At 66.0% G+C, this 110,489-nt stretch carries 113 protein-coding genes and 7 tRNA genes (1 of these 120 cut by a window edge); 55 read left to right on the forward strand and 65 right to left on the reverse strand.

The genetic code is table 11. From position 1 onward, the window contains the following. On the forward strand, positions 1–16 hold the 3' portion of the coding sequence (locus G7B69_RS02355) for a recombinase family protein (protein ID WP_166175717.1). It extends 527 nt beyond the left edge of the window; only the last 16 of its 543 coding nucleotides appear in the window; its start codon lies off the left edge, out of view; the stop codon is at positions 14–16. 260 nt (positions 17–276) lie between these two features. On the opposite strand, the gene G7B69_RS02360 is transcribed toward G7B69_RS02355, so the two are convergent. The 3 genes from G7B69_RS02360 to G7B69_RS02370 are packed head-to-tail and all read right to left on the reverse strand — an operon-like array spanning position 277 to position 2,038. After that, positions 277–1,068 (reverse strand): ImmA/IrrE family metallo-endopeptidase, encoded by a 792-nt coding sequence (locus G7B69_RS02360; protein ID WP_166175719.1) that lies wholly within the window; start codon positions 1,066–1,068, stop codon positions 277–279. Then, positions 1,065–1,454, reverse strand: a complete 390-nt coding sequence (locus G7B69_RS02365) for a hypothetical protein (protein ID WP_166175721.1) — start codon at positions 1,452–1,454, stop codon at positions 1,065–1,067. The genes G7B69_RS02360 and G7B69_RS02365 overlap by 4 nt, the downstream gene beginning before the upstream one ends. Then, the gene (locus G7B69_RS02370) at positions 1,451–2,038 is read right to left on the reverse strand and encodes a sigma-70 family RNA polymerase sigma factor (protein WP_166175723.1); all 588 of its coding nucleotides are present in this window, start codon (positions 2,036–2,038) and stop codon (positions 1,451–1,453) included. Before G7B69_RS02370 ends, G7B69_RS02365 begins: the two co-directional genes overlap by 4 nt. 162 nt (positions 2,039–2,200) lie before the next feature. On the opposite strand from G7B69_RS02370, the gene G7B69_RS02375 reads away from it, so the two are divergent. The 6 genes from G7B69_RS02375 to G7B69_RS02395 all read left to right on the forward strand — a co-directional run bounded on the left by G7B69_RS02375 (position 2,201) and on the right by G7B69_RS02395 (position 7,335). Then, positions 2,201–3,733, forward strand: coding sequence for a nucleotidyl cyclase domain-containing protein (locus tag G7B69_RS02375; RefSeq protein ID WP_166175725.1), 1,533 nt, complete (start codon positions 2,201–2,203; stop codon positions 3,731–3,733). A gap of 44 nt (positions 3,734–3,777) precedes the next feature. Then, a complete protein-coding gene (locus tag G7B69_RS17015) occupies positions 3,778–4,560 on the forward strand; it encodes an E2 domain-associated cysteine-rich protein (RefSeq protein WP_423717781.1) in 783 nt (260 codons plus the stop codon). 29 nt (positions 4,561–4,589) lie between these two features. After that, the gene (locus tag G7B69_RS02380) at positions 4,590–5,513 is read left to right on the forward strand and encodes a TIR domain-containing protein (RefSeq protein ID WP_166175727.1); all 924 of its coding nucleotides are present in this window, start codon (positions 4,590–4,592) and stop codon (positions 5,511–5,513) included. A gap of 170 nt (positions 5,514–5,683) precedes the next feature. Further along, on the forward strand, positions 5,684–6,307 hold the full coding sequence (locus G7B69_RS02385) for an SOS response-associated peptidase (RefSeq protein WP_166175729.1): 624 nt from the start codon (positions 5,684–5,686) through the stop codon (positions 6,305–6,307). Positions 6,308–6,523: 216 nt separating this feature from the next. Beyond that, complete coding sequence (locus G7B69_RS02390; RefSeq protein WP_207785931.1) at positions 6,524–7,144, forward strand: thermonuclease family protein; 621 nt, start codon at positions 6,524–6,526, stop codon at positions 7,142–7,144. Further along, positions 7,141–7,335, forward strand: coding sequence for a hypothetical protein (locus G7B69_RS02395; protein ID WP_166175731.1), 195 nt, complete (start codon positions 7,141–7,143; stop codon positions 7,333–7,335). Before G7B69_RS02390 ends, G7B69_RS02395 begins: the two co-directional genes overlap by 4 nt. An 827-nt stretch (positions 7,336–8,162) precedes the next feature. Here the strand turns inward: G7B69_RS02395 and G7B69_RS02400 are convergent. The 4 genes from G7B69_RS02400 to grxC form a co-directional block, all read right to left on the reverse strand. Beyond that, positions 8,163–8,239 (reverse strand) — tRNA-Arg (locus G7B69_RS02400). Positions 8,240–8,277: 38 nt separating this feature from the next. After that, positions 8,278–8,730, reverse strand: coding sequence for a DUF1178 family protein (locus G7B69_RS02405; RefSeq protein ID WP_166175733.1), 453 nt, complete (start codon positions 8,728–8,730; stop codon positions 8,278–8,280). Positions 8,731–8,736: 6 nt separating this feature from the next. Then, positions 8,737–9,558: a carbon-nitrogen hydrolase family protein gene (locus G7B69_RS02410; RefSeq protein WP_166175735.1), complete on the reverse strand. Its 822-nt coding sequence runs from the start codon at positions 9,556–9,558 to the stop codon at positions 8,737–8,739. Beyond that, entirely contained in the window at positions 9,559–9,819 is a 261-nt protein-coding gene (gene grxC, locus G7B69_RS02415; protein WP_166175737.1) for a glutaredoxin 3, read from the reverse strand. A gap of 132 nt (positions 9,820–9,951) precedes the next feature. Here grxC and G7B69_RS02420 point away from each other — a divergent pair, with 132 nt between their 5' ends. Further along, the gene (locus G7B69_RS02420) at positions 9,952–10,422 is read left to right on the forward strand and encodes an Hsp20 family protein (protein ID WP_166175739.1); all 471 of its coding nucleotides are present in this window, start codon (positions 9,952–9,954) and stop codon (positions 10,420–10,422) included. A gap of 304 nt (positions 10,423–10,726) precedes the next feature. Here the strand turns inward: G7B69_RS02420 and G7B69_RS02425 are convergent, their stop codons facing one another. The 3 genes from G7B69_RS02425 to tpiA form a co-directional block, all read right to left on the reverse strand. Continuing rightward, entirely contained in the window at positions 10,727–12,361 is a 1,635-nt protein-coding gene (locus G7B69_RS02425; RefSeq protein WP_166175741.1) for a CTP synthase, read from the reverse strand. An 83-nt stretch (positions 12,362–12,444) separates the two neighbouring features. Continuing rightward, positions 12,445–12,813, reverse strand: a complete 369-nt coding sequence (gene secG, locus G7B69_RS02430) for a preprotein translocase subunit SecG (RefSeq protein WP_243414996.1) — start codon at positions 12,811–12,813, stop codon at positions 12,445–12,447. Between the two features lie 63 nt (positions 12,814–12,876). After that, positions 12,877–13,635 carry a triose-phosphate isomerase gene (gene tpiA, locus G7B69_RS02435; protein ID WP_166175743.1) on the reverse strand — a complete coding sequence of 253 codons (759 nt, stop codon included), beginning with the start codon at positions 13,633–13,635 and terminating at the stop codon, positions 12,877–12,879. Between the two features lie 187 nt (positions 13,636–13,822). Between tpiA and G7B69_RS02440 the strand changes: the two genes are divergently transcribed. The 3 genes from G7B69_RS02440 to G7B69_RS02450 are packed head-to-tail and all read left to right on the forward strand — an operon-like array spanning position 13,823 to position 17,850. Then, positions 13,823–15,754, forward strand: a complete 1,932-nt coding sequence (locus tag G7B69_RS02440) for a SurA N-terminal domain-containing protein (RefSeq protein WP_166175745.1) — start codon at positions 13,823–13,825, stop codon at positions 15,752–15,754. Between the two features lie 14 nt (positions 15,755–15,768). Next, a complete protein-coding gene (gene trpE, locus G7B69_RS02445; RefSeq protein ID WP_166175747.1) occupies positions 15,769–17,280 on the forward strand; it encodes an anthranilate synthase component I in 1,512 nt (503 codons plus the stop codon). 42 nt (positions 17,281–17,322) lie between these two features. Further along, positions 17,323–17,850: a YcxB family protein gene (locus tag G7B69_RS02450; protein ID WP_166175749.1), complete on the forward strand. Its 528-nt coding sequence runs from the start codon at positions 17,323–17,325 to the stop codon at positions 17,848–17,850. Here G7B69_RS02450 and G7B69_RS02455 read toward each other — a convergent pair whose 3' ends face one another. Next, complete coding sequence (locus G7B69_RS02455; RefSeq protein ID WP_166175751.1) at positions 17,851–19,029, reverse strand: FAD-binding domain; 1,179 nt, start codon at positions 19,027–19,029, stop codon at positions 17,851–17,853. A gap of 54 nt (positions 19,030–19,083) precedes the next feature. Here G7B69_RS02455 and G7B69_RS02460 point away from each other — a divergent pair, with 54 nt between their 5' ends. The 5 genes from G7B69_RS02460 to G7B69_RS02480 all read left to right on the forward strand — a co-directional run bounded on the left by G7B69_RS02460 (position 19,084) and on the right by G7B69_RS02480 (position 24,342). Further along, a complete protein-coding gene (locus tag G7B69_RS02460; protein WP_166175753.1) occupies positions 19,084–19,683 on the forward strand; it encodes an anthranilate synthase component II in 600 nt (199 codons plus the stop codon). Then, a complete protein-coding gene (gene trpD / locus G7B69_RS02465; protein ID WP_166175755.1) occupies positions 19,680–20,672 on the forward strand; it encodes an anthranilate phosphoribosyltransferase in 993 nt (330 codons plus the stop codon). The genes G7B69_RS02460 and trpD overlap by 4 nt, the downstream gene beginning before the upstream one ends. 75 nt (positions 20,673–20,747) lie before the next feature. Then, positions 20,748–21,377 (forward strand): YceI family protein, encoded by a 630-nt coding sequence (locus G7B69_RS02470; protein ID WP_166175757.1) that lies wholly within the window; start codon positions 20,748–20,750, stop codon positions 21,375–21,377. Between the two features lie 244 nt (positions 21,378–21,621). Then, the gene (gene leuA / locus G7B69_RS02475) at positions 21,622–23,307 is read left to right on the forward strand and encodes a 2-isopropylmalate synthase (RefSeq protein ID WP_166175759.1); all 1,686 of its coding nucleotides are present in this window, start codon (positions 21,622–21,624) and stop codon (positions 23,305–23,307) included. 78 nt (positions 23,308–23,385) lie between these two features. After that, positions 23,386–24,342: a hypothetical protein gene (locus G7B69_RS02480; RefSeq protein WP_166175761.1), complete on the forward strand. Its 957-nt coding sequence runs from the start codon at positions 23,386–23,388 to the stop codon at positions 24,340–24,342. 9 nt (positions 24,343–24,351) lie between these two features. On the opposite strand, the gene G7B69_RS02485 is transcribed toward G7B69_RS02480, so the two are convergent. The 3 genes from G7B69_RS02485 to G7B69_RS02495 are packed head-to-tail and all read right to left on the reverse strand — an operon-like array spanning position 24,352 to position 26,228. Next, positions 24,352–24,894, reverse strand: coding sequence for an MOSC domain-containing protein (locus G7B69_RS02485; protein ID WP_166175763.1), 543 nt, complete (start codon positions 24,892–24,894; stop codon positions 24,352–24,354). A 3-nt stretch (positions 24,895–24,897) separates the two neighbouring features. Further along, positions 24,898–25,419 (reverse strand): AHH domain-containing protein, encoded by a 522-nt coding sequence (locus tag G7B69_RS02490; RefSeq protein WP_166175765.1) that lies wholly within the window; start codon positions 25,417–25,419, stop codon positions 24,898–24,900. A 14-nt stretch (positions 25,420–25,433) separates the two neighbouring features. Further along, positions 25,434–26,228, reverse strand: a complete 795-nt coding sequence (locus G7B69_RS02495; RefSeq protein WP_166175767.1) for a hypothetical protein — start codon at positions 26,226–26,228, stop codon at positions 25,434–25,436. 183 nt (positions 26,229–26,411) lie between these two features. Here G7B69_RS02495 and recJ point away from each other — a divergent pair, with 183 nt between their 5' ends. The 9 genes from recJ (at position 26,412) to phoB (ending at position 34,619) form a co-directional block, all read left to right on the forward strand. Next, positions 26,412–28,193: a single-stranded-DNA-specific exonuclease RecJ gene (gene recJ, locus G7B69_RS02500; RefSeq protein ID WP_166175769.1), complete on the forward strand. Its 1,782-nt coding sequence runs from the start codon at positions 26,412–26,414 to the stop codon at positions 28,191–28,193. 74 nt (positions 28,194–28,267) lie between these two features. Next, positions 28,268–28,342 (forward strand) — tRNA-Glu (locus G7B69_RS02505). A 27-nt stretch (positions 28,343–28,369) separates the two neighbouring features. After that, positions 28,370–28,444 (forward strand) — tRNA-Glu (locus G7B69_RS02510). A 76-nt stretch (positions 28,445–28,520) separates the two neighbouring features. Further along, positions 28,521–29,720 carry a sensor histidine kinase gene (locus G7B69_RS02515; protein WP_166175771.1) on the forward strand — a complete coding sequence of 400 codons (1,200 nt, stop codon included), beginning with the start codon at positions 28,521–28,523 and terminating at the stop codon, positions 29,718–29,720. Between the two features lie 76 nt (positions 29,721–29,796). After that, positions 29,797–31,176 (forward strand): phosphate ABC transporter permease subunit PstC, encoded by a 1,380-nt coding sequence (pstC, locus tag G7B69_RS02520; RefSeq protein ID WP_166175773.1) that lies wholly within the window; start codon positions 29,797–29,799, stop codon positions 31,174–31,176. Further along, entirely contained in the window at positions 31,169–32,416 is a 1,248-nt protein-coding gene (pstA, locus tag G7B69_RS02525) for a phosphate ABC transporter permease PstA (RefSeq protein WP_166175775.1), read from the forward strand. Before pstC ends, pstA begins: the two co-directional genes overlap by 8 nt. Continuing rightward, positions 32,410–33,189 carry a phosphate ABC transporter ATP-binding protein PstB gene (pstB, locus tag G7B69_RS02530; RefSeq protein WP_166175777.1) on the forward strand — a complete coding sequence of 260 codons (780 nt, stop codon included), beginning with the start codon at positions 32,410–32,412 and terminating at the stop codon, positions 33,187–33,189. The genes pstA and pstB overlap by 7 nt, the downstream gene beginning before the upstream one ends. Next, positions 33,186–33,866: a phosphate signaling complex protein PhoU gene (gene phoU, locus G7B69_RS02535; RefSeq protein ID WP_166175779.1), complete on the forward strand. Its 681-nt coding sequence runs from the start codon at positions 33,186–33,188 to the stop codon at positions 33,864–33,866. The genes pstB and phoU overlap by 4 nt, the downstream gene beginning before the upstream one ends. A 60-nt stretch (positions 33,867–33,926) precedes the next feature. Further along, positions 33,927–34,619, forward strand: coding sequence for a phosphate regulon transcriptional regulator PhoB (gene phoB / locus G7B69_RS02540; protein ID WP_166175781.1), 693 nt, complete (start codon positions 33,927–33,929; stop codon positions 34,617–34,619). 10 nt (positions 34,620–34,629) lie between these two features. Here phoB and G7B69_RS02545 read toward each other — a convergent pair whose 3' ends face one another. The 11 genes from G7B69_RS02545 to G7B69_RS02595 form a co-directional block, all read right to left on the reverse strand. Then, on the reverse strand, positions 34,630–35,628 hold the full coding sequence (locus tag G7B69_RS02545; RefSeq protein ID WP_166175783.1) for an inorganic phosphate transporter: 999 nt from the start codon (positions 35,626–35,628) through the stop codon (positions 34,630–34,632). 6 nt (positions 35,629–35,634) lie between these two features. Next, complete coding sequence (locus G7B69_RS02550; protein ID WP_243414997.1) at positions 35,635–36,261, reverse strand: DUF47 domain-containing protein; 627 nt, start codon at positions 36,259–36,261, stop codon at positions 35,635–35,637. Positions 36,262–36,381: 120 nt separating this feature from the next. Beyond that, entirely contained in the window at positions 36,382–37,014 is a 633-nt protein-coding gene (locus G7B69_RS02555; RefSeq protein WP_166175787.1) for a LysE family translocator, read from the reverse strand. 23 nt (positions 37,015–37,037) lie between these two features. Next, on the reverse strand, positions 37,038–40,622 hold the full coding sequence (locus G7B69_RS02560) for an error-prone DNA polymerase (protein WP_166175789.1): 3,585 nt from the start codon (positions 40,620–40,622) through the stop codon (positions 37,038–37,040). A gap of 1 nt (position 40,623) precedes the next feature. Continuing rightward, positions 40,624–41,253, reverse strand: a complete 630-nt coding sequence (locus G7B69_RS02565; RefSeq protein ID WP_166175791.1) for a UdgX family uracil-DNA binding protein — start codon at positions 41,251–41,253, stop codon at positions 40,624–40,626. Between the two features lie 283 nt (positions 41,254–41,536). Continuing rightward, positions 41,537–43,180, reverse strand: coding sequence for a DUF6504 family protein (locus tag G7B69_RS02570; RefSeq protein WP_207785932.1), 1,644 nt, complete (start codon positions 43,178–43,180; stop codon positions 41,537–41,539). After that, positions 43,131–43,856, reverse strand: a complete 726-nt coding sequence (locus G7B69_RS02575; protein WP_243414998.1) for a hypothetical protein — start codon at positions 43,854–43,856, stop codon at positions 43,131–43,133. The genes G7B69_RS02570 and G7B69_RS02575 overlap by 50 nt, the downstream gene beginning before the upstream one ends. 204 nt (positions 43,857–44,060) lie before the next feature. Beyond that, positions 44,061–44,516, reverse strand: coding sequence for a ferritin-like domain-containing protein (locus G7B69_RS02580; RefSeq protein WP_166175795.1), 456 nt, complete (start codon positions 44,514–44,516; stop codon positions 44,061–44,063). A gap of 112 nt (positions 44,517–44,628) precedes the next feature. After that, on the reverse strand, positions 44,629–45,921 hold the full coding sequence (locus tag G7B69_RS02585; RefSeq protein ID WP_166175797.1) for a UDP-N-acetylglucosamine 1-carboxyvinyltransferase: 1,293 nt from the start codon (positions 45,919–45,921) through the stop codon (positions 44,629–44,631). A 22-nt stretch (positions 45,922–45,943) separates the two neighbouring features. Further along, positions 45,944–46,552, reverse strand: a complete 609-nt coding sequence (gene folE / locus G7B69_RS02590) for a GTP cyclohydrolase I FolE (RefSeq protein ID WP_166175799.1) — start codon at positions 46,550–46,552, stop codon at positions 45,944–45,946. An 86-nt stretch (positions 46,553–46,638) separates the two neighbouring features. Then, positions 46,639–47,130 (reverse strand): hemerythrin domain-containing protein, encoded by a 492-nt coding sequence (locus G7B69_RS02595; protein WP_166175801.1) that lies wholly within the window; start codon positions 47,128–47,130, stop codon positions 46,639–46,641. Positions 47,131–47,254: 124 nt separating this feature from the next. Between G7B69_RS02595 and G7B69_RS02600 the strand changes: the two genes are divergently transcribed. Beyond that, positions 47,255–47,638 (forward strand): metallopeptidase family protein, encoded by a 384-nt coding sequence (locus G7B69_RS02600; protein WP_243414999.1) that lies wholly within the window; start codon positions 47,255–47,257, stop codon positions 47,636–47,638. Between the two features lie 115 nt (positions 47,639–47,753). Next, entirely contained in the window at positions 47,754–48,833 is a 1,080-nt protein-coding gene (locus G7B69_RS02605) for a phosphatase PAP2 family protein (RefSeq protein WP_166175805.1), read from the forward strand. Between the two features lie 17 nt (positions 48,834–48,850). Here G7B69_RS02605 and G7B69_RS02610 read toward each other — a convergent pair. Beyond that, positions 48,851–48,927: transfer RNA gene (locus G7B69_RS02610), tRNA-Arg, on the reverse strand. Further along, on the reverse strand, positions 48,927–49,340 hold the full coding sequence (locus G7B69_RS02615; RefSeq protein ID WP_243415014.1) for a (deoxy)nucleoside triphosphate pyrophosphohydrolase: 414 nt from the start codon (positions 49,338–49,340) through the stop codon (positions 48,927–48,929). Before G7B69_RS02615 ends, G7B69_RS02610 begins: the two co-directional genes overlap by 1 nt. A gap of 108 nt (positions 49,341–49,448) precedes the next feature. Between G7B69_RS02615 and G7B69_RS02620 the strand changes: the two genes are divergently transcribed. Together G7B69_RS02620 and G7B69_RS02625 are read left to right on the forward strand one after the other, a co-directional pair. Then, positions 49,449–49,637 (forward strand): Flp family type IVb pilin, encoded by a 189-nt coding sequence (locus tag G7B69_RS02620; RefSeq protein ID WP_341479162.1) that lies wholly within the window; start codon positions 49,449–49,451, stop codon positions 49,635–49,637. 135 nt (positions 49,638–49,772) lie between these two features. Beyond that, the gene (locus G7B69_RS02625) at positions 49,773–49,952 is read left to right on the forward strand and encodes a Flp family type IVb pilin (protein WP_166175809.1); all 180 of its coding nucleotides are present in this window, start codon (positions 49,773–49,775) and stop codon (positions 49,950–49,952) included. A 93-nt stretch (positions 49,953–50,045) separates the two neighbouring features. Here G7B69_RS02625 and G7B69_RS02630 read toward each other — a convergent pair whose 3' ends face one another. From G7B69_RS02630 to G7B69_RS16910, 4 genes are read right to left on the reverse strand one after another with little or no spacing between them, the layout of a single operon-like run. Next, positions 50,046–51,020: an acetyl-CoA carboxylase carboxyltransferase subunit alpha gene (locus G7B69_RS02630; protein WP_166175811.1), complete on the reverse strand. Its 975-nt coding sequence runs from the start codon at positions 51,018–51,020 to the stop codon at positions 50,046–50,048. 9 nt (positions 51,021–51,029) lie between these two features. Then, positions 51,030–51,908: a tyrosine recombinase gene (locus G7B69_RS02635; RefSeq protein ID WP_166176193.1), complete on the reverse strand. Its 879-nt coding sequence runs from the start codon at positions 51,906–51,908 to the stop codon at positions 51,030–51,032. Between the two features lie 4 nt (positions 51,909–51,912). Next, entirely contained in the window at positions 51,913–53,715 is a 1,803-nt protein-coding gene (locus tag G7B69_RS02640; RefSeq protein ID WP_166175813.1) for a hypothetical protein, read from the reverse strand. Beyond that, positions 53,712–53,846 (reverse strand): hypothetical protein, encoded by a 135-nt coding sequence (locus G7B69_RS16910; protein WP_279323136.1) that lies wholly within the window; start codon positions 53,844–53,846, stop codon positions 53,712–53,714. The genes G7B69_RS02640 and G7B69_RS16910 overlap by 4 nt, the downstream gene beginning before the upstream one ends. Positions 53,847–53,894: 48 nt before the next feature. On the opposite strand from G7B69_RS16910, the gene G7B69_RS02645 reads away from it, so the two are divergent. The 4 genes from G7B69_RS02645 (at position 53,895) to G7B69_RS02660 (ending at position 57,530) form a co-directional block, all read left to right on the forward strand. After that, positions 53,895–54,464: a shikimate kinase gene (locus G7B69_RS02645; RefSeq protein ID WP_207785933.1), complete on the forward strand. Its 570-nt coding sequence runs from the start codon at positions 53,895–53,897 to the stop codon at positions 54,462–54,464. Next, the gene (aroB, locus tag G7B69_RS02650; RefSeq protein WP_166175815.1) at positions 54,455–55,564 is read left to right on the forward strand and encodes a 3-dehydroquinate synthase; all 1,110 of its coding nucleotides are present in this window, start codon (positions 54,455–54,457) and stop codon (positions 55,562–55,564) included. Before G7B69_RS02645 ends, aroB begins: the two co-directional genes overlap by 10 nt. A 27-nt stretch (positions 55,565–55,591) precedes the next feature. After that, complete coding sequence (locus tag G7B69_RS02655; protein ID WP_166175817.1) at positions 55,592–56,032, forward strand: hypothetical protein; 441 nt, start codon at positions 55,592–55,594, stop codon at positions 56,030–56,032. Positions 56,033–56,120: 88 nt separating this feature from the next. Next, positions 56,121–57,530, forward strand: a complete 1,410-nt coding sequence (locus G7B69_RS02660) for a peptide MFS transporter (RefSeq protein ID WP_166175819.1) — start codon at positions 56,121–56,123, stop codon at positions 57,528–57,530. Positions 57,531–57,932: 402 nt separating this feature from the next. On the opposite strand, the gene G7B69_RS02665 is transcribed toward G7B69_RS02660, so the two are convergent. Continuing rightward, complete coding sequence (locus G7B69_RS02665) at positions 57,933–59,135, reverse strand: type III PLP-dependent enzyme (protein WP_166175821.1); 1,203 nt, start codon at positions 59,133–59,135, stop codon at positions 57,933–57,935. 160 nt (positions 59,136–59,295) lie between these two features. Beyond that, entirely contained in the window at positions 59,296–60,348 is a 1,053-nt protein-coding gene (locus G7B69_RS02670; protein WP_166175823.1) for a 1,9-bis(guanidino)-5-aza-nonane synthase, read from the reverse strand. Positions 60,349–60,462: 114 nt separating this feature from the next. Here G7B69_RS02670 and G7B69_RS02675 point away from each other — a divergent pair, with 114 nt between their 5' ends. The 3 genes from G7B69_RS02675 (at position 60,463) to G7B69_RS02685 (ending at position 62,469) form a co-directional block, all read left to right on the forward strand. Further along, a complete protein-coding gene (locus tag G7B69_RS02675) occupies positions 60,463–61,440 on the forward strand; it encodes a threonine ammonia-lyase (RefSeq protein ID WP_166175825.1) in 978 nt (325 codons plus the stop codon). A gap of 69 nt (positions 61,441–61,509) precedes the next feature. After that, a complete protein-coding gene (locus G7B69_RS02680) occupies positions 61,510–61,938 on the forward strand; it encodes an MAPEG family protein (protein WP_166175827.1) in 429 nt (142 codons plus the stop codon). A gap of 87 nt (positions 61,939–62,025) precedes the next feature. Next, positions 62,026–62,469 (forward strand): response regulator, encoded by a 444-nt coding sequence (locus G7B69_RS02685; RefSeq protein ID WP_166175829.1) that lies wholly within the window; start codon positions 62,026–62,028, stop codon positions 62,467–62,469. Between the two features lie 13 nt (positions 62,470–62,482). Here G7B69_RS02685 and G7B69_RS02690 read toward each other — a convergent pair. Both G7B69_RS02690 and G7B69_RS02695 read right to left on the reverse strand, forming a co-directional pair. Then, a tRNA-Met gene (locus G7B69_RS02690) sits at positions 62,483–62,559 on the reverse strand. Between the two features lie 42 nt (positions 62,560–62,601). Next, positions 62,602–63,114, reverse strand: a complete 513-nt coding sequence (locus tag G7B69_RS02695; RefSeq protein WP_166175831.1) for a 2'-5' RNA ligase family protein — start codon at positions 63,112–63,114, stop codon at positions 62,602–62,604. Between the two features lie 64 nt (positions 63,115–63,178). Here G7B69_RS02695 and G7B69_RS02700 point away from each other — a divergent pair, with 64 nt between their 5' ends. Then, a complete protein-coding gene (locus tag G7B69_RS02700; RefSeq protein ID WP_166175833.1) occupies positions 63,179–64,702 on the forward strand; it encodes an FISUMP domain-containing protein in 1,524 nt (507 codons plus the stop codon). 19 nt (positions 64,703–64,721) lie between these two features. Here the strand turns inward: G7B69_RS02700 and mltG are convergent, their stop codons facing one another. The 3 genes from mltG to G7B69_RS02715 form a co-directional block, all read right to left on the reverse strand. Continuing rightward, on the reverse strand, positions 64,722–65,684 hold the full coding sequence (mltG, locus tag G7B69_RS02705) for an endolytic transglycosylase MltG (protein WP_166175835.1): 963 nt from the start codon (positions 65,682–65,684) through the stop codon (positions 64,722–64,724). A gap of 9 nt (positions 65,685–65,693) precedes the next feature. Then, entirely contained in the window at positions 65,694–66,956 is a 1,263-nt protein-coding gene (gene fabF / locus G7B69_RS02710; protein ID WP_166175837.1) for a beta-ketoacyl-ACP synthase II, read from the reverse strand. Positions 66,957–67,048: 92 nt separating this feature from the next. Continuing rightward, complete coding sequence (locus G7B69_RS02715; RefSeq protein ID WP_039094202.1) at positions 67,049–67,285, reverse strand: acyl carrier protein; 237 nt, start codon at positions 67,283–67,285, stop codon at positions 67,049–67,051. A gap of 208 nt (positions 67,286–67,493) precedes the next feature. Between G7B69_RS02715 and G7B69_RS02720 the strand changes: the two genes are divergently transcribed. Continuing rightward, positions 67,494–68,264, forward strand: coding sequence for a CsgG/HfaB family protein (locus G7B69_RS02720; protein WP_166175839.1), 771 nt, complete (start codon positions 67,494–67,496; stop codon positions 68,262–68,264). 41 nt (positions 68,265–68,305) lie between these two features. On the opposite strand, the gene aspS is transcribed toward G7B69_RS02720, so the two are convergent. Then, the gene (gene aspS, locus G7B69_RS02725; protein ID WP_166175841.1) at positions 68,306–70,099 is read right to left on the reverse strand and encodes an aspartate--tRNA ligase; all 1,794 of its coding nucleotides are present in this window, start codon (positions 70,097–70,099) and stop codon (positions 68,306–68,308) included. A gap of 127 nt (positions 70,100–70,226) precedes the next feature. On the opposite strand from aspS, the gene rnd reads away from it, so the two are divergent. The 4 genes from rnd (at position 70,227) to G7B69_RS02745 (ending at position 74,076) form a co-directional block, all read left to right on the forward strand. Then, the gene (gene rnd / locus G7B69_RS02730; protein ID WP_166175843.1) at positions 70,227–71,435 is read left to right on the forward strand and encodes a ribonuclease D; all 1,209 of its coding nucleotides are present in this window, start codon (positions 70,227–70,229) and stop codon (positions 71,433–71,435) included. Beyond that, positions 71,432–72,328, forward strand: a complete 897-nt coding sequence (locus G7B69_RS02735) for a hydrogen peroxide-inducible genes activator (RefSeq protein ID WP_166175845.1) — start codon at positions 71,432–71,434, stop codon at positions 72,326–72,328. The genes rnd and G7B69_RS02735 overlap by 4 nt, the downstream gene beginning before the upstream one ends. 159 nt (positions 72,329–72,487) lie before the next feature. Continuing rightward, on the forward strand, positions 72,488–72,694 hold the full coding sequence (locus tag G7B69_RS02740) for a cold-shock protein (RefSeq protein ID WP_166175847.1): 207 nt from the start codon (positions 72,488–72,490) through the stop codon (positions 72,692–72,694). A 167-nt stretch (positions 72,695–72,861) separates the two neighbouring features. After that, positions 72,862–74,076 carry an MFS transporter gene (locus G7B69_RS02745; protein WP_166175849.1) on the forward strand — a complete coding sequence of 405 codons (1,215 nt, stop codon included), beginning with the start codon at positions 72,862–72,864 and terminating at the stop codon, positions 74,074–74,076. Here the strand turns inward: G7B69_RS02745 and pgsA are convergent. Further along, positions 74,073–74,681 (reverse strand): CDP-diacylglycerol--glycerol-3-phosphate 3-phosphatidyltransferase, encoded by a 609-nt coding sequence (pgsA, locus tag G7B69_RS02750; protein WP_166175851.1) that lies wholly within the window; start codon positions 74,679–74,681, stop codon positions 74,073–74,075. The two genes, G7B69_RS02745 and pgsA, sit on opposite strands and share 4 nt — an antisense overlap. 115 nt (positions 74,682–74,796) lie before the next feature. On the opposite strand from pgsA, the gene G7B69_RS02755 reads away from it, so the two are divergent. Next, entirely contained in the window at positions 74,797–76,116 is a 1,320-nt protein-coding gene (locus G7B69_RS02755; RefSeq protein WP_166175853.1) for an MFS transporter, read from the forward strand. Here the strand turns inward: G7B69_RS02755 and G7B69_RS02760 are convergent, their stop codons facing one another. Beyond that, positions 76,117–76,320 (reverse strand): hypothetical protein, encoded by a 204-nt coding sequence (locus tag G7B69_RS02760; RefSeq protein ID WP_166175855.1) that lies wholly within the window; start codon positions 76,318–76,320, stop codon positions 76,117–76,119. Between the two features lie 114 nt (positions 76,321–76,434). Here G7B69_RS02760 and G7B69_RS02765 point away from each other — a divergent pair, with 114 nt between their 5' ends. After that, the gene (locus G7B69_RS02765) at positions 76,435–78,093 is read left to right on the forward strand and encodes a thiamine pyrophosphate-binding protein (protein WP_166175857.1); all 1,659 of its coding nucleotides are present in this window, start codon (positions 76,435–76,437) and stop codon (positions 78,091–78,093) included. Between the two features lie 64 nt (positions 78,094–78,157). On the opposite strand, the gene G7B69_RS02770 is transcribed toward G7B69_RS02765, so the two are convergent. Next, positions 78,158–78,328, reverse strand: coding sequence for a CsbD family protein (locus G7B69_RS02770; protein WP_166175859.1), 171 nt, complete (start codon positions 78,326–78,328; stop codon positions 78,158–78,160). Positions 78,329–78,411: 83 nt separating this feature from the next. Further along, on the reverse strand, positions 78,412–78,825 hold the full coding sequence (locus G7B69_RS02775) for an EVE domain-containing protein (RefSeq protein ID WP_166175861.1): 414 nt from the start codon (positions 78,823–78,825) through the stop codon (positions 78,412–78,414). Between the two features lie 87 nt (positions 78,826–78,912). Here G7B69_RS02775 and G7B69_RS02780 point away from each other — a divergent pair, with 87 nt between their 5' ends. The 6 genes from G7B69_RS02780 to G7B69_RS02805 all read left to right on the forward strand — a co-directional run bounded on the left by G7B69_RS02780 (position 78,913) and on the right by G7B69_RS02805 (position 84,507). Further along, positions 78,913–80,553, forward strand: coding sequence for a putative bifunctional diguanylate cyclase/phosphodiesterase (locus tag G7B69_RS02780; protein ID WP_166175863.1), 1,641 nt, complete (start codon positions 78,913–78,915; stop codon positions 80,551–80,553). A 42-nt stretch (positions 80,554–80,595) separates the two neighbouring features. Then, entirely contained in the window at positions 80,596–81,405 is an 810-nt protein-coding gene (gene dapF, locus G7B69_RS02785) for a diaminopimelate epimerase (protein ID WP_166175865.1), read from the forward strand. After that, positions 81,402–82,577: a MiaB/RimO family radical SAM methylthiotransferase gene (locus tag G7B69_RS02790; RefSeq protein ID WP_166175867.1), complete on the forward strand. Its 1,176-nt coding sequence runs from the start codon at positions 81,402–81,404 to the stop codon at positions 82,575–82,577. The genes dapF and G7B69_RS02790 overlap by 4 nt, the downstream gene beginning before the upstream one ends. After that, positions 82,574–83,497, forward strand: a complete 924-nt coding sequence (gene ftsY / locus G7B69_RS02795) for a signal recognition particle-docking protein FtsY (RefSeq protein ID WP_166175869.1) — start codon at positions 82,574–82,576, stop codon at positions 83,495–83,497. The genes G7B69_RS02790 and ftsY overlap by 4 nt, the downstream gene beginning before the upstream one ends. After that, positions 83,497–84,138, forward strand: coding sequence for an inner membrane-spanning protein YciB (locus G7B69_RS02800; protein WP_166175871.1), 642 nt, complete (start codon positions 83,497–83,499; stop codon positions 84,136–84,138). The genes ftsY and G7B69_RS02800 overlap by 1 nt, the downstream gene beginning before the upstream one ends. Before the next feature lie 135 nt (positions 84,139–84,273). Beyond that, entirely contained in the window at positions 84,274–84,507 is a 234-nt protein-coding gene (locus tag G7B69_RS02805) for a hypothetical protein (RefSeq protein WP_166175873.1), read from the forward strand. A gap of 18 nt (positions 84,508–84,525) precedes the next feature. Here G7B69_RS02805 and G7B69_RS02810 read toward each other — a convergent pair whose 3' ends face one another. From G7B69_RS02810 to G7B69_RS02820, 3 genes are all read right to left on the reverse strand, one after another. Continuing rightward, positions 84,526–86,427, reverse strand: coding sequence for a potassium transporter Kup (locus G7B69_RS02810; protein WP_166175875.1), 1,902 nt, complete (start codon positions 86,425–86,427; stop codon positions 84,526–84,528). Positions 86,428–86,519: 92 nt separating this feature from the next. Continuing rightward, a complete protein-coding gene (locus G7B69_RS02815; RefSeq protein WP_166176197.1) occupies positions 86,520–87,584 on the reverse strand; it encodes a Glu/Leu/Phe/Val family dehydrogenase in 1,065 nt (354 codons plus the stop codon). A 46-nt stretch (positions 87,585–87,630) separates the two neighbouring features. Further along, a tRNA-His gene (locus G7B69_RS02820) sits at positions 87,631–87,707 on the reverse strand. A 192-nt stretch (positions 87,708–87,899) separates the two neighbouring features. Here G7B69_RS02820 and G7B69_RS02825 point away from each other — a divergent pair. Further along, entirely contained in the window at positions 87,900–88,535 is a 636-nt protein-coding gene (locus tag G7B69_RS02825; protein ID WP_166175877.1) for a prolyl hydroxylase family protein, read from the forward strand. Next, on the forward strand, positions 88,529–88,954 hold the full coding sequence (locus G7B69_RS02830; RefSeq protein WP_166176199.1) for a GFA family protein: 426 nt from the start codon (positions 88,529–88,531) through the stop codon (positions 88,952–88,954). The genes G7B69_RS02825 and G7B69_RS02830 overlap by 7 nt, the downstream gene beginning before the upstream one ends. 53 nt (positions 88,955–89,007) lie before the next feature. On the opposite strand, the gene rpmE is transcribed toward G7B69_RS02830, so the two are convergent. From rpmE to G7B69_RS02900, 14 genes are all read right to left on the reverse strand, one after another. Continuing rightward, complete coding sequence (gene rpmE / locus G7B69_RS02835) at positions 89,008–89,235, reverse strand: 50S ribosomal protein L31 (protein WP_166175879.1); 228 nt, start codon at positions 89,233–89,235, stop codon at positions 89,008–89,010. Positions 89,236–89,335: 100 nt separating this feature from the next. Next, positions 89,336–89,791: a 3-hydroxyacyl-ACP dehydratase FabZ gene (gene fabZ, locus G7B69_RS02840; RefSeq protein WP_243415002.1), complete on the reverse strand. Its 456-nt coding sequence runs from the start codon at positions 89,789–89,791 to the stop codon at positions 89,336–89,338. Between the two features lie 13 nt (positions 89,792–89,804). Then, the gene (locus G7B69_RS02845) at positions 89,805–90,512 is read right to left on the reverse strand and encodes an OmpH family outer membrane protein (protein ID WP_166175881.1); all 708 of its coding nucleotides are present in this window, start codon (positions 90,510–90,512) and stop codon (positions 89,805–89,807) included. Further along, positions 90,512–93,244, reverse strand: coding sequence for an outer membrane protein assembly factor BamA (gene bamA, locus G7B69_RS02850; RefSeq protein WP_166175883.1), 2,733 nt, complete (start codon positions 93,242–93,244; stop codon positions 90,512–90,514). The genes G7B69_RS02845 and bamA overlap by 1 nt, the downstream gene beginning before the upstream one ends. Positions 93,245–93,424: 180 nt before the next feature. Beyond that, complete coding sequence (gene rseP, locus G7B69_RS02855; RefSeq protein WP_166175885.1) at positions 93,425–94,516, reverse strand: RIP metalloprotease RseP; 1,092 nt, start codon at positions 94,514–94,516, stop codon at positions 93,425–93,427. 26 nt (positions 94,517–94,542) lie between these two features. Next, complete coding sequence (gene dxr, locus G7B69_RS02860; RefSeq protein ID WP_166175887.1) at positions 94,543–95,694, reverse strand: 1-deoxy-D-xylulose-5-phosphate reductoisomerase; 1,152 nt, start codon at positions 95,692–95,694, stop codon at positions 94,543–94,545. Positions 95,695–95,697: 3 nt separating this feature from the next. Then, the gene (locus tag G7B69_RS02865) at positions 95,698–96,414 is read right to left on the reverse strand and encodes a phosphatidate cytidylyltransferase (protein WP_423717766.1); all 717 of its coding nucleotides are present in this window, start codon (positions 96,412–96,414) and stop codon (positions 95,698–95,700) included. Then, the gene (gene uppS / locus G7B69_RS02870; RefSeq protein ID WP_166175891.1) at positions 96,404–97,090 is read right to left on the reverse strand and encodes a polyprenyl diphosphate synthase; all 687 of its coding nucleotides are present in this window, start codon (positions 97,088–97,090) and stop codon (positions 96,404–96,406) included. Before uppS ends, G7B69_RS02865 begins: the two co-directional genes overlap by 11 nt. Before the next feature lie 25 nt (positions 97,091–97,115). Then, entirely contained in the window at positions 97,116–97,673 is a 558-nt protein-coding gene (frr, locus tag G7B69_RS02875; protein ID WP_166175893.1) for a ribosome recycling factor, read from the reverse strand. Between the two features lies 1 nt (position 97,674). Next, on the reverse strand, positions 97,675–98,397 hold the full coding sequence (gene pyrH / locus G7B69_RS02880) for a UMP kinase (protein WP_166175895.1): 723 nt from the start codon (positions 98,395–98,397) through the stop codon (positions 97,675–97,677). Between the two features lie 395 nt (positions 98,398–98,792). Beyond that, the gene (tsf, locus tag G7B69_RS02885; RefSeq protein ID WP_166175897.1) at positions 98,793–99,716 is read right to left on the reverse strand and encodes a translation elongation factor Ts; all 924 of its coding nucleotides are present in this window, start codon (positions 99,714–99,716) and stop codon (positions 98,793–98,795) included. Positions 99,717–99,806: 90 nt separating this feature from the next. Beyond that, positions 99,807–100,607, reverse strand: a complete 801-nt coding sequence (rpsB, locus tag G7B69_RS02890) for a 30S ribosomal protein S2 (protein WP_166175899.1) — start codon at positions 100,605–100,607, stop codon at positions 99,807–99,809. Between the two features lie 520 nt (positions 100,608–101,127). Beyond that, a complete protein-coding gene (locus G7B69_RS02895; RefSeq protein WP_166175901.1) occupies positions 101,128–102,039 on the reverse strand; it encodes a CDP-alcohol phosphatidyltransferase family protein in 912 nt (303 codons plus the stop codon). Further along, positions 102,036–102,788 carry a phosphatidylserine decarboxylase gene (locus G7B69_RS02900; protein ID WP_166175903.1) on the reverse strand — a complete coding sequence of 251 codons (753 nt, stop codon included), beginning with the start codon at positions 102,786–102,788 and terminating at the stop codon, positions 102,036–102,038. The genes G7B69_RS02895 and G7B69_RS02900 overlap by 4 nt, the downstream gene beginning before the upstream one ends. A gap of 104 nt (positions 102,789–102,892) precedes the next feature. Here G7B69_RS02900 and G7B69_RS02905 point away from each other — a divergent pair, with 104 nt between their 5' ends. Further along, positions 102,893–103,990 (forward strand): phosphatase PAP2 family protein, encoded by a 1,098-nt coding sequence (locus G7B69_RS02905; protein WP_166175905.1) that lies wholly within the window; start codon positions 102,893–102,895, stop codon positions 103,988–103,990. A 100-nt stretch (positions 103,991–104,090) separates the two neighbouring features. On the opposite strand, the gene G7B69_RS02910 is transcribed toward G7B69_RS02905, so the two are convergent. The 4 genes from G7B69_RS02910 to G7B69_RS02925 form a co-directional block, all read right to left on the reverse strand. Further along, positions 104,091–105,620, reverse strand: coding sequence for an MBL fold metallo-hydrolase (locus G7B69_RS02910; RefSeq protein ID WP_166176203.1), 1,530 nt, complete (start codon positions 105,618–105,620; stop codon positions 104,091–104,093). A 62-nt stretch (positions 105,621–105,682) separates the two neighbouring features. Continuing rightward, positions 105,683–106,570, reverse strand: a complete 888-nt coding sequence (locus G7B69_RS02915; RefSeq protein WP_166175907.1) for a ribose-phosphate diphosphokinase — start codon at positions 106,568–106,570, stop codon at positions 105,683–105,685. After that, positions 106,567–108,054, reverse strand: coding sequence for a thymidine phosphorylase family protein (locus G7B69_RS02920; protein WP_166175909.1), 1,488 nt, complete (start codon positions 108,052–108,054; stop codon positions 106,567–106,569). Before G7B69_RS02920 ends, G7B69_RS02915 begins: the two co-directional genes overlap by 4 nt. Positions 108,055–108,216: 162 nt before the next feature. After that, a tRNA-Tyr gene (locus G7B69_RS02925) sits at positions 108,217–108,302 on the reverse strand. 127 nt (positions 108,303–108,429) lie between these two features. Between G7B69_RS02925 and rlmB the strand changes: the two genes are divergently transcribed. Both rlmB and G7B69_RS02935 read left to right on the forward strand, forming a co-directional pair. Continuing rightward, positions 108,430–109,224, forward strand: coding sequence for a 23S rRNA (guanosine(2251)-2'-O)-methyltransferase RlmB (gene rlmB, locus G7B69_RS02930; protein ID WP_166175911.1), 795 nt, complete (start codon positions 108,430–108,432; stop codon positions 109,222–109,224). Between the two features lie 23 nt (positions 109,225–109,247). Continuing rightward, positions 109,248–110,123: a hypothetical protein gene (locus G7B69_RS02935; RefSeq protein WP_166175913.1), complete on the forward strand. Its 876-nt coding sequence runs from the start codon at positions 109,248–109,250 to the stop codon at positions 110,121–110,123. Between the two features lie 78 nt (positions 110,124–110,201). Here G7B69_RS02935 and G7B69_RS02940 read toward each other — a convergent pair whose 3' ends face one another. Further along, the gene (locus G7B69_RS02940) at positions 110,202–110,474 is read right to left on the reverse strand and encodes an HU family DNA-binding protein (RefSeq protein WP_166175915.1); all 273 of its coding nucleotides are present in this window, start codon (positions 110,472–110,474) and stop codon (positions 110,202–110,204) included. Between the last annotated feature and the right edge of the window lie 15 nt (positions 110,475–110,489).

Genomic DNA, 110,489 nt, shown 5'->3' on the forward strand with positions numbered 1-110,489 from the left:
CGCACTGAGCGGTTGAGTCGCGCCTCCGCAGCAGAACGAGTGCTGTAAAGGACGAAGTCCAAGGATTGGCGCGCCAGTCTCACCCGGGTGCTGCCTATCAGTCGGGGAGCGGCAGGGTATCCCATCCACTAGCGTAATGGCCACAATGCTTGGGCGGCTGGCTTGGCGGAAACAGCCGAAGGTTCTGCGATCCACTCGATGTCCTGGCCAGAGGAAAACCGAGTTCGGTCTTGAGAGCCGTGTCGGCGTGGCAGTCTAGCCTTTTCTCGCGAGAGGCTATGCAACCAGCATCATTGGATCGCTGAGACGGACCAGGGTGGCCACTCGGCCGTTTGGCAAGACAAACGATTGCTCGGTCACCGTGAAACGCTCAGCGAGCGGGTTGTCGAACCAACACGACGCTTTGACCGTGGCGGGCTGCCTTCTCTCCGCTCCCCCTTGGAAGAGAAGCGCGAAGGTGGGGCTGTCCGGCAGCAGGTCCCTGCGCGGGAACCAACGCTCGGGAACGATGGGCGGCCGCCGGAACCAGCGCATGCCCGCTTGCGAATGACAGACCAGCATATTGGGGAACCTGTTCGTCGCGAGCGCCCGAATGGCGGTCGCCGTCAGGCTGGTCTGAAACATGCCGGCGAGTTCCCTCACAGTCTCTAGCGTCAACCGATTAATGTCGTTCGCTAGCGGTCTGAAGATGTATCCCGGAAGCAGAAGGTCCGAGGCGTAAGCGTCCGCTTGAAGTTCGGGATCGCTGGCGTGGCGCTCCCGCCGTCCGTCGCTAAGTGGGCGGTCGATGTCGGCGCTGCGACAGGTGAGGCAGATCCCGCGGTGGCGGTGCCAGTGGCCGAGTTCATGTGCCACAGAGAATCGCTTCCTCTGAACGCGGGTGGCGGAATCTACTGTGATAATGGCGCGACCATTTTCTCCAACGATCCGCGCCTCGCACGACTTGAGCGGCCGGTATTTCACTTTTGCGCCTAAAGAGCGCGCGATCACCTCCACGTCAATCTCTGCTGGCTCCGTAATGCCGAGCGCCTGCAGCGCCAACTCCGCGGCGGACGCGCGCAAATTCATTCCTTCGAATCGTCCAGCGCGTCGCGCTCCAATTCGGCCAAATCTTCGAGCAGGCCCTCCAAGTCCCCATCACCGTCTGACACGCCACCGCGCGCCGCGAGCGTCATTTTGATTTGGGGATCGTTCGCCGCAGCCTTTAACTTCGCGCGCATTCGGTCCGCGTCGAAGGCGATAACTGTCGTACCAGCCCGCTCCCGGTCGATCTGCGCGCGGATCTCGGTTATCCGACCTTTCCGCAATGCGAGTTCCGCACGATCGAGGCTCGTCAGCATTCTTTCGAGCGCCCCATCATCCGCGTCGTCGCTGTCATCAAATAGGATCTCCTCGATCAGAAAATCGTCAAGCAACGAAAGTCTATTCGCGTCGTTACTGTTGATGTCGCTCATAGCTCAGGTCCTTTGGGAAAGGCGCTTTGCAATTTGCGCCTCAGCCGCTTGCGAACGGCGGCGAGGCCCTTCTCGTCCACGCCAAGCAGCTTTTCCAGATCGTCACCACGCATGCCGTCACAGATCCCCTCGACCAGCAGCTGGAGCTGCTCGTCATCCTCGATGAGGCGGTCGATTGCCGCCAGAATTTCTCGCTCGTCGTGGGCCGACTGCAGAAGCCGCTCAGGCGATGGGGACGGATCCGGTGTGTCGGGCCCGTTCGTTCCGTCGGGCGTAGGCCGGACCTCCCGAAGCCCCCGCCGGATCGCGTCGAGCTCCTGGGAAGCGATGCTCTTTATCACCCCGGCGGCGAACGGGATGAGGTCCACGTTACGGGGCATTCGTCGCCCGCCTTCGATCATCCGCTTGAACGCCTCCTGCGTCAGGTCATCTTCAGGCATCCGGCACCTAGGCGCGAACCACTTGGCAATTTTGTAGATCTTGGCCGCACTGCTGCGATCGAGGCCACGGAGCATCGTCCGCACCTCGTCGACCGACAGGTGGTCGGTCTCGACGCCCTCAGCAATCTCCGCCGTTTCCAGCACGCGGCCTGATACCTCCTGCCGAGATATGCGGACGAGCCCGCGATCTCGGACACCGAATTACCATTGTCCGAATCCGCGCCCGCGTCCGCATGCATAGTTGGAAAGGGTTTCCGAGCCGCTGGCAAGCCCGCGGTAGAATCGATCCGAAGTGGAGTTCGACAAATGGCGAAGAGCTGGAATTACGACCGGGCCTCGGATCACATCGAAAAGAAGCTCAACGACGTCGAGAACGTCACTATAGTCGAATATCGGCGCGACATGTCATTGGAGGGCATTCCCGCCAACAAGGCATATCGCGTCGACGGCGTTCACCTTTACGCTGACATCCTCAATCTGGATGACATGCTGCATGTCACGGACGAAGAGGGAGTGACATGCCATCGCCGGACGCTCCGCTTCCTGAATCTGCATCAGCGTGCCGTGCATCGCGTGCTGAGCCGCTGCGACGCTCGCCGCGTCGACTTCCATAACCAGCGTCTTCATGCTGTGGTGGCGAACCCTTACAACAGTGAGGATGGTGCCGAGGCGAAGCGAATTTGCCGCGCGGTGGCCATTGCGCAGCTTATCATCGACGTCCTTCAGGAGACCGATGACGCGGATGAGCATATTCCGAACGCCAAGATCCGCGTCGGCATCGATTCGGGCGTAGCGCTTGGCGTAAACAATGGCCGCCGCGGGGGACGCGAGCCTTTGTTCCTGGGCGATCCCGCCAACAGGGCGGCCAAGCTATCCAGCGGAGGAACCAAGTCCGGCATCTACCTGACGAACAACGCCCGCAACGCGGTCGGGCTCGCCGTTGTCGACGTGCCGAGCGACAGCGCTCTAACTCCAGCAGAAATCCAAGACTGCCAGGACAAGGCCGCCCTCGGCGTCTCGAAGGACACGATCGTCAAGGAATGGCGGGAGGATCTCGAGAAGAATCCCATCGGCTCATTCGGCTTCTCGCGCCACACGCCGCCGCTACGGTCGCTGGACATCACCACCCTCACACCGGCCAACACGAGACGGCAAGAGGCGGTATCGGTCTACGCGGACATCGACGGGTTCACCGCTTACGTCGCTCGCCACATCGAGGATTCGGCCGAGGATGTGGTGCGCGTCTTCCACGTCATCCGAGCTGAGCTCGACCGCGTGCTCACCTGCGACTTTGACGGTCGCCGCATCAGGTTCATCGGCGACTGTCTGCACGGTCTACTCTGCGAAGGAACCGCCCAGATCACCGACGAGCCCGAGACCGTCAGCACGGCGACCCTATGCGCCGGCGCACTCCGCTCTAGCTTTGAACTTTCGTTGGACAAGCTCGAAGAGGAAGCAATCGACGTCGCAGGTCTGGGCCTCGCCATTGGCCTCGAACTCGGGCCTATGACGGTGACCCGCCTGGGCATGCAAGGTGATCGCATTCGCTGTTCCGTAAGCCGCGGCGTCCTTACTTCGGAAGCGGAGCAGGCCCGATGCACCGGCGACGAAACGGCAATCGGCCGCATCGCCTACGACGCCGCCACTCAAGCAGTGCGAGACCTTTTCGGCACGGGGCGAAAGGTCAAGGGCCTCGACTACAACGAGGCCGTCGAAGCCTTGTCGCAAAAGGGCGACGAAACAGCGCGAGCGACCAAGCGTGCAGCGTTCGAGCTCGCGGCGCCCGCGATCGCGGCTGCTTCAGATCGCACGGTTCGACCTTTTGCAGAGAACAAGTGAGCGGGGCACTGACACCAAATGCCTTCTCGCTGATCGCGGGGTGCATGGCCGATTTTGGAGCCCTCGAGATTCGGCGCGGGTTCGAGGAGCTGCAAATCTCGCTGCCCGTGCCGCATAGCGACGGCCGCAAGCCGGTCTATGGCCTCACCATATCGTTCGCGGGAGCGTCCGCGTCCGCGCGGGAGACTACGCCCTCGCTCCTTCCGGCTTTTTGCCCCGAGCGCCACATCAACCGCGACGGAAGTTTCTGCCTTTATTGGCGCTACGTCGACGACATCGTCATCGATGGCCCAGAAGCCGCGAGAGCATGGTGGGAGACGCTCCTTCGCTTCCTGCAACTTCAGACGCGCGCTGCACGTCGGCGGCATTGGCCAGATGGATTTGGGCGCGCTCATGGCGCAGCAGCCGCAACCCATCAGCTTCGGGCGGAGCTGGCGGCGGAGAGGCTCGGCGATAGATTTTCGGCATATCTGGCGGATCGTCGATTGACCGTCTTGGTGAAGGGCGACGGCCCAGAGGGACCGGCAGTGCGGGTGCTGCAAGATGGCCGGCGACTCTATGCGGTGTGGATGCGCAAAAGGCGCGTCGTAAACTTAAGGCGGCCGTGCCTATGTCCTGCCGGTGCTCGCCGCCGACCGACCGTTCTTCGGGCCTGCGGAGATCACGCCGACGCGGCAGCGACCCTCGCGCTCGAACTTCATGGAGTGGTGGAGGAGGAGAAGCTCTTCTGGAAGGCGGCAAGTGGAACACCTTGCTGCGGGACCATGGACGGATGCCCGTTGGCAGCCACCTCTACACTGGTCCCACAGACTGGGGCGGCAGCCTAATCGCACCTCAAAAGGTTCGGAGAAAGACGATGACGAGTTTGAAGAACAGATTCGACCGGGCAGGGATCATTGAGGCGCTGCTGCAACAACGGCTCATCCGCAGCGACAAGGAACTCGCGGAGAAGTTCGCCGACGCGGGTAGCACGTCCGAGTATGCGGCGGGCGACCTCCTCGTGGAGCAAGGCGGTTGGGACAATGATCTGCATTTCATTCTTGCGGGTGAGTTTGACGTCGCCATCAACGGGCAGCACAAGCAGACCCGCGTCGCCGGGGAGTCGGTTGGCGAGCTCGCGGGGTTGAACCGGGCCCGCGCGCGGACCGCAAGTCTAAGGGCCACGATGCCGAGTTTGGTGCTGACGGTCGCTCTCGCCGATGTGGAGCAAATCGTCGGCTCCGACGTCGAGTTCTGGAAGGCGACCGCGGATGCCGTGGCTGACCAGCTCGACCACCGAAATCAGGAGATTGGCGACGTCAACGAGCATCCCCGCATCTTCGTCATCTCTTCGAAGGAGGGTCTTCCGGTGGCGCGCCAAGTCCGGCAGAACCTCGACGCCGATGACATGCCCGTATATCTGTGGGATCACGGCACGTTCGGCGTCTCCGACTATCCGATCAGTTCGCTTGAGGATGCAATCGAACGCGCCGACTTCACGATCGCCGTGGCTCGAGCCGACGACGTGCTCGTGTCGCGCGATGAAAATCACCATGTGCCGCGCGACAATGTCCACCTTGAATATGGAATCTCAGTGGGTCGTCTTGGGCGGGAACGCTCGTTCCTTCTGGTGGAGGCGGACTCGGGTGTGAAGCTTGCCTCCGACCTCGCCGGGCTCACGACGCTCCGTTACCAAGGAGCAAACAAGGATAAGATGGAGCGCACTGTTGCGAAGGCTTGCGATCAGGCCCGCGAACGCATTGGCTTCATCGGCGTCCGCCGAGATCGCCAAAGCTGTTGAATTTTGACGATATAATGGCGGGTCTTTGTCGTCCGGATGGGATGGAGCCCCACGAGCACCTTCCAATTCGGAGGCAGGTGCTTGGTCGACTGTTCCACGGCCGTCGGCGTTGGAGGGAGCCGAGCGTTCTAAACGTTGACAGGTTCGGCTGGTGAATCCAGCCTTGCCCGATGTGCAACCTCTATCGCATGACCAAGGCGACCGCGGAGGTCGCCAACCTGTTTAACGCCACCGCCGGTAGCGTCGGCAACTTCGCCACCGAGGTCTATCCCGGCTACCCCGGCCTTGTGGTCGCCAAAGCCGGAGGCGGTAAGCAGGAGGGCGGCGAGTTGCGCTCAATGGTCTGGGGCTTCCCGCTGGTGCTCAAGGGTAAGAACGGCCAGCCGCTCAAGCCCAAGCCGATCAACAACGCCCGCGCCGACAAGCTCGACGGCTTCATGTGGCGCTATTCGTTTCAGGAGCGGCGCTGCCTGATCCCGGTCAGCGCCTTCGCCGAGGCCGAGGGCGAAAAAGGCGCCAAGACGCGCACCTGGTTCACGCTACCGGGCGAGGATGTGTTCGCAGTCGCCGGCCTGTGGCGCGACACGCCCGAATGGGGCCCGGCCTACACGATGGTTATGACCGAGGCTTGTCAACACGTCGCCGGGGTGCACGACCGCATGCCGGTCATCTTGCGACACGAAGATTGGAATGATTGGTTGGATGGTCCGCCAGACGCCGCAGGGCTGCTGTGCCGTCCCTATCCTGATGTGATGGCCGTGGAGCGCACGGCAGACCCTTGGGTTCGCCGCTAATAGTCTCTCATCAGCCGCGCCTATCGGAAGCATGGGCACGGTGTAGGGGAAATCGTTAAGGTGGCGGAGACGAAGCAGGGCTACGAATGGGCCCAGCAGTTGGGCTGGCATCGCTTAGCTAGTCAGTGTCGGCAACAGGTCGCGGAAACTTCGGCTATGAGACTTATCCTGATCTTGGCATGTGTCCTGCTAGGGTCGCCAGCCGCGGCAAGAACCTTGACTGGCACCGCGACCGTCGTTGACGGTGATAGCCTCGAGGTCGCCGGCCAACGCATTCGGTTGTTCGGAATCGACGCGCCCGAAGCATCGCAAACGTGCGATCGAGAGGGACAAGCGTGGGCTTGTGGTCTGGCCTCGGCAGATCGCCTGCGCAGCCTGGTCGGTGGCGATAAGGTCGTCTGCAACGGCAATGAGGTCGATCAATACGGCCGTCTCCTTGCGATCTGCACGGTCGCGGGCGTCGACCTGAACCAGATGATGGTCGCTGACGGCTGGGCGACCGCCTTCCGGCGCTACAGCGAGGCTTATTCGGCCGACGAGACCCGCGCTCGAGCCGGCAAGCTTGGCCTTTGGTCGTCGAGCTTCGAGGCACCAGGGGACTACCGCGCCGAAGAGCGTCAAGCCGGGACCACGCGAGCGGCGGGAGCACCGGCAAGGATAGCGGCGCCGACGAACACCAGCGGCTGCACGATCAAGGGGAACCGCAACCGGCGCGGTGAGTGGATCTATCACTTACCCGGGATGCCCCACTACGATCAGACTCGCGCCGAAGAGATGTTCTGCTCCGAGGCGCAAGCGCAATCGGCGGGCTACCGCCGGTCCAAAGCGCATTGGTGATCTCCAATTGGGAGCTCTGGGCTTGCGCCAACCACTACATCACCGAGCACGGGGAGGATGCGGCGGTCATTGCCGCCATGCGCTGCGACGAGCTTCTCGACTCCGGCGATCATGAGGGGGCCAGGAATTATCAGGCGATCATCCTGCGCATCAATCAGTTGCTCGACCGACCACCGGGGCCGCTCAACTAGGCGTCGAAAAAAGGACTTTCCTACAGAGAACATTATGTGAACATATAGCCGCCTTCACGACTCGGAGGCATCCATGTTCATCCTCGATCCCGCGGCGGTCTTGGCGATCGCTGCCCTCATAACTGCGCTCTCGAGCTTGGTGTGGTCCGTGAGACGGAAGCCGTGAGCACCAAGCACCTCAATTCGATTGCCGACTATCGGCGCCATGGGTTCAAGCTGCGCATCGAATGCACGTGCGGGCGAGTGAGGGTGATCGAGCCAGGCGACCTGATGGTGGCGTTAGGTAGGCGCAAGAACAGCTCACGGCAGATGCAGCTCCTGATCCCTCGCCTGAAGTGCTTCGAGTGTGGCGGTAGACCTAGATACTGGGGGCCGGTCTGAACGATCCCAAGTTCAAAGTTCTCCTACGTTTGTTCATGAATTACGGGCGGTTTGCGCCTGCCCTACACGGAGGATCGGGGTTTTTGGCGGAATTGAGCCATTCTCGGCCGAGGCAAAGGACGCTGCCAAGTTCAACGATTGAACGTCTCGCCGCTCATCCCCTCGGTGGCGAGCATGTGACGATGTTCAAAATTTTGGACTTCTTGGCCCTCGCCGTTTGCCCTCACGCCAAACGATCTGTCACGCAATGTGTCACAGTAGCCATCAAAGAAACCGCAGAAATCTGCGGCTGGTGGAGATTGGTCGGGAGACAGGATTCGCACCCGCACCAAATCCTAGACAAGCCAGGAATCTCGCGGCGTTACCCCAATCGTTACCCCACTGGTGAGCCGGGGTAACATAATGTTCACCTAATTCTCATATCTGATTGATATTACATGGTAATTTGGTGCGCCCGACAGGATTCGAACCTGTGGCCCCCAGATTAGGAATCTGGTGCTCTATCCTGCTGAGCTACGGGCGCCCCCGGTGCGGTTTACGGACAGCAGGCTCGGCTGGCAATCAGTTGAGTTCGTCGGGCGCGGCGACAGGGAACAGCAGCGGCATGACCGTGATCCCCTCGTCGAGAAGCGCCCTCGCCTCGTCGGCCGTAGCCTGGCCGTGGATCGCCGTGCCTTCGCGCTCGCCGTAATGGATCGCGCGCGATTGTTCGGCGAACGCCTCGCCTACCCAGGTCGAGCTCTTGAGCGCTTCGGCCTGCACTTCGGCCAGCTTGCGCAGCATCTCCGCCGCCTCGGGCGGAAGCGCGCCGCCGGCGACGTGCTGCCTGGTCTCGATCTGCCGATTGCCCTTCATCGGCACCGCCGGAGCCATCGGCGCCTTGTCGATCGCGGCCGAGCCACATTGGGGGCACGCCACCAGCCCACGCTCGCGCTGAGAGGCATAGTCGGCGGACGAGCCGAACCAGCCTTCGAACCGGTGGCCGGCAGCGCAGCTGAGGTCGTAAACGATCATGGCAACTTACGATCTAGGGATTGGGCGCTTGTTGGCAAGGCTCGGCAATTGCGCGCGCACCTCGGCGATCCGCGCGGGATCGATCTCGGCGAAAGCCAATCCGGGCGTGTCGCCGCCCATGTCGAGCAGCACTTCGCCCCACGGATCGACCACCAGCGAGTGCCCGAAGGTCCGCCGCCCGTCTTCGTGTTCGCCGACTTGCGCGGCGGCGGCGACATAGGCGCTCGCCTCGATCGCCCGCGCCCGCTGGAGCACGTGCCAGTGCGCCTTGCCGGTCGGCACGGTGAAGGACGCCGGGATTGCGATGACGTCGCAACTTCTTTTGCCAAGCTCTTCAAAAAGAGCCGGAAAACGAAGGTCGTAACACACCGTGAGCCCGAGCTTTCCGACGGGCGTATTCTCGACCGTCACGACCGCCTCACCCGGGGCATAGGCGGCGGATTCGCGCCAGCTCTCGCCGCTTGCCAGCGAGACATCGAACATGTGGATCTTGTCATAGCGAGCGCGAATTTCACCGCTCTCGTCGATCACGAACGAGCGATTGGCGTATCCGTCGTCCTCGCGCCTGATCGCCAGGGAACCGAGCGCAACCCACAAACCCGACTTTGCAGCGGCGCTGCGCAGCGCGCGCAGTACCGCGCTGTCCGCTTCGGCGACGATCTTGCCGGCGGCCCGCTGGCGGTCGCGGTCCAGCAATCCCGACATCTCCGGCGTGAACAGCATCGCGGCCCCGCCAGCCGCGGCGTCTTCGACGGCGCGCACCAACGTTTCGGCATTGACCGCCGGATCGATGCCGGTGGTCGTCTGCAATAGGGCTATGCGGGTCATTCAGTGACCCAGCAGGCCGTCGAGCTTGCCCTCGCGTTCGAGGGCCGCGAGATCGTCGCTGCCGCCCACGGCCACACCGTCGATGAAGATCTGCGGGACCGTCATCGCTCCCGGCGCCCGGGTGCGCATCTCGTCGCGTTTCTTGCCGTCCATGGTGATGTCGTACTCGACGTAATCCACCCCTTTGGAATCGAGCAGCCGCTTCGCCCGGTGGCAGTAACCGCAGAACATCTTGGTGTAGATTTCGACTTTCGCTGCCACCGTCTCTGGTCCTTCTTCGCCGGCGTTCTGCTACCTCTTGAACGCTCCGGACGCCAACATATCTTGCTCGTGCGGGATGCCGTTTAGCGGGTCCCGCGATGTCCAAATTGCTCAGTTAGAGGATTTGTTTCGATGAACCGTTTCGACTTTACCCCCTATCGCCGTTCGACCGTCGGCTTCGACCGCCTGTTCGACCTGCTCGAGAACCACGCGCGCAACAACACGGGCGAAAACTATCCGCCGTTCAACATCGAACGCCGCGGCGAAGACTCGTACCGTATCACCCTCGCCGTCGCCGGTTTCCGGCCCGACGACATCGACATTACCGCGCAGCAGAACCTCCTGGCGATTCAGGGCCGCAAGCGCGAGGATGAATCGGGAAGCGAAATGCTCCACGTCGGCATCGCGAATCGCGGATTCGAACGCCGATTCGAGCTCGCCGATTACGTTCGCGTCGACAACGCCGAGCTTGCCGATGGGTTGCTGGTGATCGACCTGGTGCGCGAAATTCCGGAGGCCATGAAGCCGAAGAAGATCGCCCTCGCCGGTCAGCGCAAGCTCGAAGTGGTCGAGCAGGCGGAGCCGCAGGCCGACGCCGCCTGAGCGACGAACTTTCGGAATTACCGATACAATTTGATACAAATTGGGGGCGGAACCGGGATGGGTTCCGCCCCCTCGACGCTTTTGGCGCCGATTCGCCCCTTAAATAGACCGCCCGGGTCGCAGAAGACGGCCAGGTCCAAGCGGCGAACCGTATCAGGGTTCTCGAATGTCAAATGCGAGCGCCCCTCCCCATGCCTCCCTGAACTCGACATGAGGAAATTCCCGCGACCCGAATACAGGGCTACGTCCGCCGAGGCCGCTCTGGCAAGTGATTTCCTCTAATTTGGGGAGATCGTCCCCCAAATCAGACAAGCCGGGACTGATGCACCGCGGCCGATATGAAGCCCGAAAACAGCGGGTGAGGGTCGAACGGCTTGCTCTTGAGCTCGGGGTGAAACTGTACCCCGACGAACCACGGATGGTCGGGCCGCTCGATGATTTCAGGCAGCAGGCCGTCGGGCGACATGCCGGAAAAGATCAGCCCCTGGCCCTCGAGGGTCTCCCGGTAGGCCGAGTTGACTTCGTAGCGGTGGCGGTGCCGTTCGGAGATCAGCGTTTTGCCACCGTAGATCGTCGAAACGTGGCTGTTCCCCGCAAGCACTGCGTCATACGCACCCAGGCGCATCGTTCCGCCGAGATCGCCTTCGGCCGAGCGCTGCTGCAAGCCTTCCTTGCTCATCCATTCGGTGATGATGCCGACCACCGGCTCATCGGTCGGGCCGAACTCGGTCGACGAGGCATCGTCGCAACCTGCTGCGCGGGCGCCCTCGATGCAGGCCATCTGCATGCCCAGGCAAATGCCCAGGAACGGCACCTTGCGTTCGCGAGCGAAGCGGACCGCGGCAATCTTACCCTCCGAGCCCCGTTCGCCGAACCCGCCTGGCACCAGGATGGCGTGCATCGGCTCCAGCTGGGCGGCTACGTCGGATTCGTCGAGTTCGAAGATCTCGGCGTCGATCCAGCGAATGTTGACCTTCACCCGGTTGGCCATGCCGCCGTGCACCAACGCCTCGTTGAGCGACTTGTAGGCATCGGGCAGGCCGACGTACTTGCCGACCACCGCGATCGTCACCTCGCCCTCGGGATTGAAGTAGCGTTCGGTTACGTCATGCCAGCGCGCCAGATCGGGGGCCGGCGCATCGTCGATGCCGAAGCAGCGCAGGACCTGCGTATCGAGCCCTTCCGCGTGGTATTGCAGCGGCACCGAATAGATCGACGGCGCGTCGAGCGCAGGGATGACCGCCTCGGGGCGCACGTTGCAGAATTGGGCGATCTTGCGCCGGTCGCTCTCGGGCAGCGGATGCTCGGTGCGGCACAGCAGGACGTCGGGCTGGATGCCGAGCGCCGCCAACTCGCGCACCGAGTGCTGCGTCGGCTTGGTCTTCAGCTCGCCGGCAGCGGCAATGTACGGGACTAGGGTGACGTGGACCGAGAGCGTCTGCCCGGGCTCCAGTTCATTCCGCAGCTGGCGGATCGCCTCCATGAAAGGCAGGCTTTCGATGTCGCCGACCGTGCCCCCGATCTCGCACAGGATGAAATCATGCCCGTCGGTGTCGGCCAGCGCGAATTCCTTGATCGCGTCGGTCACGTGCGGGATCACCTGCACCGTCGCCCCGAGGTAGTCGCCGCGCCGCTCGCGGGCGATAATCTGCTGGTAGATGCGGCCAGAGGTGACGTTGTCGCTCTGCCGCGCTGAAACGCCGGTGAAGCGCTCGTAGTGGCCGAGGTCGAGATCGGTTTCGGCCCCGTCGTCGGTGACGTAAACCTCGCCATGCTGGTAGGGACTCATCGTCCCCGGGTCGACGTTGAGGTAGGGGTCGAACTTGCGGATGCGGACCTTGTAGCCGCGCGCCTGAAGCAGCGCCGCGAGGCTTGCCGCCATCAGGCCCTTGCCAAGCGAAGAGACCACGCCGCCGGTAATGAAAATGAACCGCGCCATGGGAGTTGAGCCTTACGCACGGCTTCGGATTCGGCGCAAGCATTGCTTGCGCGATTTACACAGCGATACGGGTCAGGCCGAGCTTACTGCGCGACGTTCTTGAGCGGGTCGTTGTCGGCCGGCTGCGCGGGTGCGGGTGCCTGGGGAAGGGGTTGCTCGCCGCCCGCGGGTACCGCGGTGCGCTTGAGCGTGTCGTCGACCTCGGCTCCCGAGGTTGCCTTCACCGCAACGGCGGCCATGACGATCGCCAGCACCACGAATATCACCGCCAGCCACTTCGTCGTGCGGGTGAGGAAATCGGCCGCGCCGCGCGCGCTCATCAAACCGCCGGGGCTGCCGCCACCGCCGCCGACGCCGAGGCCGCCGCCTTCCGAGCGCTGGATCAGCACGATGCCGACAAGCGCGGCGGCGACAATCGCCTGGAGGACAGTGAGGAACAGGAACAGGCTCATGGGCGGGTCTCGGTCAATCGGCGTTCGCCGCCGCAGATAGCGAGCGGCGCGGGAGTTTACAACTTAGGCTTCCAGTGCCTCGTGCGCCGCGGCGACGATGCCGAGGAAGCTCTCGGCCGTCAGGCTTGCCCCGCCGACCAGCGCTCCGCCGACTTCATCGGCTCCCAGCAGTTCGGCGGCGTTCTCGGGTTTCACCGAACCGCCGTAGAGGATGCGGATGGCGGCACCGTCCTCGCCATAGATGGCATTGAGCCGTTGGCGGATCGCGCAGTGCATCGCGCCGATGTCCTCGACCGTCGGCGTGCGCCCCGTGCCGATCGCCCACACCGGTTCATAAGCCACCGTCACTTTCGCCGCCGCACTTTCGCCTTGGGGCAACGAACCATCGAGCTGGCGGGCGACGACCGCCTCGGCCTTGCCCGCATCGCGGTCGGCCTCGGTCTCGCCGACGCAGACGATCGCGTTCAGGCCCACCGCCAGCGCGGCCTCGGCCTTGGCCTTCACATCGGCATCGGTCTCGCCATGATCCGCGCGGCGTTCGCTGTGGCCGACGATCACGAAGCCGGCGCCCGAATCCTTGAGCATCGCCGCCGAAATGTCGCCCGTGTGCGCGCCGCCTTCGGCGGGGTGGCAGTCCTGCGCGCCGACGCCGATCAGCCCGGCTTCCTTGCGGGTCGCATGGATCAGAGTGAACGGCGGAGCGAGCGCGACCTCGACCTTCATCAGCCGCTCGGCCCCGCGGTCGATCGCGCGCGCTTCGGACAGCATCGCGCGGGTGCCGTGCATCTTCCAGTTACCGACGATGTAAGGGCGTTCGAACATCGAGTGCCTTCGTAAAAACAGACCTGGGTGAGAGCCTGAGGGACAGGCGGGTGTCGACGGCGCGCTAATCGGCGCCGCGGCAGTTGTCAAAGCGGCATTTACCGTCTCGGGGAAAGCAGCGGCGAACTGTTGCGGGCGCGCCGCAGCAGGGATATGGCGCGGGGCCGCCGCTGCAAGAAGGCCCTCGATGCTCCAGTTCTTTCGCAACTTCTTCAAGTCCAAGTTCGGGGTGATCTTCACGATCGCGTTCCTGATCGTGATCGCGATCGCCTTCGGCGTCGGCGACATCGCCAGCAATCAGTCGGGCGGCGGCATCGCCGGGGGAGACCGCGTGGCCGTGGTCGGCGACAAGAAGATCAGCGCCTCGGATCTTTCGCAGGCGATGACCACCGCGCTCGAAAACGAGAAGCAGCAGAATCCCACGCTGACCATGGAGGGTTTCATCGCCGGCGGAGGGATGGACCGCGTACTCGACCAGATCCTCCAGCGCACCGCCCTAGCCGAGTATGCGCACAAGCAGGGTCTTCGCGCCGGCAAGCGCCTGGTCGACAGCGAACTGGTGCAGATCCAGGCCTTCCAGGGGATCGACGGCAAGTTCGACCGCAATGCATTCCTTACCGCTTTGCGCCAGCGCGGCCTGAGCGAGGAACTGGTGCGCAACGACGTCGCCGCCGGCCTTTATGCGCGGCAGATGCTCATTCCGGCGAGCTATTCCTCCGCGATCCCGCGGAGCCTGGCCCAGCAGTACGCAATGTTGCTCAAGGAACGCCGCAAGGGCGCAATCGCCATCCTCCCGAGCGGCGCTTACGCGCCGAAGGGCGATCCGGCAGCGGCCCAGCTCAATGCCTTCTACAGCGCCCACCGCACCGATTACCTGCGGCCCGAGCGGCGAGTGATCCGCTACGCCACTTTCGGCGAGGAAGCGCTCGCCACCGTGCCGCCGCCGACGGACGCGCAGATCGCGGCGCGTTACCAGCGCGATGCGGCCCAGTACCAGGCCAAGCAGACGCGTACCTTCACCCAGCTGGTCTTGCCGACGGAAGCCGCCGCCAAAGCCGTCGCGGCCGAGGTTGCCGGCGGCACGTCGCTGGCTGCTGCGGCGGCGAGCAAGAGCCTCGCCACGACCAAGGTCGGACCGGTCACGCAAGGCGAATTGGCTGCGCAATCATCGCAGGCGGTCGCCAACGCGGCGTTCGCGGAGAGCCAGGGCACAATGATCGCGCCAACGCGAGGCGGCCTCGGCTGGTACCTGCTGCGTGTCGACGCAGTCGAGAATACCCCGGCGCGAAGCCTGGCCCAGGTTCGCGACGAGATCGCCAAGGCCCTGGCGGAGGAACAACGGAAAGCCGCGTTCGCGGACCTCGCTGCCAATGTCGAGGACCAGCTCGACAACGGCGGAAGTCTCGCCGACGTCGCCAAGCGGCTCAAGCTGGAAATCGAGACCACCGAGCCCATCACGGCCGACGGTCGCGTCTACGGCAAGCAGGAAACCGCCCCGCCGGTCCTCGCCCGGGCGCTGAAGACGGCGTTCGAGATGGAGGAAGGCCAGCCGCAGCTCGCCGAGGTCGACCCTGGCAAGACCTATCTCGTTTTCGAAACGACCGGCATTACGCCTTCGTCGGCCGCCCCGCTCGCCGAAATCAGGGATGAAGTCGTGCTCGACTGGCGCAAGACGGAAGGCGCCAAGGCGGCGAAAGCCGCGGCGCAGCGCGTGATGCAGCGCCTCTCCGGTGGGCAGGACATCGCGGCTGCGCTGGCGGCCGAAAAGATCTCTCTGCCGCCGCCCAACCGGATCGATCTGAGCCGCGACGAGCTCGCCAAACAGGGCCAGGTCCCGCCGGTCATGGCGCTCATGTTCAGCATGGCCAAGGGAACCGTGAAACGGCTCGAAGCGCCGCAGAACAACGGCTGGTTCGTAGTCAAGCTCGACGACGTCGCCCTGCCTCCGATCGACAAGAACGACCCGTTGATCGGCGCGACCCAGCAGCAACTCGTCAGCGTCTTCGGCGACGAATATTCCGAGGAACTGGTCCACGCCGCGCAACGTGCCGTCGGCGTCACGAAGAACCAGCCGGCCATCGACGCGGTGAGGAAGCAGCTCACCGGCCGCAGCGAATAGAAGCGGACAGGCCCTTGGCCGGCGCCCTTCCCGAGAATGCGGATGCCGCGCGCCGGCAGCTCACGGGCGGCCGTCCGGCGATCGTCTGGCGGCGGCTGGTTTCCGACACCGAGACTCCGGTCGGCGCGGCGCTCAAGCTGATCGAGCCGGGGCGCGGCGACTTTCTCCTCGAATCGGTCGAAGGCGGCGAAGTTCGCGGCCGCTACAGCCTGCTCGGGCTCGCGCCCGACCTCGTGTTCCGCGCCACGGGTCGGACTTGCGAGGTCAACCGCCAATGGAGCCACGACAGCGCTGCGTTCGCCGCTTTGCCAGGCGACGCGCTTGCCGAACTGCGCGCATTGGTCGAGGCGTGCCGGATCGACGTGCCCGACAACCTGCCGCCGATTGCCTGTCTGGTCGGCTATTTCGGCTATGAGACTGTCGGGCTGGTCGAAAAGCTTCCGCGCGCACCGCAAAGCGAGCTGGCCTTGCCCGACATGCTGTTCGTGCGGCCGACGACGATCCTGGTGTTCGACAACCTGTCCGACGAGCTGTTCTGCATCGCTCCGCTATGGGCCGACGGTGTCGATCCCGACCGCGCGATCGAGGCAGCCGGCGAGCGCATCGACGGTGCGCTGCGGGCGCTCGGCGGCGCCGTGCCGGTGGGCCAGCGATCGGCCGAGCTGCCCGAGCTGGGGCTGACGCCGGTGATGCGCGAGGGGCAATACCGCGAGATGGTCCTCAAGGCGAAGGACTACATCACCGCGGGCGACGTGTTCCAGGTCGTGCTGGCGCAACGCTTCACCTGCCCGTTCCCGCTGCCGCCGTTCGCGCTTTACCGCGCGCTCAGACGGGTGAATCCCTCGCCATTTCTCTATTTCCTCGACCTTCCCGGCTTTGCGGTGGTAGGCTCGAGCCCCGAAATTCTCGTCCGCGTGCGCGAGGGCGAGGTGACGATCCGCCCGATCGCCGGCACTCGTCCGCGAGGCGCGACGCGCGAGGAGGACGAGGCAGCCGAAAAGAGCCTGCTCTCCGATCCCAAGGAGTGCGCCGAGCACCTGATGCTGCTCGATCTGGGACGCAACGACGTCGGCCGGGTCGCCGCGGCCGACAGCGTGAAAGTCACGGCCAGCTTCACCGTCGAACGCTACAGCCACGTGATGCACATCGTCAGCAACGTCATCGGCAAGCTCGACCCCTCGAAGGATGCGCTCGACGCCCTGTTCGCGGGCTTCCCGGCGGGCACCGTCTCCGGGGCGCCGAAGGTCCGCGCCTGCCAGATCATCGCCGAGCTGGAGCCCGAGACCCGCGGACCCTACGCCGGCGGCGTCGGCTACTTCGCGCCCGATGGTTCGGTCGACAGCTGCATCGTGCTGCGCACCGCTGTAGTGAAGGACGGTACGATGCACGTCCAGGCTGGCGCCGGCATCGTCGCTGACAGCGACCCTGCCTATGAACAGCGCGAATGCGAGGCGAAGGCCGGGGCCTTGATCGCGGCGGCAAGAGAGGCTGTGCGCGTTGCGGGCGAGCCCGGATTCGGCCAGTGAACCGTTAACCTCGGATTTGCCCTGTGGCGCTAAACCAGCCGCATGGGCGAGTTCACCGTCACCATGCGCGAAGAGGATCTCTACCGAGGGTTCCTGCTCAACGCGACCAACCGCAACGCGCGGCCGGTCATGCTGGCGGCGCTGGTTGTGCTGATGCTGTTGGTGGTGCTCCTTCTGAGCTCGCCCGCCGCGCGCTATTCGCTGATCTGCAATGCCTTGACGCTGATGCTGCTCGGCGCGGTGTTCCTCGCGGCGTTCCTGCTCGCGCTGGTGCTGTTCGTGCGCAAGCCGATCCTGCGTTCGATGGCGCGCCGTACACTTGCGCAACGGCGCGATCTGGCGACGCCGGTTGCATGGTCGTTCGACGACGGCACGCTGCGCATCGCCACGCGCTTCACCCGGTCGGAATTCCCTTGGGACGCCCTGCGCCGCTGGCGGGAAGACGATCGCGTGCTGCTTGTCTATCTTGCCGACCAGCTATTCCACGCGGTACCCAAGGATCAGGTCGACGAAGCCCACATCACCGCCTTGCGGACCGCGCTCGAAAGCCACGGCGTGCCCCGGCGCTAGTCAGAAGTAGTCCGGCAGGTCGATCTGGTCGCGGATGCTTCGGCCGATCACCAGGTCGGCGAACCATCCGATGCCGAGAAGCTTCGCCGCCGTCGCGCGGACTCGCAGGCCGAAGTCGGTCTTCGGCACGAAGGTGGATGCCATGCCCATCGCCCCATTTTGCTTCGAGCGCATGAGATGGAACAGCCGTCGCTGGTAATTGGCAAGCGCGAGCGGAATGTCGTCGCCCGCGCGTTTCAGTTCTCCGGCGAGCACGTAGCCGCCGATCATCGCCAGCGCGCTCCCTTGTCCGGCGAGGAACGAGGGGGCGTAGGCCGCGTCGCCAAGCAACGCGACGGGTCCGTCGTGCCAGCGGTCCATGCGAATCTGGCTGACCCGGTCGAGGTATAGATCGTCCGCCGCATCGAGGCCGGCGAGGAAATCGGCCACTTCCCAGCCTGCCCCGGCATAGCGGCTCCGGATGAGCGCCCGCTGTCCAGCCAGGTCATGCGGGATCGGCCCGCCTTCAGGATCGCGCCAGATCAGCAACACCAGCGAAGAGTCGCCGTAGAGGGTGAAGCGCGCCGCCTGTCGACCCGGCTCGCCGTACATAAGGTACACGTCGGGATCGCGCCGCGGATAGCCGTCGATTGTGAACGCGGCGAAGTTATAGCCGAGGAAGCACTCGAAACGCCTCTCCGGGCCGAACACTAGCTCGCGGGTGCGCGAGTGAATTCCCTCGGCGCCGACGACCAGATCGAAGAACCGCTCCTGCCCGCTCGCGAGCCACACCTTCGCGCCGTCGCGGTCCTCTTCCAGCGAGGCTATCTCATCGCCGAAGATCGCTTCGACGCGGTCCTCGACCGCTTCGAACAGTGCGCGTGCTAACTCTCCGCGCGGCAGGCTGATGAAGCGGCCGCCAGTTACCCGATCCAACACGCTGACGTCGAAACCGCCCATTCGCCGCCCTTCCCGGTCGATGAACCGCACTTCGTTCACGTGGTAGCCGACCCGTTCGAGCCGCGGCATCAGGCCCATGCGCTCGGCGAGGTCAAAACCCTTGCCCCAAAAGTCGATGACGTAGCCGCCGGCGCGGAACGCCGGCGCCTTCTCGACGATCGTCACGCGGTGCCCGTCGTGCAGCAGCCACCAGGCCAGAGTCGGCCCAGCGATCCCCGCCCCGCTGATCAGCACATCCATGCCCCTCGCTCCTCCCGATTGCCTTGGGCGCCACACGCTTCTAAGCGGCGAGCCATGATCCTGGTCATCGACAACTACGACAGCTTCACCTTCAACCTGGTCCATTACTTGATGGAACTGGGCGCCGAGGTCAAAGTCGTGCGCAATGATGAGCTTACTGCTGCCGAAGCGATCGCCAGTAACGCCGCCGGGTTCCTGATCTCGCCCGGCCCATGCACCCCCAACGAAGCCGGCGTCAGCCTCGACCTGGTCGCCGCCTGCGCCGATGCCGGGCGGCCGCTGCTCGGCGTATGCCTTGGCCATCAGGCGATCGGGCAGCACTTCGGCGGCCACGTCGTCCGCGGCGGTTTAATGCATGGCAAGACCTCGCCGGTCGATCACGACGGCACAGGCGTGTTTGCCGGGCTGCCGAGCCCGTTCACCGCGACGCGCTATCACTCGCTGATCGTCGAGGACATTCCCGCGAGCCTGGTGATCAACGCCACGAGCGAGACCCCGGGTCTCGACGGCACCGCGGTGATGGGCTTCCGCCACGAATTGCTGCCGATCCACGGCGTGCAGTTTCATCCCGAAAGCATCGCCACCGAGCATGGACACGAGCTGCTGGCCAATTTCCTTCGGCTTTGCGGCGTCGAGGCGAAACAGGCCGCATGATCTCCCTTCCCGAGGTCGAACCGCACCTCACCGAGGAGATGGCCGAGGAAATCTTCGGCCTGATGCTCGACGGCAAGGTCAGCGACGACGACATCGCCCGGTTCCTGATTGCACTCTCCGAACGCGGCGAGACCGCGGCGGAGATTACCGGCGCGGCGCGCGCGCTGCGCGCCAGGCTGATCCCGATCGAAGCGCCTGACAATGCCATCGATGTGTGCGGCACGGGAGGCGATGGGCACCACACCCTCAACGTCTCCACCGCGGTCAGCCTGGTCGTCGCCGCGTGCGGGGTGCCGGTGGCCAAGCACGGCAACCGCGCGGCGAGCTCGAAGGCCGGCGCCGCCGATACGCTCGAGGCGCTCGGGCTCGACATGGAAGCGGCCGGCCGCACCGCCGAGATGACCTTGCGCGAGATCGGCATCTGCTTCCTGTTCGCGGCCAATCACCATCCGGCGATGCGGCGCATCCAGCCGATCCGCAAGCGCATCGGCACGCGCACAATCTTCAACCTGATGGGCCCGTTGTCCAACCCGGCGCGCGTGCAGAACCAGCTGATCGGTATCGCCCGCCCGGCCTACGTGCCGATCTACGCCGAGGCGATGGCCCGGCTCGGTACCCGCCGGTCATTCATCGTCTCGGGCGACGAGGGACTCGACGAGCTAAGCCTCGCCGGCGGCAACGAACTGGCCGAAGTTGTCGGGCACGATTTCGAGATGCACCGGATCGATGCCGCGCAGGCCGGGCTGGCGCACGCACCGATCGAGGCGATCCGCGGCGGCGACGCCGAGCACAACGCCGCGGCCCTGCGCGCCCTGCTGATGGGCGCTCCCGGCCCCTATCGCGACGCCGTGCTGTTCAATGCGGCCGGTGCGCTGATGGTGGCGGGCGAAGTACAGAGCTGGACCGACGGGATCGAGGAAGCCGCCGAGGCGCTCGACAAGGGTCTCGCCAAGGCACTCCTTGACTGCTGGATTGCCGCCGCCAAATAAGCGCCTGTTCGCGGTGGACATTGTCAATTGAACCCGTCAAACTGCTCCCGACCAATTCCACGGGAGATAGCAGTCATGCGTAAATCGATCCTCGCCTTCACGGCGGCCGGCGCCGCGGCGCTCACCTTCGGCGCCTTGCATGCGCAGCAGGGTGGCCCACCGCCGGCACTTGGCACTCACGATGCCTCGAAAGTCGCTGCCGGGACTTACAAGGCCGATCCCAACCACACGCAGGTTCTCTACACCTATGGCCACCTTGGCCTGACCAGCAACATGGGCCTGCTGTCGGGGGCCAACGGCACGCTGACGCTCGATCCGAAGGCGCCGAACAACGCCAAGCTGTCGATCGATGTGCCAGTGAACACGATCCATACGTCGATCGCCGCGCTCGACAGCGAGCTTGTCGGGCCGATGTTCTTCGACGCCGCCAAGTTCCCCAACGCCCACTTCGAATCGACCAGCGTCGTCGCCAAGGGCGAAAGCGCGACGATCAATGGCAACCTGACGATCCACGGCGTCACCAAGCCGGCGACGATCAACGCGAAGTTCGCCGCCGCCGGTACCAATCCGATGTCGAAGAAGGAAACGATTGCCTTCAGCGGTACGGCGACCGTCAATCGCGCCGATTTCGGTTTGGGCACGGCCGTTCCGATGGTCGCCAACAAGGTCGACCTGACGATCACTGCGGCGTTCGAAAAGCAGTAAGCGGGAATTGCGGGGCGGCGCTTCCGGCGCCGCCCTAACCGCTGGATTTCTTAACCGTCATCGCCTATCTAGCCTGCATGGACCGCCGCGAGCTCCTATCGCTGCTTCGACTTACGCGCCCTTAGGCGCGTACACTGGCCTGCGCGCCGCGCAGGCAGCCCGCCTAAGGGCTCACATCTCTCAAAGTCGAAATTGCCCGCGCCGGGCTTGCCGCGCGGGCCGCGTGCGATAAGGCTTATCCGAAATGGCGATGCTCAGCGACCCGAGCCGAAAATACCGGCCCTTCCCACAGGTGCCGCTGCCCGACAGGCAGTGGCCCGGCCGCACGATCACCCGGCCCCCGCGGTGGCTCTCGACCGACTTGCGCGACGGCAACCAGGCGATCGTCGACCCGATGGATGCGGTGAAGAAGAACCGCTTCTTTGATCTTTTGGTCGAGATCGGCGTCAAGGAGATCGAGATCGGCTTCCCCGCCGCCGGGCAGACCGAATTCGACTTCATCTCCGGTCTCGTCCAATCGGGCAAGATTCCCGATGACGTGACCGTCCAGGTTCTCACCCAGTCACGCGAGGATCTGATCCGCACGTCGTTCGCCAGTCTCGCGGGCGCACGCGCGGCGATCGTCCACCTCTATAACGCGGTCAGCCCCGCCTGGCGCGAAATCGTCTTCAGGATGACGCCCGACGAAGTGCGCCAGGTCGCGGTCAACGGCGCAAAGGTGATGCGCGACGAGGCCGCCAAGCGCCCCGATACCGAGTGGCATTTCCAATATTCGCCGGAGACCTTCTCTACCGCCGAGCTCGATTTCTCGATCTCGGTCTGCGAGGCGGTGATGGATGTCCTCCAGCCGACTATTGAGCGGCCGATTATCCTCAACCTTCCGGCAACCGTCGAGGCGGCGACGCCCAACGTCTACGCCGACCAGATCGAATACTTCTGCCGCAACTTGCCGAACCGCGACCGCGCGGTGATCAGCCTGCACACCCACAACGACCGCGGCACCGGCGTCGCCGCCGCCGAGCTCGGGCTGATGGCCGGGGCCGACCGCATCGAGGGCTGCCTGTTCGGCAACGGCGAGCGCACCGGCAATTGCTGTCTCGTGACGCTGGCGCTCAACATGTACACGCAAGGCATCGACCCGGGCCTCGACTTTTCGGACATCGACCGGGTCATCGAGACCGTCGAGTACTGCAACCAGATCCCGGTGCACGAGCGGCACCCCTATGGCGGCGATCTGGTCTTCACCGCCTTCTCGGGCAGCCACCAGGATGCGATCAAGAAGGGTTTCGAGGCGCAGGCCCAGCGCAACGACGAGCTGTGGCGCGTGCCTTATCTGCCGATCGATCCCGCCGACCTCGGCCGCAATTACGAAGCGGTGATCCGCGTCAACTCCCAGAGCGGCAAGGGCGGCTTCGCCTGGGTGCTCGAGCAGGACCAGGGACTCAAGCTGCCGAAGAAGCTGCAGGCCGACTTCTCGCGCCACGTGCAGCGCCTCGCCGACGAGCTGGGGCGCGAACTTAACGCCGCCGACATCTGGCAGGTCTTTCGCGACACCTACTACGTCAAGGTTGACAAGCGCCGCTTCCGCCTGGTCGATTTCGAGGAGACGCGGGCCAACGACGGCACGCGGCTGTTCGCCGGGACGATCGAAGTCGACGGCAAGCCGCAAAGCGTGTCCGGACGCGGCAAGGGCTTGATATCGTCGGTGCTCACAACGCTCCGGCAGACCTTCGGCCTCGAGCTCGAAGTGCTCGATTACACGGAGCACGCGCTCGGCGCCGGCACCGACGCCCGCGCGGCGACTTACCTCGAATGCTCGACATCCGACGGGCGTACCGTGTGGGGCGTCGGCATCGACGAGGACGTCGCCACCGCCAGCGTCCGCGCGATCCTCAGCGCGGCCAATTCGGCGGTGCGCCAGGCAGCTTGATTTTTTCCCGCAACAGGACAGTTCGGCGGAACGGTTGCAATCACCCTCCTTCGCCCTATGATCGGGCTAGGGGGTTGAATGCACGGGACTTTTCGCGGCAGAGTTGAGGACGGCGTGACGGTGCGCTTTGGCGCGCCCGCGGCAACTCTGGCGCCCGCTCCACGGAGATGGCGCACCAGGCTCGCCGCGCTGCTCGCGGGCTGCTGCGTCGCTGTCCTGCCGATGGCCTCGCTGCCGACGGCGCCGCGCGACGCGCGGCAACCGCCCGTTCGCCCCAAACGAGCCGTGCAAGTGGCCGCGGTGGACCTTGCCGCTCCGGCGCTGGCGAGATTGCCGGCCGAGCCGCTCAAGCTGACAATTCCGGCGCCTGCCGCACCGGCGATGGCACCGGTGCGCGAACCGGTCGTGCCTCCGGAAGCGCAGGCAACCGAACTCGCTTCCACCACGAACATTGCGAAGCTCGTCATCGCACCCTCCGCTTCGCCCCCGCCTCTGGTTGACGTGCCCGACGTCACGCCCCGCCTTTCGGCGGCTGAGGAGCCCGGACCTTCGCAGGGGGGCGCAGTGAGCGAGCCGCCGGCCGTGGCGCTTCGCCCGGTCGACGTCGTGCAGATCGCCGACAACGAGGTCCGCGCGATGCCTGTGCCGCAACTCAACGAACCCGACCTTGCCGCGGACGGCGAGCCGACTCTCTCCGCCCGGATCGCGGCCATGCAGGTTACCCCGCTGCCGGCCCCGCGCCTGCGCGAGTCCGACCGCACCGTGCTGCTCGCCGAAGCGCCGACTCGTTTGACGCTGCGGATCGGCAACTCGGCGCTCGGCAAGGTCGATTTCCGTATGACCGACGCGCGTACTATCGACGTCAAGCTCTCGGGCCTGCTCGACCTGCTCGCCGGCCATTACGACGCCGCCGAGTTTGCCCGCCTGCGCACCTCCGCCGCGGCCGACGCCTATGTCAGCTTCGACCAGCTGCGGGCGCTCGGCCTCAACGTTCGCTACGATCCGGCTTACGACGAGTTGCGCATCAACGGTTGATCGCCGCAATCAGACGGGCTCGAGCGGTTGTTCGGTGGCGGGCCAGTCGACGGTAATCATGTCGCCGGGTTTCACCTCACCGCTTTGAAGAACGATGGCCATCACCCCTGCCTTGCGCACCAGCGCGCCCTTGGGTCCGCGCTCAAGCGTGGCCGCCCTCGCGCCGTCACCGAGATTGTCATCGATTTGGCGGCATGGATTGCGCAGGCCGGTCACCTCGAGGATGGCTTCGGCCCCGAGCCGCAAACGTGCGCCGCGCGGCAGCGACAGCAGGTCGAGTCCGGCGGTCGTTATGTTTTCGCCCAGCTCACCGGGCGAGACCTCAAAGCCCTTTGCCGCAAGCTCGCCCAGCAGTTCGACATGAATCAGGTGGACCTGGCGCAGGTTCGCCGCACCAGGTGTCCTTTCGAGACGCGAGCGATGCTGCACGGTTTCCCCGGCGTGGGCATCGCCTTCCACGCCCAACCCTGCGATGAGGCAGATCGAAGCGCGTATCTGCTTCGCGAAGCGATGCCGATCGTCGCGCGCGACGGCGATGACCTGCCCATCCATGGTTCAGCTCTGCTCCGTTTCTCGCCAGAGCAGTTCGGCCATCGCGTCGAGCTCCGCGAAATCGCGACCCGAGCCAAGTGGGTCGGCACGGTTGAGACGTAGCCGGCGGCGCTCGGCGAGGAGTCGCCGACGCAAGGCCCGCTGCAGCAACGCCAGGCGCATCAGCGCTTCCTCGAGCGCGTCGGTGGGGCTGTGCCGCCGCCGCTGGGCCCAGGTGCCTTCGATCTGTCCGACTCGCTCGAACACCATGCCATTGTAATGGCCGTGCGGCCCGCGATGCAGCGGCAGCCCCACACCTATCGCCGCGCGGTCGGTGCACGGCAGCAACAAGCCGTTGCGGCGAAAGTCGTCGAAGCCCACCCGGTCGCGCCCAAGGCGATCGAACAGGCTGCCGAAACAGCGTGCCGAGAGCAGTTGCCGCGGCAGCAGGTGATGGCGCTGCATGCCGGGCTGATAGCCAGGATCGGCCGCGCGGTTGATCGTGCGGAAAGGCAGGCGGCAACGAACTTCGCCAGCCTCACGCATCTTTGCGGACCGCCTTAACCGCGCCACACCCGGATGAAGCGGCCATTGGCCGAAGGCTCGAGCCGCAGCGCCTGGCCGTCGGGACCCGTCACACGTTGGGGCGCGTCGATCGGACCCGCCTCGACCAGGAAGTCGATCAGCCGGACGCCGATCTTCGCCCCCTCGGCCTTGTCGAGCATCAGCTCGGGCTCGATCCGCAAGTCCTGCCCGGCGAACAGCGACAAGCCTTCGCTCTGCATCCCCCCGTCGGGCGTGACCGCCAGCGCCGTCAGCCCGAGTCCCGGGAAGACCCCGCCTTCGATCCAGCGCAGGACACCGCCGCGAAAATAGGCGGGCCCGGACCAGCTGCGCGCCGGTTGCCAGGCGACCGCCTCAACCCCTTCGATCTCCGAGAGCGTGGCGGCCAGCCAGGCCAGTGAGCGAACCACCGGAAGCATCGTGTGACCGCCGGCCAGGTGCGGACCCGGACGCATGGTGATCGCTTCCAGACCGGCGGCCTCGGCATTGGCCGCAAGTGCATAGGCATGCACGCACGGCGGCGGCTCGGACGGCGGGCCGGGACGCAGACCGACCAGGTCGAATGTCAGCCCGCTGGCCAGCAACTCCAGCCAGTCCTGACCTTGGTCATCGATTGGGGCGGTGGCAGTGGCGCGGTCTACCGATGGGTCGAAACTGATCGCGAATCCACCGTGCCTCTGGGCGAAATCGCGAATAGCGGCCGCTTCGGGCCGACGCCCCGCCGCGAACAGCAGCGAGACCGCCGATCCCGTATTTTCCGCACCGATTTCCCGCCCCTGCGAAATGACCAAGCCCTTTGAAACTCCCGGCCAATCTGTGGAACCAAATTGGACCTAGGTCGAGTCTTTGGCCAAGCGATGTGTCTGAATCGGACGCGTCTTTTTTTGGGAGGTTGCGCCACTTGCTCACGTGCATCTGTCGAAAGCGGGCGCCGAACTCTTTTGCCGATCAACCGCTTGCGGTAGTTCCCGCTGATGGAAACCAGCCACGCGGTGTTCGGCGTCGACAATTCGCTGTCAGGCAAGGCCTGGCGCTGGCGCGGCGGCAACATGGCGCTCGGAGGCGGCACGAGCGGGCTCGAGCATGACATTGTCGACCAATTGTTGCTCGGTCGTGGCATCCCTCGCGAGGAGCTGGCGCTTCATCGCGCGCCGAGCCTGCGGAGTTTCCTGCCCGATCCCTCGATCTTCAGCGACATGGACTCGGCCGCCGACCGCATCGCGCAGGCAATCCTCGCGGGCGAGCAGGTCACCGTGTTCGGCGACTATGACGTGGACGGCGCCACCAGCGCGGCGCTGCTGATACGGCTGTTGCGCGCCCTCGGGCACGACGCCGGGGCTTACATCCCGGACCGCCTGCTCGAAGGCTACGGCCCAAGCGGCGAAGCGCTCGTGCGGCTGGGAACCGAAGGTTCGAGCCTGGTCGTCACTGTCGATTGCGGTGCGATGGCGTTCGAGGCCCTCGCCGCCGCCCATGAGGCCGGCATCGACGTGATCGTCGTCGATCACCACAAGTGCGCCGCCGAACTCCCGCGAGCCTTTGCTCTGGTCAACCCGAACCGGCTCGACGAAAGCGACGAGGCTGCCGGTCATGGCCACCTGGCGGCCGTGGGCGTTGCGTTCGTCCTGGCCGTGGCTGTGGTGCGCACGCTGCGGCGGCAGGGGTACTTCGACCAGCGGCCGGAGCCCGACCTGTTCGGCTTGCTCGACCTCGTCGCGCTCGGCACCGTCGCCGACGTCGCCGCGATCCGCGGGCTCAACCGCGCCTTCGTCGCCCAGGGGCTCAAGATCATGGCACAGCGCCGGAACGTCGGCATGGCGGCGCTGATCGACGCCAGCCGCCTCACCCGGCCGCCGAGCTGCAGCGACTGCGGCTTTGCGCTGGGGCCGCGGATCAACGCCGGCGGCCGCGTCGGCGAAGCAAGCCTCGGCGTGCGCCTGCTCACCACCGACGATCCCGACGAGGCACGGGCGATCGCCGAGCAGCTATCGACACTCAACGACGAGCGCCGGGCGATCGAAGCGGCGGTGCAGCAGGCCGCCGAGGAGCAGGTCGACGCGCAGCACAACCGCGCGGTGCTGACGATAGCCGGGCACGGCTGGCATCCCGGCGTGATCGGCATCGTCGCCGGCCGACTCAAGGAGAAGACCGGCAAGCCCGCCGTGGTCATCGCGCTCGATCGCGAAAGCGGCCAGGGCAAGGGCTCGGGCCGTTCGATCAGCGGCGTCGATCTTGGCGCGGCGATCATCGGAGCCAAGGACAAGGGCCTGCTCGTGGCTGGTGGCGGGCACGCGATGGCCGCTGGATTGACGGTCGACGAGGCGAAGCTCGATGAATTCGCCAGCTGGCTCGATGCCCAGCTGGCGCCGGCGGTCGCTCGCGCCTCGGCCGAGCGGGTCGTCTCGCTTGATCTGTCGCTCGCCCCCGGCGGCCTTACACCCGGCCTGGTCGAATTGCTCGACAGCGCCGGTCCGTTTGGCGTCGGCTGGCCGGCGCCGCGCGTCGCCGTCGGGCCGGTGCGCCTGGTACGCGCCGAGCTGGTCGGCAGCGACCATGTGCGCCTGATCGCCAGCGGCCAGGACGGCGCCAGCTTCAAGGCGATCGCCTTTCGCGCGGCCGAGACTCCGATGGGTCAGGCGCTGCTTCACGGCGCCTCCGGCCGCCGTTTGTGGCTCGCCGGACGGGCCAAGATCGACGACTGGGGCAGCCGTCCGCAAGCCGAGCTTCATCTTGAGGACGCCGCCTGGGCCGACTGATCCCTGCCCCTCGCGCCGGGCGGGCTTGACCACCCGCGCCGGCCCCCGTAAGTGCGCCGCCACGCCATCGGTGCGGCCCCATCGTCTAGCGGTTAGGACGCGGCCCTTTCACGGCTGAAACACGGGTTCGATTCCCGTTGGGGTCACCATCGGTGGTGCGCTATGCTTTTCGGCATGGCCCCTTCGTCTAGCGGTTAGGACGCGGCCCTCTCACGGCTGAAACACGGGTTCGATTCCCGTAGGGGTCACCAGAAAACGTCCCGAATATGACAGTTCGGTTACAGCCGGGGTGGCGCGGCCTCCCCGCGCGGTTTAATCCGCTGGGAGATGGACGGGAGCCGAGCGATACGCTGGCCAGCAATAGGCCTGGCGCTGGCCGCCGGCCTCTTCATGCTCATCGCCGGAACCGACTTCTGGATTGCCTTCGCGGTCACGGCGATCTGGATCGGCTCGATCCTCCTGTTCAGGCCGGCGCCGCAAACCGCCGCTCCGCAGGTCGACGGCATGCAACTCACCCGTGACGGCATGCGCGAGCTCATCGAGCATTCCGGGATGCCGCTGCTGCTGCTCGACGACAGCCGCATCGTCATCGCCAATGCCGAAGCGCGCGAGGTGCTCGGAAAGCACATCCTCGGGCAGGATGCCCGGGTCGCCTTCCGCCATCCGGCGGCGGTCGACCTCCTCGGCCGACGGGAAGGAGGCAGCGTCACCGTGCAAGGCCTCACCGGCCCGCGCAGTTCGTGGCAGATGACCCGCCAGCCGATCGACGGGCGATATTGGCTGGTCGAGCTGATCAACCGCACCGCCGAGGCCGATATCAGCCGCGCGCACACCGACTTCGTCGCCAACGCCAGCCACGAGCTGCGCACGCCGCTGGCCTCGATCATCGGCTATGTCGAAACGCTGGCCGAGGAAGGCGACAAGGCCGACCCGCAAATGGCGGCAAGGTTTCTCGACACCGTGCTGCGCGAGGCGAAACGGCTGCAAAGCCTCGTCAGCGACCTGATGTCGCTCTCGCGCGTCGAGGCGGAGAAGCATGACCAGCCGCGAGAGACGGTCGAGCTGGGCGCGCTGGTCGAACGCGCCGCGCGCGATGGTGCGGGGCCCGAGCGGATTGAGCGCCTCGTCATCGCCAGAGATAGCGCGCCGATCACCGTCCGCGGCGACAGCGAGCAGCTCGAACAGGTGGTCCGCAATCTCGTCGACAACGCCTTCAAATATGGCGATCCGAAGCAATCAGTCGAGGTCGGCCTGGCGCGCGGCGAGCGCGACATGGCGGCGATCGAGGTTCGCGATCACGGCGAGGGAATCGCCGCCGAGCACTTGCCTCATCTCACTCGCCGGTTCTATCGCACCGACCCCGGACGCAGCCGTGCGGCAGGCGGAACGGGGCTCGGCCTGGCGATCGTCAAGCACATCGTCGAGCGCCATCGCGGACGGCTCGACATTGCCAGCAGACAAGGCGAAGGCACCACCGTCACCGTCCGCTTGCCTATCGTTGTCGCCGACGCGGAGAGTTTGTCATGAAACTGTCATATTCGGCCTGCACCGCACCGCGAGCATGACGAAATTCGCGCCCCGACCGGCTGGAACCCGCTGAACCATGTCCAGCGCCACGCTGCTCCTGCTCGCGCTCGGCCTGGCCCTGGCCGGCTGGCTGTCGGCGCGCGCGCGGGCGTGGAGCTTCAAGCGCGCCGCGCCGGGTGGGCGAATCGCCGCGTTGCCGACCTACCACGGCTGGTACGTCGCGCTGTGGATCGCCGTTCCCGTGCTGCTGTTCGTCGTGGCCTGGAACACGATCGCGCCGCAGTTGACCCTGCAGTCGGTGCTGGCGAGCCCCGCGGCGGCCGACCTGCCGCCCTTCGGCATGAAGCGCGACATGATGCTGGGCGAGGCGCGCGCGGTGGCGCTCGGCGCTGCGCGAGGCGTGTTCACGCCTGAGGCGGCCGGGCTGGTCGAACCATTCCGCGAGGCGATCGGCCGCTACCGCCTGATCGGCATTCTCGTCACGCTCGCCATGGCGCTGCTCTCCGGCGCCTGGGCGTTCCTGCGCCTGAAGCCCGACTTCGCGGCTCGCACGCGGGTCGAGCGCGCGGTGATGGCGGGCCTGCTGCTCGCCTCGCTCGCGGCGATCCTGACCACCCTCGGGATCTTCTTCAGCCTGGTGTTCGAAACCGTGCGCTTCTTCGGCATGATCAACCCGGTCGATTTCCTGTTCGGCACCCACTGGGCGCCCGACCCGATGAGCGACGCCGCCGACCCGAGCCGCTACGGCTCGATCCCGCTGTTCTGGGGCACGATCTACATCGGCGCGGTGATCGCCATGATCGTCGCCATTCCGCTCGGGCTGATGAGCGCGATCTACCTCACGCAATATGCCGGCCCGCGCTGGCGCAAATGGCTCAAGCCCGCGCTCGAGATTCTCGCCGGGGTGCCGACGGTGGTTTACGGCTATTTCGCCGCGCTCACCGTCGCTCCGGCGATCCGCGACGCCGCGGCGGCGCTGGGCATCGCCAACGCCTCGAGTGAAAGCGCGCTCGCTGCCGGGCTGGTGATGGGTGTGATGATCATCCCGTTCGTTTCCTCGATGGCCGACGATAGCATCGCCGCGGTGCCGCAGGCGATGCGCGACGGCAGCCTGGCGATGGGCGCGACGACCAACGAGACGATCCGCAAGGTCCTCGTCCCGGCCGCGCTGCCGGGCATCGTAGCAGGAGTGATGCTGGCGATCAGCCGGGCGATCGGCGAGACGATGATCGTGGTGATGGCCGCCGGGGCGACCGCCAACCTCACCGCGAATCCGCTTAAGACGATGACCACCGTCACCTACCAGATCGTCGCCATGCTCACCGGCGAAGGCAGCTTCGACCATCCGGCCACGCTGTCCGCGTTCGCGCTGGGTTTCGTGCTGTTCCTGATCACCCTCGGTCTCAACATCGTCGCCCTGCGCGTCGTGAAGCGGTTCCGCGAAGCCTATGAGTGAGCTGCACCCCACTCGATCGCCGGCATTCGAGAAACGGCTCAGGAAGCGCTACGCGGCCGAGCGGCGGTTCAAGGCGCTCGGCCTCGGCGCGATCCTGTTCTCGATCGCTGTGCTGCTGTTCCTGCTGGTGACGATGACGTGGAACGGCGTGAGCGGCTTCTCCAGGGTCGAACTGGCGGTGCCGGTCGATTTCGCCAAGGCCGGACTCACGCTGGACCCCACGCTCGAGACCGACACGGAGAAGGCCCAGGCGCTCGAGGCGCAAGGGCTCCCGTCGGCGATCGACCTCGCCGCGCGGGCCGCGCTGGGCCAGGACGGCGCCCAGCAACTCGGCGCGAACGGCTGGCGCGACGCGGCGAGGAAGATCGTCGCCCACCCCTCGATCCTGGGCGGCACGGCAACCTTGTGGCTGCCGGCGAGCGACGACCTCGCCAACGCCTACGCACACGCCGGCCAGGCCGACTTGCAGCCGCTCGCCGCTCGCCTCTCGGCGCAAGGCAAGCTCGCCAATCGTTTCGATGCCGGTTTCCTGGCCCGCTCCGACGCCACCGACCCGCAACTGACGGGCATCTGGGGCGCGCTCAAGGGCTCGATGCTGACCATGCTGGTGACCCTCCTTATCGCATTCCCGATCGGTGTGTTCGCGGCGCTCTATCTCGAGGAGTACGCGCCGCGGAACCGCTGGACCGACCTCATCGAAGTCTCGATCAACAACCTCGCCGCCGTGCCATCGATCATCTTCGGCCTGCTCGGCCTCGCGCTGTTCCTCGGCGTGTTCCCCAACTTGCGCTCGGCGCCGCTGATCGGCGGTATGACACTGGCGCTGATGACGATGCCGGTGATCGTCATCGCCGGACGGAATGCGGTGAAAGCCGTCCCGCCGAGCATTCGCGAAGGCGCGCTGGCGATCGGGGCTTCGCGGGTGCAAGTCGTCTTCCACCATGTCCTGCCGCTCGCCCTGCCCGGCATCCTTACCGGCACGATCATCGGAATGGCCCGCGCGCTGGGCGAAACGGCGCCGCTGCTGATGATCGGCATGCGCGCCTTCGTAGCGACGCCGCCGGGCGGCTTCACCGATCCGGCCACCGTCCTGCCGGTGCAGATCTTCCTGTGGTCCGACGAGATCGACCGCGGGTTCGTCGAGCGCACGAGCGCGGCGATCATCGTGCTTTTGGTATTCCTGCTGGTGATGAACGGCCTTGCCATCATCCTGCGCAACCGCTTCGAGAAGAGATGGTGACCGAACCGACCTCCCCCACCGTGAAGATCCGCGCCCGCGACGTCTCCGTCTATTACGGCGACAAGCAGGCGATCGACAACGTCTCGATCGACGTTCCGATCGAGCTCGTCACCGCTTTCATCGGCCCTTCGGGCTGCGGCAAGTCGACTTTCCTGCGCGCGCTCAACCGGATGAACGACACGATTCCCTCGGCCCGGGTCGAGGGCATGATCGAGCTCGACGGCGAGGACATCTACCGCTCGAAGATGGACGTGGTGCAGCTGCGCGCGCGGGTCGGGATGGTGTTCCAGAAGCCGAACCCCTTTCCGAAGTCGATCTACGAGAACATCGCTTACGGCCCGCGCATCCACGGCCTGGCCGAAAACAAGGCCGACCTCGACGCGGTCGTCGAAAAGTCGCTCCGCCGCGCGGGGCTGTGGGACGAGGTCAAGGACCGCCTGGCGGACTCCGGAACCGCGCTCTCGGGCGGGCAACAGCAGCGGCTGTGCATAGCCCGCGCGATCGCCGTGCAGCCCGAGGTCATCCTGATGGACGAGCCGTGCTCTGCGCTCGACCCGATCGCCACCGCGCGGATCGAGGAGCTGATCGACGAGCTGCGCACCCGCTACGCGATCGTCATCGTCACCCACTCGATGCAGCAGGCCGCGCGCGTGTCGCAGCGGACGGCGTTCTTCCACCTCGGCAAGATTGTGGAGTATGGGGAAACCCCGCAGATCTTCACCAACCCGCGCGAGGAACGCACCAAGGATTACATCACAGGCAGGTACGGATGATGGCGGAACACACGGTCAAAGCGTTCGACGAGGACATCACCCACTTGCGCGGCCTGATCGCCGAGATGGGCGGGCTGGCCGAAGTGGCAGTTCAGGAAGCGATGCAGGCGCTCGTCAGCGGCGACGAGGACCTCGCCCGCCAGGTGGTCGAGCGCGACAAGAAGCTCGACCGGCTCGAGAAGGAAGTCGACGAGCTGGCGGTCCGGGTGATTGCCTTGCGCGCGCCGATGGCCGACGACCTGCGCGAGGTGATTGCCGCGCTCAAGATCGCCGGCGTGGTCGAGCGGATCGGCGATTACGCCAAGAACATCGCGAAGCGCGCCAACCGCATCGAGGGCCGTAAGCGGTTCGAACCGCTGACGCTGATCCCGGCTATGGCCGACGTCGCGGTAGAGATGGTCCACGACGTGCTGACCGCCTACGCCGCGCGCGATCCGGTGCTGGCGCGCGAAGTCATCGAGCGCGACGACAAGGTCGACGCGTTCTACGACAGCATCTTCCGCAACCTCGTCAGCCACATGGTCGAGAACCCGGCAACGATCAGCAGCGCGGCGCAATTGCTGTTCATTGCCCGCAACATCGAACGCATCGGTGACCACGCGACCAACGTGGCCGAGATGGTCCACTACGCGGCAACGGGCACGCTGCCGCCCGAACACGGCGACGACGAGGAATGAACGCCTCGCTGACATTCGCTTGTCACGCTGCTGCAACAATCCCGCGCGCATAGGCGGCGCATGAGCAATCCCAAGCTTCTGCTTGTCGAGGACGACAGCTCGCTCGCCGAGCTGCTCGAATATCGCTTCCTCCAGGCCGGATACGACGTTCGCATGACGGGCGACGGCGACGAAGCGCTCGAAATGGCACTAGAAGATGCACCCGACGTCGTGATCCTCGACTGGATGATCGAGGGCACCAGCGGGATCGAGGTGCTGCGCCGCCTGCGCCGGGGCAAGGGCACCGAGCACGTGCCGATCATCATGCTGACCGCCCGCGAGGCCGAGGACGACCGTATCCGCGGGCTCGACACCGGCGCCGACGACTACATCACCAAGCCGTTCTCCCCGCGCGAGTTGCTCGCCCGCGTTTCCGCGGTGCTGCGCCGGGTGCGCCCGGCGCTCGCCGGCGAAACGATCGAGGTCGGCGACTTGCGGCTCGACCCGGTGGCACACCGCGTCGAGCGCGCCGGGCACATGCTCAAGCTCGGGCCGACCGAGTATCGCTTGCTGGTGTTCTTCATGGAGCACCCGAGGCGGGTGTTCTCGCGCGCGCAGTTGCTCGACGCGGTATGGGGCAACGGTAGCGAGGTCGAGGAGCGTACGGTCGACGTGCACATCCGCCGGCTGCGCAAGGCGATCGAGGCCGAGGCCGCGCGCGATCCGATCCGTACGGTTCGCTCGGCCGGCTACGCGCTCGAGCCGGTCACCTGAGCCGAACGCGTCAAAACAGCGTGGTCAGCAGGTAAAACAGCGCGGCGACCGCGCCGCTTGCCGGAATGGTTACGAACCAGGCGATGACCACCCGGCTGGCCACGCTCCAGCGCACCGCGCTCGACCGGCGCGCCGCCCCGGTCCCGACCACGCTGCCGGTGATCGCGTGCGTCGTCGACACCGGAATGCCGAACGCGCTGGCCCCGAACAGCACGATCGAGCTGGCCGTGGAGGCGCAGAAGCCCGAGTGGTGGTTGAGCCGCGTCAGCCGCGTGCCCATCGTGCGAATGATTCGCCAACCTCCCGACAGCGTGCCGAGCGACATCGCCGCATAGCAGCTCAGCACGACCCACTCGGGTACATGGAACTCGCCTTGGAGATGCCCGGTCGAGTAAAGCAGCACGGCGATCACGCCCATCGTCTTCTGCGCGTCGTTGCCTCCGTGGCTGATCGATTGGGCGGCCGAGGAGACGAGATGCAATGCCTTGAAAGCGCTGTTTGCCCGCGCGGGGGGCGTGCGCTGGAACAGGACGCTGGTAAGCAGCATAAGCAGCATGGCGATCGCGAAACCGATCATCGGCGAAAGCACGATGGCGATCATCGTCTTGCTCGTGCCCGCGCTCTCGACCGCGCTGAAGCCGCTGTGCGCGATGCCGGCGCCCAGCAGTCCTCCGATCAGAGCGTGGCTGGACGACGACGGCAGCCCCTTGATCCAGGTCAGCACGTTCCACACCATCGCCCCGCCGAGCGCCCCGAAGACGACCGCGGGGGTCACCACGTCCTTGTCGATGATGCCCGAGCCGACCGTCCTGGCGACGTGCAGCCCGACGATCCAGTAGGCGAGGAAATTGCCGACCGCGGCGAAAGCCACCGCCACGACCGGCGAAAGCAGCTGGGTGGACACCACCGTGGCGATCGAGTTGGCGGCGTCGTGCAGGCCGTTGAGGAAGTCGAACGCCAGCGCCAGCGCCACCAGCGCGACCAGCAGCGGAAAGGCGATTTCGTGCACGCGCCCTCAGGCGTGATCGACGACGATGCCGTCGATCTGGTTGGCGACGTCCTCGAACTCGTCGGAAATGCGCTCGAGGTGCTTGTAGATCTCGCGCCCGACCATGAACCGCAGGGTGTCGCCGCTGGCCTTGGCGCGCGCGTAATTGGACTTCAGGCCGCGGTCGTGGATCACGTCGACCTCGCCCTCGATGCGGACGACTTGCGAGGTCAGCTCATGCAGCTCGTCGCCGTTGCGGGTGACGTCGCGCAGCAGCGGCAGGCCCTGGTCGATCATTCGCACCGCGACGAGCACCCTCTCGGCCATTTCCTTCATTTCGGGCTCGAAGTCGGAAAAATCGTACAGCGAGATCGCCGAGGCGCAGGCGTGGATCTCGTCGATGGTGTCGTCCATCGCGCCGATCAGCGCGATGATCGCGCCGCGATCGAACGGCGTGAGGAAGGTCTTGCGGACCTCGCTGAGCACGTGGCGGATAATGTTATCGGCGTCGTGCTCGCGATCCTGGATCTCGGCGCAGAGCTGTTCGGTATCGCCTTCACCCTTGGTCAGCTTGGCGAGCGCCGTGGCCGCGGCGACGCACGCCGCCGAGTGTCGTTCGAACAGCGTGAAGAAATCGCCCGATTGCGGAATCATGCGACGAAACCAGTCGAGCACACGAGCCTCCTGACATCCCCCTGTCACAATCGCCGATGGCCGATCTGCGACCTCGACGCAACCATACGCGAAAGGCCGTGCACAGGCCTGCGCGGGGGCTCAGGTTGTGAGGACCAGTTCGCCGAGAATGGCCAGGCCGATGACGACGAAAATCGTGCCCACCGCGCGGTCCAGCCACATGCGGGTCCGCGGGCGCGCCATCGCTGCCGAGAGACGGCTCCCGGCGCCGACGTAGAGCGCGCCGAGCGCCACGTCGATCGCTATCGCCACGGCCGCGAGCAGCACGAGTTGCGGCACGATGGGCTCATGTCGGTCGACGAACGGCGGCAGCAGCGCGACGATGTAGATCAGCGCCTTGGGATTGCTCAGCGCGACGAACACGCCGTCGCGGAAGGCGTGGGGCGAGGGCTTGCGCGCGGGTTCGCGGCCCTCCCCGGCGCCCGCTCCGGCGTGGCGCAGGGCCTGCGCGCCGAGCCAGCCGAGATAGAGCGCGCCGCCGATCGCCAGCGCGCGAAACGCCAGCGGGAACGCCGCCGCGAGCGTGCCGAGCCCGAGCGCGGCGAGGATCCACCATCCGATGTAGCCAATCTGCACCCCGGCCAGCGCCGTCGCCCCGGAGCGGGTGCCGCGCCACATCGCCTGACCCATGACGAACAGCATCGACGGGCCGGGGACCACGCTGGTCATCCCCGATACCAGCGCGAAGGCGGCAAGCTTTTCGGCGTCGATCATCGTCCCTCCCTGGCCCGGCGCCGCTAGTGGAAATCGCGCGACTTGGGAATGATCCGCACGTCACGCGGGTGGCCGTGGTGGAAGGTCTGGCGCTCTTCCGGGCCGGGTGGTTGCCAGCGCTCGGGAACCGGCGGACCGTGCGGCCCTGCATGATCGCCGTGCGCCAGCGCCGGTTGCAGCAGGTCGTCGGAAAGCCGGTTGAGCTCCCCGGTCGCGTCGACCAGGTGCGCGGCGATCACGTGGATCACCCCTTCGTCGGCCTCGACCCGCCCGCGCACTTCGATCAGCCGCGCGCCCATCACGACCCGGCGATACTTCTCCATCGTGTCGGGCCAGATCACCAGGTTGGCGACGCCGGTCTCGTCCTCGAGGGTGATGAACACCACGCCCTTGGCCGACCCCGGGCGCTGGCGGATCAGCACTACCCCGGCGAGGTTGATCATCGAACGGTGCTTGCGGCGCTGGAGATCGGCCGCGCAGACAAAGCCGCGCTCAGCCAGCGAGGCGCGCAGGAAGCTCATCGGATGGGCCTTCAGGCTCAGGCGCTGGGTCTGGTAGTCGGCGATGACTTCCTCCGACAGCGGCATCACCGGCAGCTTCGTGAGCGCCGGCTCGGCACCCTCGTCGCGCTCACGCGCGGCGGCGAACAGCGGCAACTCGGGCGCGCCCAGCAAGGTACGCGCGTCCCATAGCGCCTGGCGGCGGCGCAGCGGCAGCGAGGAGAAGCAGTCGGCCGCGGCGAGGCGCTCGATGTGCGAGGGCGGCAGTCGCGCCCGGTCGCGCAACTCGACGACATCGCGATAAAGCCCGCCCGCCTGCCGCGCCGCGACCAGTTGCGCGGCGACGTGCTCGGGCAGTCCATCAACCTGGCGCAGCCCGAGGCGCAAGGCGACGCCCCCTTCCCCCTCCTCCAGAGTGCAATCCCACTCCGAGAAATTCACGTCCGCCGGCAGCACCGTCACCCCATGCTCGGCCGCGTCGCGGACGATTTGCGCCGGGGCGTAGAACCCCATCGGCTGGGAATTGAGCAGCGCGGCGGCGAAGGCGGCCGGGTAATGGCATTTGAGCCAGCTCGAAACGTAGACCAGGTGCGCGAAGCTGGCCGCGTGGCTTTCCGGGAAGCCGTATTCGCCGAAACCCTTGATCTGGTTGAAGCAGCGCGCGGCGAACTCGGGATCGTAGCCGCGCTCGACCATCCGCCCGACCATCCGCTCCTCGTGCTCGTGGACCATCCCGCGGCTGCGGAAGGTTGCCATCGCCTTGCGCAGCCGGTTGGCCTCGGTCGGGGTGAACTGGGCCGCGTCGAGGGCGATCTTCATCGCCTGCTCCTGGAAGATCGGCACGCCGTACGTGCGCCCGAGGATCGACGACAGCTCGTCGGGTGGGCCATGTTCGGGCGACGGCCCGGGCAGCGCGAGCTGCGCCTTGCCTTCGCGCTGCGCCTTGCGCGCCTTGAGGTAGGGATGGACCATGTCGCCCTGGATCGGCCCGGGGCGGACGATCGCCACCTCGACCACCAGGTCGTAGAACTCGCGGGGACGCAGGCGCGGCAGCATGTTCATCTGCGCCCGGCTCTCGACCTGGAACACGCCGACCGAATCGCCCTTGCAGAGCATGTCGTAGACCGCCGGGTCCTCCTGGGGCACGGTCGCCAGGGTCAGCGCCCGGCCGTGGTGTTTCTCGAGCAGGTCGAGCGCCTTCCTGATGCAGGTAAGCATGCCCAGCGCGAGCACGTCGACCTTGAAGATGCCGAGATCGTCGATGTCGTCCTTGTCCCACTCGATGAAGCTGCGCTCGGGCATCGCCCCGTTGCCGATCGGCACCGTTTCGGTCAGCAGCTTGTCGGTCAGGATGAAGCCGCCGACATGCTGGCTGAGGTGCCGCGGCATGCCGATCATCTGCTCGGTCAGCTTGAGCACGCGGCGCAAGTGCGGATCGCTGAGGTCGAGGCCGGTTTCGCGGCGGACGTAGTCCTCGTCGATGGCATCGCCGTGGCCGCCCCACACGGTGCGGGCAAGCATCGCGGTCACGTCCTCGCTGAGCCCCATCGCCTTGCCGACCTCGCGGATCGCCATGCGCGGGCGGTAGTGAATCACCGTGGCGCACAGGCCGGCGCGGTCGCGGCCGTATTCTTGGTAGATGTGCTGGATCACCTCCTCGCGCCGTTCGTGCTCGAAATCGACGTCGATGTCGGGCGGCTCGCTGCGCTCCTCGGAAATGAAGCGGTCGAACAGCAGCTGGTGCTCGGCCGGGTCGACCTCGGTGATGCCGAGGCAGAAGCACACTGCTGAATTGGCCGCGCTGCCGCGCCCCTGGCACAGGATCGGCGGCTCCTGCGCGCGGGCGAAGTCGACGATCTCCTTGATGGTCAGGAAGTACGGCGCGATGTTCAGCTTGCCGATCAGCGCCAGCTCGCGCCTGAGCGTCGCCTTCACGTCGGCGCGGACGCCTTCGGGATAGCGCCATTCCGCCCCTTCCCAGGTCTTCTGCGCGAGGTACTGATCCGCCGTCAGCCCTTCGGGGTAGCCCTTTTGCGGGTACTCGTATTTCAGCTCGTCGAGGCTGAAGGCGCACGCGTCGGCCACCGCGCGAGAAGCCTCGATGGCGTGCGGCCAGCGGGCGAACAGCCGCTGCATCTTTTGCGGAGACTTGAGGTGCCGCTCGGCATTGGCGTGCAGCAAGTGCCCGGCCGCCGCGACGGTGGTCTTGTGGCGGATCGCGGTCATCACGTCCTGCAACGGCCGCCGCTCGGGCGCATGATAATGCACGTCGTTGGTGGCGAGCAGCACGAGCCCGTTCGCCTGGGCGAGGGCGTCGAGCCGGTCGATCCGGGCGGTGTCGTCGCCGGCATAAAGATACGATGCGGCGAGGTGGCGCAGCGTGGGGAGCTGCTGCGTTAGATGCGGCAGGATGTCGGCGAACGCCGCGGCCAGTTCAGCGTCCTTCGAGACGCCACTTCGACTGCGCGCCTGCGGCGCTTCGCTCAGCCTCTCCTCAGGATGAGCGAATGGGGAAAAAGGCCGCTCATCCTGAGGAGCCACTGAGCTTGTCGAAGTGGCGTCTCGAAGGAGCTGACCGCGGTGAGGAAACGGAATGACGTTGCTTTCCACCTCGATCGTGAATTCCGCATCGAGGTCCGCCGGCGGCAGCAGCACCAGCTGCACACCCTCGGCATGCTCCGCCAGCATGCGGAGCGAAATCTCGCATACCCCCTTTGCCTGCCACCCGCCGTCGAGCGTGCCCATCCGCCCGGCCGAGATCAGCCGGCACAGCCGCCCATAAGCCGCGCGGTCGGTCGGGTAGGCAAGGAAAGCAAAGCCCTCGACGGTCTCGATCCGGCAGCCGATCAGCGGGCGCAATTTCAGCGTCTTGGCCTCGGTGTGAATGCGAACCACTCCGGCCATCGAGTTGGCATCGGCAATGCCGATCGCATCGTAGCCGAGCTCGCGCGCGGTCAGCGCCAGATCGACCGCATCCGACGCGCCGCGCAGGAACGTGAAGCAGCTGACCAGCCCGAGCTCGACGAACGCTGCGCGCGGCGGCGCGGCTATCGTGTCGGGATCGATCTTGATCCGGCGCTTGTCGGGAGTGAGCGGGGTTTCGGGCATCTCACTCCGCCAGCTCCCCCAGCCGCTCGGCCACGGCGGCGAGGTCGGCGCGGAACAGGCGTTCCTGCTGTTCCTTCATCTCGTCCTTGAGGCGCAGGAGGTACGAAGGGTGCGCAGTGACCCACACCTCGGGGCCGTGCTCCTGCGGCAAGGGGTGGCCGCGCGTTTTCGAGATCGTCACCGACTTGCCGAGGACCCCGCGTGCGGCGCTGCCGCCGAGCGCGAGCACGATTTTCGGCTGGACGATCGCCAGCTCGCCGTCGAGCCAGAAGCGGCAGATGTCGATCTCCTTGCCGGTGGGCGACTGGTGCAGCCGCCGCTTGCCGCGCCAGACGAACTTGAAGTGCTTGACCGCGTTGGTGACGTAGACCTGCCGCCGGTCGATCCCGGCCTCGACCAGGTAGCGATCGAGCAATTGCCCCGAGGGGCCGACGAACGGCTTGCCGGCGAGGTCTTCCTGCTCGCCCGGCTGCTCGCCGACGACCATCAGCGCCGATTTCTTCAGCCCCTCGCCCATCACCGCCTGGTTTTCGAGGAAGCCGATCGGGCAGCGGCGGCATTCGTGGATCGCCTTCTCGATCCCCGCCAGCGTGGCGGGCGGTTTTCCGGCGTCGGGCAGGTCCTTGGCCATCCTGGGTCTCGTGTAATTGCGCCCGATCTTCCAACGCGCGGGCGCAAGGAGAGGTTCGAGCGACTCGAATTGTTCCTGATATGTTCTAAATTGCTTTCCTACAGCGGGCAACCTGTGACATGGTCGGCCTGCTCTTTCGAATCGTCGGTTTTTCGGTTTTCTCGAGTCCCGCGAGGTGTTTTCGGTTGGAAGAGTGTCACCCTGTCGAACTCACGTTACATATTGATTTTCAACGTATAACTGTTTTCTAACAGGGTGACAGGGTCCGTAAAGTGTCACCCTGTCAGGCGCACAGCCCCTGCAGGAACCATTCGGGCGGCCCGCCGCGCCCGTCGCCCACGAGACCGTGGCGATAGATCCAGTAGCGGCGGCCCTCGCCGTCCTCGATCCGGTAATAGTCGCGCAGCCGCACGGTCGATTTCTCGCGCCACCATTCGGGCGCGATGCGCTCGGGGCCCTCGACGCGGGCGACTTCGTGGACCTGCCCGCGCCAGCGGAAGCGCTGCGGGAAACCGTCGGGGGTCGCGTAGAGCACCGCGATCGCCTCCGCGCGGTCGAGCAGCTTCAAGGGACGCTGGTGGAAAGCGAGTTGCCCCTGGCTCGCCGGTTCGGGCGCGAGCGGGGGCTGCCAGCGCTGGGCGCGCTCGGGGATATGGCTGGGGTAAGCGACCGGGCGGCGCACGGCCCTCTCGCCGAGCCGCACGGTCAGCCGGTCGACGCATTCGGCGAGGCTGGTGCCGTGCGCTTCGGCGGCGGCCTCGAAGTCGGCTTGCGCCAGCGGCAGAGCCTCGGTCCAGCTGGCCCTGAGGCGCAGCAACTCGATGCCGAAGCCGGCGTCGACGTCGTCGAGCTTGCCGGCGAACAGCCGGGCGATATGCGCCGGGTCGCGCGTCGCGGCGGCGAATTCGAGGCGGCGGACGATGACCTCGCCGTCGACCCGCCAGAGGCCCAGCTCGAGCCGCCGCGCTCCTTGCGCCTTGCCTTCGAGCTCGCGCGCCATGTCGGCGGCAAGGTCGCCGAGCACCCGGTCGAGCAGCGCACGGTGGCGGATCGGTTCCATCAGCCGCCGCTGGACCAGCGGATCGGGCGTGGCGACGACCGGCAGCAGCGGCTCGGGCGCACGGCCGAGCAGCTGGTCGAGCCGGAGCAGCGGATTGGCTTCGGGCGAGCGGCTGCGGAAACGCCGGTGCAGCGCGTCGCGGCCGATCGTGTGGAGCTGGCCAAGCCGCTTGAGCCCGAGGCGGCGCAGCACGGTGAGCACGTCGTCGTCGAGCCTGAGCGCGGCGACGGGGAGGTTGGCGAGCATATCCTCCCCGGGACGGGGAGGTGGCAGCCCGCAGGGCTGACGGAGGGGGTTCTCGTCCTCGAGCGGCGGTGCGTGCGGCGAACCCCCTCCACCGCGCTGCGCACGGTCCCCCTCCCCGTCCCGGGGAGGATTGGCAAGAATCGCCCTCCCCGGCCCGAAGTGCGCCAGCGCCCAGGCGGCGCCCGCGGTCGGGGCGATGGCGAGGCGTGCGGCCAGGCCGCGCTTGGCGAACGCCGCCTGCGCATCGGCGAGAAGCGGCGTCTCGCCGCCGAACAAGTGCCCGACCGCGCTGACGTCGACCAGCAGGGCGTCGGGCGCATCGAGCGCGCTCCACGGCCCCCAACGCTGCGCCCACAGGGCGAGGCTTGCAAGGAACGCAAGGTCGCCCGCCGGATCGCTCGGCGCGACCTTCAGCCCGGGGCACAGCGCCCGCGCATCGGCGAGCCGCATGCCCGGCCGCGCTCCCGCCGCAAGCCCGGCCTGGTTCGCCGCTTCGATCCGCGGCCCGTGCGCGGTCTCGGCGGTGAGCACCCAGGGTTCGGCGTCGGCGCCCTCCCCCGCCGTGCAGCCTTCAGCCAGCCGCCAGCGATCGATCGCCAGCCGCAAAAGCCAGATCGCCATGATCCGGCGCGGGGGCAATGCGATCGGCGGCGAGGACGTGTCCGTCATCGCGCAGGATCCATTCTCCAGGGGTATGGCCGCGGGCGCGGAACAGCTCGGCCTGCCAGCGCGGCGGGCCCGGCGCGAAGGGGTTCCAGCGCGGGCCAAGCGATGGCGCCGAGCGCACCTGCCAGCGCATCCGCGCCGAGCCCAGGTCGCGCGCCGCGTCGAGCCGCACCAGCACCAGCGGCACGCCGTGCTTCTCGGCCGCAAGGCTGAGCCGGCGCGAGGCGGTGAAGTCGAGCGCCTTGGGGTTGCCCGCCAGCTCGCCGATCACGAACGCCAGGTCGCGGCAGCGCACCCCTTCCTCGAGCGCGAACAGCAGGTCCTCGGGCGTCCTGGCGGCGACGTGGATCAGCCGGTGGCGCAGCGGCTCCGGTAAGCCGGGGCGATAGGGCCGCCCGCCGAGGCGCAGCGCGGCAGTGTCCTGCACCCACAGCACCGAGCGCTGGCCCAGCTCCAGCCCGTCCATCGCCAGCGCCAGCGCCGCGGCTGCCCCGCTCGCCTCGCGCGCCGACGCGAAGACCTCGCTGTGCCGCGCACCGCCAAGCCCCGGGCGCCAGCGCCCAGAGTGTTTCAGGGCCCGCTCGCCCAGCGGGGCAAGCTCTCCGGCCTTGATGAAAGCGGACAGGTCCATGACAGCGAATCGACTCCTATGTTCGCTTTATGTTCCCCTTCGTTCCGATTCGCAATCGTCGCATGGGCCGTCCGTTTCGACGCGGCCGGCGGGAACCGCGCACCGCGGCAAGCCGTTGTTTAGACACGATGCACGAGACGCGTTCGTCACGCGCGTAGGGGCCGTCTCCCGGGAGACGGCCCCGTTTCATGTGGGATCGGCGGCTTAGTCGGCGTGCGCCATGCCGTGTTTCATCTGGCTCGCGCGGTCGTGCCCCTTGCGGATCGAGGCGAACGACTTCTCGAGCAAGCCACGGCTCTCCGGCGACAGCTCGTCGTCCTTCATCGCGGCCTCGAACTTCTCCTTGATGTAATCCTCGCCGCGCTCGACTTCGTTGACGATCGCCTGCTCGTCGCGCCCGGTGATCGCCGACTTGAGATTGACCCAGCCGCGATGGGCGGCGCCGGCGGTCGAGCTTTCGGTTTCGGGGTCCCCGCCCAGCGAACGGACATGCGCCTGCAGGTCGGCTGCGACCTGGCTGCGCTCCTCCGCCATCTGGTTGAAGAACTGCTGGTGCGTGGAGTTTTCGCTGGCTTCCGCCGACTCCCGATAACCCTTCATGCTGTCGAGCGTGGTGGCGATAAGCGTATTGAGAACAGTGGTGTCGTGCGAATTGTCCATGAATGGCCTCCTTGATGGAATGTGTCCACCAAGCGCGCCAGCCCTTGTCCCGTTCCGTCGGTTGGCCGTCAACCCGACCAGCCGCACCGTGGACGGGCCTAGGCGCGCAGGCTCAGTCCATCCATTGCACGTCGGCGCCCAGCGCGACGAAATTGTCGACGAAATTGGGGTGCGCGCGGCGGATCGGATCGGCGTCGAGGATGGTCGATTCGCCTTCGATCGAGCTCGCGACCATCAGCAGCGCGATCGCCACGCGGATGATGTACGGGCTGGTGACCGTCGCCGGCGCCAGTTCCTCGCCGCCGAAGGTGATCAGGCGGTGCGGATCGCACAGCAGGGTATGGCCGCCGAACAGGCTCAGTTCGGTGTGCCAGGTCAGGCCGCCCTCGTAGACCTTGTTCCAGAACATCGTCTGGCCCTCGGCCTTGACGCCAAGAGCGATGAAGATCGGCAGCAAGTCGGCCGGAATGTAAGGCCAGGGGGCGGCCTCGACCTTGGTGATCAGGTGGGAGGTGAAGTTCTCACGCACCTTGAGCCGTTCAGGCGCGGCCAGGCGCGACCAGCCGTTCGCATGCTCGACGTCGGCGCCGAACTTGCCGAAGGTGCGGTCGATCAGGTCGAAGTGCTCGGGACAGCCGTTGCGCACCGAAATGTCGCCGCCGGTGACCGCTGATAGCGCGAGGAACGTCGCGATCTCATGGAAATCGTCGTTGAAGGTGTAGTCGGTGCCGCCGAGCTTGGTCCCGCCCTCGATCGAGACCATCGAGGTGCCCTTGCCGATGATCGTCGCACCGCACGCCTGCAGAAAGTCGCACATCTCCTGCACGTGCGGCTCGCACGCGGCGTTGACGATCTGCGAGGTTCCCTTGACGGTCAGCGCGCTGAGGATGAAATTCTCGGTCGTCGTGACCGAGGCGTATTCGAGCCACATCCTCGCGGCCTGGCCCTTGCCGGTGACGCGGAAGACGATCTCGTGGCCCGACTGGCTGACTTCGGCGCCGAACGCGCGGAACACCTCGACGTGGGGGTCGATCTCGCGGGCGCCGAGGGTACAGCCCTTGACCTCGTGCTCGAGCCGCGCCTCGCCGAGACGCTCGAGCAGCCCCGGAATCATCATGATCGACGCGCGCATGGCCTGCGGCAGCGTCGCCCGCGCGCCGGGGGGAATCGTCGAATGGTCGATCGTCAGGACCTTGTCAGCGCGGTCCCAGTCGACCGTCGAGCCGAGCTCGCCGAAGAAGCGCACGATCCGCTCGACGTCGGTGATCTCGGGCACGTTGCGCAGCCGGACCGGAGCGTCGGTCAGCAGCGTGGCGCACAGCACCGGCAGCACCGCGTTCTTGTTCGCCGACGGCTCGATTTGTCCCGTCAGCGGACGGCCGCCGCGCACCAGCAGCGAACTCATATCGTCATGTCCCGAATGTCCCTCAGTAACCCATCAACTTCAGCACTTCCTCACGGCTGCGCTGGTCGCTGCGGAAGATGCCCATGACCCGGCTGGTGATCATCGTAACGCCCGGCGTGCGCACGCCTCGCGCCGTCATGCATGCATGGCTCGCGTCGATCACCACCGCAACCCCACGCGGCTTGAGGTTGTCCCAGATGCATTGGGCAACCTCCGCCGTGAGCTTTTCTTGGATCTGCAGCCGCCTGGCATAGCCGTGGAGTACGCGGGCGAGCTTCGAAATTCCGACGACATGGTCGGTCGGCAGGTAGGCGATCGCCGCCTTGCCGATGATCGGCGCCATGTGGTGTTCGCAATGGCTCTGGAACGGGATGTCCTTGAGCAGCACGATCTCGTCGTATCCGCCGACTTCCTCGAACACACGGCTGAGGTGGATTGCCGGGTCTTCGGTGTAACCGAGGCAGTATTCCTTCCACGCGCGCGCCACGCGCGAGGGCGTGTCGACCAGGCCTTCGCGAGTCGGATCATCGCCCGCCCAGCGGATCAGGGTGCGGATCGCCTCCTGCACTTCGTCGGGTACCGGCGGCTTGCCGCGCGGATCGTCTTCGTCGGGACCTACCAGGCTGCTCATCGGCGCATTTCCGTTTCGTCTGCCATCGCGCTCTCGCGCGGGCTAATAGGCTGGCAAAACGGAAAAGACCACGCCCGGGCGCGATGCTAGGCTTTCGCTTCCTCGAGCCGTTCCGGCGTGACCTCCGCCTCAGCGCGCTCCGCCTGTTTGCGGCGGTCGAACACCGCCCGCATGTGCTGCTCGTCTTCCTCGGTGAGATAGCGCGCGTAATCGTGGAAATTCTCGCTCTCCTCCTCGTCGATGTGATGGAGATAACGATCACGCAGCGCCCTGAACTTGGTCATCCACGCGCCCGAGGACATCGGTGTAGCCGCGAGATCGTTGAGCAGCTCCTGGATTTCCTGGTGCTCGGCGACCGAATGACGTGTCTCGTCGGTAGTCTCGGGCTTGCGCATCATCGTCGAATAGAGCGCCTGCTCCTCGGCCGCGGCGTGGCTCTTGATCTCTCTGGTGAGCCGCTCGAACAATTCGGCGCGTTCCTCGCTCTCGCCCTGGGTTTCGCCAAGCGCGTCGAGCAGGTCACGATGAAGTTCATGATCCATGATGAGCCGCCCGAAGATGTCGAGACTGGATGTCATGTCGTGCTCCTGTTCGCGCTTTCATGACTTGAACAGGCGAACAACGCCGCGGTTCCGCCGCTCGGATGTTGGCGGGGCGCGGGCAAAGGCCCATATCGTCGACATGACAGGATCGCGTGACGCTATGCCCGAGAGCGGAGAGATGGAGGCAATGGCCCGCGCGGCGCTGAACGCGCTCCCACCTCGCTTCCGCGGTCATCTGGCCGATGTCGTCGTGCGGGTCGAAGAGTTCGCCACGTCCGAACAGCTCTCCGCGGTCGGTCTCGATGACAAATGGGAGCTCAGCGGTCTCTACGAAGGCCGCCCGTTGTCGGAACGATCGATCTGGGACGCCGCCGAGATGCCGGCTATCGTCACGTTGTTCCGTCAGCCGCTTCTGCACGAGTGGCGCACGACCGGCGAGCAGCTCGCCGAACTGATCACTCACGTTGTGGTCCACGAAATCGGACATCATTTCGGGTTCACCGATGAGACGATGCATCGGCTCGAGGACGGCGAGGACTTCTAGAGCGAACCACAAACGCACTACGCGGCTCCGCTGTGTGACTTTCAAGATTCTTAGGATTTTGCAGTTAGCTCCGTGGCGTCGGAGCCGATCGCCGGACCGGCCAGGGGATCTTGCGGTGCGAGCGTTTCTATCCGGAATTCGCGAAGGGATTGCCATCGACTGGCCGATTCTGGCCGGCGCCGGCGGCGTATGGTCCGCTCTCGTCCTGATGCTCGCCGCAAAAGGCGTCGACGGACTGCAAGTGTCGTCATACGCCGCCAACCTGCTGCTTTACCTGCTTGGGCTTGCGCTGATGGCGCTGTGGGTCGTCGGCACAATGCTCTATCGCGTCCGGCCCGACAGCCCGATCCGCTTCATCGCCTCGCTGGTGGCAAGCGGCGGGTGGGCACGCCGCTTTGCTCGCGGGTTGCCGATGCTGACGGCGCTGATCGTCTTCATGCCTGCATTCTCCGCGCTCAAGAGCGCGATCGCACGCTTTACGTCGTATTCCTGGGATCCAACGTGGATCGCGCTCGACAGGGTCATCCATGGAACCGACGCGTGGCGGCTCCTGCAACCGTTGCTCGGCTATCCGATCGTCACATCTTTGCTGTCGGTGGCTTATGTCTTGTGGTTCTTCCTGATCTACTCGGGAAGCATCTACTTCTGCTTCCTGTCCCGCGACGCCGAGCGGCGCGCGCGATATTTCATCAGCTACTTCGCCACCTGGACGGTCTGCGGCGTGTGCCTGGCGATCGCGTTCGCCTCGGTCGGCCCGTGCTTCGTCGGCCCGCTGATGGGCATACACACCTTCGACGCCCAGATGGCTTACCTCAATGCGGCGAATGAGCATTACCCTGTCCTGATCCTGAAAGCGGAAAGCTTCATTCTCAACGCCCAGATCCATGCCGATCACGGTCTCGGCGCCGGGATTTCGGCGATGCCATCGATGCATGTCGCAATGGCGCTGCTGTTCGCGCTCGCCATCGCGCCCGTGTCGAAGCTTGCGAGAATCGGCGGCTTTGCCTTTTTTGCGACGATCCAAGTCGCCACGGTGCACCTCGCCGCGCATTATGCGGTCGACGGCTATATGGCGGCCATCGCCACTCTGTCGCTGTGGATGTTGGCCAAGCCGCTGGCGCGATGGGTGACGGGAGGTTCGCGATTTGGCGCGATGGCCGCTGGTCCGGCGAGCGCGGAGCCCGCTGCCGCGTAGGCATCCATGTCGTGTAATGGCGCGCCCGGAAGGATTCGAACCTCCGGCCCCCAGATTCGTAGTCTGGTGCTCTATCCAGCTGAGCTACGGGCGCTAGGAGGGCGCCACATAGGGGGACGTCCGGAGCTTGGCAATCCCTTCGAGCAGCGTCCGGTCGATATCCGCCAGCGGCAGCGCGGCGGCTTCATCCGGCATGAACCACCCCCACGCCTGGCCTTCACGCGATTGCGGCTCGCCGCTCCATTCGGGGCAATCGTAAAGAACCAGAACAATCGCCGGTCCGTTTCGTCCCCCGCTTGTATCGGCAAAGCCCGCTGGAATCATTGCGCCTTCGTAAAGCGTCAATCCAAGCTCCTCGGCAATTTCGCGGCGTAGCGCAAAGCGCGGATTTTCGTCGCTTTCCACCTTTCCTCCGGGGAATTCCCATTGCCCCGCGTGCGGCTTGCCCGGGAGTGCCTGTTGCAACAGCAGCCGTGCGCGCCGGTCACGTATGAGCCCGGCAACCACCAGCAATCGTGTCGGATTCCTTTCCAAGCCGTCCCCGCCTTTGAACGATTTCTTAACGCTGCGCTGTCAGATCGGTTCACTGGCACCAAGATCGGGGGATCGGAAGCCATGAAATTGATGATGATCTTTCGAGAATTGGCGGCCGATGTTCGCGGCGCAACCGCGATTGAATACGGGCTCATCCTGGCGCTGGTGTTCCTCGCCATAATTGGAGCCGTTCAGGTATTCGGCCTCGAAGTCACCCAAATGATGAACCGCGTTTCGAGCACCTCGGTGACGGCGATGGCTGGCGCCTGAGCCTTCGACTACGGGGAAACCCAAGCCAGGCGAGTTAGGGAATTTTCAACACATCCGTTCTAGTCCCGTAATAGCTTGATCCGACGAAGACAGGGGGTCGAGCCGGGTACCGAAGATGAAACCAGGAGACTGACCATGAAGTTTTTCAAAAACCTGCTTCGTGACGAAGCTGGCGCCACCGCCATCGAATACGGCCTGATTGCCGCCCTGATCGCCGTTGCCGCGATCACCGCCATGCAGGGTCTGGGCACTCAGCTCTCGACGACCTTCAGCACGGTCTCGGGCCAGCTGTCGAGCGCCAACGCCGCAGCCTAAGCTGCCGCAAAAGTTGCAAGGAGGGCGGCGAAGCAATTCGCCGCCCTTTTTCTTTGTTCGCTCGGCTAACCTGTTCCGATCGTTCGAAACCTTCTACGTGCGACGCTTTCCTCTCGTGCGCCGCCGATCGCCGACCCCAAGGAAGTGATCCTCGCGCAAGCGCCGCAGCTGCTTGGCCGTCTTGCCGGACAGTGAATCCAGCTCGTCGGCCAAGGCATCGCCTAGCGCCCTGGCCGCGGCAGCCGGATCGCGATGGGCCCCGCCGACGGGTTCCTTGACGATACGGTCGATCACCCCGAGCTCCGCAAGATCCTGCGCGGTGACCTTCATCGCCTCGGCCGCTTGCGGGGCCTTCTCGGCCGTACGCCAGAGAATCGAGGCACAGCCTTCTGGCGAAATCACCGAATAGATCGCGTGCTCGAGCATCAGCACGCGTTCAGCGCTCGCCAGCGCCACCGCGCCGCCCGAGCCGCCCTCGCCGACGATCGTGGCGACCATTGGCGTCGGAAGGGCCAGGCAAGCTTCGGTCGATCGGGCAATTGCTTCGGCCTGGCCGCGCTCCTCCGCCTCGACGCCGGGGAATGCGCCCGAGGTGTCGACCAGCGTCACCACCGGCAGGCCAAAACGCCCGGCCATTTCCATCAACCGGATCGCCTTGCGATAGCCCTCCGGCTTGCCCATCCCGAAGTTGTGCTTGATGCGGCTTTGCGTGTCGTTGCCCTTCTCGTGTCCGATCAGCATGATCTTGCGTCCGCGGAAGGTAGCGAATCCGCCGAGAATCGCTTCATCCTCGCCGAACAGCCGGTCACCCCCGAGCGGCACGAACTCGTCGAACATCAACTCGACATAGTCGGTGAAGTGCGGCCGCATCGGGTGGCGCGCGACTTGGGTCTTCTGCCACGGGGTGAGCGCGGCGTAAGTGCTGGCGAGAAGATCGGCGCTCTTGGCTTCGAGTCGCTTGAGCTCGGCGGAAATGTCGACTTCGCCGCCACCCGAAGCCGCCTTGAGTTCGGCGATGCGCGCTTCGAGCGCCGCGACCGGCTTCTCGAATTCGAGATAGGAAATCATCGCGCGGCGCTAGTCCGACCGACGCCGTTCGGCAAGGGGATGGCGCTCGTTGACAAGCGCGACCAGTCGCGCCGCGTCGACGTGCGTGTAAATTTGCGTGGTGGCGATGTCGGCGTGACCGAGCAGCGTCTGCAGCACGCGCAAGTCGGCGCCGCCTTCGAGCAGGTGCGTGGCGAAAGCGTGGCGCAATACGTGCGGGCTGAGTTTCGCCGGATCGAGCCCGGCGCGCGCGGCGAGTTCCTTCAGGAGCTGGAACAGGCGTACGCGGCTAAGATACTTGTCGCGCGACGGGAACAGGAACTTGCCGCCCGCGGGCCGAAGCTCGAGCCAACGCGAGAGCGCCTGCCGCGCCCGGCCCGAAACCGGGACCATGCGCTGCTGCCCGCCCTTGCCGGTGATCGTCAGGAAAGGCGCATCACGCGGCACGGCGGAGAGGGGGAGCGAAACAAGCTCGGTGGCCCGCAAGCCCGAGCCGTAGAGCAGCTCGAGCAGCGCCAGCAGCCGCAGCGCCGAGGGGCGCTCGCTATCCGCCTCGAGCTCGGCGCGGGCGAACAGCGCTTCGACATCCGCGTGCGAGAGGATCTTCGGCAATGGACGCCGGGTCGCCGGCCGCGGCAACGCCGACGAAGGGTCGTCCTGCCGTTGTCCCTCGTCGAGCAAAAAACCGTAGAACTGCCGCAAGGCGGATGCCTTCCGTGCAACGGTCGAGGGCGCGAGGTCCGCCCAACGGTTGCCCAGCCTCGCCAGGCTTTCCCGGCTTGCCGTCGCCAGCTCTCCAAGCGTCTCCTCGGCGCCTTCCAGGTCGCGCCGGTAAGCCATCAACGTATTCGCTGCAGCGCCTCGCTCGGCGGCAAGCATGGCGAGGAAGGCGTCGACCGCCGCGCTGATCGGATCAGCCCCGCGCCACCGCTTCGGCGGCGATCATGCGAGCCTCGGCGTTGAGCCCGGCCTGATCGAGCGCACGAACGATATGGAACAGATGCCGCGCGGTCATCTTATCCCATCCGCTGCCCTGCATGCCGAGCCCGGCGAGGAGCGAGACGAGCGCGGGGTTGCGATACTGACCGGCGAGGTCGATCGCCTGAGTCCACTTCGTCTGCCCGTTGAAGTTGATGCCGAGCCGCCCCGCGAGGCCGTTCAGGTCTCCTCGGTCGAGCCGTCCCAGGCCGGCGAGCCCGGCCAGCAGGAAGCGCGACTTGCGTTGTTCCGGGCTGTTGTCGTCGCCGATGAAGCTCTCGACCGCGCTACCAGGCACCGCGCCCTGCCGCTGCGGCTGTGCAACAGCCAACAGCGCCCAAGCGAGGCTGCCTTCGTCGACTACCCGGCTCCAGGGCACCGCATTGCGGTCGAGCCCGGCGGCGAGCATCGAGGCGATGATCGACGCGGCATCGTTCGCCAGCTTCTTGTCGACCGGAAGCCGCGCGGCGGCATAAGCGGTAAGCACCTGGCGCCCATAGTCGGGCGTTCCGCCCCACAGCGACTGCATCGCGGAGAGGCGGGCCTGCGGATCGTTGGCGACATAGGCTTCCCGAAGTTGCCCGGCCTGGTCCTTGTCGTCGTCGGCGACGTCCGTATCGGCCCACAGCTGCGAGTAGAGGTCGACCATGGCCGCCGAAGACAGCACGCCGTCGCGCGCGGCGCGGTCGGCCGCGGCGGCGCGTCGGGCGAGCGGCGCCGCGGGATAGAACACGTCGCTGCGGAACAGCACCGACCCAGGGTCGCCGTGCAGACGGTCGGGTATCTCGATGCCGAGCGCTCGGGTCAGCGCGAGCCGCCACGGGGTCATTTCGTTGACGTCGTTCCACTCGATTGTCACCGCCTGCCGGCCCTCGCCCGCGGCACCGGCGAAGCGCTGCGCGAGCAAGACGTCGATCCGGGGGGCGATACCGCGCGACAGGGCGCGGTCGAGCTCCTGCTCGGCGCGCCGCGATTCGCCGCCGAACGCCGCGCAGATCGATCGCGTCATCTGCCATTCGGGCGTGGCGAGCAGGTCGCCCTTCAATTGCGCGACTGGGCAGATGCCGACGATATCGCCGGTCTGGAGATAAGCGTCGAACGCCGCCGCCGCGAGCGCCGGATCGTAGTTCGCCGAATCGACGTCCTGCACCAGCGCGCGCGCCGCGGCGCCTTCGCCGATCCGATCGAGCACCTGAGCGCGCAGCGCGGCGAACCGCACGGGGTCCATCCCCTGCGGCGCGTCCAGCCGGCTGGCGAGGGCGCGGCGCAGCAGAATGTGTCCCCAGCGCGAGACGAGCGGTCCCTTGGTGCCGGCGAGCGCGGCGTAGATCAGCGATGCGGGCTGCCCGGCCAGAGCGCGGCTCGGGAAGCCGCCTTCGGCAAGACCGATCACGCCGACCTTTTCCAGCGAGCGCTGGGCCCCGGGCGGGATGTCGTACTTCGGCTTGAGCCCGAACAGCTCGTCGAGCTGGTCCGGGTCCATTTTCTCGAGAACTTCGACCGGCGGCAGATTGGCCGGCAACGCGGCCTCGGGGCTTCCCGGTGCCGCGGGCGCACCCGGCAACGGCTGCGCGGACGGCCCGGGCGCGGCCGACGACGCGGGCGCGGCGGTGGCGCGCGGTGTCGGCGTCGGCGTCGGATTGTCGAACCCCGGCGGGAGCAACGATTCGGGCGCCGCCAGCGCCAGCGTCGAGCTGACCGCCAGCACGGTCCCGGCCAGCCACCATTGGCGCTTCACCGGGCGCCCTCCGGCAGCGGCACCGGCTGCTCGATCATCCGCTGCTGCTCGCGCCCGCCGTCGATCCACGCGAAGGCGAGCACGGCCACGATCAAAACGGCGAGTACGGTCAAGATCCGTTTGCGTCCCATCCGGCAATCCTTGCGCGGTCGCGTAGCCCAACTATAGCGCTGGCGGCAATGACCATCGATGCACCGAGCCTGAGCGACGCCGAAATTCGGCGGCTGGTCGAGCGGCTCGACCGGCCGATCGTGCTGGTCGGAATGATGGGCGTCGGCAAGAGCACCGTCGGCCGCAAGCTGGCAGCATTGCTGCATCTCAACTTCTGCGACGCCGACGATGCGATCGAGGAGGCCGCGCAGATGACCGTGAGCGAGATCTTCGAACGCTTCGGCGAACCCTATTTCCGCGACGGCGAGCGGCGGGTGATCGCCCGGCTGATCGACGGCGGCCCAGCGGTTATCGCTACTGGCGGCGGCGCGTTCGTGCAGGACGACACGCGCGAGCTGATCCTCGAGCGCGGCGTCGCCGTGTGGCTCGACGCCGACGTCGACACGTTGCTCGACCGGGTCAGGCGCAAGGACACCCGGCCGCTGCTGCGCGATGGCGATCCGCGTGAGATCGTTACGCGCCTCAAGGCCGAGCGCGAATCGGCTTATGCCAAGGCGCCGATCCACGTCTCGAGCAGTGGCGGCCCGCATGGCGACACGGTGACCCGGATCGTGCAGGAGCTCGACAAATGGCTGTAATCCCCGTCGAACTCGCCGGGCGCTCCTATCAGGTGCGCGTCGGCAGCGGCTTGCTGGCGGACCTTCCGGCGCAAGCCGGCAAGCTGCTGCGCAAGGAGCGCGTGCCGATCGTCACCGACGCCAACGTCGCGCGGCACTGGCGCGAGCCGGTCGAAGCGGCATTGCTCGCCGCCGGCAAGGAACCGCGCTGGCTGGTGCTCGACCCCGGCGAAGGCGCGAAGAGCTGGCAGGGCCTGGCGCACGTCACGGACTGGCTACTGGCCGAGGAAGTCGAGCGCGGCGACCACGTCATCGCACTCGGCGGCGGCGTGATCGGCGACCTGACCGGCTTTGCCGCGGCGATCCTCAAGCGCGGCTGCGGTTTCATCCAGCTGCCGACGACCCTGCTCGCCCAGGTCGACAGCTCGGTCGGCGGCAAGACCGCGATCAACACCGGCGCCGGCAAGAACCTGATTGGCGCGTTCCACCAGCCCTCGCTCGTGCTCGCCGATCTCGACACCCTCACCACCTTGCCCCCACGCGAGATGCGCGCCGGATACGCCGAGGTGATCAAGTACGGCATTCTCGGCGATGCGGCGTTTTTCGAGTGGTGCGAGCGCAACGGTCCCGCGGTCCTCGCCGGCGATCGGACCGTGCAGGAGTACGCCGTCACCGAGAGCGTCAAGGCCAAGGCGCGGATCGTCGCCGAGGACGAGCGCGAGACGACCGGCGCCCGCGCCCTGCTCAACCTCGGCCACACCTTCGGCCATGCCCTCGAGGCCGAGACCGGCTTTTCCGACCGCCTGCTGCACGGCGAGGCGGTGGCGCTGGGCATGGCGCTGGCGGCGCGCTACTCGGCGCGGCGCGGGTACATTTCCGACGAGCATGCCGAGCGGGTGACCGCCGCGCTCGACGCCGCCGGGCTGCCGAGCGAGATCGCCGCGCTCGGCATCGAAGCTGACGGCCGCAAGCTTGCCGGGCACATGCTGCACGACAAGAAGATGGACGCGGGCACGCTGCCGTTCGTGCTCCTCGCGGCGATCGGCCAGGCTTTCCTCGACAAGGAGGTTGCGCTCGACGACATTGCGACGTTCCTTGATGAGGAACTGCGTGCACATTGAAGATTGAGTGCCTTAAGGGGGCTTGGCGTGAAAAGATTGGTCGGGGCTATTTCCATTCCGCTCGTCGTTGCATTCGCAATGCCAGCGGCGGCGCAAACAGCAGGATTGCAAGCGGCTGACGAACAGGCGGTCGACGCGTTGATCAGCCCCGTCATCGCAAGCCTGAAAGGAAACTCGACGGGCGCGGCGGTGGCCACATATCTGAAGACCAACAAATTGGGGGCCTTCGACGACGCCACAATCAAGGCTTTGGCGGAAAAGGTCGACGAGGGCCTGGCCAAGTATGGGCCGGCTGTTCGTTGCGATCTGCTCAAGGAAGAAGAACGGGATCAACTGGTCGCCAAGCGAACCTACCTTTGCCAGCATCAGAAGGCGCTTACGCGCTGGACTTTCATCGCAGCAAAGCTGCCCGATGGTTGGGCGGCCTGGACATTCAGCTACGACACCAAAATTGAAGAGCTGTTCTAACTCGCTCTCACCCCACTGAGTTTAGGCGAGACTCCGCTTTCCTTGCGCGTTAATCGTTGCGCGGGAAACTAATGGAGAGGACCGCCGAATGACCGTAGCCGAAGCCGAGCCCGAGCAACTCAACGTCATCACGGACCCGCACGACCGCGCCTTCCTCGGCCAGCCCAAGGGCCTCGGCTATCTAGCCGTCGTCGAAGGCTGCGAGCGCTTCAGCTACTACTCGATGCAGACTTTGCTGACCCTCTACATGGTCAACTACCTGCTTCTGCCCGAGCATTTCAGCTCGGTCTGGGGTCTCGGCTGGGTCCAGCAGCACCTCGCCGGCGGCAAGACCGGCCAGCCGCTCGCTTCGGACATCTTCGGCAATTACACCTCGCTGGTCTACCTCACCCCGATCCTTGGCGGGATCATCGCCGACAAGTGGCTCGGGCGGCGCGGGGCGCTGGTCGCGGGCGCACTTATCATGTCGCTGGGCCACTTCCTGATGGCAATCCAGCCGGCGTTCCTGTTCGCCCTGGTCTGCCTGATCGTCGGCGTCGGCCTGTTCAAGGGCAACATCGCCAGCCAGGTGGGCGAGCTTTACGGCCCCAACGACTTGCGCCGGGCGATGGCCTTCCAGATCTTCTATATCGCCATCCAGGTCAGCGTGATCGTCGCTCCGCTGATTTCCGGCACGCTCGGCGAGAATGTCGGCTGGCACTACGGCTTCGGCTGCGCCGGGGTGGTCATGGTGATCGGCCTGCTGATCTACCTCAAGGCCAGACCCTACCTGCCGGCGGACAAGCGCGACCTGCCGGTCGTGGCCAAGGCGGACAGGGTCAGCAGTTTCGAAAAGGGCGACGGCGCGCGGATCGCCGCGCTGGTGCTACTCGTCCCCGCACTCGCCGTCTCGCTGCTGCCCAACCAGGAGATCTTCAACGCCTACCTCGTTTGGGCCGACCAGCAGTTCGACCTCACCTTCGCAGGCATGAAAGTGCCGACGAGCTGGATGATCACGCTCGATTCGGCGTTCAGCTTCGTCACCCTCGTCGGCATCACCTGGTTCTGGAAATATTGGGGCGACACCGGCCGGTGGGAGCCGGACGAGCTCGGCAAGCTGATCATCGGCAGCCTGTTCACCATCGTCGGCGCCCTGTGCCTGTACATGGCGGCGATCACGCAAGGCGGGGGCAAGATCGGCCTGTTCTGGCCGGTCCTCTTTCACTTCTTCAACTCGATGGGCTTCGGCCACGTGCTGCCGGTGAGCCTGGCGCTGGTGACCAAGATCGCCCCGCGCAAGCTGACGGCGACCTCGGTCGGCATCTACTACCTGGCATTCTTCATCGCCAACAAGGTCGTCGGCGAGGTCGGCGGCTGGTACTCGACGATGCCCACCCCGCAGTTCTGGCTGGTCCACGTCGGCGCGGCGGTGGTCGGGCTGGTCGCCTTCGTGCTGTTCAAGCTGTTCCTGTCGCACCGGTTCGACGACAGCGACCGCGCGGAGGTGATCGCGGCCTAGCCGGAGTTTCCAACAGGGTGACACATCGGCAAAGTGTCACCCTGCTGGAATCGATCAAAGCATTGTATTTAATAATATTTTCGTCGCCTGCGCAGGGTGACACTTTTCCTATTTGAACCGCACGAAAGCTGGGCATCTGTCCGCACGCGAACCCCGCGCGGCCATTGGCACGTTCGACAAGAATCGACGATTGGAAAGAACGGCGGCCAGCATGGCGTGCCCGGAGCCTTGTAGGAAAGCGGAAATCGCGCTGGATTTCCAACAATCGTCCTGACCGTGAAGTCTCGCGGCGCGGAGAGAACTCAGTACCGGTAGAGCCGAAACTTCTGCACGCCGACCTCGGCCGGGGGAAAGCGGACGTGGCGACCCTGATGGGTCTGGTCGCCGTTGAGGCGGCGGCCGTTACCGCAGCGTGACGACGTTGTCGCTGACGCGGTGGTCGGCGCGGCCGGTGTAGAGGCTGGCCATCGGCTCGTCCTCCACTGTCACCGCGATCGCTTCGCCGAAGCCGTTGAAGCCGGTCTTCATGGCCGCGCCGTAAGCGCCGATCATGCCGATCTCGATATAGTCGCCCGCCTGGATGTCCGCCGGCAGCATGAAGGGGCCCTTCATGAAGTCGCCGTCGTCGCAAGTCGGGCCGTAGAACGAGAACTCGGCGAGCGGCTGGGTGAGGTCGTCCTCGAGGGCCATGACCGGGAAACGCCAATCGATGTGCGCGGCGTCGAACAGCGAGCCGTACGAGCCGTCGTTGATGTAGAGTTCGTCGCCGCGCCGCTTCTCGACCTTGACGATCAGGCTGCTGTATTCGGCGCACAGCGCCCGGCCGGGCTCGCACCACAGCTCGGCCGAGTACGAGATCGGCAGCGCTTCGAAATGGCGGGCGATCAGGGCGAAGAAGTCCTCCAGCGGCGGCGGCTCCATGCCGGGGTAGCTGCTCGGGAATCCACCACCGACGTCGACGATGTCGACCGTCACCGCCGCCTCGGCGATCGCCGCGCGGACGCGTTCGAGCGCCTGGACGTAAGCGAACGGGGTCATCGCCTGGCTGCCGACGTGGAAGGCAATGCCGAGCGCGTCGCAATGCTGGCGAGTGGCCTGCAGCAACGGGGCGGCATCGGCGAGATCGACGCCGAACTTCGAGGCAAGCGAATACTCGGAATATTCCGACGAAACGCGCAGCCGCACGAGGAGGTTGAGGTCGCTCGCGGGCGTGCCGTCTTCAGCCGCGGTGGCCTCGACGATCTTGGCGAGTTCCTCGTGCGAATCGAGGCTGAACGTGCGCACACCGTGCTGGTGATAGGCTTCGGCGACCGCGTTGCGGGTCTTGACCGGATGCATGAAGCACAGGGTGGCGTCCGCCAGCAGCGAGCGCACCAGCCGCACCTCGGCGATCGATGCGACGTCGAAGTGGGTAATCCCGGAATCCCACAGCACCTGCAGCAGGTCAGGCGAGGGATTCGCCTTCACCGCATACATCGACTTGCCCGGAAACTTCTCGGCGAAGAATCGGGCGGCGCGCGCAGCGGCGTGCGGGCGATTGAGGATAACCGGCTGATCCGGCGCGAAGGCGCGGGCTACAGTCGATGCGTCGGGATAGCTGTGCAACTCAAGGGACCCCCAAAACAGTCGTTAGCGATAAGCTGCCTTGCGGTTTGGAAGTCCCCATGGGGCAGCGGACGGCGCATATATTCCGCTTCCCCTGAACTGCAAGTGAAAACGCGCGAAACGGGCGTGGCTGTGGGTAAGTCGAGTTGGGGCCCAAGCCTCACTCGAACAGCTTCGCCCAGCGCCTCGGCGTGCGCGTCTTCCACGCCTCGCGGTGGTAGGCGTCGCTGGCGAGGAGCGGCATCACGCTGCCGGCCTCGGCGAAGACCATCTGCTCGATGCCGGTGTTGACCTTGCCCCAGCTGGCGGCCTCCTGCAGCGTCGAGGACGAGCAGGCGCCGTCGCGCACGTCGGCGACGGTGATCTGCACCGCGTACTTGTGCACCGCGACGTCCTCGTGGCCGAGGATCTCGGCACACACCACCGTGTCCTGGATGAAGTTCTTGGGCACCCCGCCGCCGACCATCAGCAGGCCCGAATCGCCGCTCTCGATCTTGATCTGGGTCAGCTCGCGGAAATCGGCCACGGCGTCGATCATCAGGTAGGGCTTGCCTTCCTTCATCCGGTCGACCTGGTGCTTGACCAGCCCGAACCCGGCCGAGCTGTCGACGAACGCCGGGCAGAAGATCGGCACGTCATGCTCGTAGGCAAGCTTGACGAGGGAATTGTCCTTCTTGCCGTGCTCGACGAGGAACCTGCCCATCTCGCGGATGAACGCGCGGCTGGAGTAGGCCTTGGGCTCGAGCTCGTTGGCGATCTTGTTGATCGTGAAGTCGCAGTCCTGCAGCTGCTCCTCATCGATATAGGTGTCGTAGATGCGGTCGATGTAGAGCGAGCGCAGCGTGTCGTCGTCAGGGATTTCAAGCGCTTGGTAGTGTTTGTGGCCAAGACCTTCGAAGAAATCCATGTCGACGATCGTCGCCCCGGTGGCGACCACGCAATCGACCATGTTGGAGCGAATCAGCTCGGCATAGAGATCCATGCAGCCCGCTGCGCTGGTCGAGCCGGCGATCACCAAGAAGATCGTGCAATCCTTGTCCTCGAGCATCTGGTTGTAGATGCGCGTGGCGCGGGCAAGGTCGCGGCTGGTGAAGCTCATCTTGCCCATCGCGTCGATCAGCGGGCGCGCGTCGAACTGGCGAATGTCGATGTGCTCGACGGTGGTCGAAAGCAGCTCGGCCTTGCGCGTGTCGTTGATCTTGGTGTCGTTCATCTCGGAATCCTTCGGCTCGATCGGGCAACGGGCGCTTTCGCGCGCGGGTTCCCGTGAAGGGCGCGGCGGTTAGACGCTGGAGGGCCGCGCGTAAATATGCCACGTGGCGCGGCCATGACGGACCCCATAGCGATGCGAGCGCCGACGCGCGAGGGCGTGCTGCGCGCGGCGGAGAAAGTCGCCGCCATCCTGCCGCCGACGCCGCTGCTGCGGGTCGAGATCGGCGGGGTGACGGTGTGGGCCAAGGCCGAGAGCCTGCAGCCGGTCGGCGCGTTCAAGATCCGCGGCGCCTGGCACCGGCTGACCGACTTTTCGGACGAGGAGCGCGCGCGCGGCGTGGTCGGCGTTTCGAGCGGCAATCATGCGCAAGGCGTCGCGTGGGCGGCCCGCGAGCTGGGGATCGCAGCGACCATCGTCATGCCGAGCGATGCGCCGGCGGTGAAGCTCGACCGGACGCGCGAGCTCGGTGCCGACATCGTGCTCTACGATCGTGCCGGCGAGGACCGCGACGCCGTCGCCGCGGCGCTCGTCGAGGAGAGCGGCGCGACGCTGGTCCATGCTTATGCCGACCCTTGGGTGATCGAAGGCCAGGGCAGCAGCGGGATCGAGATTGCCGCGCAGGTGGCCGAGCGCGCCGGCGGCGCGCCGACGCGGATCGTCTGCCCCTGCGGCGGCGGCGGGCTGACCGCCGGGCTCGCCCTCGCCTGCCCCGACGCGGAAATCGTGCCGGTCGAGCCCGAGGGCTGGGACGACGTTCGTCGCAGCCTCGAGGCCGGCGAAATCGTCGCGGTCGAACCCAACCCCCCACCGACCGCCTGCGACGCGCTGCAGACGCTGGCGACACGGCCGGTCAACTTCGCAGTGCTCAAGGCGCGCGTGCCCAAGGGACTCGCGGTGTCGGAAGCCGAAGTCCGCGCCGCGCAGCGGTTCGCCTTTTCACGCCTGCGCCTCGTCATCGAGCCCGGGGGAGCCGCGGCGCTGGCGGCGGCGCTCGCGGGAAAGGTTGCCCTCGACGGACGTACTGCGATCATCCTCAGCGGCGGCAACGTGGACCCGGCGACCTTCGCCAAGGTGCTCGCATCCGACAATTAGGTTTCAATTGACAATCTAACCCTCGCTGCGCAGTCTCCCCGCCGGGTCTTCGGGGGGAGGAAAACGAGCATGGTCGGAATGGATATCCTGCAGCCGGTCGTCGCGCTCGCGGCGTGGACGATGGTGATGTGGCTGTGGATGTACGCCACCCGCATCCCGGCGATGAACGCGGCCAAGGTCGATCCCGACAGCCTCGCGCGCGATCCGGATGCCCGGCTCGACAAGCTCCTGCCGCCGCAAGTCCAGTGGAAAGCGCACAATTACAACCACCTGCACGAAGCGCCGACGGTGTTCTACGCCGTGGCCCTCGTCCTGGCGATCACCGGCCAGGGCGACGGACTCAATGCACAGCTCGGCTGGGCCTACTTGGCGCTGCGGATTGTCCACTCGCTGGTGCAGGCGACGATCAACAAGGTGATGGCGCGATTCATCGTGTTCGTCTTGTCGAGCCTGGTGCTGATCGCCCTCGTCATCCACGCGGCGATTGCCGTGTTCTAGGGGCATTTCCCTAGCGGGGGTTTAGCCGGCGGCAGCCCGGCAGCGCTATCGCGGGTCCGATCGCAATCGCCGCGGAGGGACCTGACGGTGGCATTCATCCTGATCGTCGACGCCAGCCAGGCGTACGCCACCCGCGCGTCCGACGTGCTCACCGCCGCAGGGCATGCCTGCGGCTGCGTGGCGAGTGCCGAAGAGGCGATCGCGCTGCTGCGCTGGCGCGTCCCCGAACTGATCCTGCTCGACCAGGCGATCCCCGGCGCCGACGGCGGCACCCTGCCACACAAGCTGCGACGCATTACCGGCGTGGCCGAGCTGCCGATAATCCTGCTGACTACCGATTCCGCGGTCGCCCCTGGCGACGTCGGCCATGCCGTGCTCGACGACATCCGCAAGCCGTTCGACCCAGGCTTCCTCGCGTGGAAGGTCGATCATGCACTCGATGCCCACGGCAAACGCGCGCTGGGCGAGCGCGACGAGCCACTGGTCGTCGGCAACGGCGATGCCGCGCCGCGCCTGCGTTCGCTCGCCTGATCTTGCTGGAGGTTGGTAGCGGAGGAGGGACTCGAACCCCCGACACGCGGATTATGATTCCGCTGCTCTAACCGGCTGAGCTACTCCGCCCCATGAGGCAGGGCGGGCATGTAAGATGCACCCCTTGCCCGGTCAACCGCGAAAGCTCCAGCGATTGATCGTCTCCCACGGCCCGTCAAGATAGCGATGCAGCGCGAGGCCAGCGAAGCGGAAATCGCGCGGCTCGAGCGTGCGCGCGAGCTCTTCCTGGAGCGCCTTCGCTTCCTTTTCGGGCATCTTGTTCTGCACCGTGACGTGGAGGCGGGGTTCGGACAGTTCCTGGGGTGTCAGGAGGCCGTGGAACCGCCCGGCGAGCTCCGCGCGCAGCGCCAGCATCGCCGGGCTGTCGATCCTGAGCGCGGTTCCCGTCCCGAGCGACATCGCCCCCACGAGATGCGCCGCGATCGGAGCATGCTGGCGCGCGGCGGCGCCCAGGGCATCATGCAATTCCTCCTCGCACGATGGCGGCACCGCCCGGAACAGCGTGACGTGCGCCGCGACCTGGTTGCGGTCCGCCGGATAATGAGCCTGCCGCAGCCGCTCGGCCAAGGCTCGAAGATCGGCCGGCAGCTCGGCGGTGACGATCTGCGGCGCGCGACCGCTCACGACTCTTCTTGCCAATCCGCTAGCTCCATTGCATTTTCCCGACCATTGGATGGGGCTCAGTCACATGAAATGCACGAATTGGCTGTTCGCGGCGGCCGCGCTTGTGCTCGCGACAATTCCGGCCGCGGCGAGCGCGCAGCAGATCGGCGCCTTGGCCATCGACCGCAGCAAAGGGTACATCTACGGCTTCGCTCACGACTTTGCGACCCGCGCCGAAGCCGAAGAGCGGGCGCGGAAGGAAGTCGTCGACCGAGGCGGCGAGCCGACGATCGTCCTGGTCTGGTCGGGCAACGGCTGCGGTGCCTATCGCAGCCTGCCTGAAGGCGACGGCAACGCCTATGGCTGGGGCGTCGCGAAAACGCGCGAGCAGGCCGATGCCATCGCCCAGCGCGAGGCGGCCAAGTACAGCGGCACCAAAGTTGCCAGCAACTACGGATGGGCCTGCAACGAGAAGGCGGCCAAGCCGCTCGCGACCATTTACCGCGACAGCAACATGCGCACGGTCAAGCTGGCCGGGATCGAGTGGTCGCGCGACAATCTCTCCGTTACCCGCTTCCGCAACGGCGATCCTCTCCGCGCGGCGACCGACTTCAAGTCGTTCGTTGCGGACAAGAGCCCGGCCTACCTCTGCCCCAGCGCCGAGTGGTGCGCGCGCAACGGGCTCTTCTACAACGGCGCCGCCATCCAGGATCCGCGCGGGCTGGCGCCGGCCGGCTGGCACATTCCCAGCGTCGCCGAATGGCAAAGGCTCATCGACGGGCTGGGAGGGGCCGCCGCGGCGGGGCGGCGGCTGCGCAAGCCCGGAGTGTGGGCCGACTGGTCGATTCCGGTGAACGACCCCAGCGGAATGGACATCCTTCCGGCCGGGGCCAGCTTCAGCGAAGAATGGAAGAAGGATCATCCCGAGCGCAGCTATGCTGCCTTGTGGGCGACCGGGACGCAGGGCGAATACCTCCTGTTCATGCGGGTTTCGGCGTACAAGAGCGGCGACGAGGCCGTGGCCGGGGGAACGCGAAGCGCGTACGACGGCCTTTCGGTGCGCCTCATTCGCGATCCCTATTCGAGCGAGTTGACGGGCAGCAGCCAGGACCAGGGTCCGGTTCCGCTCACGACGGCATCGCCGCGCGCAGCTACCGCCAAGCCGCCAAAGGCTCCGGTCGCCGTGCCCTCAGCCAGGCAGCCCGCCGTCGAGGCCGCGCCGGCGCCCAGTGCCACCGACAAGACAGCGGAACGCGCCGGGGCGGAAGCGGTCGGTCGGGAACAGGCCAAGGCCGAGACGCCGGAGGCGGAACGCCAGGCAGTCGAGGAGCGCACGAAGGCGAACAAGGAAATGGCCGATTTTGCGGCGAGGCAGGTGGCCGCGAACGAAGCCTCGATCCGCAAGGCGGCGGCCGACAAGGCGGCCTATGAGGCCGCCCTCGCCGAGCGCGAGCGGATCATCCGCGAGAACGCCGCGGCCGAGGCCGAGCGTCAGCGGACGATCCGTGAGAACGATGAACGCTATCGCGCCGCGATGGCTGAATGGGAGCGCAAGGTGGCCGCCTGCAAGGCCGGGGACAAGAGCGCCTGCGCCGCGCCCGCCAAGTAGCCGAATCACTCGCGGGTGGTCACATCTCACCGCGCGCGCGGCGGATCGCGAACCACTTGGCCTTGTTGTCCTCCTGCTCGGCGAGCGTCCGGGCGAAGACATGCCCGCCGCGGCCGTCGGCCACGAAGTAGAGGTAATCGCTCGGCTTCGGGTTGAGCACCGCGGCGAGGCTCGCCCGGCCGGGGTTGGTGATCGGGCCGGCGGGCAGGCCGACCTCGCGATAGGTGTTGTAGCCGGTGATCGCGTTCAACTCGGACTTGAGGATCCGGCGGCCGAGCGGCTTGCCCTTGGTGATCGGGTAGATCACCGTCGGATCGGCATCGAGCTTCATGCCGATGCGCAGCCGGTTGCAATAGACGCCGGCGACGATCGGCCGCTCGGCGGGCTTGGCCGTTTCCTTCTCCACGATCGAGGCGAGCGTCACGGCCTCGCGGGGCGTGTCGATCGGACACGAACCGGGCGTGCGCTTGGCCCACAGCGCCTTGAGAGTCCTCGCCATCGCGGCCTGCATGCGCGCGAGCACCGCGGCGCGCGCCTCGCCGCGCTCGAAGTCGTAGCTTTCGGGCAGCACCGAGCCTTCCGCCGGGACCGCGACCGGGCCGGTCAGCAGCGGCTGACCGATCAGCCGCTCGTAGACCATGATCGCCGGCATCCCTTCCGGGACCGTGACGAAGCGGCGGATCGGCTTGCCGTGCTGGAGGATGTCGAGGATCGCCGCCCGGCTCGAGCCCTTGGGCAAGCGGAACTCGCCGGCCTTGATCGGATCGGAGCTGCCGAACAGCTTGGCGCGCCAGAGGAACCCGCCGGCCGAGCCGATCACATGCTCCTTCTCGAGTTTCTGGGCGACCGTGGTCAGGGTGGCGCCGCGCGGGACGACGAAGTCGACGTCCTTGTCGACGACGCCTGAGCCCCACCAGCCGGCGATGAAGACCAGCGCGAGGATGGCAATGACGATGGCCGCGATGCGGCCGCGATGTTTCACGTGAGGGTCCTAATCGACCTGCTTCATCACCAGGCTGGCGTTGGTACCGCCGAAGCCGAAGCTGTTGTTGAGCACCGCCTTGATCGGCCGCGGCTTGGCCTTGTGCGGCACGAGGTCGACGCCCTCGCAGCCCGCCGAGGGATTGTCGAGGTTGAGCGTCGGCGGAGCGATCTGGTCGCGCATCGCGAGGATGCAGAAGATGCTCTCGACCGCACCCGCGCCGCCGAGCAGATGACCGATCGCCGACTTGGTGCTGCTCATGGACACCGTCTGGATGGCATCGCCGAACAACCGCCGTACCGCGCCTAGTTCGAGCTCGTCGCCAAGCGGCGTCGACGTCCCGTGGGCGTTGATGTAGTCGATCTCGGACGGGCTGATGCCCGCCTTGCGCAAGGCCATTTCCATCGAGCGATACGCGCCTGAGCCCTCCGGGTGCGGGGCCGTGACGTGGTAGGCATCGCCGGAAAGGCCGTAACCGACCACTTCGGCATAGATCTTCGCGCCGCGCGCCTTGGCGTGCTCGTATTCCTCGAGCACGAGAACGCCCGCGCCCTCGCCCATCACGAATCCGTCGCGCGCTTCATCATACGGGCGGCTGGCGCGGGTCGGCTCGTCGTTGAAATTGGTGCTCAGCGCGCGCGCCTGGGCGAACCCGGCGATGCCGATCGGGCAGATGGTGGCTTCCGCCCCGCCGGCCAGCATGATGTCGGCGTCACCGTCCTTGATCATCCGGGCCGCGTCGCCGATCGAATGCGCACCGGTCGAACAGGCGGTGACCACCGCGTGGTTGGGGCCCATCAACCCGTACTTGATGGAGACCTGGCCGCTGATCAGGTTGATCAGGCGTCCGTGGACGAAGTGCGGCGAAACCCGCCCCGGACCCTTCTCGTAAAGGACGATCGATTCCTTCTCGATCCCCGGCAGCCCGCCGATGCCTGAGCCGATCGAGCAGCCGGCGCGCAGCCGTGTGGCCTCGTCCATCTCGAGCAGGCCGGCATCCTCGATTGCCTGTCCGGCGGCGTCGAGCCCGAAGATGATGAAAGGGTCGACCTGGCGCTGCACCTTGTGGTCGATGCGCTTGTCGGGATCGAAGCCGTATTCGTGATCGGCGGGCTTGACCTCGCAGGCAATGCGGCACTTGTACTCGCTCGCATCGAAATGGGTGATCGGTCCCGCGCCGCTCTTCCCGGCGAGGATATTCGCCCAGGTCGTTTCGACGTCGCTTCCCAGCGGCGTTACCAGGCCCAGTCCGGTTACCACGACACGGCGCATGTTCTTTCTCCGAAACACGAAGGCCCAGCCGTGGGCTGAGCCTTCCTTACCCGTCCGCGACCGGCGGGACCGTCCGCGCGGGCGAGCGGGTCTTAGCCCTTGTGCTCTTCGATGTACTTGTTGGCATCGCCGACGGTGTTGATCTTTTCCGCAGCATCGTCGGGAATCTCGACGCCGAATTCCTCTTCGAAGGCCATCACCAGCTCGACGATGTCGAGGCTGTCGGCGCCCAGATCGTCGATGAAGCTCGCGTCCGGCGTGACCTTGTCTTCCTCGACGCCGAGATGCTCGACGACGATCTTCTTAACGCGGTCGGCGGTGTCGCTCATGTGATGCCCTTCTCGAAAATGGGATGTTGGATTTGGGTTTTGCCCTAATGAACGCCGCGCGCGGTGGCAAGTGCCATGGAATTTGCCCCCGACGCCTCGTCGGTGGTGCAATTCGCTCGCGATCTTGCTACACGATCGCAGGGTCACGTCGGAGGGGCGGTACCATCGCCAGCCTTGTCGTGACGAGACGGATCGGGGGAGCTTGTTCATGAAATTACGGACTATTTTGGGTGCGGCGACGGCGATCTGTTTCCTCGCCGGAGCAACCGTTGCGAGCGCCAAGGGCGAGTCGTCAGGGCAGAAGGCGCAGAAAAAAGGGCAGGCGCAAATTCCGCATTGCACCCACAAGATCGGCACGGTGGCCATCGTCGAACCCGACGACCAGTGGTGGCGCCAGTACAACCTCGGCAGCCCTGAGGCGGTGATCAAGGTCTTCGTCCAGGAATCGGGCTGCTTCTCGATCGTCAACCGCGGCCGCTCGATGCAAAGCCGGGCGATGGAACGCGCGCTGGCCGATAACGGCGAGCTGCAGGACAACTCGAACATCGGCAAGGGCCAGGTCAAGGCTGCGGACTACTTCCTGCAGCCCGATATCGTGACCAGCAATGCTCATAGCGGCGGCGGCGGCCTCGGCGCAGTCGCCGGCGGATTGCTCGGCCATGGCCTGCTCGGCGGGATCGCCGGCAACGTGAGCATCAACAAGAAAGAAGCGAGCGTGACGCTATCGCTCGTCAACGCCCGCACGACGGAGGAAGAAGCGCTGATCCAGGGCTATGCCCGCAAGTCGGACGTGTCGTTCGGCGGCGGCGGTGGCGGCGGCTGGTGGGGCGGTTTCGCCGCGGCCGGCGCCACGGGATACAGCGACACCGACATCGGCCAGGTTATCGTGCTCGCCTACCTCGACGCCTATACCAAGCTGGTCAACCAGTTCGGCGGACTGCCCGACGACCCGTCGGCGGCGGCACCCCAGGCGAAGTGATCCAATTCTCCCGGTCCCTGCGCAGCGGGGACAGGGAGCTCTTACGAGCCGGTGGTCTCCGCCTTGGGCGGCTCGACCGTGCGGATATGCAGCTCGCGCAGCTGCTTGATGCCGACTTGCGACGGCGCGCCCATCATCAGGTCCTGCGCGCGCTGGTTCATCGGGAAAGCGATGACCTCGCGGATGTTGGGCTCGTGGGCCAGCAGCATGACGATGCGGTCGATCCCCGGAGCCGAGCCTCCGTGCGGCGGCGCGCCGAGCTTGAACGCCTCGATCATGCCCGAGAAGTTGGCGTCGACGTCTGCCTGCGAGTAGCCGGCGATCTCGAACGCCTTGTACATGATCTCCGGCCGGTGGTTCCGGATCGCGCCCGACGATAGCTCGTAGCCGTTGCAGACGATGTCGTACTGCCAGGCGAGGATCGTCAGCGGATCCTGGTTCTCGAGCGCGTCCATCTCGCCTTGCGGCATCGAGAAGGGGTTGTGGCTGAAGTCGATCTTCTTGAGGTCCTCGTCGTACTCGTACATCGGGAAATCGACGATCCAGCAGAACTTGAAACAGCCCTGTTCGATGAGGCCCAGCTCCTCGCCCACGCGAGTGCGCGCGGCGCCGGCGAGCTTGGTCGCCTCGCTGGCCTTGCCGGCGGCGAAGAAGAGACCGTCGTCGGCTCCGAGGCCGAGCTCGGCGTAGAGCCGCTCCATGTTCTCCGGGCCGTGGTTCTTGGCGATCAGGCCACCGAACTCCCCGCCCTTGCGGGTGACGTAACCGAGCCCGGCAAATCCTTCCTTGCGCGCCCACTCGTTCATGTCGTCGAAGAACTTGCGGCTCTTCTCGGCGGTGCCTGGCGCCGGAACCGCGCGGACCACGCCGCCCGAGCCGACGATTTTCTCGAACAGGCCGAAGCCGCTTGTCTCGAAATGCTGCGAGACATCGGCGATAACCAGCGGATTTCTCAGGTCGGGCTTGTCGGTCCCGTACTTGAGCATCGCCTCGGCGTAAGGAATGCGCGGGAACGTGCCCGCCGGAGTCACGCTTTTGCCGCCGGCGAATTCCTCGAAGCAGCCGGCAAGCACCGGCTCGAGCGCGTTGAACACATCTTCCTGCGTCACGAAGCTCATCTCGAAGTCGAGCTGGTAGAATTCGGCCGAACGGTCGGCGCGCAAGTCCTCGTCGCGGAAGCACGGGGCGATCTGGAAATAGCGGTCGAAGCCGGCGACCATCAGCAGCTGCTTGAACATCTGCGGCGCCTGCGGAAGCGCGTAGAACGTGCCGGGATGCAGCCGGCTCGGCACTAGGAAGTCGCGCGCGCCCTCGGGGCTCGAGGCGCTGAGGATCGGCGTCTGGAACTCCATGAAGCCCTGTTCGTGCATCCGCCGGCGCAGCGACGCGATGACCTGGCTGCGGAGCATGACGTTGCGGTGCATCGACTCGCGCCGCAGGTCGAGGAAGCGGTACTTGAGGCGGATGTCCTCGGGATATTCCTGCTCGCCGGCCACCGGCATCGGCAGCTCTTCAGCCCGGCTCTGCACGGTGGCGGCGCGGGCATAGATCTCGACCGCGCCGGTCGGCAGGTTCGGATTGACCGTCTCGGGCGTGCGCGCCTTGACCTCGCCGTCGATCGTTACGACCGATTCCAGACGCAGCCCCTCGAGTAGTTCGAGCGCCGGCGAATCCGTGTCCGCGACGATCTGCGTCATGCCGTAGTGGTCGCGCAGGTCGACGAAGAGAATCCCGCCATGGTCGCGCTTGCGGTGCACCCACCCGGAAACACGCACGGTCTCGCCAACGTCGCTTTCGCGAAGCGCGGCACAGTTGTGGGAACGGTAGGCGTGCATCGAGACTCTTTCGTTTGAGCGGTTTATGGCGCTAGGGAGCCGGCGCTAACAGGCGATGGCCTTTCGCTTGTCAAGCCGACCTGCATGCACATGGGCGCCGGTCTGCGCGCCCTATAGAAAACCGACGATGAAAATACACCCGCTGATTACCAAAACCGAGGAACTGGCCGAACTCTGCGAGCGGCTGGCGCAAGGCGACTTCGTCTGCGTCGACACCGAATTCATGCGCGAGAACACCTTCTACCCGCTGCTGTGCCTGGTGCAGCTCGGTAACGAAGAGGAAGCGGCGGCCATCGACCCGCTCGCCGACGGCATCGACCTCACGCCGATGCTCGAGCTGTTCTGCAACAACGAGGACGTGCTCAAGGTCTTCCACGCCGGCGGGCAGGACGTCGAGATCATCTACAACCTCACCGGGCGCACCCCGCACCCGATCTTCGACACCCAGATCGCGATGATGGCGGTCAGCCAGTCCGAGCAGATCGGCTATGCCAACCTGGTCGAAAGCTGGATGGGCAAGACGATCGACAAGGGCGCGCGCTTCACCGACTGGAGCCGCCGCCCGCTGACCGAGCGGCAGATCGAATACGCGATCGGCGACGTGACCTACCTCGCCAAGATCTTCCCGCGCCTGCTCAAGAAGCTGATCAAGACCGGGCGCGGCAGCTGGCTCGACGCGGAGATGGAGAAGCTCGCCGACCCGGCGAACTACGCCAACGACCTCGAAACCGCCTGGCACCGCATCCGCCCGCCGAGCCGCAGCCCGATCGTGCTCGGCCGGCTCAAGGCGCTCGCGGCGTGGCGCGAGAGCGAAGCGCAGGCGAAAGATATCCCGCGCGGCCGGATCATGCGCGACGAAACCCTCGCCGACCTCGCCAGCCATCCGCCCAAGACGCAGGCCGAACTGGCCAAGGTCCGCGGGCTGAGCCAGGCGTGGAAGGACAACGACATCGGCAAGCGGCTGATGAAGGTCCTCGCCAAGGCCGAACCGCTGCCGGGCGAGGAACTGCCCGACAAGCCCAAGCGCGGCGCCCCGCTCGGCAAGGAAGGCGCGCTCGTCGCCGACCTGCTCAAGCTGCTGCTCAAGATCCGCACGCGCGAGATCGACGTCGCCAGCCGCCTGCTCACCCGGTCCGACGAGCTCGAATTGCTGGCGGCTGGCGTGCGCGACCTGCCGGTGCTGCAAGGCTGGCGCTACGAGATCTTCGGCCGCGACGCGCTCGAGCTGGTCGAGGGCAAGCTCGCCTTCGCAGTCGAGAATGGGCGATTGAAGATGACTCACATCGATGACGTCGTGATCGAGAGCGCGGAGCTTCGCGAGAACGCGGCGGAGTGACCACCTACCTTCCGACAATCAAGCAGTTGCAATATCTCGTGGCGCTGCACGAGCACGGGCATTTCGGACGCGCGGCGGAATCGTGCTTCGTGTCGCAATCGACGCTCTCGGCCGGCATTCGCGAACTCGAATCGCTGCTCGGGGTTACGCTGGTCGAGCGCAGCCGCCGCGTGGTTCGTTTCACTCCGCTCGGCAACAGCGTCGTCGACAAGGCGCACAAGCTGCTGCGCGAGGCGGAGGAGCTTAGCGACCTCGTCCAGGCCAGCGGCAAGCCGCTCGCCGGCGAACTCAGGATGAGCGTGATCCCGACGATCGCCCCGTTCCTGCTTCCGCGAATGCTTCCGCGCCTGCGCAAGGAGCGCCCACAGCTCAAGCTGTTCCTCCGGGAGGAGACCAGCGATGCCGCGCTCGAATCGCTCCACCACGGCCGTGCCGATTGCGTCCTGCTCGCGCTCCCCTTCCCGACCGGCGAAGTCGACAAGGAGACCATCGCCATCGACCAGCTCTACGTGGCCTTCCCGCAAGACGAGCCGCGCAATCCACCCGCTGAAGTCACTCCGGCGATGATCGACGAAGGCCGTCTGCTGCTGCTCGAGGACGGGCACTGCCTCAAGGAACACGCGCTGGCCGCGTGCAACCGTCCCGAGCTGCGCCCCAGTGCGACGATGATCGGCACCAGCCTGCACACCCTGGTACAGATGGTCGACAACGGCCTGGGTGTGACGATGTTGCCGAAGATGGCCATAGACGCCGGAATCCTTCACGAGACCCACGTCGTCGCCCGCCCGCTCAAGGCCCCGCACGCCAACCGCGAGATCGCCCTCATCTGGCGCAAGAACTCGCCGCGGGCCGAGGAATTCAGGTTGCTGGCGACGGAATTGCGGGCGGGTTGATGCGCTAGGGCTTATATTCGGCCATCCGCCCCCCATATACCGCTCGCTACAGTCGCAAATTGACGGTCTTCGGCGCTTTGCGGCTCCTTCTTCCTTCTCTCCGCTTCTCCTAGCGCAAGGAGGCCGGTCTTCGGTCTCCAACCCAAGAAGGAATTAGATATGCCTATCGGCACAGTGAAATTTTTCGACAACGGCAAGGGCTACGGCTTCATCACCAACGAAGCCGGCGGCAGCGATGCTTTCGTGCACATGACGGCCGTCCAGGCGGCCGGGATGAGCACCCTCGAGAAGGACCAGCGCCTGTCCTACGAGCTGCAGAACGATCAGCGCGGCAAGACCAGCGCGGTCGATCTCAAGGACGCCTAAAGCCGCTTCAAGCGACAAGAAAGGGGGACGGGTGCGCAGCATCCGTCCCCTTTTTCGTGCGGCGTGCGGAATGCGAAGCCGAGCGACTTGCCGCGGCACATGTGCTACCCTGCCGCGTCGCGCCGGGCATGCTCACCGCTGGCTGACGGCCCGGGGGGGTCAACCGCATGAACACGCTTCGATTATCAATCCCGATCGCCTGGATGGGCCTCGCGAATCTGCCGTTCGGGATGTACGGCGCTCTCGTGCTGATCACCGTGCCGCAGTTGCTCGCGGCGCTGCACGTTCCACAGCCAATCATCGCTTCGATCACGGCGGCGGCCATGATTCCGACCTTCTGCGGCTTCCTGCTCGCGCCGATCCTCGACGTGCGCTTCAGCCGGCGGAGCTACGCTCTGGTTTTCGGCGCGCTATCCGCGCTCACCGGATGGTTCGCCCTCCTCCAGCTGGATTCCCCCGGCATCCTTACCGCAAGCCTGGTTCTCGGATTCCTGTTCTCCAATCTGTTCTACAACGCGCTTGGCGGATGGCTCGGCAATCTGGTGCCTGAAGGCGACGAAGGACGCCTCGGCGCGACTTTCACCATCGGCAACGTCGCCGGCTTCGGTCTCGGCGCAATCCTGTTCATCAGCTTGCTGCGCGGCCTGCCGGACGGCTGGGGACCGCCGGCGGTGGCACTGGCGATAGCCTGCCCGTTGCTGCTGCTGGTCGTCGTGCCGGTCTCGAGCGCGGAGCGGCGCAGCGCGCGGGAAAGTTTTGGCACGCTCCTGCGCGATCTCGGCCAATTGCTCCGCAGCCGCGTGGTGCTGCGAACTTTGCTGCTGTTCTGTCTGCCGGCCTCGTCCTTCGCCCTCACCAACTCGCTCGGCGGGCTTGGCCATGACTTCGCCGCCTCGGAGCGCTTCGTCGCCGTGCTCGCCGGAACCGGCGTCACCGCCGCGGCAGTGTGCGGAGCGCTGTTCGTGCCGGCGCTGGTCAAGCGCATGCCGCCGCTTGTTCTCTACCTCCTGATCGGCAGCGCGGGCGCGCTGTTCACGCTGTCGCTGCTCGTCCTGCCGCGCGTACCGGCTGTATTCGCGCTCGCCATGGTCGGCGAGAACGTGTTCCAGTCGGCCGCTTTCGTCGTCGAGGCGACGATCATCTTCCGCACCATCGGCGAGGACAACCCGCTCGCCTCGACCCAGTTCGGCTTGCTGCAGGCCGCCACCGCGTTTCCGATCACTTATATGCAGGCGCTCGACGGACAGGGTTATGGCCGCGCCGGGCTGGCTGGAGCGCTGACGACAGACGCCGGGATGTCGCTGCTCGCCTGCCTCGCGCTGCTGCCGCTGGTGCTGCTGTGGATGCGGCGCGAACGGCAAGCACGGTTCGCGACGGCCTAGTCCATGTGCTTGAGGCCGACCCGCAGATAGTCCCAGCCGGTGATCAGCGTCAGGATAGCCGCGGCCCACAGGGTGGTCAGGCCGACCAGGTGGATCCACTGGTGGGCGAGCGTGCCGCAGTATTCGAGCCGCGAATGGCACGGCACACCTTCGACCGCCCCGCCGAAGATCAGCGCGCCGAGCGACACCAGTTGGAACGTGGTCTTCCACTTGGCCAGGCGGGTGACCGGCATCGAGACCTGAATTCCGCCAAGGAACTCGCGCAGGCCCGAGACGGCGATTTCGCGCATCAGGATGATAAGCCCGGCGATGACGTGAGCATCGCCGACGTAGGGCCCGCGCAGATATCCTTGCGCGGTCAGCACCAGAATCACGGCGGCAACCATGATCTTGTCGGCGATCGGATCGAGGAACACGCCGAGCCGTGACACCGCGCCGCTCGAGCGGGCGACGTAGCCGTCGAAGTAATCGGTGATTCCCATCAGGCAGTAGAGCACGAAGGCAAGCGCATAGCCCAGCTGCCACTCGGGCCACCACAGCAGGAACGCCAGCAGCGGCACGGTGAGAATGCGCGAGAGGGTCAGGATGTTCGGCAAGGTGAGCATCTGGATCCGCCGTAGCGTGGAACCGCGCCGGGCAAAACCCGCTTCACCCTTGCGGCCCCCGAACGGCACGCTAGGGTCGCGCGAAATCTCGGGAAGAGGCCGCGAAGCGCCACGCATGCTGACATCGACCTACTTGTTGCGCCAACGCCGTTTTCTGCCGCTGTTCGCCACCCAGCTGTTCAACGCGTTCAACGACAACCTGTACAAGAATGCGATGGTCCTGTTCGTGGTCTATGGGGTGTACAACTCCGAGCAGGCGGAAGGACAGTTCTCGGCGGTCGCCTCGGGCTTGTTCATCCTGCCGTTCTTCATCCTCTCGGCGCTTTCCGGCCAGCTCGCCGACATGCGCGACAAGTCGATGATCATCCGCTGGATCAAGCTGGCGGAGATCGGCATCATGATGGTCGGCGGCGCCGGGCTGATGATCGCCTGGAGCGGGCATCTGATCAGCACCGTCGCGATTCCGCTCATGATGCTCGCGCTGCTGGCAATGGGCGTCCACTCGACCTTCATGGGGCCGATCAAGTACGCGATCCTGCCGCAGCACCTGCACAAGGACGAAGTGCTCGCCGGGACCGGCCTGGTCGAGGCGGGCACCTACGTCGCGATCCTTGCCGGGACGATCCTTGCGGGGTGGATTCCGGTCGAGGTCGCCGCCGGCGGGGTGGTGGTCACCGCACTGCTCGGTTATCTGACCAGCCTGAGCGTGCCTCCGGCTCCGCCGCTGGTGCCCGAGCAACCGATCGACCGCCACGTGATCCGCGCCTCGATCGCGCTCGTGCGCAATACGATGCACGACCGCGAAGTCTTCTACGCGATTCTGGCAATCAGCTTCTTCTGGACCATCGGCACGGTGCTGTTCATCCAGTTCCCGCCGCTGGCCAAGAACGTGCTGCTGGCAAGCAAGGAAGTGGCCAGTCTGTTCCTCGTGGTCTTCTCGATCGGTGTCGCGATCGGGTCGGTGGCGGTCAACGCGCTGCTCAAAGGCGACGTCTCGGCGCGCCACGCGCCCGCGTCGGTGCTGGCGATGGGATTGTCCGTGGCTTGCTTCTACCTCGTGTGCCGGGTGTGGAGCGTCCACGTCGGCGGCGCGCTGATGAACGTGCCGGAGTTCCTGGCCCAGCCGCTGGCCATACCGGTGCTGGTTTCGCTGCTCTTCATCGCCATCGCCGGCGGCATGTTCGTTGTGCCGCTCTATGCCTTCCTCACGACCAAGGTCGATCCCGGGCAGGCCGCGCGGACCGTGGCGGCGAACAATATCGTCAATTCGGGCGCCATGGTGATCGGCGCGCTGTTCGCCGGCGGGCTCAGCTGGGCCGGCGTCCCGCTGGTCGAACAAGTGCTGCTCAGCGCCGCGATGTGCCTGATTTCGGCCTGGCTCGGGTGGATGCTCCACCGGGCCGAGCGCGAAGCGGCGGCCGCAGCCGCCGAATGATCAGAAGATAAAAGTCGCGACCGCCAGCAGGCAGGCGCAATAGGCCATCAGGAACAGGCGCACGTCCTCGGCGCCGATCGGAGGCGCCAGGAGCGTGGGCCGGTTCGGCGGCGCATTGCGCCCCGTCCGGCGAATGTGGGGGGGAAGGCTCGCCAGGAAAGGATGCCGGCGGCTCTCGTCGGTGAGGACTAGGTAGCGTCTCATAGTCACAAGTTAACGCACGAGTTACCATTCGGCACCCCGCATGTGGGGGATGTCCACCGCAGGGACATTAACCGTCCCATTGCCTTAGATCGGCGCTCAGCCTACCGCGCGGCCATGACTACCCCGAGCGCCGCCGAGCTTCTGGTCGCATCGCTCGCCGAGCAGGATTGCGGCCGCGTCTTCACGGTGCCGGGCGAAAGCTTCCTTCCGGTGCTCGACGCCCTCCACGGCCATCCGAGCATCGAGACGATCACTTGCCGCCAGGAAGGCGGCGCCGCGTTCATGGCCTGCGCCGATGGCGCGATCACGGGTCGCCCCGGGGTCGCCTTCGTTACGCGCGGCCCGGGTGCGACCAACGCCAGCATCGGCGTCCACGTCGCGTTCCAGGATTCGCAACCGCTGATCCTGTTCGTCGGCGACGTCGCGCGCGGCATGCGCGGGCGCGAGGGCTTCCAGGAGATCGACTTCGAGGCGTTCTTCGGCCCCATTGCCAAGTGGGCCGCGCGGATCGGCGACGCGGCGCGCATTCCGGAGTTCATCGCCCGAGCCTATGCCACCGCGATCTCCGGCCGCCCCGGCCCGGTGGTGCTCGCGCTGCCCGAAGACATGCTGTCCGATCCGGCGGGCGGTGCCGCCCCGCGTCCGTTCGTCCATCGCCCTGCGCAAGCGCCCTGCCCCGACGCCCTGACGACCCTGCGGGCGATGCTGGCCGATGCGGCGGCGCCGGTGGCGATCGTCGGCGGCGCCGGATGGGATGCCAAGGCGCGAACCTATTTCCAGATGTTTGCCGAGCGGCTCGGCCTGCCGGTTGCAACTGCGTTTCGCCGGCAAGACGCGATCGATCCCTCCTCGCCGGTCTACGCAGGCAATCTCGGCTACGGGCCGAACCCGATGCTTGTCGAGCGGATCAAGGCCGCCGACCTGGTGCTTGCGGTCGGGGCGCGACTCGGCGAAGCGACGACCGACGGCTACACGCTGGTGACGCCGGACCATCCCGGCCAGCTGCTGGTCCACGTCCATCCCGATCCCGGCGAGCTCAACCGTGTCTACCGCGCCGACCTGGCGATCTGCGCCGATACCGGCGAGTTCGCCGAGAGCGCGCTGATGTGGGACGACGGTTCGGTAATCGGCTTCGACGCAGGAGGCGAAGCGCACCGCGAATGGCTCGAATGGTCGACCCCGGGCCGCGACGGTACCAGGCTCGATCTCGCCCGCTGCCTCGCCGCCGCCCGCGACAAGCTCCCGTCCGACAGCGTGATCTGCAACGGGGCGGGCAATTTCTCGGGCTGGTGGCACCGCTACTGGCCCTACGCCGGGTCGCCCTCGCAGCTCGCGCCGACTTGCGGCGCGATGGGCTACGGCGTGCCCGCGGCGATTGCCGCCAAACTGCGCCTGCCGGACCGGTGCGTCGTGGCGGTCGCCGGCGACGGCGACTTCCTGATGAATGGTCAGGAGTTGGCGACAGCCGCGCAGTACGCCCTGGACCTCATCGTCATCGTGGTCGACAACGGTTCGTACGGTACCATCCGCATGCACCAGGAGCGCGAATTCCCTGGCCGGGTGAGCGCGACCGAGCTTGCCAATCCCGATTTCGCCGCCCTCGCTCGCGCCTTCGGCGGCTGGGCCGCGCGCATTGAGACGGCGGACGAATTCGGTGCGGCGCTCGACGAGGCCCTCGGGCGAAGCGGAATCCGCCTGCTCCATTGCGTAAGCGACATCGAGCGACTCAACGCCGCGGGAGCCACCGTCGGCGGTTTGCGCGCAAAAGACTGAAATCTATACAAAAAGGGCCGCCCCACGCGGGACGACCCTCGAACATTGCTTGGCTTTGCGGCGCTCAGACCTTGTTGCCGAGCGCACCTTCGACTTCGCCCTTGAGGTTCTGAGCTTCGCCTTTGCGTTCCTGCGCTTCACCCTCGGCGCGGGTGTCGGGGTCACCCGACTGTTGCTTCACGTTGCCTGCCGCCTCGTTGGCGATCCCTTTGGTCTTGTCCTTGAGTTCACCCATGGGAGTTCTCCTATCGCTGGTGGCGGAGCAGATCGCTCCACCGTCGCTTGAAGAACGGCCAATGCGGGCTGTACGTTCCCGAACTAAGCCTTTGCCATTGAAAGGATTCTATCCCACTCTTTCGGGCGTATTTCGGCCACGGACAGCCGCGATTGGCGGACCAGTTCGATGTCCTTGAGCGCGGGATCAGCCTTGATCTCGGCCAGCGTCACCGGCCGCTCGAGCGTCCTGACAGGCTTGATTTCGACCGCCGCCCAGATCCCGGTATCGTCCTTCGGGTCGGCCATCCCGGCGCGCGTAATTTCGACCACGCCGACGATCTCCTTGCCAGTGACCGAATGATAGAAGAACGCCTGATCGCCGACTTTCATCGCCTGCAGGTTCAGTTTCGCGGTGTGATTGCGCACCCCGTCCCACACGGTCCCGCCATCCCTCGCCAGCCGGTCCCAGCCGTAAGCGGCGGGCTCGCTCTTCATCAGCCAATAGCGTTTGCTCATGCCCCTGCCTCTAACCGCGCCGGTCGCACGTGGCAATTAACCGAATGGGAAGGATAATCGCTTACGAAAACCCCCATGGGAGTTCCCTTGCCGCCTGCCGCAAACACGCACGAATCCGGCGAGCCGCTCGAGCGCGCGCAGCGTGACGTTGTCGCCCTGGGAATTGCGATAGCGGCGTTGATCCTGTTCGTCGGTATCGGCGGGCGCGTCATGCCGCAGATCCTGCGTAGCTGGCTCGGCATGCAACAGCCGCCGGACATGTTGCTCACCAATGCCTTGTTGCTCAACGTGGCCCTGCTGATCTTCGGCTGGCGCCGCTACGAAGAGCTTCGCCGTGAAGTCGGAGTGCGCCGGATAGCCGAGGAAAAGGCGCGCGCGCTCGCCGAAAGCGATCCGCTCACCGGCTGCCGCAACCGCCGCGGCATCACCCCGGCGATCGACGAGATGCTGCGCGTCGCGCACGAGCAACAGCAGGAGGTGGCGCTGCTCCTGATCGACCTCGACAACTTCAAGACGATCAATGACCGCTGCGGCCACAAGGCCGGCGACGCGGTGCTGGTAGAAACGGCGATGCGTATCGAGCGGTTGCTGCCGGCCGACGGAATCTGCGCTCGCATGGGCGGTGACGAATTCGCCTGCGCCTTCACTTTCGACGAGGGCGACCGCGCTCGCGCCGACCGCCTTGCCGCCGATATCGTCGGCGCGATCTCCACGCCCGTCACCGTTGCCGACCTGACGATCGACGTAACGGTTTCGGTCGGCCTCGCGGCCAGCCGCCAGCCGGGCAACGGCAATTCGCAGCCGGACGCCGAGATGCTGATCCATTGGTCCGACATCGCGATGTACCACGCGAAGAAGAGCGGCCGCGATCGCCATGCCTGGTTCGAGCCGCAGATGGAGAGCGAAATCCGCTTTCGCAACGCGCTCGAGAGCGGATTGCGGCGAGGGATCGGCGCGGGTGAATTCGTGCCGTACTACCAGCAGCAGATCGACATCCAGACGGGCAAGCTGGTTGGGTTCGAAATGCTCGCGCGGTGGAAGTCGCCCGAGTTCGGCATCGTCAGTCCCGACATGTTCATTCCGCTGGCGGAAGACCTCGGCGTAATCGACAAGTTGTCCGAAAGCCTGATCCGCGCGGCGCTTGAAGATGCCAAGGGCTGGAATCCCGAGTTGACGCTGGCGGTCAACATCTCGCCGCTGCAACTGCGCGATCCCTGGTTCGCGCAAAAACTGCTGCGGCTGCTGACCGAATGCGGCTTCCCGCCGCAGCGTTTCGAGATCGAGATTACCGAAAGCTGCCTGCACGAGAACATCGCTGTCGTTCGCTCGATCCTCACCAGCCTGAAAAACCAGGGCGTGAAGGTCAGCCTCGACGATTTCGGCACCGGGTTCTCGAGCCTGGCGCAACTGCGCGCGCTGCCGTTCGACCGGCTCAAGATCGACCGCAGCTTTGTTACCGAACTGGCCAACGAAGGGGCCAACTCGGAGCTCGTCGCGGCGATCGTCGCTCTCGGCCGGGGGCTCGGCCTCCCGATCGTCGCCGAGGGTATCGAGAACGACGAAGCCCTCGCCGCTCTGCGCAAACTCGGTGACATCAAGGGCCAGGGATTTCTCTACGGCAAGCCCGAGGATGCCGAGGCCACGCTCGAGCGCCTGATGGCGCAGGCGGCGCGCGAGATTTCGCCCGCCAATCATTCGCTGCCGGAGAGCAAGCGCGCCGCCGGCTGACCGGCATTGCAGTAATCCACGCGCGTCCCTAGGTGCGAGGCGATGCGCGTTCCTTTCATCAAGATGCATGGCCTGGGAAACGACTTCGTCGTGCTCGACGGGCGCAGCGAGCCGTTGCCTCCGGTCGGCGCCACGGTCGCTCGCGCGCTCGCCGACCGGCGCACCGGCATCGGCTGCGACCAGTTGATCGTGCTCGAGCCCTCCGACGTCGCCGACTTCCGTATGCGCATCCGCAACTCGGATGGTGGTGAGGTCGAAGCCTGCGGCAACGCCACCCGCGCGGTCGCCCTGCTGCACGGAAGGCCGGCGCGCATCGAGACCGCTGGCGGAATCCTCGAAGTGCGGCCCGACGAAGGCGGGGTGTCCGTCGACATGGGCGAGCCGCGTTTCGAATGGGACGCAATCCCGCTTTCGGACGCGATGGACACGCTCGACATGCCGGTCGCGTGGGACGATCTCGAGCGGCCGAGCGCGGTCAACGTCGGCAACCCGCACGTGGTGTTCTTCGTCCGCGATTGCGACCAGGTGCCGCTCCAGCGCCTGGGCCCGGCGATCGAGACCGACCCGCTGTTCCCGGAAGGCGTCAACGTCAACGTCGCCACCGTCGAGAACCGCCGTGATATCCGCCTGCGCGTGTGGGAGCGCGGCGCCGGACTCACTCGCGCCTGCGGCACCGGCGCTTGCGCCACGGCCGTTGCCGCCATGCGCCGCAAGCTGGTCGATCGCGAGGTCACCGTCACCCTCCCCGGCGGCAAGCTGCTGATCGGCTGGGGTGAGGATAACCGGGTGATCATGACCGGTCCGGCCAGCGAAAGCTTTCGCGGCAGCTTCGACTGGGGCGAATACGCGTGAGTGCTGCCGAGGTCGTCTCGCTCGGCTGCCGGCTCAATCTGGCCGAGAGCGAGCGCATCCGCGCCTTGCTCGGTGCCACGCCCGACGTGGTGGTGGTGAACAGCTGTGCAGTCACCGCCGAGGCGGTCCGTCAGACGCGTCAGACGATCCGCCGGATGCGCAAGGCGCGACCCGATGCCCGCTTGCTCGTCACCGGGTGCGCCGCCGATATCGAGCGTGAGCAGCTCGCGGCGATGCCCGAGGTCGACGGGCTGGTGCCGAACGCCGCCAAGCTCGACGCCCGCGCCTGGAACGTCACCGACCGGCCGGCCCCCCTCCCTTCCAGCCATACGCGGGCGTTTGTGGCGGTGCAGAACGGCTGCGACCACGCCTGCACCTTTTGCGTGATCCCGCAAGGTCGCGGCCCGAGCCGCTCGTTGTTGCCAGCCCAGGTGCTAGGCGAGGTCGAACGACACCTCGACCGCGGTGCGGCTGAGCTCGTGCTGACCGGGGTCGACGTTACCAGCTGGGGGCACGATCTGCCTGGTGGACCGCGCCTCGGCGCGCTGGTGCGCGCGGTGCTCGACGCTTTCCCGCGGCTGCAACGGCTGCGCATGTCTTCGCTCGACGGCGTCGAGGTCGACGACGAGCTGTTCGAATTGTTCGCCGCCGAGCCGCGGGTAATGCCGCATATCCACCTTTCGCTGCAGCACGGCGATAATCTGATTCTGAAGCGAATGAAGCGCCGCCACTCGCGCGCCGACGCGGCCTCGCTGGTCGATCGCTTGCGGGCTCGACGGCCCGAAATCGCCGTCGGCGCGGACCTCATCGCCGGATTCCCCACCGAGGACGAGACGATGCACGAGGCCAATCGCTCGATTATTCGCGAGCTCGGCGTGGTCCACGGCCACGTGTTCCCATATTCACCGCGCCCGCGCACTCCGGCCGCGCGAATGCCACAGATCGATAAGGCGACGATCAGGCGCCGCGCCGCCGAACTGCGCGCGACTGCGGCCGAGGTGCGCGAAAGGTGGCTGCGGTCGCTGATCGGCCAGTCCTTGTCGGTCGTCGCGGAGGCCGACGGGACCGGCCATGCGGAGAACTTCGCCCGTGTCGCCCTGCCGGCGCAAACCGCGCGCAGCACTGTCCTCACGGTCACTCCGACCACGCTCCAGGAAGGCTTGCTGCGGTGAGCGAACCCAGTTGGCGCGAGCGGCTGTTCGGGGGCTTTCGCAAGACCACCGAACGCCTGAGCGAGAACCTCACCGCGGCCGTGGCCTCGGCCAAGCTCGACCAGGCCACGCTCGACGAGGTCGAGGACGCGCTGATTCTCTCCGATCTGGGCCCCGGCGCCGCCGCGCGGATCTGCGCTAGGCTCTCGGAGAAGCGCTTCGGGCTGGTCATGACCGAGCGCGAGCTCAAGGAAGCTGTCGCCGAGGAAATCGCGGCGATCCTGCGGCCGGTGGCCAAGCCGCTCGAGATCACCGCCTTCCCGCGCCCCCAAGTGATTCTGGTGATCGGCGTCAATGGCAGCGGCAAGACCACGACGATCGCCAAGCTGGCGCACCTCTTTCAGGAGCAGGACTACGGCGTCCTGCTCGCGGCCGGCGACACATTTCGCGCCGCCGCGATCGGCCAGCTCAAGGTCTGGGCCGACCGCATCGGCGTGGCGATCGTCACTGGCCCTGAGGGCGGAGATCCGGCGAGCGTAGTGTTCGACGCGGTCAAGCAGGCCACTTCCACGGGTATCGACGCGCTGATCGTCGACACCGCCGGTCGGCTGCAGAACAAGCGCGAGCTGATGGACGAACTGGCCAAGATCCGCCGTGTGCTCGGGCGGCTCAATCCGGAAGCGCCGCACGACGTGGTGCTGGTGCTCGATGCCACCAACGGGCAGAACGCGCTTAACCAGATCGACGTTTTCAAGGAACTCGCCGGAGTGACGGGGCTGATCATGACCAAACTCGACGGCACCGCGCGCGGCGGCGTTCTCGTCGCCGCCGCCGAGCAGTACGGCCTGCCGATCCACGCGATCGGCGTCGGCGAGAAACTCGACGACCTGCGTCCGTTCGACCCCGACCTGGTCGCGCGGGTAATCGCGGGAGTGGCGTGATGAGCGAAGCCAAGAAAGCCGCCGCGGGCTGGCTCAACCTGCTGATCGATTACGGCCCGCTGGCCATCTTCTTTGCCGTCTACTGGCTGTTCGCGCCGGCGGACAAGAGCGACAGCCTGGGCGTGATCCTCGCCGTCGTGCGCAGCACCGGCGCGTTCATCGTCGCCGCGCTAATTGCGCTCGCCGCTTCGAAGCTCGTTCTGGGCAAGATTTCGCGCATGCTGATGTTGTCGACGATCCTGATCGTCGGCTTCGGCGGGCTCACGGTGATCCTGCGCGATCCCTTCTACGTGCAGGTCAAGCCGACGGTGCTGTACTTGTTCTTCGGCGCCGTTCTGCTGGCCGGCTGGCTGCGCGGCAAGGCGCTTCTGCAGTGGCTGCTGGAGGCCGCGTTCGAGGGCCTGAGCGATGAAGGCTGGCTCAAGCTTAGCCGCAATTGGGGCTATTTTTTCCTGTTCTTCGCCGCGCTCAACGAAACCCTGCGCCACGTGCTCTCGTTCGGCGACTGGCTGACGGCCAAGCTGTGGGTGTTCATGCCGCTCAGCTTTCTGTTCACCTTCACCCAGCTGCCGATGCTCCTGCGCCACGGCCTTGCGGCGACGGCCGAAGACGAAGTGATCGAGAATCCGCCGCCAGAATAGGGCGCCTCACGGTATCTGCCCAAGTATTCATCGTTAACGCCGGAACCTTTTGCTTGTCGCAGTTTTCCTGTTCTTTGGCTTCGCACTAATACAAGTTAGTGCGTGCTGGGCTGCGCCACGCAGCGGGAGGTCGCGATGATTCCGGAGCAGCATGCCAGGCGCGGCGCCGAACGGCCCGCCGAGTTCGGGCAATCGCTGGCTCACACGCTCAACAACCTGCTTCAGGTGGTGAACGGCAATCTTGAGCTGCTCGCCGCTAAGGTCGAGGACGAGCAGTTGCGCGGCTATATCCGCAACGCCCAGCTTGCCGCGCAGCAGATCACCGAGCTGGCGTACGGCCTGAACGGCCGTTCGCCCAACGACCACTAGGGTCCGGCCCCATAAGGTCTAGATTTCGACCTGGCTCCCCAGCTCGACCACGCGGTTGGTCGGCAGGCGGAAGAACTCCATCGGCGTCGCCGCGTTGCGCATCATCCACGCGAACAGCTTTTCGCGCCACAGCGCCATACCGGGGTGCTCGGACGGCAGGAGCGTCTGGCGCGAGAGGAAGAAGCTCGTCTGCATGATCTCGAAAGGGCCGCCGCACATGTTGTCGAGCCGCTTGAGGGCGCCCGGCACATCGGTTTCTTCCATGAAGCCGTAGCGCACGACCACGCGGTAGAATCCGTCTCCGAGCGAGAGCACCTCCGTGCGATCGACTTCGTCGACATAGGGCACGTCGGCGATCGCCACGGTCAGCACCACCACCCGGTCGTGCAGTACCTTGTTGTGCTTGATGTTGTGCAGCAGTGCCGAGGGGGTGCCGCTCGAACCCGAGTTCATGAAGATCGCCGTTCCGGGCACCTTGGCGGTACTGTTGCGGCCCGACTTGGCGAAGATGTCGAGTGGCAGGCCGACCTCGGCCATGCGCGCCTTCATCAGCCGGCGGCCCTTGGCCCAGGTGGTCAGCAAGCTGAAGGCGAACGCGGCGATCAGCAGCGGGAACCAGCCGCCGTCGGGCACCTTGGTCATGTTCGAGCTGAAATAAGCCCCGTCGACCAGGAAGAACACCGACATCGTCGGCACCGCGTACCACCACTTCCACTTCCACACCGCCATCAGCAGCACGCCCATCAGGCAGGTGTCGATCAGCATCGCCCCGGTCACCGCGATGCCATAGGCCGAGGCGAGGTTCGACGAGGTGCGGAAGAACAGCACCAGCAGGATCACCGCGACCATCAGCGTCCAGTTGACCAGCGGAATGTATATCTGCCCGTGATGCTCGTCGCTGGTGTGGAGGATCGACAGCCGCGGGATGAAACCGAGCTGGACCGCCTGATGGGTGACCGAAAATGCGCCCGAGATCACCGCCTGGCTGGCGATGAACGTAGCCGCCGTGGCGAGCAGGACCAGCGGCAGCCGCAGCACCTCGGGCGCCATGAAAAAGAACGGATTCTCGATCGCCTGTGCCGCCGAGGCGTCACCCAGCCCGATGATCATCGCGCCCTGCCCGAAGTAATTGAGCAGCAGGCATGGCATCACGAAACCGAACCACGACACGCGCATCGGCCCGCGTCCGAAGTGGCCCATGTCCGAATAAAGCGCCTCGGCACCGGTCACAGCGAGCACCACCGAACCGAGCGCGAGGAACGCCAGCGTCTTGTCGATCATGAAGAACTGGACCGCGTACCACGGGTTCAACGCGACCAGGATCGCCGGATAGTCGAAAATGTGCCAGACCCCGAGCACCGCGAGCGTGGTGAAATACAGCAGCATGATCGGCGCGAACAGCGTGCCGACCTTCGTGGTGCCGCGCTTTTGCAGCACGAACAGACCGATCAGCAGTACCAGGGCGATGGGCACGACCCATTTCGACAGGCCTGCCTCGACGGTGGTCAAGCCTTCCACGGCCGAGAGCACCGAGATCGCGGGCGTGATCATGCTGTCGCCGTAGAACAGCGAGGTCGCCGCCACCGCCAGCAACACCGTCAGCCAGTTCCATTTCGAGTCGCCGATATAGCGACCCAGCATCGCCACCAACGCGAGCGTGCCGCCCTCGCCCTTGTTGTCGGCGCGCAGCAGGATCGTGACGTACTGCAGCGAGACGACGACGGTCATCGACCAGAAGATCAGGCTGACGACGCCCAGGATGTGCAGATCGTCGATGGCCAGCGGATGCGGCCCGACGAAGGTTTCGCGGAAGGCATAAATCGGGCTCGTGCCGATATCGCCGAAGACGATGCCGATCGCGCCGACGGCAAGCTTGAGCTTCGCCGTACGGCGGTCTTCGCCGACCTGGACCGCGCTCATCGAAACGGGCGCCCCTGTGTGCGACTCTTGCGCATCGCGGCGGCGCTTAGCAGCGGGCTAGGCCTGCCGCAATCGCGCCTCTCCAAGTTGTCTCAGCCTCGGCCGATCAGCCGACGCGCCATCGCGTCGGCCACGACGTCCGATGACTGGCCGGTGGCCTCGCTCTCGCGCCAGATCGCCTCGAGCCGCTCGGGGATTTGCGCAATCCGCCGGCGAACCTCGTTGATGTCGCACGGGCTGCCGTGCTGGCGGCAGAGGTACTCGAGGCCGACGTTGATGATCCCGCCGGCGTTGATCACGTAATCGGGCGCGTAAAGAATGCCCCGCTCGGCCAGCTGGGCGCCGTGTTCGGGCCGCGCCAGCTGGTTGTTCGCGCCGCCGGCGACGATTTGGCAGTCGAGCCGGGCGATGCCTTCCTCGTCGAGCACCGCGCCCAGCGCGTTCGGGCTGAACACATCGCAAGTAACGCCCATGACCCGGTCGCTGGCGACGACCTGACTGCCAAGTTCCGTGGCGAGCGCCTTGGCCCGTTTGGCGTCGATGTCGGACAGGGTGAGCGTCGCGCCATCGCGCGCAAGCAGGCGCGCGACGCCGCCGCCGACACTGCCGCAGCCCTGCACGGCCACATGCACGCCCCTGACGCTGTCCTTGCCCAGCTTGTGCGCCACTGCGGCCCGGATACCGTGGTAGATGCCCATCGCGGTGAAGGGGCCCGGATCGCCCCCGATCGAGCCGTCGTCGGCGGGCAGGCCGCAAACGTGCGGCGTGCGCTTTGAGATCGCCACCATGTCGGCTTCGGTCGCACCGACATCCTCCGCGGTGACGTAACGTCCGCCAAGGGCGTTCACGGCGTCACCGAAAGCAGCAAGCAACTCGGGCGTTTTCTCAGCTCCCGGCCCGAGCAGCACGACCGCCTTTCCGCCGCCCATCGGCAGGCCGGCCATGGCATTCTTGTAGCTCATCCCGCGGCTCAGGCGCAGCGCATCGCGCATCGCTCCTTCCGGCTTGTCATAATGCCAGAAACGCGTGCCTCCGGCGCCGGGGCCGAGGTGGGTCGAATGAATGGCGATGATCGCGGTGAGGCCCGAAGCGCTGTCGTGAACCAACTGCACAAGCTCGTGCTCGTCAAAATCCGGCTCAGTCCAGAACGCCATTATGTCCGCCTGTTCAACTACTTGATTAAGCGGCGGAATTTAGGGGAAATGGGGCGATTGAGGGGTCTCGAACCCCCGACCTCCGGTACCACAAACCGGCGCTCTAACCAACTGAGCTACAATCGCCACAAGCCCGTGCCGCGAGCGCGGAGTTAGGCCGTTGCATTCACCGGTCAAGCGGCGAATGCGCGAGGGCGCGCCTGTTGCACAGCGGCCCGAAAATGCAAAGTGAAATGTGCCTCGCAAGGCTGTCTGCGCAATAAAATTACGCGCCCATTCGGCCCTTGCCCCGTCTTTCGGGGGCGGTATCACCGTGCCATGGCGAATCCGGGCGAAACATCGGCTGCCCACCTGCTGGCGCGGCCCGGCGTGCGCCGGGTGCCCACTCCCAAGGTCGAGCTGTTCACCGTCCCCGGTTTCCTTCCCGACGCGCTGTGCGACCACCTGATGCAGCTGATCGACACCAACCGCCGACCATCGACGATCGCCGACCCTAACGGGGATGCCTACTTCCGGACCAGCGAGACGTGCGACCTCGATCCGAACGAGCCCGCCGTGCGCGACGTCGAGGCGCGGCTCTTCGCACTCACCGGAATCGATCCGGCGCACGGAGAACCGATCCAGGGCCAGCGCTACGAGGCGGGCCAGGAATTCAAGGCCCACACCGACTATTTCGAACCCGACGGACAGGACTTCACGCGGTTCTGCTCGGTAGCCGGGCAACGGACCTGGACCTTCATGGCCTATCTCAACGACGTCGACGCCGGCGGCGCGACCCGTTTCAGGCTGATCGACAAGACCTTCCAGCCGCGCCGCGGGATGCTCGTCGGGTGGAACAATCATCGCTCCGACGGCACGCTCAATCCCGCCACGCTGCACCACGCTATGAAAGTGCGCAAAGGGCTCAAGTACGTGATAACCAAGTGGTATCGGGAGAGGCCTTGGGGATGGTGAGCGAGACGACCTCCCATGCCGGTTCATGCCATTGCGGCGCTGTGCGCTTCAAGGTCGAACTCCCGCCCGAACCGCGGGCGGCGCGCTGCGACTGCTCGATTTGCAGCATGAAGGGTGCGGTAGCCGTCGGCGCACCGCTCGCGGCGCTCGAGATTACCGAAGGGGCGGACAAGCTGACCTGCTACCGCTTCAACACCGGCGTGGCGAAGCACTGGTTCTGCTCGGTTTGCGGATCATATACCCACCACCAGCGCCGTGCGGATCCCATGACCTACGGCGTCAACGTCGCCTGCCTCGGGCTTCACCCGCTACACGACTTCCCTGACGTGCCGGTGCTCGACGGAATGAACCACTCGCTCGACAACGGCGGCAGGCTGCGCCTTGCCGGTCGACTGCGGTTCGAACCCACCGAAGACTGAACGAAAAGGGCGGCCCGACGGGACCGCCCTTCGCTTGTTCGCTGTCGGACCGCTCAGCTCTTCTTGAGCGAAAGCCCGCCGAAACGCTTGTTGAACTGGGCAACGCGGCCGCCCTCCTGGAGCTGCTGCTTGCCGCCGGTCCAGGCGGGGTGGCTGGTCGGGTCGATCTCGAGCGTCATCGTGTCGCCTTCCTTGCCCCAGGTGGAGCGAGTCTCGAACTCGGTGCCGTCGGTCATCTTGACCTTGATCGTGTGATAATCGGGATGCGTTTCGGCCTTCATGGCGTGTCTCCAAAGCTTCGGAGCGGTTCCGACCGATCCAGCTGTGTTGGGAAAGGCGCGCCCTTAACGGGAAGCGCGTGCGATTACAAGCTCCCTCCGCTCAAGCCGGCGGGTCGGCAATCATCGCGGTGAACTCGCACTCGCAAGTGGTCTTGCCCTCGACGCTCGCGCTCCCGCCGAACTTGTAAACGCGGCTGCGCTTCTGGATAAACTCCACGCGCAGGTCGAGCAGGCAGCCCGGCTCCACCGGAGCGCGGAACTTGGCCCCGTCGATACCCATGAAATAGACCAGCTTGCCGGTTCCGGCGAGCTCGAGCGTCTCGATGCCGAGAATCGCCGCGGCCTGGGCCATCGCTTCGACTTGCAGCACCCCAGGCATGATCGGGCGGCTGGGAAAGTGACCCTGGAAGAACTGCTCGTTGAAGGTCACCGCCTTGACCGCGTGAATCCGCTCACCGAGATCGATGTTGACCACGCGGTCGACGAGCAGCAGCGGGTAGCGGTGCGGCAGGGCCTTGAGAATGCCCGCGATATCCAGGGATTTCGCGTCGCTCACGCCCTGCCCTCGCTCAGCGGCCCTTGACCGGCGCGGTGGTTGCCGGAGCCTGCGCAGCGGGCTTGGCAGCGCCTGCCTGCTGCTGTTGCGCCGCCATCTGCTGCGCCGCGGCGAGGCGGACCTGCTGGACGTCCTGGAACAGCTGGATGGTCGACTGGTCGGGCTGCCAGCCGGCCGGCGGAGTGATCGATACCTGCGGGAGACGGGTGTTGAGCGCCGTAACGATCTTCTGGTTGAGATTGGCGGCGTCGGCCGCATAGAGCACGTCGTTCGACGGCAGGATCAGCTGCACGCCGCCGGCCGAAACAACCTGCTGCACTGCGGCACCGAGTTGCTGGGCGATCTGCGACACGGCATAGGCCGCGGCGAGGTTGATCGGCTGCTGAACCGTACTGATCTGCTGATCGAGGGTTTCGAGCTGCTTGCGGGTCGGGTTGGTCTCGACTTGGGCGGCTTTCTGCTCGGCCTGATCCAACTGACCGTCGTTGTTGGTGTCGAACTTCTTGATCAGTGCGACCCGCTGCTGGTCGAGCTGGTTGAGCTGCGTGCGCTGCGCCGCATACATCGTCGAGATCTGCGTATAGGCGCCCGACAGCGCTTGCGAGCCGGCGACGATGACCGCCGGTTCGGCGACGCCGATGCCGCTGACCTGAGCTGATGCGGGGGTGGCGAGGGTAGTGGCAAGCGCAAGCGCTGCGGCCGTTGAGAGAAGGCGTTTCATCAGAATTGGGTTCCTACATTGAAGGAGAAGAGCTTGGTTTGGTCGCCCTTTTTCTTGAGCAAGGGATAAGCGAAATCGATGCGCAGGGGGCCGAACGGCGAATTCCAGTTGACGCCGGCGCCGATCGAGAGGCGCGGCATGACCGAATTGCCGTAGAATTCCTCCTTGAAGGCCGGCAGCGAACGGCCGATTGCCGTGTTGTTGGGGCTGCCGAGGCAGGCGGGAGGATTGGGATTGATCGCGCTCGTGACTGTCGAGACCGCGGTGATGTTGCAGGTGCCGTCGGTATTGGTCGTCGCCGTGTCGACCTGGGTATAGAGCGCCTGTCCGCTGGCGTTGCGGGTCGGAATGAAGCTCCCGTTCGGGAAATCGTTCACTACCGGCGGCTTGATGCCGAAGACCGAGCCAACGTCCATGAAGATCGACGGCCGCAAGCCAAGCTCGTGCGCGCCCGAACCGAGCGGGATCTCGAGCTCGAACTTGCCGAGGTAGTAGCCCTCACCGCCGAGCGAATCGTCGCCGGTGTTCTTCGCCTGAATCCCAGTCAACGGATTCGGCGTCGCCGGATTGTTGTCGTCGTCAGGGAGGTAGAAACGGCGCACGACCCGTGGGCCGATGCCGCGATAGTCGAAGCCGCGGATTTCCGGCTGGCCAAGGAAGAAGCGGTCGGTCAGCAGGACCTGATCGCTGCCGGTGGCGTTGTGGCCAAAGCCCTTGATGACCCCGCTTTCGGCGCGGATGGAGAAGACGAAGCCGCCACCCAGCGGCCAGTATTGGGCCGCATTGCTCCGCAGTCGGACGTAGTGCTTGTTGCCGCCGAGGCCGGCCACCTCGAGCGTCGCGCTCGCCGCGCGACCACGGGTCGGGCGGACCGCACTATCGAGGTTCTGATAGATCAGCGAGGTGCCGAGGATCGAGGAGATCCGGCTGCCCACCGCTTCGCACAAATACCGGCCGGCGAGCAACGGGTTGCAGCTCTGCGCGCCGGTCGTGTCGGTCGTGTAGTACGATGCCTTGTCGAGCGAAACGTCGTCGTAATTGAAGGTGTAGGTGCCGATCAGCGAGGTGTACTCGCTCAGCGGCACGCCAAGGCGAAGTTGCGCGCCCGTCGTCGCCTGCTTGTAGGTGGCGGTTGCCTTGCTGAAATAGCCGTTGTTGTAGTCGCGGCGATAGATCTGGACGCCGGCCGAGATGTTCTTGTCGAACAGGTACGGCTCGGCGAAGCTGATCGAGCCCGAGCGGTCGTACTTGGAATAGTTCGCCGACAGGCCGACCGTCTGGCCGCGCCCACGAAAGTTGCGCTGCTGGATCGAGCCCTGGAAGATGAAGCTCTCGAGGCTCGAGAAGCCGGCCGAGAGCGTCAGCTGGCCGGTGGCCTGCTCCTGCACGTTGGCTTCGAGGATGATCCGGTCGGGCGTGCTGCCGTCGACCTGGGTGGTCTCGAAGTTCTCCTGGAAATAGCCCAGCGAGTTGATCCGGTTGGTCGTGCGCTTGACCGCCAGCGAGTTGAACGCATCGCCCTCGGCCACGCGGAACTCGCGCCGGACCACCTTGTCCTGGGTCAGCGTGTTTCCGTTGACGTCGATCCGCTCGACGTAAGTGCGCGGCGATTCTCCGATGACGAAAGTGACGTCCATCGTCAGGTCATCGGGATTCCGATGGTACTGCGGCTTCACGTCGGCGAAGGCATAGCCGAAGGTGCCCGCGGTCTCGGTCAGGCCGTCGATGGTGTCTTCGACCAGCTTGGCGTCGTACCAGTCGCCGGTGTGCATCGGCAGGCGGCTGGTCATCGCCTTGCTGTCGAAGTCGCGGATCTGGCTCTGCACCTTCGCGTCGCCGAACTTGTAGCGCTTCCCTTCCTCGACCACGTAAGTGATGATGAAGTCCTTCTTGTCCGGCGTCAGCTCGGCGACGGCGGACACCACGCGGAAGTCGGCATAGCCCTGCGTCAGGTAGAACTGGCGCAGTTTCTGCTGATCGTACGCCATCTTGTCGGGATCGTAGCTGGTGCCGCCGCTGAAGAAGCGGGTGAGAGTCGCCTCCTTGGTCAGCATCTCGCCCTTGAGCTTGGTATCGGAGAAATGCTCGTTGCCGATGATGTTGATCGCGCGGATCTTCGACTTCGGCCCCTCGGTAATCTCGAACACGATGTCGACGCGGTTCTGCGACAGCTGCACCATCTTCGGTTCGACATTGGCGGCGAAGCGGCCCTGGCGCTTGTACAGCTCGATGATCCGGGCGACGTCGGCGCGCACCTTGGAACGTGTGAAGATCTGGCGCGGCGCGAGCTTGATCTCCTTGCTGATCTTGTCGTCCTTGATGCGCTTGTTGCCCTCGAGGATAACGCGGTTGATCACCGGGTTCTCGGCGATGGTAATGACCACGTCGCCGTTGTTGTTCTGGATCCGGACGTCGGAGAACAGCTCGGTCGCGGCGAGGTCCTTGAGCGCCTGGTCGGCGGCGGCCGCGGTGTAAACCTGGCCCGGGCGGAGCTGGATGTAGCTGAGGATCGTGTTGGGTTCGAGACGCTGCGCGCCGAGGACCGAAATCGAGCGGATGACCTGGTTTTCGACCGGTGCGGGCGCGGGTGCGGGTGCCGCAGCAGGCTGCGCGGAGCCTTGCGCAGGCGCATCCTGGGCCGACGCGGCCGCAGGAACTCCGGCCAGCATTGTGCCGGCCATCAGGGCCACGGCGAAGTGCGAAGCTGCGATCGTCTTGGCCCTACGGCTCATTCCACCCGTCCATTTGTTCGATACTCTCGCGAATCCCGTGTCGCGGAAACTGGGCACCAGCCCTTTTCGAGCGGGTTCCGGCCCCGGCACCAGCGCGGTGCACGCGCCATTGCCCGAACCGGCTTGGCCAATCAAGCGATCATGCCGCGAACTGCAGCGCCGAAAGTTCCTTTTCCCCGCCTAGCTGCCAAAGATCGGCAGCGAAACGATATCGTTGATCGTGACGAACAGCATCAGCGCGAGCACAAAGGCTATGCCGGTCCTGAACGCCCATTCCTGACTGCGCGGACTGGCCGGCTTCCGGCGGATTGCCTCTGCCGCGTAGAAAGCCAGATGCCCGCCGTCGAGCGCCGGGATTGGCAACAAGTTAATGAATGCCAAGTTAATCGAGATCAGCGCCGCGAAGCCGACAAAATTGCGCCAGCCGAGGCTCAGTTGCTCACCCGAATACTTGGCGATCTTGATCGGCCCGCCGAGTTCCTCGACCGAGCGACGGCCGGTGACGATCTGCCACACGCCCTGGACCATCAGCCGCATGGTATCGCCGGTCTGTTCGACGCCCAGCACAACCGCCTCGGCCGGGCCCACCTGCACGATCTCGCCGGCGGTCGAATTGACGCCGAGCTGGCCGATGCGGAAGGTGTTGCCGAAACGATCGTGCTCGACCACGCCTGGGACGACGAAGGTCAGTGTCCGACGTTCGCCCCCATGCTGCATCAGCAGACGCAGCCGGGCGCCGGGATTGGGCGCCACGATGTCGCGCAACTGGTCGAAGCTCCCGATCGGCTGTCCGTCGACCTCGAGGAAGCGGTCGCCGGGGCGAATGCCCAGCTTGTCGGCGGCGCTGCCGGCCTGGACGGCCGAAACGACCGGCGGAATCACCAGCTTGCCGTAAGCGAAGTTGAACGCGGCGAGGATGGCGATGGCGATGAGGAAATTGGTCAGCGGCCCCGCCGCGACGATCAGCGCGCGCTGCCACAAGGACTTGGCCTGGAAGGTCTTCTCACGCTCCTCGGGCGGCAGGCTGAGCCATTCGTCGCTCGGCTGGCTCGCCGGGTTCATGTCGCCGGCGAACTGGACGTAGCCGCCGAGCGGCAGCGCCGAGAGCTTCCAGCGGGTGCCGCGCCTGTCGGTGAAGCCGGCGATCTCCTGGCCGAAGCCGACGGAAAACGAATCCGCCTTCACGCCGAAAATGCGTCCGACGAGATAATGGCCGAGCTCGTGCAGGGTCACCAGCGGGCCGAGAACCAGCAGGAATCCGACGAGCCACATCCAGATGGGGGCGGACTGAAACAAGCTTATACGTGCTCCAAGGCTTCGGCTGCGCGGATGCGCGCTTCCCGGTCAACGGCGAGCACCTCGTCGAGGGTCCCGGGCGCGCCCGATAGTGTGCCGGAAAGCGTCTGCGCCACCAATGCACAAATATCGGTGAACGCGATCTGACCGGCGAGGAAGGCGGCCACCGCCACCTCGTTCGCCGCGTTGAGCACCGCCGGAGCCGCGCCGCCGGCCTGAGCCGCCTCGCGCGCCAGCCGGGTGGCCGGGAAACGTTCCTCGTCCGGGGCGAAGAAACTCAGGGTACCGATTGTCGGCAGATCAAGCGGTTGCAGTTCGGTCTTCATACGCCGTGGCCAGGCGAGACACGAGGCGATCGGCACGCGCATGTCGCTCGGGCCGAGCTGAGCGAGGGTCGAGCCGTCGTGGTACTCGACCAGCGAATGGATCACGCTTTGCGGATGGACGACGACGCGGATGCGCTCGAGCCCGACCGGGAACAGATGGTTCGCCTCGATCACCTCGAGGCCCTTGTTCATCATCGTGGCCGAATCGACGCTGATCTTGGCGCCCATGTCCCAGTTGGGATGCGCCACCGCCTGCGCCGGCGTGGCGCTGGCGAGCTGCTCGGGGGTCCATGTGCGCAGCGGCCCCCCGCTGGCTGTGAGCGTGATCCAGCGCACGTCGGCCAGCTCTTCGCCGTGGAGGCACTGGAAGATCGCGTTGTGCTCGGAATCGACCGGCAGCAGCGTCGCGCCGTGCCGGGCCACCGCCGCGGTCATCACCGCGCCGGCCGAGACCAGCGCTTCCTTGTTGGCCAGCGCGACCACCCCGCCCTGCTCGATCGCCGCCATCGTCGGCCCGAGCCCGGCACAGCCGACGATCGCCGCGACGGTGACGTCCGCCCCGCGCGCCGCCGCCTCGCACAGCGCGGCAGGTCCGCCCGCCGCCTCGACCTGCGATCCGGCCAGCGCCTCGCGCAGCGCCGGCAAGCAGCTGTCATCCGCCACCACCGCCAGCTTCGCCCCGAACTCGCGCGCGAGCGCGGCCAGCTCGACGGCCTGGCAATTCGCGGTCAGCGCTTCGACGCGCCATTCCGCGCGATTGCGCCGCACGAGATCGAGCGTCGACGCGCCGACCGAGCCGGTGGCCCCGAGGATGGAGATCGAGCGCATCGCTCAGGCGAAGCCCTGCAGCACGCCGACGACCAGCGCTACCGCGAGCATCCCGTCGATGCGGTCGAACACGCCGCCGTGGCCGGGGATCAGCTTCGAGCTGTCCTTCACCCCCGCCCGCCGCTTGAGCCAGCTCTGGAAGAAGTCGCCCGCCTGGGCGACCACCGCGAGCACGGCGCCGACGAGCGCGGCGGCGGTCACGTCGTCCCACGCCACGTCGACCAGTTCCGCCCAGGTGTGATAGCCGGCCGTGTAGAAGAACACGCCGGCCACCAGCGTCAGCCACAGGGCGGCGAAGGCCATGCCTCCGAACAGCCCGGCCCAGGTTTTCGACGGGCTGATCCGCGGGGCGATCTTGGGCCCGCCGATCGCGCGCCCCGTGAAATAGGCGCCGGTGTCGGTGAAGATCACCACCCCGATCGCGGCGAGCAGGTAGTAATTGTCGAGCGAGGCCATGACCCACCCGGCGATGCCGAAATAGGCCGCGCCGGCGAGAATGCCGACTATGCGCCAAACAGGACTCGCGGTCGCCTTGAGGGCCAGCAAGACGAACTCGCCGAAACCGACCAGCGCGACCAGCCAGATGAAGCCCGCGAGCACCGCGCCGCCCATCCACAGCGCGGCGCCGGCCACGGCGAGCATGACGACCGCCGAGAGCGCCCGCTTGGGCAGGTCCGAGGACTTCGCCTTCACCGGCACCTCGACGGCCTTATCGTCCACCATAACGCCGCTCCCGCCGGGCAAAGTCGTCGAGCGCCTGGCTGAGGTGCTCGGGGGTGAAGTCGGGCCACAGTTCCTCGGTAAACCAGAACTCGGCATAGGCCGACTGCCACAGCAGGAAGTTCGACAGGCGGTGCTCACCGCTGGTGCGGATCAGCAGGTCGAGCGGGGGCAAGTCGGCTGTGTCGAGGTGGGCGGCGATGGTTTCGGTGGTCACTTCGCCGCCGGCAGCGGCTTCCGCGGCGGCGCGGGCGATTTCCTGCTGCGAGCCGTAGTTCAGCGCCACCGCCAGCGTGCGCCCGCCCCCGGCGGTGCGCGCCAGGGCATCTTCGAGCATTTCGACAATATCGGCGTCTAAAGCCGTGTAATCCCCGATTATCTTTAGCCTGACGCCGTTTTCGACGAACTCCGGCAAGTCCGACTTGATGAACCGCCGCATCAGCCCCATCAGGTCACGGATCTCCTCTTCGGGCCGCTTCCAGTTCTCGCTCGAGAACGCGTAGAGCGTCAGGCATTCGAGGCCGGTGCTCTCCAGCGCGCGAACCAGCCGGCGCACAGCCTCGACGCCTTTCTGGTGGCCCATGGCCCGCGGCAGGTGGTGGCGCTTCGCCCAGCGCCCGTTGCCATCCATGATGATCGCGACGTGGCGGGCGCGCTGCTGCGGAAGGTCGGTCATGAGAGAACGGTGAGGTCGAAACGTCTCACTGCGTCATGATTTCCTTTTCCTTCGCCGTGGCGGCGGCATCCGCCTCGGCGACGAACTTGTCGGTCGACTTCTGCACCTCGTCCTCGAGCCGCTTGCGGTCGTCCTCGGAGATGTCCTTGCGCTTCTCGTCTTCCTTGAGCGCTTCCATCCCGTCGCGGCGGACATTGCGGATGGCGATCTTGGCATTCTCGGCATACTTGCCGCACAGCTTGGCAAGCTCCTTGCGGCGTTCCTCGGTGAGGTCGGGCAGCGGCAGGCGGATCGTCTGGCCATCGATCATCGGGTTGAGGCCGAGGTTGGCCTTGGCGATGCCCTTTTCGACCGGGATCACGTTGGCCTTGTCCCACACCTGCACGCTGAGCATGCGCGCTTCCGGCGCCGAGATCGTCGCCACCTGATTGAGCGGCATCATCGCGCCGTAGACCTCGACATGCACCGGCTCGAGCAGCGCGATGTTGGCGCGGCCGGTGCGCAGGCCGGACAAGTCGTGCTTGAGCGCCTCGACCGCGCCCTGCATCCGCCGTTCGATGTCGGCTTTGTCGAATTTCGCCATCTCAGGCCTCTCCTTGCACTATCGTCTGCACGCCCTTGCCCGCCAGCACCCGCGCGAGATTGCCGTTCTCGCGGATCGAGAACACAACGATCGGGATCGCGTTATCGCGGCACAGGGCCACGGCGGAGGCATCCATTACCTTCAGGTTGTCTGCCAGAACCCTGTCGTAAGTGACTGTTTCAAAGCGCTTGGCCTTGGGATTCTTCTTGGGATCGGAATCATAGATTCCGTCGACGCTGGTGCCCTTGAGCAGCGCGTCGCACTTCATCTCGGCGGCGCGCAGCGCGGCGCCGCTGTCTGTGGTGAAGTAGGGGCTGCCGACGCCGGCGGCGAAGATCACCACCCGGCCCTTCTCGAGATGGCGCTCGGCGCGGCGGCGGATCACCGGCTCGCACACCTGGTCCATCTGGATCGCCGACTGCACGCGGGTATGGACGCCGATCTGCTCGAGCGCGTTCTGCATCGCCAGCGCGTTCATCACCGTCGCCAGCATGCCCATGTAGTCGGCCTGCGCGCGGTCCATCCCCGCAGCCGCCCCGGCCATGCCTCTGAAGATGTTGCCGCCGCCGATGACCAGGCAGATCTGCAGGCCGCTGTCTTTCGCCGCCTTCACCTCGCGCGCCAGCTCGCCGACCACCTTGGGGTCGAGCCCGAACGACTGATCGCCCATCAGCACTTCGCCCGACAGCTTGAGCAGGACGCGTTTGACAGGCGGCATGGGCATGGCGCGGCGGGACCTTCCGGGACAGTTCGCCGCCCTTATAGAGCGCGTCCGTCCGGTGCCAAGGGCGCGATTTTCCCGCATCGCGCGGCCGCGCCGGCCAGCCACGCGCTCGTTCGAATGTTGGATCGGCCCGCGCGAATGTTGGATACGCGGGAAGCCCCGACGAGTAGCAGGGCAGGCGACGGAGTCTGCTTCACAGGTGCCTCAAGGTGTTTTCGGTAGGAGAAGTGTCACCCTGTCGCCGGGACCGAAAAGCCCGGGTTTGCGCGGGTTTGCCGGGCGACAGGTGGGTGACAGGGTCCGTAAAGTGTCACCCGATTCGGCAGCCTGGCCGCGGCGCACGGAAAAGGCCGCCGAACTCGCGTCCGGCGGCCTCTTGCGTTCGGTTGGCAAGCTCAGCCGGCGACGGCCGCGGCAACCTCCGCCGCGAAGTCGCTGGCTTCCTTCTCGATGCCTTCGCCGAGCTGGAAGCGGACGTAGTCCTTGAGCACGATCTCGCTGCCGGCGGCCTTGCCCGCCTGCGCCACGAAGTCGGCGATCGGGGTCTTGTTGTCGAACACCGAGAGCTGGCTGAGGAGAGCGTTCTCCTTGGCGAACTTCTTGATCGCGCCGTCGACCATCTTTTCCTGGACCTCGGCCGGCTTGCCGCTCTCGGCCGCCTTCTCGCGGGCGACCTTGCGCTCGCGCTCGATCACCTCGGGGTCGAGGCCGTCGGCGTTGAGCGCCTGCGGAAACGCCGCGGCGATGTGCATCGCCAGCTGCTTGCCGAGCGGCTCGAGCACGTCGGCGCCGGCGGCGCTCTCGAGCGCGACGAGCACGCCGATCTTGCCGAGGTTCGGGCCTTGCGCGTTGTGCATGTAAGGCACGACCACGCCCTGGCCGACGCTGACGTGCTTCATCCGGCGGACCTGCTGGTTCTCGCCGATTGTCGCGACGTTGTCGGTCAGCTTGTCGGCCACCGTGCCGCCGCCGGGATAAGCGGCCGCCTTGAGCGCCTCGACGTCGTCGGTGCCGAGACCGAGCGCGACCTCGGTGGTCTTGCGGACGAAGTCCTGGAACTGGTCGTTCTTGGCCACGAAGTCGGTCTCGGAATTGACCTCGACCGCGACACCGGTGGTGCCGTTGACGGCCACGCCGACCAGCCCTTCGGCCGCGGTGCGGCTCGACTTCTTGGCAGCGGCGGCGAGGCCGCGGGCCTTCAGCGAGTCGACCGCGGACTCGAAGTCGCCGCCGCTCTCGTCGAGCGCTTTCTTGCAGTCCATCATGCCGGCGCCGGTGCGCTCGCGCAGGTTCTTCACGTCAGCGGCTGTGTAAGCCATGGTCTTGTACCTCTTGAATTGAACGGGACCGGGCGCCGGGCCTCGCTAAATGGGGGCCCGGCGCGCGGATCGCTAGTGCGAGCCGGGGGCTCAGGCTTCGGCGGGTGCCTCTTCGGCAGCCGGTTCGGCGGCGGCGGGTTCCTCGGCAACGGCTTCCGCCGGCGGTTCGGCCATCGCGCCGAAGTCGGCGCCCGAATCGACCACGCCTTCGCCGCGGCCGCTCATCGCCGCCTGGGCCACCGCGTCGCAGTACAGGCGCACCGCGCGGCTGGCATCGTCGTTGCCCGGGATCGGGAAGGCGATGCCGCTCGGATCGACGTTCGAATCGAGGATCGCCACGACCGGGATGCCGAGCACGTTGGCTTCCTTGATCGCCAGCTCTTCCTTGTTGGCGTCGATCACGAACATCACCGCGGGAATGCCGCCCATGTCGCGGATGCCGCCGAGCGACATCTCGAGCTTCTCGAGCTCGCGGGTCAGCTGCAGCACTTCCTTCTTGGTCAGGCCCGAGGTGTCACCCGCGAGCTGCTCCTCAAGGCTCTTGAGCCGCTTGATCGAACCGGAAATGGTCTTCCAGTTGGTCAGCATGCCGCCGAGCCAGCGGTGGTTGACGAAGTGCTGGCCGCTGCGGCGGGCCGCTTCGGCGATCGGATCCTGCGCCTGGCGCTTGGTGCCGACGAACAGCACCTTGCCGCCGGCGCGGACGGTATCCTGGATGAAGTCGAGCGCGCGCGCGAACAGCGGCACGGTCTGCGACAGGTCGATGATGTGAACCCCGTTGCGGGCGCCGAAGATGTACGGCTTCATCCGCGGGTTCCAGCGGTGGGTCTGGTGGCCGAAGTGGGCCCCGGCCTCGATCAATTGCTGCATGGTGACGGTCGGAGCCGCCATAAGGAATTCCTTTCCGGTTATGCCTCTGGAAGGCGCTGGAACCCTGGCGGAGCGTCCCGCTGGGGCACCGGACTGTGTGCCTTCCATGTGAATTTGCCGTTCGGACCGACAAGCGGACCATCCGGCGGGGCCGGCCCTTAACGGCGAACGCCGGGCAAATCCAGCGCAATTCGCCGTGCTGCCGATTCACCTTGCCGCAAATTGGGGCTTGACGTTAGAACAAACCATGAACATATACCGAATCAGGCGGACAGACCGGGAACGGAACGATCGCCTGGACACTTCTACCGCAAATCTCCCGCGGCCGTTTCCCGGCACGGGCAAGCAAGGTTCACGGATATGTTCGCTACGCTCTTGACCCTCGCCTTCGTCGCCGCCGCGGCCCTGGCCGTCGCGGTGATTGCCGCGTCTCTCGCGAAGGGCTTTGCTGCTGCCACGATGGTTCGGCAGCAGCTCGCCCTTTGCAGCGACACGCGGACGGTGACGGTGCGGCACGAGCGTGGCCGCGCCTGCCCGGTGGTTATGGCGCGGACGTCACGTCGAGCGGTTCGGCCGGCCCCGATGCCTGCGCTTCAATCGCGCCGGCGCGCAGCCGCCTGACCTTCGCGTACTTGGCGATCCCCAGCGGCATCAACGCCAGGTAGACGACGCAGATTCCCGTCAGCGTCCAGAAGGGTTCCACCAGCAGCGCGGCGAATACCAGCCCCACGAGAGCGATCGCTTCGAGCCTGATCGAGCGCCTCGGCCGGATCGATTTCCAGCTCATCGTGGCGATGTTGGAAATCATCAGGAAGGCCATCGCCGCGACCCACGCTGCCACCAGCCAGGGATTGCGGAACACCGGCTCACCGGTGGCGATCCACAAGTACATCGGCAGGAACGCCAGGCCTGCGCCGACCGGGGCGGGAACGCCGGTGAGGAACCCGGCGGACTTGTGCGGCTGGTCGTCCTCGTCGATCCGCGCGTTGAAGCGGGCGAGCCGCAGCGCGCAGCAGATCGCGAATGCGAGGCTGGCGAACCAGCCGAAGCGCGGCAGCTCCTGCAAAGACCACAGGAACAGCACCAGCGCCGGCGCCATCCCGAAGCTCAGTGAATCCGCCAGGCTGTCGAGCTCCGCCCCGAAGCGCGACTGCGCCTTGAGCAGGCGGGCTATCCGCCCGTCGATTCCGTCGAGCACGCCGGCAAAGACGATCGCCAGCAGCGCTTTCTGCCAATCGTCCGGGTGCCCGTAAGCCGCCGAGATTGCAAAGCGAATGCCGGTAAGGCCCGAACAAAGCGCCGCTGCCGTGATCGCATTCGGCAGCACCGCGCGCACCGTCAGCCCGCCCCCGAAGCGCCGCGTGACCGGAATGTCGTCCTCGCTCGCCTTCGGGCCGAGCCAGGCCGGCCCTGGATCGATCGGCCTTTCGTCGTCGAACTCGGGGCCGCTCATTGGCTGACGCCTTCGATCAGCCCCTGCTTGCCGATCTCCGCAAGCACGGTCTCCCCGCCGATCACCTTTTGCCCGAGCAGCACCTTCGATTCGGTGCCGCGCGGCAAGTAGACGTCGACCCGGCTGCCGAAACGGATCAGCCCCACGCGCTGCCCGGCGGCGACGATGTCGCCCGGCTTGATGAACGGTACGATGCGCCGCGCCACCAGCCCGGCGATCTGGGTGAACGCCACCCGCACGCCGTCGGCGCGCTCGATCAGCACGTGCTGGCGCTCGTTCTCCTCGCTCGCCTTGTCGAGGTCGGCGTTCACGAACTTGCCCGGAATGTAGATCACCCGGGCGACCGTGCCGCCGATCGGGGCGCGGTTGATGTGCACATCGAACACCGACATGAAGATCGAGATGCGGGTGACCGGCTCGGCCGTCAGCGCGTCGCCAGCTTGCCCGTCGGGCACCTGCAACTCGGCCGGCGGCGGCACTTGCTGGATCAGCGTGATGAGCCCGTCGGCGGGCGAAACGATCAGGTCCGCGCCTTGCGGCACGACACGCTCCGGATCGCGGAAGAAGGCGAACACGCCGAGCGAGCCGAGCAGCAAGGGCCAGCCGAGAATCTGCCAATGCAGGATCAACAGGACGATCAGCGAAACGCCAACCGCGGCGAGTCCGAATTTGCGCCCTTCGGGATGGATCGGAGGCCAGCCCCATTCGGCGTCGCCCCGGCCCCGGTTGTCTAACAGGTCACCGGCCATGGCGGGCATCTAGAATGTCCGCCCCGCGGCTACAAGCAAAGAAGCCGCTGGCGGCCGATCCGCCCTTAGCAGATTCCTTAGAATTCGCGGGTATCGCACCCGGCATGACGAGCGGAGGCACAATTGGGCTGCGCGGCCCGGTGAATGCGGGCGAGTGCCGGACGTGGCTCGCGGCCGACGCCCCCACTTACGTCATTGCCGTGTTCCTGTTTGCCCTCTGCCTGGTGCTGATGGCGATGAAGGGCATCTACTTCGGTCCGGACCTGATCGCAGTGAATGCACAGGTCTTCGCGATCAGCGCGATGCTCATGATTGCCATGGACGCCGGATGGCAGCTGTGGCGGCACCGCGTCGCCAGTCCGGCCGCCTTTCTCAGGGACCGTTATCTACAGCCGGACCGCCTTTCGCGGCTGCTGGCCGGGCTGCCGATGCTGGCCGTGTTCATCTGCTTCATGCCGTTCTTTTCCAAGATGAAGGCAATGATCCCGCTGTTCAACGCCTATACCTGGGACCAGACCTTCATCGGCTGGGACCGCGCCCTGTTCTTCGGACATGACGCCTGGCAGGTGCTGCAGCCCTTCGTCGGGTATCCACCGATCACGGCATTCCTGGCGCTGCTGTATCAGGTGTGGTTCCTGCTGCTTTACCCGGGCTGCCTGTTCTTCTGCTTTTTCGGTGTCGACGATCTCACCCGCCGCAGGTTCTTCCTTTGCTTCGTCCTGAGCTGGACGGTGATCGGGGGCGCCCTCGCCACGGCCTTCGCCTCGGTCGGCCCCTGTTTCCTCCAGCCGCTGCTCGGCGATCCGCATTTCGCCGCGCAGATGGCCTACCTCAACGCAGCCGACGGCCATATCCCGGTGATGACGCTGACCGTGCAGCAATTGCTGCTCGACTGGTTTCACGCAGATTCGCGCGGCCTCGGCAGCGGCATCACCGCCATGCCCTCGATGCACATTTCCATGGCGTTCCTGTATTACCTGGCGATGCGCCATGTATCGAAGCGGGCGGGATCGTTCGTCCTCGTGTTCCTGGCCCTGATCTTCGTCGCCTCGGTCCACCTGGCCTATCATTACGCGGTCGACGGCATTGTCTCGATCATCGTCACTGCGGCGCTCTGGTGGTCATCTAAGCGGGTGTTCGCCTGGTGGGACCGGCAGCGCAGCACCGCCGCGGCGCCGAGGTCAGAGCCGGCCATCGCCTGATTGCGCAATTGGACTTCTGTTCACCCGGCGCGGCTAACAGCGGCGGGCGAGTGCCGAGTTCGATGTCCCTCGAGCGCTGGCGTGAGGCTTAGCCCCTGAGCTAGTCGCGGCGGTTGTCGCGAAAATGGGTATAGGACCGCAAGACCTGACGAAGCCGCTCGATGGCTTCCTGCCGGTGATCCTCGGGAATTCGTCCCAGATCCGACTTCAGTCCGGTGACGAGGTCGGCATAGGCATTCTGCCAGTCTTGCCCGACCGCGCGCTGTGCGCCGGGAAGACCTGTCGTCAGGCGTCGCGCTTTTTGCCTCACAGAAAGAGCATAGCTTTCGCCGATTTTCGGCAGCCGGACGTTGAGATCCGGTTCGCGTTGTTGCAGTTCCCTTCGCATCGCTTCGAGACCTTCGGACTCGCCGTGATCAAGAAAGAGCGTCCCCGAAATCGGAGCGCGATGCACGATCCAGTCGAGAAGCTCGCTCTGGTCCGCATGAGCCGAGTAGTTATCGATCCGCCTGATCTGCGCACGGACCTGCACGTCGGTTCCGGAAATCCGCACCGCGTGCGCGCCGTCGACAAGCACTCGGCCGAGGGTGCCCTGGGCCTGATAGCCGACGAACAGGATCGTCGATCCGCGCCGGTGGAGATTATGCAGCAGATGGTGGCGAATACGGCCGCCCTCGCACATTCCGGAGGCCGCGATGATGATCGCGCCCGACATCGAATTCAGGCGTATCGACTCTGCAGCATCGCCGACAAAGTGAAAGCCGGGATCCGCAAATATATTTATCCCGCCGGTGTCAGCCAGCTCGGAGGCGTATTTCGCGAACACCTCTGTGATCTGCCGGGCAAGCGGGGAATCGATGAACACGGGTGCTTTGGGAATGTCGTTGCCCTGCATCAGGTAAGCGAGGTCGAGAAGCAATTCCTGGGTGCGTTCGAGCGCGAATGCGGGGATGATCAGGTTGCCTCCACGGGCAATGGCCGCGACGACTTCGGCTCGCAAGATTTCTCGGCGCTGTTCGATCGTCAATTTCTCTCGGGTGCGGCCACCATAGGTGCTTTCGCACACCACGTAGTCGAAGCCAGAGGGGCCGTCGGGGTCGGCGAGGAAAGCCTTGAACTCGGGGCCGATGTCGCCCGAGCACATTGCGTGTACGGATCCGCCTTCGAGTTCGACCGACGCCGAACCGAGGACATGGCCGGCATTCCAGAAGCGTGCCCGGAAGCCCGGTGCCGGTTCGAACCAGCTGCCGAGCTCAACCGGCTTGCATAACCGCCAGGCCGCTAGCGCGTCCTGCTCAGTGTAGAGCGGTGCGAACGGCGCGTTCCCGGCGCGATCCCGACGGCGATTGTGCCGCTCGGCTTCCATTTCCTGGATGCGTCCGGCGTCGGCGAGCATGAATTCGAGTAGATCGTGTGTTGGCTCGGTGCACCAGATTGCGCCTTTGAAACCCTCCGCCGCCAGTTTCGGCAGCAGACCGCAGTGGTCGATGTGGGCATGGGTAAGAACGACGGCTTCAATGCGCCGCGGTTCGAAGGCAAACGCGCCCAGGTTCAGCGCTTCGAGGGAGCGCGAACCTTGGAACAACCCGCAATCGACCAGGACGTGCCGGCCCCCGCAGACGAACTCCATGCACGAACCGGTTACCGTGCCGGCGGCGCCATGAAACGTTAGCTTGAGCGCATCGTCAGTCACTACAAGCTCCATCGGCGGCGGCGGATTTCCTCAGCCAGAAGACCGGCGATCGGCAATGTTCCGACAGGGCCGGCGACGCTATCGGTCGCACGGATCGGTGTAATTCCGGCTTCGCGCAGCTCCGCCAGGTCGGCTTCCGCAGCGAGGCAGTGCGTCGCGAGCACCTCGATGTTTCGCGCCCCGGCTTCGCGCATCAAGCGGGCGGCAGCAAGGAGAGTGCCGCCGCTCGAAATCAGATCATCGACTATGACCACGCGCCGGCCCTTTGCCCTCTCCGCGTCGGGGATCGCAACATCCACGCTGCGATCGCCGGCGCGGCGCTTTGTTCCCAGAACGAACTCGAGCTGCAGTGGGCCGGCAATCCGCTCCACCCATTGGTGGGCTTCTCCGTCGGGCCCAACCAGCAAGGGATCGTCGCGCTTGTCGAGCGCGGCGGCCAGGACAGGCGCCGCCGAAACAGCGACAGCTTCGATCCCGGGCATGATGGCGGCCAGCGAGTGCGTGCGGTGAAGGTGCGGATCGAGCGTCAACAACCCATCGAAGTGCTCTGCGAGCACCTTGCCGATGACACGTTGGCTTACTGCTTCTCCGGCGTGGAACACGGTGTCCTGCCGCATATAGGCCAGATAGGGGGCGACCAAAACGACCTGCGCGGCACCATTGTCACGCAATGCCGCGGCAGCCAGCAGGATTTCGATCAACTTGTCATTGGGGTGATCGAGCGAACAATAGAGCAGTGCCGTTGAGGACGATGGCTCGACCTGAACGAGGCTTTCGCCGTCCGGGAAACTTCGCGAGGCAACCGCGCGATGCGGAACGCCGAGGGCGCGCGCCAACCGTTCCGAAGCGGCCGCCTGGGCGGCAAAGCCAAACACCGTGCAACTCATGAGCCAACCTCGTAGCCGGAGTCTTCGGCGGCAAGGTCGCGCGCGAAGCCGAGTCCGGTCTCCGAGTTGGCGAAGATTCGATAGAGCGCCTCGCCCTTGCGGACGTGGGCGCCGACCTTGCAAAACAAGTCGATCCCTGCACCTTCGTCCATCGGCGCCCCGGCGAGGCGCGCAATGCGGGCAATGCGCTCACAGTCGATCTGTCGAACCGTGCCGGCTTCAGCGGCGACAATATCAATATGCCTACTGCCCAACTGCGGTTGCACGGCGCGCCGACCCTGTGCCGCGATTATCCGCTCCATGGCCGCGAGCGCCGCACCGGAAGCCAACAGTTCCAGCGCACGGGCATAGCCGCGGCCTCCTTCCAGCGCAGGATCGAATTCGAGCATGTGTCCGGCGAGCACGACCGCGTGCTCGCGCAGGTCGGCGGGCGCGTCGTCTTCGTTCCGCAGCACCGCCATGACGTCGCGTGCTTCGAGGACCGGGCCGACACCGCGACCTACCGGCTGCGAACCGTCACTGAGGACAATCGTCGTCACCAGGCCAAGGTGACGGGCGACGTATTCGAACAGCTTGCGCAGCCGAACGGCATCGCTTTGGTTACGGACCTTTGCCGTTGGGCCGACTGGAATATCGATTACCAGATGAGTAGATCCGGCAGCGACCTTCTTGGACAGAATTGAGGCGACCATCTGCTCGAAGGTGTCGAGCCTGAGCGGACGCTCCACCGAAATCAGAACGTCGTCGGCCGGCGAAAGGTCAACGCGTCCGCCCCAGGCCAGAAACGCCTTCTCGGAGGCAATGATCTCCGCCATCCGCTCTTCCGTGAGATCGACGTTGGCGAGTACCTCCATCGTGTCGGCAGTACCTGACGGCGATGTAATCGCACGCGAAGAGGTCTTCGGGCAGATCAATCCGTGGGCAGCGACGATCGGGACCACGATCATCGACGTGCGGTTTCCCGGAATTCCCCCGATACAGTGCTTGTCGACGACCAGCGGAGCGTCCCAGTGCAAGCGGTTGCCGGCTTCCACCATCGAGCGGGTCAGAGAAAGCGTCTCCTGCGTACTCATAAAGCCGGCGCAGGCAACGAGGAAGGCGCCGATCTCCATTGGCGAATAGAGATGGTCGGCGATGTCGTGAACAATCATCGCGATCTCGCTGTCGGAAAGCGTATCGCCGTCAATCTTGCGACGAACGGACTCGAGGCTGGCCGGTTGGCGTGCCTGCTCGATGGCAACCTCCGTTCCCTCGGCACAGCCGAGGCGACGAAAGGCTTGTTCGCCGAGGCCGATCTGGCCGTGACCGACCAGGCTTTCGTCGTCCACGATATTCAAGGTGGCGAGGATTTCGTGGCAACCGACCGAGACACGAATCTTGCGCAAAGCCTGGAACTGCTCAGGCGAGTAACCTTCGCCATCGCGCAGCAGGAAGACCGTATTCTCGGGAAAGGTGTCGACCGGCACCCGTTTGATCGTCGGCATGAGCCACCTTCCTCGCAATTCCAATGCCATCGGGTGGCTGGTGCTGAAAGAGGTAGGCGCCGGCCCGGGCGATCCTGTATCGGGAAACCTACGGAGCAAATCTCCTCCGTGCGGCGCCATTTCAGGCCGGAAGAGATCTCCTCGGCAAATATGCAGACCGGCTGGTGGACAGGGGTGGATTCGAACCACCGTACGCTTGCGCGGGCAGATTTACAGTCTGCTGCCTTTAACCACTCGGCCACCTGTCCACCCTGATGCCGGGTGACGGGCGAACCCGCTGAATTGCGCCCCGCGCTGCGGGGCTCCGGCCGAGTGCCGGGGTCCATGGCGAAGCGGCGCTTGCCTGTCAATGGCGGCGCTGGCAGGGGATGGCCGATGGCAAAAGGCGGAAACAAGAAAGCGCTGCGCGGGCGCGCGGGACGGATGCAGGGCGGGCGCGGTTCGGGGCGGCCGACGCACGGCCACGTTCGCCTGTGGGGCCGGCACGCGGTGGAGGCGGCGCTGAAGAATCCCGCGCGCCAGCACCGCAAGCTGTGGGCTACGCGCGAAGGCGTCGCCTCGCTCGACGGCGAGCTGCCGGCCGGGTTTCCGATCGAATACGCCGAGGTTGCCGACCTCGCGCGGCTCGTCTCGCACGATGCGCCGCACCAGGGCCTGGTGCTCGAATGCGAGCCGCTCGACGACATCCATCTCGACGACGTGCTCAGCGGCGACGCCGATCGCCCGATCGTCGTGCTCGACCAGGTCACCGATCCGCACAACGTCGGCGCGATCCTCCGCTCGGCGGCCGCGTTCGGCGCCGCGGCGCTGGTGACGCAGGACCGCCACGCTCCGCCCGAAAGCGGCGCGCTGGCCAAAGCGGCCTCCGGCGCGCTCGAGTCCGTACCGTGGGTGCGAGTGGTCAACCTCGCTCGCGCGCTCGAGGAGATCGCAGAGGCGGGTTACTGGCGCATCGGCCTGGCCGGCGATGCCGACGCCGAATTCGCGCAGGCGCTGGCTGCTGGACCGGTAGCACTGGTTTTAGGTGCGGAAGGCGAAGGCTTGCGGCATAACATCGCCGCGCATTGCGACGCGCTCGCACGGCTACCGATCGGCGAGGCGATGGAAAGCCTCAACGTATCGAACGCCGCCGCGATCGCGCTCTACGCGGTGGCGACACGGCCCGGCTAGTCGGGCCTGACGGGGGGTAGGCGATGTTCACGTGGTTCCGGCGGGCCCTGGTGCCCGCGCTCGCATGCCTGGCGCTGAGCGGCTGCTTCCTGCAGCCGGGGAAGTTCGATTCGACGCTCGACTTACGCAAGGATGGGTCTTTCACCTTCGCCTACAAGGGCCAGATCTACCTGCTCGCCCTGAGCAAGATGGCCGACATGGCCGGCAAGGCAGAGACTGCCGGCGACCAGTTCGTCGCCGAAGCCTGCCACGACGACAATTTCGACGAGCGGACCTGCACGGCCGAGGAACTCACCGAGCAGAAGCGCGCCTGGGAAGAGGGCAGAGAAAAGAAGAAACTGGAGGACCAGAAGAACGCCGAGATGATGCGCGCCATGCTCGGCGGGATCGACCCGGCCGATCCGGAAGCGGCCAGGGAACTGGCCGAGCGTTTGCGCCACCAGGCCGGTTGGCGTTCGGTGACTTACGTCGGTGACGGATTGTTCGAGGTCGACTTCGCGCTTTCGAGCAAGCTGACGCACGACTTCGCCTTTCCCACCATCGAGCGCTTCCCGATGGCCAATGCCTTCGTCATGGCCAATCGGCGCGCGGACGGCACGGTACGGATCGACGCGCCGGGCTTCACCGCCCAGAGCGCCACCAATCCGCTGCAGGCAATGATGTCAGGAGCCTTGGGCACCGGGATGAGCGATCCCACCGCAAACTCGGATGCCGGCGCGGCCGCGGTGCCGAACGTGCCCGAGATCGACGGCACGTTTCGCCTCGTCACCGACGGCGAAATCCTCGCCAACAACACCGACGAAGGGCCGCGGGCGGGCACCGGGGGCAAGGTCCTGCAGTGGCGCATTACCAAGCGGACCCAAGTGATGCCGCTGGCCCTGGTTCGACTGGTGCCGTAGCTGGCAAACGAAAGGCCGCTCCAGCGGAGCGGCCTTTCCATCGCAACAAGCCCGGCTCCCCCGCCGGGCCGTGCAAAATCAGTTCACTGAATCCTTCAGGCCCTTGCCCGCCTTGAACTTGGGCTGGGTCGACGCCTTGATCGTCATTGGCGCGCCGGTGCGTGGATTGCGACCCGTCGAAGCCTTGCGCTTGGCCACCGAGAACGTGCCGAACCCGACCAGCCGCACTTCGTCGCCCTTCGACAGCGTGCGCGTAATCGTGTCGAACACACCCTCGACCGCTTTCGTGGCATCGCTGCGCGACAGTCCGCTGGCGTCGGCGACTGCACCGATCAGTTCGTTCTTGTTCATGGTCGGAGAAACCCC

The sequence above is a fragment of the Croceibacterium segetis genome (genome assembly GCF_011320115.1).
In the GTDB taxonomy this organism is placed as follows: domain Bacteria; phylum Pseudomonadota; class Alphaproteobacteria; order Sphingomonadales; family Sphingomonadaceae; genus Croceibacterium_B; species Croceibacterium_B segetis.

What these genes read in the sequence shown, in the direction of transcription:
- aroB (WP_166175815.1), top strand. Translation starts at nt 54,455, where the DNA reads ATGGCTGTAATCCCCGTCGAACTCGCCGGGCGCTCCTATCAGGTGCGC.
- phoB (WP_166175781.1), top strand. Translation starts at nt 33,927, where the DNA reads ATGAGCAATCCCAAGCTTCTGCTTGTCGAGGACGACAGCTCGCTCGCC.
- G7B69_RS02470 (WP_166175757.1), top strand. Translation starts at nt 20,748, where the DNA reads ATGCGTAAATCGATCCTCGCCTTCACGGCGGCCGGCGCCGCGGCGCTC.
- G7B69_RS02420 (WP_166175739.1), top strand. Translation starts at nt 9,952, where the DNA reads ATGAACCGTTTCGACTTTACCCCCTATCGCCGTTCGACCGTCGGCTTC.
- secG (WP_243414996.1), bottom strand. Translation starts at nt 12,813, where the DNA reads ATGAGCCTGTTCCTGTTCCTCACTGTCCTCCAGGCGATTGTCGCCGCC.
- G7B69_RS16910 (WP_279323136.1), bottom strand. Translation starts at nt 53,846, where the DNA reads ATGGGACGCAAACGGATCTTGACCGTACTCGCCGTTTTGATCGTGGCC.
- G7B69_RS02895 (WP_166175901.1), bottom strand. Translation starts at nt 102,039, where the DNA reads ATGAGCGGCCCCGAGTTCGACGACGAAAGGCCGATCGATCCAGGGCCG.
- G7B69_RS02940 (WP_166175915.1), bottom strand. Translation starts at nt 110,474, where the DNA reads ATGAACAAGAACGAACTGATCGGTGCAGTCGCCGACGCCAGCGGACTG.
- G7B69_RS02625 (WP_166175809.1), top strand. Translation starts at nt 49,773, where the DNA reads ATGAAGTTTTTCAAAAACCTGCTTCGTGACGAAGCTGGCGCCACCGCC.
- recJ (WP_166175769.1), top strand. Translation starts at nt 26,412, where the DNA reads ATGGAAACCAGCCACGCGGTGTTCGGCGTCGACAATTCGCTGTCAGGC.
- G7B69_RS02935 (WP_166175913.1), top strand. Translation starts at nt 109,248, where the DNA reads ATGTTCACGTGGTTCCGGCGGGCCCTGGTGCCCGCGCTCGCATGCCTG.
- G7B69_RS02775 (WP_166175861.1), bottom strand. Translation starts at nt 78,825, where the DNA reads ATGAGCAAACGCTATTGGCTGATGAAGAGCGAGCCCGCCGCTTACGGC.
- G7B69_RS02560 (WP_166175789.1), bottom strand. Translation starts at nt 40,622, where the DNA reads ATGCCCGAAACCCCGCTCACTCCCGACAAGCGCCGGATCAAGATCGAT.
- G7B69_RS02660 (WP_166175819.1), top strand. Translation starts at nt 56,121, where the DNA reads ATGACCGTAGCCGAAGCCGAGCCCGAGCAACTCAACGTCATCACGGAC.
- rnd (WP_166175843.1), top strand. Translation starts at nt 70,227, where the DNA reads ATGAAAATACACCCGCTGATTACCAAAACCGAGGAACTGGCCGAACTC.
- G7B69_RS02645 (WP_207785933.1), top strand. Translation starts at nt 53,895, where the DNA reads ATGACCATCGATGCACCGAGCCTGAGCGACGCCGAAATTCGGCGGCTG.
- G7B69_RS02565 (WP_166175791.1), bottom strand. Translation starts at nt 41,253, where the DNA reads ATGGCCAAGGACCTGCCCGACGCCGGAAAACCGCCCGCCACGCTGGCG.
- fabF (WP_166175837.1), bottom strand. Translation starts at nt 66,956, where the DNA reads ATGCGCCGTGTCGTGGTAACCGGACTGGGCCTGGTAACGCCGCTGGGA.
- G7B69_RS02425 (WP_166175741.1), bottom strand. Translation starts at nt 12,361, where the DNA reads ATGGCGCGGTTCATTTTCATTACCGGCGGCGTGGTCTCTTCGCTTGGC.
- G7B69_RS02755 (WP_166175853.1), top strand. Translation starts at nt 74,797, where the DNA reads ATGCTGACATCGACCTACTTGTTGCGCCAACGCCGTTTTCTGCCGCTG.
- G7B69_RS02485 (WP_166175763.1), bottom strand. Translation starts at nt 24,894, where the DNA reads ATGGATGGGCAGGTCATCGCCGTCGCGCGCGACGATCGGCATCGCTTC.
- G7B69_RS02365 (WP_166175721.1), bottom strand. Translation starts at nt 1,454, where the DNA reads ATGAGCGACATCAACAGTAACGACGCGAATAGACTTTCGTTGCTTGAC.
- G7B69_RS02450 (WP_166175749.1), top strand. Translation starts at nt 17,323, where the DNA reads ATGGGCGAGTTCACCGTCACCATGCGCGAAGAGGATCTCTACCGAGGG.
- phoU (WP_166175779.1), top strand. Translation starts at nt 33,186, where the DNA reads ATGATGGCGGAACACACGGTCAAAGCGTTCGACGAGGACATCACCCAC.
- G7B69_RS02760 (WP_166175855.1), bottom strand. Translation starts at nt 76,320, where the DNA reads ATGAGACGCTACCTAGTCCTCACCGACGAGAGCCGCCGGCATCCTTTC.
- G7B69_RS02825 (WP_166175877.1), top strand. Translation starts at nt 87,900, where the DNA reads ATGGCGAATCCGGGCGAAACATCGGCTGCCCACCTGCTGGCGCGGCCC.
- G7B69_RS02670 (WP_166175823.1), bottom strand. Translation starts at nt 60,348, where the DNA reads ATGAACGACACCAAGATCAACGACACGCGCAAGGCCGAGCTGCTTTCG.
- tsf (WP_166175897.1), bottom strand. Translation starts at nt 99,716, where the DNA reads ATGGCTTACACAGCCGCTGACGTGAAGAACCTGCGCGAGCGCACCGGC.
- G7B69_RS02620 (WP_341479162.1), top strand. Translation starts at nt 49,449, where the DNA reads ATGAAATTGATGATGATCTTTCGAGAATTGGCGGCCGATGTTCGCGGC.
- G7B69_RS02915 (WP_166175907.1), bottom strand. Translation starts at nt 106,570, where the DNA reads ATGAGTTGCACGGTGTTTGGCTTTGCCGCCCAGGCGGCCGCTTCGGAA.
- G7B69_RS02515 (WP_166175771.1), top strand. Translation starts at nt 28,521, where the DNA reads ATGGACGGGAGCCGAGCGATACGCTGGCCAGCAATAGGCCTGGCGCTG.
- G7B69_RS02810 (WP_166175875.1), bottom strand. Translation starts at nt 86,427, where the DNA reads ATGAGCGCGGTCCAGGTCGGCGAAGACCGCCGTACGGCGAAGCTCAAG.
- G7B69_RS02800 (WP_166175871.1), top strand. Translation starts at nt 83,497, where the DNA reads ATGAGCGAAGCCAAGAAAGCCGCCGCGGGCTGGCTCAACCTGCTGATC.
- pyrH (WP_166175895.1), bottom strand. Translation starts at nt 98,397, where the DNA reads ATGCCCATGCCGCCTGTCAAACGCGTCCTGCTCAAGCTGTCGGGCGAA.
- G7B69_RS02555 (WP_166175787.1), bottom strand. Translation starts at nt 37,014, where the DNA reads ATGATCGACGCCGAAAAGCTTGCCGCCTTCGCGCTGGTATCGGGGATG.
- dxr (WP_166175887.1), bottom strand. Translation starts at nt 95,694, where the DNA reads ATGCGCTCGATCTCCATCCTCGGGGCCACCGGCTCGGTCGGCGCGTCG.
- G7B69_RS02490 (WP_166175765.1), bottom strand. Translation starts at nt 25,419, where the DNA reads ATGCGTGAGGCTGGCGAAGTTCGTTGCCGCCTGCCTTTCCGCACGATC.
- G7B69_RS02410 (WP_166175735.1), bottom strand. Translation starts at nt 9,558, where the DNA reads ATGACCCGCATAGCCCTATTGCAGACGACCACCGGCATCGATCCGGCG.
- G7B69_RS02550 (WP_243414997.1), bottom strand. Translation starts at nt 36,261, where the DNA reads ATGATTCCGCAATCGGGCGATTTCTTCACGCTGTTCGAACGACACTCG.
- uppS (WP_166175891.1), bottom strand. Translation starts at nt 97,090, where the DNA reads ATGACCGACCTTCCGCAGCAGCGCGCCCGCCACGTCGCGATCATCATG.
- dapF (WP_166175865.1), top strand. Translation starts at nt 80,596, where the DNA reads ATGCGCGTTCCTTTCATCAAGATGCATGGCCTGGGAAACGACTTCGTC.
- G7B69_RS02380 (WP_166175727.1), top strand. Translation starts at nt 4,590, where the DNA reads ATGACGAGTTTGAAGAACAGATTCGACCGGGCAGGGATCATTGAGGCG.
- G7B69_RS02385 (WP_166175729.1), top strand. Translation starts at nt 5,684, where the DNA reads ATGTGCAACCTCTATCGCATGACCAAGGCGACCGCGGAGGTCGCCAAC.
- rseP (WP_166175885.1), bottom strand. Translation starts at nt 94,516, where the DNA reads ATGTGGCTCGTCGGATTCCTGCTGGTTCTCGGCCCGCTGGTGACCCTG.
- G7B69_RS02805 (WP_166175873.1), top strand. Translation starts at nt 84,274, where the DNA reads ATGATTCCGGAGCAGCATGCCAGGCGCGGCGCCGAACGGCCCGCCGAG.
- rpsB (WP_166175899.1), bottom strand. Translation starts at nt 100,607, where the DNA reads ATGGCGGCTCCGACCGTCACCATGCAGCAATTGATCGAGGCCGGGGCC.
- G7B69_RS02715 (WP_039094202.1), bottom strand. Translation starts at nt 67,285, where the DNA reads ATGAGCGACACCGCCGACCGCGTTAAGAAGATCGTCGTCGAGCATCTC.
- G7B69_RS02745 (WP_166175849.1), top strand. Translation starts at nt 72,862, where the DNA reads ATGAACACGCTTCGATTATCAATCCCGATCGCCTGGATGGGCCTCGCG.
- G7B69_RS02575 (WP_243414998.1), bottom strand. Translation starts at nt 43,856, where the DNA reads ATGGACCTGTCCGCTTTCATCAAGGCCGGAGAGCTTGCCCCGCTGGGC.
- G7B69_RS02770 (WP_166175859.1), bottom strand. Translation starts at nt 78,328, where the DNA reads ATGGGTGAACTCAAGGACAAGACCAAAGGGATCGCCAACGAGGCGGCA.
- G7B69_RS02905 (WP_166175905.1), top strand. Translation starts at nt 102,893, where the DNA reads ATGACGAGCGGAGGCACAATTGGGCTGCGCGGCCCGGTGAATGCGGGC.
- frr (WP_166175893.1), bottom strand. Translation starts at nt 97,673, where the DNA reads ATGGCGAAATTCGACAAAGCCGACATCGAACGGCGGATGCAGGGCGCG.
- G7B69_RS02455 (WP_166175751.1), bottom strand. Translation starts at nt 19,029, where the DNA reads ATGGATGTGCTGATCAGCGGGGCGGGGATCGCTGGGCCGACTCTGGCC.
- bamA (WP_166175883.1), bottom strand. Translation starts at nt 93,244, where the DNA reads ATGAGCCGTAGGGCCAAGACGATCGCAGCTTCGCACTTCGCCGTGGCC.
- G7B69_RS02570 (WP_207785932.1), bottom strand. Translation starts at nt 43,180, where the DNA reads ATGGCGATCTGGCTTTTGCGGCTGGCGATCGATCGCTGGCGGCTGGCT.
- G7B69_RS02480 (WP_166175761.1), top strand. Translation starts at nt 23,386, where the DNA reads ATGCACGGGACTTTTCGCGGCAGAGTTGAGGACGGCGTGACGGTGCGC.
- G7B69_RS02375 (WP_166175725.1), top strand. Translation starts at nt 2,201, where the DNA reads ATGGCGAAGAGCTGGAATTACGACCGGGCCTCGGATCACATCGAAAAG.
- pgsA (WP_166175851.1), bottom strand. Translation starts at nt 74,681, where the DNA reads ATGCTCACCTTGCCGAACATCCTGACCCTCTCGCGCATTCTCACCGTG.
- pstC (WP_166175773.1), top strand. Translation starts at nt 29,797, where the DNA reads ATGTCCAGCGCCACGCTGCTCCTGCTCGCGCTCGGCCTGGCCCTGGCC.
- G7B69_RS02600 (WP_243414999.1), top strand. Translation starts at nt 47,255, where the DNA reads ATGCCCGAGAGCGGAGAGATGGAGGCAATGGCCCGCGCGGCGCTGAAC.
- rlmB (WP_166175911.1), top strand. Translation starts at nt 108,430, where the DNA reads ATGGCAAAAGGCGGAAACAAGAAAGCGCTGCGCGGGCGCGCGGGACGG.
- G7B69_RS02900 (WP_166175903.1), bottom strand. Translation starts at nt 102,788, where the DNA reads ATGGCCGGTGACCTGTTAGACAACCGGGGCCGGGGCGACGCCGAATGG.
- G7B69_RS02585 (WP_166175797.1), bottom strand. Translation starts at nt 45,921, where the DNA reads ATGAGTTCGCTGCTGGTGCGCGGCGGCCGTCCGCTGACGGGACAAATC.
- G7B69_RS02405 (WP_166175733.1), bottom strand. Translation starts at nt 8,730, where the DNA reads ATGATCGTTTACGACCTCAGCTGCGCTGCCGGCCACCGGTTCGAAGGC.
- G7B69_RS02360 (WP_166175719.1), bottom strand. Translation starts at nt 1,068, where the DNA reads ATGAATTTGCGCGCGTCCGCCGCGGAGTTGGCGCTGCAGGCGCTCGGC.
- tpiA (WP_166175743.1), bottom strand. Translation starts at nt 13,635, where the DNA reads ATGTTCGAACGCCCTTACATCGTCGGTAACTGGAAGATGCACGGCACC.
- G7B69_RS02765 (WP_166175857.1), top strand. Translation starts at nt 76,435, where the DNA reads ATGACTACCCCGAGCGCCGCCGAGCTTCTGGTCGCATCGCTCGCCGAG.
- pstB (WP_166175777.1), top strand. Translation starts at nt 32,410, where the DNA reads ATGGTGACCGAACCGACCTCCCCCACCGTGAAGATCCGCGCCCGCGAC.
- G7B69_RS02630 (WP_166175811.1), bottom strand. Translation starts at nt 51,020, where the DNA reads ATGATTTCCTATCTCGAATTCGAGAAGCCGGTCGCGGCGCTCGAAGCG.
- G7B69_RS02720 (WP_166175839.1), top strand. Translation starts at nt 67,494, where the DNA reads ATGAAATTACGGACTATTTTGGGTGCGGCGACGGCGATCTGTTTCCTC.
- G7B69_RS02845 (WP_166175881.1), bottom strand. Translation starts at nt 90,512, where the DNA reads ATGAAACGCCTTCTCTCAACGGCCGCAGCGCTTGCGCTTGCCACTACC.
- leuA (WP_166175759.1), top strand. Translation starts at nt 21,622, where the DNA reads ATGGCGATGCTCAGCGACCCGAGCCGAAAATACCGGCCCTTCCCACAG.
- G7B69_RS02830 (WP_166176199.1), top strand. Translation starts at nt 88,529, where the DNA reads ATGGTGAGCGAGACGACCTCCCATGCCGGTTCATGCCATTGCGGCGCT.
- trpD (WP_166175755.1), top strand. Translation starts at nt 19,680, where the DNA reads ATGATCTCCCTTCCCGAGGTCGAACCGCACCTCACCGAGGAGATGGCC.
- G7B69_RS17015 (WP_423717781.1), top strand. Translation starts at nt 3,778, where the DNA reads ATGGCCGATTTTGGAGCCCTCGAGATTCGGCGCGGGTTCGAGGAGCTG.
- folE (WP_166175799.1), bottom strand. Translation starts at nt 46,552, where the DNA reads ATGAGCAGCCTGGTAGGTCCCGACGAAGACGATCCGCGCGGCAAGCCG.
- aspS (WP_166175841.1), bottom strand. Translation starts at nt 70,099, where the DNA reads ATGCACGCCTACCGTTCCCACAACTGTGCCGCGCTTCGCGAAAGCGAC.
- pstA (WP_166175775.1), top strand. Translation starts at nt 31,169, where the DNA reads ATGAGTGAGCTGCACCCCACTCGATCGCCGGCATTCGAGAAACGGCTC.
- G7B69_RS02680 (WP_166175827.1), top strand. Translation starts at nt 61,510, where the DNA reads ATGGTCGGAATGGATATCCTGCAGCCGGTCGTCGCGCTCGCGGCGTGG.
- G7B69_RS02675 (WP_166175825.1), top strand. Translation starts at nt 60,463, where the DNA reads ATGACGGACCCCATAGCGATGCGAGCGCCGACGCGCGAGGGCGTGCTG.
- G7B69_RS02700 (WP_166175833.1), top strand. Translation starts at nt 63,179, where the DNA reads ATGAAATGCACGAATTGGCTGTTCGCGGCGGCCGCGCTTGTGCTCGCG.
- G7B69_RS02740 (WP_166175847.1), top strand. Translation starts at nt 72,488, where the DNA reads ATGCCTATCGGCACAGTGAAATTTTTCGACAACGGCAAGGGCTACGGC.
- G7B69_RS02580 (WP_166175795.1), bottom strand. Translation starts at nt 44,516, where the DNA reads ATGGACAATTCGCACGACACCACTGTTCTCAATACGCTTATCGCCACC.
- G7B69_RS02460 (WP_166175753.1), top strand. Translation starts at nt 19,084, where the DNA reads ATGATCCTGGTCATCGACAACTACGACAGCTTCACCTTCAACCTGGTC.
- G7B69_RS02440 (WP_166175745.1), top strand. Translation starts at nt 13,823, where the DNA reads ATGCTCCAGTTCTTTCGCAACTTCTTCAAGTCCAAGTTCGGGGTGATC.
- rpmE (WP_166175879.1), bottom strand. Translation starts at nt 89,235, where the DNA reads ATGAAGGCCGAAACGCATCCCGATTATCACACGATCAAGGTCAAGATG.
- G7B69_RS02920 (WP_166175909.1), bottom strand. Translation starts at nt 108,054, where the DNA reads ATGCCGACGATCAAACGGGTGCCGGTCGACACCTTTCCCGAGAATACG.
- G7B69_RS02910 (WP_166176203.1), bottom strand. Translation starts at nt 105,620, where the DNA reads ATGGAGTTCGTCTGCGGGGGCCGGCACGTCCTGGTCGATTGCGGGTTG.
- G7B69_RS02595 (WP_166175801.1), bottom strand. Translation starts at nt 47,130, where the DNA reads ATGACATCCAGTCTCGACATCTTCGGGCGGCTCATCATGGATCATGAA.